We start from the raw sequence: 110,574 nt of genomic DNA on the forward strand, positions 1-110,574 counted from the left end.
GCCTGACCAACATCGGCAAGTACGCGCAGGCAACCGAGGCCAGCATCGTGATGCAGAACTACGGCAACCACGTCGTGGTGGAGGTGAGCGACAACGGCAAGGGCTTCGACGTCCAGGCCGCGCGCGCGTCCTCTCACGGCCTGGCAGGCATGCAGCACCGCGTCGAGACGGCGAAGGGCAAGCTGACCATCTCGTCGGCACCGGGCCAAGGGACGCGCCTGAGCGCCAGTCTGCCCACTGCCGCCGCAGCCAGCCCTTTACCGGCCAGCCAGCTGGCTTGAGCGCAGCCCACGCACTCGCAGGCTGGCGCGATTCGGCCCTCTCCTACGCCCCCAGCCCTCGGCTGCTGACAGGGTCTTGAAGGGCCCTCATTTAACGTTCGTTCCACGCTCTTGCAACGGCGAAGAGCCGTGATCCACATAACGAGACAGCTCGAAAAAAAGGAGTCCAGCATGTTGTACTACGCAGTCGTGTTCCTGGTCATCGCGCTCATCGCTGCAGTCTTCGGCTTCGGCGGCATCGCGGCCAGCGCGGTGGGCATCGCCAAGATCCTCTTCGTCATCTTCATCGTGCTGGCGCTCGCCAGTTTCATCGCGGGCTTGATGCGACGATGACTGCATCGTTACGATGAGCAGGCTCTCGCAATTTTTCTCCCGGAAGGACTTTTCTCATGAGCACGATCAAGACCCCCTCGCAGCTGGCTGAAGAGGCACGTACGACGGCCAGCGACGCCATCGACTCCACCCGCGCCTACGCCCAGAACGCGGTGAACGCCGCAGGCGAGAAGGTTCGCGACCTGCGCCGCGAGGCCGAGCCCACAGTCGAGCAGCTCGCCGCCCGTGTGCAGCAAGCCGTGCAGCGCGGCCTGGATGCCGCCTCGACGACCAGCGCCCGCGCCCAGCGCCGCCTGGAACAGGCGGCCGACGTGACAGGCCGGTACATTGCCGATCAACCGGTGCGCTCGGTGCTCGTCGCCGCCGCAGCCGGCGCCATCATCACCGCCCTCATCGTGCTCGCCAGCCGCCGCAGCCGGGACGACTACTGACCTGAAGCCGCCCCGCCCCTGCTGCCGCCTGCCGCACCATGTTCCATCCCATTTTTTCCACGGTGCTCAGGCATCCCGAGCTGTTCGTCCAACATGCCTCGAACTACGCGGCGCTGCTCAGGCTCGAGGCGGCGGAGGCGAGCAAGGGGCTGATAGGCCGGCTCATCGCCGGCGTTCTTGCAGCGGTCAGCGGCATGCTGGCCTTGGGCCTGACGGGAACGGCCATCATGCTGGGCGTGGTCCAGGGCGGGTTTCATTGGGTGCTGGTCGCGGTTCCAGGCGTATCGGCGGCCATCGCGCTGATCGCCGGCTACATCGCCGCGCGCCCCATCGAGTTCCACGGATTCAACGAATTGCGCGCACAGGTGGATGCGGACATTCAGGCTCTCCATGCCGCGGGAGACGCCGGTGCCCGCTGAACACGAGGGCCTGACGCCGCAGGAGCGGCTCGCCATTTCCCGGCGTGCGCTGGTCGCGCAGTTGCAGGGGCGCGGGCAGCGCGCGTACGACAGGGAGCCGGTCGAGGAAGCGGCTGCGCAACGGACGCGGCGGGAAACGATCATCGACCGCGTCCCCTGGGCCGCGATGGCGCGCAACGTCGTGCAGCGCTGGTGGCACCGCCATCCCGCCAACGCGGCGGGGCAGCTCGCCCGGCCCCTGATCGAGCGATACGCGCGCGAACAGCCGGCCAAGCTCATCGCCGCCGCGGCCGGGACGGGAGCACTGATCGTGCTGATCAGACCCTGGCGCCTGCTGTCCATCACGGCAGTGCTCGCCGCGGTGCTCAAGACATCGGACCTGGCCGATCTCGTGACCACGCTGATGCACAAGAACCCGAACAGTCCCCCACGAAAGGATTCCCCATGACAAACGCAATAGCCGAGAAGCCCCAGCGCCTGGTGCTGGACCAAGCCAAGATCGACGCAGCGTCCCAAAGCCTCGACGAGGGCGCCGTGACACCGGGCTATGGCCCTTGGCGCGACGACATCGTGAAACTGCTCAACGACGCACTGGCGACCGAGCTGGTCTGCGTGCTGCGCTACAAGCGCCACTATTTCACCGCGAGCGGCCAAGCCTCGCCGCCGATCGCCGACGAATTCCTGGTGCACGCCAACGAAGAGTCTGCCCATGCCGACAAGATCGCGGAGCGCATCGTGCAGCTGGGAGGCGATCCGGACTTCAACCCGCAGACCCTGCGCGAGCGCAGCCACGCCCAATACGACGAAGCCAAGGACCTGCAGGCCATGGTGCGCGCCAACCTGGTGGCCGAGCGCATCGCCATCGAGACCTACCGGCAGATGATCTCGCTGGTCGGGGACAAGGACCCCACCACCCGGCGCATACTCGAGCAGATCCTGGCCGACGAAGAAGAGCATGCCGACGAGTTGAAGGACTGGCTCGGCCACTGAGCACCGCGTGCGGAGCGCGCGCCAGCAAAAAAGCCCGGCTTGCCGGGCTTTTTTGCTGGACTGCCCAAGGCGTCGGGCCTACATGGTCTTTACCTCCAGCTGGTTGTCGACGCCGCCGACGCCCTTCACCGCCTTGGCGATCTCCGTCGCGCGAATCTTGGCCGCGGCGCTGGGCGCCGGGCCCTTGAGCACCACGGTTCCGCCCTTGGTGTCGACGTCGATCCTGGCCGCGCTCAGGTCGGGGTCCTTGGCCAAGCCCGCCGACACGGCGGCTGTGATCGCGGCGTCGTCGAGTGTGGCGGCCACCGAGGCGCTTGCTGTCTTGGCCGCGTCGGTGGCGTCTTGGGACTCTCGCTTGATCGTGGACTCGGCCGAAGCACTGGACGACTCGGCCTTCTGCGTGGCTTCCCGGGTCAGGCGTTCGGCCTTGGCCTTCGCCTCGTCTCCTGCTTGTTCGGTCTTGGCGATGGCCGAATCCAGCTTCTCGCCGGCCGTCTGCTTGCCGCCCTTGTCGCAGGCGGCCAGCGCCAGGACACCGCCTGCCAGCATCAATGCGAGCCGGCTGCGCCTGGAAGTGGGTGGGTTCATGACAAGCTCCTTGGATGAGCGGCCGTCTCGGGCCATCGAGCCAGCCTACCGAGCGGATCTGAAAGTCGAGTCCCGGCACCATCCAGAGGTGCTGTAGGACTTCAGGCGGTGAGGATCCAGCCTTCGAGCGGGTCCATGGCCTCAGGCAGCCCGTAGCCCGGGCCGGCGCTCGTGCGGCGGGCAGCGCCCCAGGCGGCCTGCACAAGGCACAGCGCGGCGTCGAGGCAGTCGCCACGGGCGTCGGCCAGTAACTGGTCGCGCTCGGCACCGCCCAGCGCCAGCCGGAGGCCCAGGCGCGTGGCGCCGCCTTCGAGCGCGGCAAGCAGCTCGGCCCGCGCTTCGCTGTGCCGGGCAGTCTGTAAGGCGGCGGCGTCGCTCTTGTAGCTGCGCCGCCCGATCAGCTCCCGCGCCAGCAGTCCCGGGTAGCCCTCCAGTGCGATGCGCCCCGCGGTGCCGGCCGGGGCATGCAGGCCCGGCAAGGCCGCACCGGCCTCGAGCAGCCGCGGCACGCCGGCATGCAGCATGAAGGCTACGGGCGGGTTGACCCATTTCATGGAAGGGCTGGAGCCGGCCGGCGCGTCGGTGGCGCGGTGTGCGAACTTGCCGCCCACGGGCCGGGCTGCGCAGAAGGCGGCGAAGGTCTCCCGGATCAGGGCACGATCCAGGCCGGCATAGTGCGCGACCAGCGCCCGCCATTGCATCGGCCAACCGAGATGCGCGACCAACTCGCGCGGCAAACCGAAGGGAAAGTCGAAAGCGCCGACCCAGGCAGGCTGGTCGGCCAGCCACCCGCGCCAAGCTTCCAGTGAGGCGAAGCGCTCGAGCCGCCGCAACGCCACGCCATCCGGCGTGGCGCAGCCCAGGGCCAGCACGATGGGTTTGCGCGCGCTCGGCGCGCTGGAGAAATCGCAGCCCAGCAGCAGGGAGGGCACCGCGCGATGCCGCCCTCAGTGACGGCCGACGATGGCGGCAGTCGCCATCAGCTCTTCCAGCAGCGCGAGCGAAACCTTGCCCGAGACCGAATACGGGTCGAGCTCCGGCTTTTCCGAGTACTTGAGCAGGGTCGAGACGTTGAGCTTGGACAGGTTGACCTGCCCCATGGTCCAGCCGCCGAAGCGGCGTTCCGTGATTTCCTCGTAGTGCAGCAGCACCACGTCCTTGTGGCGCGGATCCCTCTGGATATGACCATAGAGCTCGCTGATCGCGGTCCGACCGCCCTCGATGGCCTGCAGGAACACACCGCCGCCGTAGCAGAGGATGCCTGTGACGCCGCAGGCGATGTTGTGGGAGCGCGATTGCGCGAGGATCGCCTCCACCGCGCCGGGGCTGGTGTCGACGGCACGGCTGACATAGAGCAGGCGTACGAGCATGGCGTTCAACTCCGACGCGGGATCAGCGCGAGGAATTCGCGCCGCAGGTTGGAATCCTTGAGGAAGACGCCGCGCATCACGGAGTTGATCATCTTGCTGTCCATCTCCTTGACGCCGCGCCATTGCATGCAGAAATGCTCGGCCTCCATCACCAGCGCCAGCCCGTCGGGCTGGGTGCGCTCCTGGATCAGGTCGGCCAGTTGGACCACGGCCTCTTCCTGGATCTGGGGACGGCTCATGACCCACTCGGCCAGCCGCGCGTACTTGGACAGGCCGATGACGTTGGTCTTCTCGTTGGGCATCACGCCGACCCAGAGCTTGCCGATGATCGGGCAGAAGTGGTGCGAGCAGGCGCTGCGCACCGTGATCGGACCGACGATCATGAGCTCGTTCAGATGCTCGGCGTTAGGGAACTCGGTGAGCGAGGGCTGGGCCACGTAGCGGCCCTTGAACACCTCGTTCAGGTACATCTTGGCGACGCGGCGCGCGGTGTTCTCGGTGTTGTGGTCGTTCTCGAGGTCGATCACCAGCGCCTCGAGCACGGCCTTCATCTTGTGTTCGACCTCGTCGAGCAAGCTCTCCAGCTCGCCGGGCTCGACGAACTCGGCGATGTTGTCGTTGGCATTGAAACGCTTGCGCGCTGCCAGCAGGCGCTCCCGGATTTTCACGGAGACGGGCGTGCCCTCATCCCCGGCGTCCGGCTCGGAGCGCTCCGCGGTGTCGATTTTCCTTAGCATCAGCGCATCCTAACAGCGAATGAACCACAGCGAATGTCCCTGCAGCGCGCTCCCTGCCTGACCATCAAGCTATTGTTTTGATAGCACGAAGTCAGCCACCAGCGGCAGATGGTCGGACATTCGCGCCCAGATCGGCCCCCGCGGCACGGTGGTCGCCACCGCCTCGACCTGCCGGCCGTAGATGAAATCGAGCTGCGTCACCGGCAGGCGCGAAGGATAGGTCAGCGTGCGCGGGCCGCGCAGGTCGCCGGTGTCGCGCAGGCCCATGGCGTTCATCGCGTAGCGCATGCGGGCACCCCAGTCGTTGAAGTCGCCGGCCACCACCAGCGCCTCGCCCGGCGGAATCTCGCGATCGATAAACTCGCGCAGCAAGGCGATCTGGCGCACCCGGCTGCCTCGGATCAGGCCAAGGTGCACCACGATCGCATGCACCGGCTGGCCTTCGACCTCGATCGCCACGTGCAGCAGGCCGCGCTGCTCGAAGCGGTGGTCGGAAATGTCCTGGTGGGTCTTGCGCAGCACCGGCCAGCGCGTGAGCAGTGCGTTGCCATGTTCGCCATGCCGCGTGATGGCATTGGTCTCGTAGATGGCGGTGTAGCCCTCGGGAGCCAGAAAATCGGCTTGCGGCACCTCGGGCCAGTGCCTGAAGCGCGCGGCGGCCTGGCGGTTCATCTTGCGCACTTCTTGGAGGCAGACGATATCGGCGTCCAGTTGCTCGATGGCATGGCCCAGGTTGTGGATCTCGAGCCGCCGCGTCGGTCCGATGCCTTGCACCCCCTTGTGGATGTTGTAGGTGGCGACCCTTAGGTTGCTGCCGCTTGGGGTGCTGCTCGGCAAATTCATTGCGCAAATTTTGGCAGCAGCAGGATCGCTTCTGCATTCGAAGGGGAAAAGCAGGCATCGGCCGCCTCGCGGTAGGGCAGCCAGCGCCAGGCCGTGTGCTCGCGCGGGTCCAGCCGAGGTGTCAGGCGCTCGGGCACGCACAGGCCGAACAGGTGCTCGGTGTTGTGGGTGACGCCTGGAGCATAGCGGGAACGCCAGCGGGGATAGATCTCATAGACGTTCTGCAGCTGCCAGTCGCGCAGCTGGCAGGCCAGCGCGCTGCCCTCGCGGCAGTCGATGCCGGTCTCCTCGGCGACCTCGCGCGCCGCCGTGAGCGCCAGTGGCTCGTCGACGTCATCCTTGCTGCCGGTCACCGACTGCCAGAAATCCTCGGCGTCGGCACGTTGGATCAGCAGAACCTCGAGCGCCGGGGTGTGGATCACCACCAGCACCGATTCAGGAATCTTCCAGGGCCGCTCGCTCATGCTTGCGCCCCTTCCCTCTCAGGCGGCCGGCTGGGGATTGCGCAAGCGGATATGCAGCTCGCGCAACTGCTTCTCGTCGACCGGGCTCGGCGCCTGCGTCAGGAGGTCCTGGGCGCGCTGGGTCTTGGGGAAGGCGATCACGTCGCGGATGGACTCGGCGCCGGTCATCAGCATCACCAGCCGATCGAGGCCGATCGCGATGCCACCATGCGGCGGCGCTCCGTACTGCAGCGCGTCCAGCAGGAAGCCGAACTTGTTCTGCGCGTCTTCCGGACCGATCTTGAGGGCGCGGAACACCTTGCTCTGCACCTCCTCGCGGTGGATACGCACCGAGCCGCCGCCCATCTCGATGCCGTTGAGCACCATGTCGTAGGCCTTGGCGATGCACTTTTCGGGGGCGGTGTCCATGAGGTCCTCATGGCCGTCCTTGGGCGAGGTGAACGGGTGGTGCACGGCCGACCAGCGCTGGCCTTCCTCGTCGAACTCGAACATCGGGAAGTCGACCACCCACAACGGCGCCCAGCGTTCCTCGAACAGGCCGTTCTTGCGGCCGAAGGCGCTGTGGCCGATCTTCACGCGCAGTGCGCCGATGGCGTCGTTGACGATCTTCTCCTTGTCGGCGCCGAAGAACAGGATGTCGCCGTTGCGTGCGCCGGTGCGCGCGATGATCTCGGCCAGCGAGGCGTCGTTGAGGTTCTTCACGATCGGGCTCTGCAGGCCCTCGCGGCCCTGGGCCGCGTCGTTGACCTTGATGTAGGCCAGGCCCTTGGCGCCGTAGATCTTGACGAACTCGGTGTAGGCATCGATGTCGCCGCGCGAGAGGCCGCCCTCGGCGCCGCCGCCGGGCACGCGCAGCGCGACGACGCGGCCGCCCGTCATGCCGGCCGCCTGCGCGAAGACCTTGAACTCGACATTGCGCATCACGTCGGTGAGCTCGGTGAACTCCAGCTTCACGCGCAGGTCGGGCTTGTCGGAGCCGTACTTGAACATCGCATCGGCATAGCTCATGACCGGGAAGGGTGGCAGCTCGACCTGGGCCGCGCTGCGGAACACCTTGCGGATCATGCCTTCGAACATCTCGCGGATCTCCTCCTCGGCCATGAAGGAGGTCTCGATGTCGATCTGCGTGAACTCGGGCTGGCGGTCGGCGCGCAGGTCCTCGTCGCGGAAGCATTTGACGATCTGGTAGTAGCGGTCGAAGCCGGACACCATCAGGAGCTGCTTGAAGAGCTGGGGCGACTGCGGCAGCGCGAAGAAGCTGCCGTCGTGCACCCGGCTGGGCACCAGGTAGTCGCGCGCGCCCTCGGGCGTGGACTTGCCGAGCATCGGCGTCTCGATGTCGATGAATCCATTGGCGTCGAGGAACTTGCGCACCTCCATCGTGACCTTGTAGCGCAACATCATGTTGCGCTGCATCACCGGACGGCGCAGGTCGAGCACGCGGTGCGTGAGGCGGGTGGTCTCGGAGAGGTTGTCGTCGTCGAGCTGGAAAGGGGGCGTCACCGATGGGTTGATGACCTTCATCTCGTGGCACAGCACCTCGATCTTGCCGCTCTTGAGGTTCTCGTTGATCGTGCCCTCGGGTCGCGCGCGCACCAGGCCCGTGACCTGCACGCAGAACTCGTTGCGCAGGCCTTCGGCGGTGGCGAAGGTGGCGGCGCGATCGGGGTCGCACACCACCTGGACATAGCCCTCGCGGTCGCGCAGGTCGATGAAGATCACGCCACCGTGATCGCGGCGGCGGTTGACCCAGCCGGACAGGGTGACGGTTTGGCCCAGCAGGGCTTCGGTCACGAGACCGCAATAGTGTGTACGCATGGCCATAGTGGATTCCGGCGCCGTCGGTGGCGCTTGTTTTATCTGTTCGCGATGGTCGCGGGGCCGCCGGGAACGACCACGCCCATCGACACGATGTACTTGAGCGCGTCGTCCACGCTCATCCTGAGTTCAATGCAATCGCTTCGCTTGAGCATCACGAAATAGCCGCCCGTCGGGTTAGGCGTGGTGGGCACGTAGACGCTCAGGTAGTCGCCGCCGCCCAGTTCCGAGAGCACCTCGCCACCCGGCGCGCCGGTCACGAAGGCGATGGTCCAGAAGCCGTCGCGCGGCCACTGGACCAGCACCGCGGTGCGGAAGGCATTGCCGTTCTCGGAGAACAGCGTGTCCGACACCTGCTTGACGCTGGAATAGATCGAGCGCACCACCGGGATGCGGCGCACCACTGCGTCGCCCCAGCCCAGCAGGCGCTTGCCGATGAAGTTGCTGGCGGTGGCGCCGACGACCAGCAGGATCGCCAGAGTCAGCAGTACGCCCAGCCCGCGCACCTTGTGCGCGGTGAGCCATTGCTGCCAGTGCTCGGGCAGCAGCCACAGCGTCTGATCCAGCGTGCCGATGATCCAGTTCAGAACGCCCAGCGTGATGACCAGCGGCACGATGACCAGAAGGCCGGACAGCAACCATTTGCGCAGGGCGTGCATGACGTGGGCGCGGCTCTCAGTCGCCCTTGGAGGCGGCTGGAGCAGTTGCGGGCGCCGGGGTGGGAGTGGGCGATGCGGCGGCCGCGGGCGCGTCGGCGGCACCAGTCGAGGCGGGAGTGCCCTCGGCGGGCGCGCTCGTCCCCTTGTCGCCATTGCCCTTCTCGGCTGCCTTCTTGCCCCCGCCATCGCGGAAATCGGTCACGTACCAGCCCGAGCCCTTCAGCTGGAAGCCGGCGGCGGTGACCTGCTTGCTGAACGCGCTGGCGCCGCAGTGCGGGCAATCCGTCAGCGGCGCATCGGACAGTTTCTGCAGCACGTCCTTGGCAAAGCCGCAGGCGCTGCACTTGTAGGCGTAGATAGGCATGGGTAGGAGGGGAGAAGAGCGGCCGGCGGCTGCTCGCAAAGCTTTAAATTATAGGTTGGCACGAGGGTGCCCCAAGGCTTGCCCTTCCTGCATCCACCACCGGCTCGAGAGGCGTACTTCACACCTTTTCAAACGGGATCGACCGCCAGCGGGCGGTGCGGCGTGCGCCGATTGGCGAGCCATTGCGGCGCCAGCGAACCCGCGAACATGCCCGCGAATGAGGCCAGCACGCCGGCAAGCTGGGCCGGGAATTCCTCGCCCCACGGCATGGCGAGGAACAGGAGCCACACCCCGATACCGAGCACCACGGAGGCCACCGCGCCCTGGGTGGTCGCCCGCTGCCAGTACAGGCCGCAGACCAACGGCACGAAGGCGCCTACCAGCGGCACCTGGTAGGCGCCCGAGACCAGCTCGTAGATCGGGGTGCCCTGCATGCGGATCGCATAGGCGAGTACCGCGGCGCTGAACAGCAGCACCGTGATGCGCATGGTCAGCAGGTTCTCCCGGTCGGTGCCGGCCGGGCGGAACTGGCGCCAGATGTTTTCCGTGAAGGTGACGCTGGGCGCCAGCAGGGTGGCGGACGCGGTGGACTTGATGGCTGACAGCAGCGCCCCGAAGAAGAACACCTGCATCACGAAAGGCATCTTCTCCAGCACCAGGGTGGGCAGCACCTTCTGCGGATCGTCCTTGAGCAGCGTGGCGGTCTGCTCCGGCATGATGAGCAGGGCGCTCGCCACCAGGAACATGGGCACGAAGGCGAACAGGATGTAGGCGATGCCGCCGATCACCGGCCCGCGGGTCGAGGCCTTGACGCTGTTGGCCGACATGACGCGCTGGAACACGTCCTGCTGCGGGATCGAGCCCAGCATCATGGTGATGGCCGCGGCGAAGAAGAAGACGATCTCCTTCCAGCTCGGCTCGGGCCAGAAGCGGAACAGGTCCTTGCTGGCGGCGAAGGCCACTACCTTGTCGGCGCCGCCGGCCATGTTGCCGGCGAACATCGCGATCACCGCCAAGCCGAGCACCAGGATGATCATCTGGATGAAATCGGTCACCGCCACCGACCACATGCCGCCGAACAGCGTGTAGGCCAGGATCGAGATCACGCCGATGACCATGCCGGCCGGGATGCTGACGACACCACCCGACAGCAGGTTGAACACCAGCCCCAGCGCCGTGACCTGCGCCGAGACCCAACCCAGGTAGCTCAGCATGATGATCAGCGAACAGGCGACCTCGACGGTGCGGCCGAAGCGCTCGCGGTAGTAGTCGCTGATGGTGAGCAGCGTCATGCGGTAGAGCTTGCCGGCAAAGAACAGCCCAACCAGGATCAGGCAGGTGCCGGCGCCGAACGGGTCTTCGACCACGCCGTGCAGCCCGCCCTCGATGAACTTGGCGGGAATGCCGAGCACGGTCTCGGAGCCGAACCAGGTGGCGAAGGTCGTGGTCACGATCATGAAGAGCGGCAGGTGCCGCCCGGCGATCGCGAAGTCGGTGGTGTTCTTCACGCGCTTGGCGGCGTACAGGCCGATCGCGATCGTGACGAGCAGGTAGACGATGACCAGGGTCAGCAGCACGGCGGGATCCTCCTATTCAGAACAGACGCACGCGCACCAGCACCTGCATCGCGATCAACCCCAATACAAAACCTATGCCACCGTAGATGATGGCTTGCAGGAGCCGGTTGGTCCGCTTTTGAGCGGCCAGCAGCTCCAGCAGTTCGCGGCGGTGGTCGGCGGGCCGATTCTCGAGGAAATCGTGCATCAGCCGAGGAAGCTGCGGCAGCAGCTTGGCGTAACGCGGCGCTTCGTCGCGCAGCTGCTCCAGCAGCTTGCGCGGGCCGATCTGGTCGCTCATCCATTTCTCCAGGAACGGCCTGGCGGTATGCCACAGGTCCAGCTCCGGGTCGAGCTGGCGCCCCAGGCCCTCGATGTTGAGCAGGGTTTTCTGCAGCAGCACCAGCTGCGGCTGGATCTCGACGTGGAAGCGGCGCGAAGTCTGGAACAGGCGCATCAGCACCATGCCCAGCGAGATTTCCTTCAAGGGGCGATCGAAATAGGGCTCGCAGACGGTGCGGATCGCCGCCTCCAGCTCGTCGATGCGCGTGCCCTCGGGCACCCAGCCGCTCTCCAGGTGCAGCTCCGCCACCCGCTTGTAGTCGCGCCGGAAAAAGGCGGCGAAGTTCTGCGCCAGGTACTCCTTGTCGGACTCCGTCAACGTGCCGACGATGCCGAAGTCCAGCGAGATGTAGCGCCCGAAGGTGGCAGGCTCCAGGCTGATCTGGATGTTGCCGGGGTGCATGTCGGCATGGAAGAAGCCGTCGCGGAACACCTGCGTGAAGAAGATGGTGACGCCGTCGCGCGCGAGCTTCGGGATGTCGACGCCGGCGGCGCGAAGGCGGTCCAGTTGCGCGATCGGCACCCCCTTCATGCGCTCCATCACGATCACCTCGGGATGGCAGAAGTCCCAGAACATCTCGGGGATCATCACCAGCTCGAGCTTGGTCATGTTGCGCCGCAACTGGGCTGCGTTGGCGGCCTCGCGCACCAGGTCGAGCTCGTCATGCAGGTACTTGTCGAACTCGGCCACCACCTCGCGCGGCTTGAGGCGCTTGGCGTCGCTCGACAAGTTCCCGACCCATGCGGCCATCATGGCCATCAACTCGAGGTCCTTCTCGATCACGTCCCGCATCCCGGGCCGCAGCACCTTGACCGCGACTTCGCGGATCGCCCCACCGGACTCCCGAAGGGTCGCAAAGTGCACCTGGGCGATCGAGGCGCTGGCGACTGGCGTCTCGTCGAAGTCGACGAAGACCTCGCCTACCGGGCGACGGAAAGCGCGCTCGATGGTCGCGATCGCGATCCTGGAGTCGAAGGGCGGCACGCGGTCCTGCAGCCAGGCCAGCTCATCGGCGATGTCCGCCGGCAGCAGGTCGCGCCGCGTCGACAGCACCTGCCCGAACTTGACGAAGATCGGCCCCAGGCTTTCCAGTGCCTCGCGCAGGCGCTGGCCCCGGGGCGCGTCGAGCTTGCGGCCGAAGGAAACGATGCGCGCCACCACCCGCAGCCAGGGCTTCTGGAAGCTGGTGAGCACGAGCTCGTCGAGCCCGTAGCGCAGCGCGACCAGGACGATGAAGACGCCGCGGTAGAAGCGCCTCATTCGGTGCCTGCGGAGCCGGCGGGCTTGCCTCCGCGCTCACCGACGAACCGCCGCAGGCCCTCGGCCACACGCCGCGCACCGTTCGCTACCGCGTGAGCCGGCACATCGCCGATCAGGCGTGCCAAGTCGTCCTCCACGTCCCAGCGCACGTGGTCGACCAGCCAGTTGACCTCGGCGGCCAGCTGCACGTCGCCCTCGATCCGCACCGCGGGTTTCTCGCCGCGGACGGCGGCCCGCGCCAAGCCAAAGGGCGAGGTCTCGGCGAGCACCAGCATGAGCTCGGGCACCGCGTCCTCCGGTGCCAGGTCGAGCAGACCGGCCGGCGTGGCGACAACCTTCATGGTCACGAATCGCCATTCGAATTCGACCACCCTGCCCTGCTGGCGCGCCAGGCGCTGCTGGGCTTCGGGTTCCTGCTGCAGCACGTGGTTGAGAAAGAGCACGGCGCGATGCTGGACCTCGTGAATCACCCAGCCCGGCGGCTGCAGGCGGCTGCCGACGCGGTTGATGAAATCGTCGAGAAATGAAAAAGGGGACGATGGTGTGACCATGTCCCCATTATCCCGGTCTTGCGACCGGCTTCGAAGCGCGAGGCGCCTACTGCAGGGCCTGCACGCCGGCAACCAGCCAGCCACTCGAACCGCTGGTCGGCTTGGTCATGTTCCAGACTTCGCGGAACGGGCTCGGGCCGGAGGACAGGTCCTCGCGGATCATGCCGGAGAACTCGACACTCGCCAGGTAGGCATCGGGCAGCTCCTCGATGCCCAGCAGCTTGGCGTCCAGCATGACCACCTCGGTCTTGTTGGGTTGGCCGCCCGTGTGGTTCTCGCGCTCGCCCAGTTGCTGGCGGATCTCGCCAACCATGCCGTCGGTCATCATCGAACGCAGGGTGCCGATGTCGGCACGGTCCCAGGCGTCCTGCAGCGTCACGAAGTTGCGCTTGGCCGCGGCCAGGAAGCCTTCCGTGTCGAAGCCGGCCGGGATGCCCCAGGACTGCGCGCCGCTCAGGGCCGAGCCGATCAGGCTGCCGCCGCTGGCTGCCGCCGCGCCGGCCATCGACGAGCCGCCGCGGTCGACTGTGTGCTCGGGCTGTGCCGGGCTGGCGTCGAAGGCCGCGGTGTTGCGCTCCCAGGGACGGGCCGAGGCGTCGTTGCCGACGTTGTTCGGGCTGTACTGCACGGGCGAAGCAGCATTGGCTGGACCGCCTGCGCCCTGGAAGGCGAAGCCGCCGCTGCGCTGCGCGCCGTTGGCACGCGAACGGGCCGCGAAGATGCGCCACACCACCACCGCTGCAAGCACCAGAAGCGCGATCAGCAGGATGTTGCCGAAGGCCGCGCCCAGGCCGAGCGAGTTGGCGAGCCAGGCCAGGCCCAGGCCCGCGGCCAGGCCGCCGAGCATCGCGCCCCATGGACGCTTGGGCGCTGCAGCAGGCGCCGCAGCGGCAGGCTTGGCAGCCGCGCTGTTCACATTGCTCTGTGCGGGGGCACCGGGCGTGGCGGGCGGGGTGGGCGCCGCCTCACGCTGCGTCACGTTATTCGACTGCTTGCCTACGGACTTCCCTCCGCCGAGGCGGCGTGCGTCGGCATCCATGCTTCCGACAGCCAGGGCACACACCAACAAAACGGACAACAAACTTTTCATGACGTCTCCTCTAACGGCAAAGAAATCTCTCTGATCATCAACACTTGATTCCAACATGCAGGGCGACGACGCCCCCCGTCATGTTGTGATAGTCCACATGCCCGAAACCGCCCTCTTTCATGAGGGTCTTGAGCCCCTCCTGTGAGGGGTGCATCCGGATCGATTCGGCCAGGTAGCGGTAGCTCGCGTCATCGCCCGCGACCACCTTGCCCAGGCGCGGCAGCACGCTGAAGGAGTACCAGTCGTAGATCTTCGACAAGGGCTTGGCGACCTTGGAGAACTCCAGCACCAGCAGCTTGCCGCGCGGCTTGAGCACCCGGTTCATCTCCTTGAGCGCCAGGTCCTTGTGCGTCATGTTGCGCAGGCCGAAGGCGACGCTCACGAGGTCGAAGTGGTTGTCGGGAAAAGGCAACTTCTCGGCATCGCAGACCACCGTGGGCACCGCGACGCCGGCATCGAGCAGCCGGTCGCGACCGGTGCGCAGCATGGCCTCGTTGATGTCGGTGTGGATCAGCTCGCCGCTCGGACCCACCTTCTTCGCGAAGGCCAGGGCGAGGTCGCCGGTGCCGCCCGCGATGTCCAGCACCTTCGAGCCCTCGCCGACGTTGGCGACCATCACGGTGTAGGCCTTCCAGGCGCGATGCAGGCCACCCGACATCAGGTCGTTCATCAGGTCGTAGCGGTTGGCGACCGAATCGAACACGCCGCGTACGCGTCGTGCCTTGTCGCCTTCCTCGACCGTCTCGAAGCCGAAATGGGTGCTGCTCATCCATCCGATGTTAGGTCGGAAGCGTTCATGTCAAGCCGACGCCCCTGCAAGGACGGCGGGCATTCGTTGCTTTTTGCGGCGAGAGAGCTCGGATTCTTCAGTGGCTGCCGCAGGCGTGGCCGCCCTTCTCGGCCATCGGCGCGTCGCGGTCGACGCCCGCGGCGGCAAGGCGCTGCTCGTACTCCGCCCACAGTTCTTCCTGCTTCGCGCCGAGCTCGTACAGCAGGTCCCACGAGTAAATGCCAGTGTCGTGGCCATCGGAGAAGCTGGGCTGCACGGCGTAGTTGCCGACCGGCTGCAGGTCCAGCAGGTCGACATCGCGCTTGCCGGTCTGCAGCACTTCCTGTCCTGGCCCATGGCCCTGGACTTCGGCCGAGGGCGAGTAGATGCGCATCAGCTCGAAAGGGATGCGGAAACTCGCGCCATCGGAAAAGCTCACCTCCAGCACGCGCGATTGGCTGTGAACTGTGATCGACTGGGGCGTCGGCGCGCCCGTTTGCAAACCTGCCATCAAGAACTCCTTGTCGCCAGACGCCGGGCCATGTCCCGTTCCAGCGCCTCCAGTTTGACCTCGATCGCGGCCTCGCGTTGCAGGTCGCGGTCGCGCTGCGCGGCGGCCCAGACCGGCCCGGGGAAGCGCGTGTCCCAATCAAAGCGCGCGATCACGTGCCAATGCAGGTGCGGCACCATGTTGCCGAGCGCCGCGAGGTTGATCTTGGCCGGCGCCAGCGCGTCGCGCAGGCATTGCTCCACCGCGACCACCGCGTTCATGCACAGCACCCGATCTTCCGGCGCGAGATCGGACCATTCGGCCACATGGTCTTTCCAGACAACGCGATAGAAGGCAGGAAAGCCCTCTTCGGCCGCGTGGATGACGCGAAGCGCAGGTGCCTCGAACACCGTGCGGCCGCCGGGCTCCTGGCACAGCGGGCAGCCCGCCACGCGCAGCCCCGTCATACCAGCACCCGCTCGATGCCGCCCTGATTGGCAGCCGCCACGTAGGCGGGCATCCAGTCCTTTCCGAGAATCCTGTTGGCCATCTCGACGACGATGTAGTCGGCCTCGAGCAGGCCGTTCTCGAGGTCCTTGCCATAGCGGCTCAGGCCCTGCAGGCAGCTCGGGCAGCTGGTGAGGATCTTGACGTTGTCCTTGGGCGCGACCATGCCGCCGTCGCGAAGCGCGGCTTCGCCCTTGCGCAGCTCCTCCTCCTTGCGGAAGCGGACCTGCGTCGAGATGTCCGGCCGCGTCACGCCGAAGGTGCCGGATTCGCCGCAGCAGCGGTCGTTCTTGAGCACCTGCTCGCCGACCAGCGCCTTCACCGTCTTCATCGGATCCTGCAGCTTCATCGGGCTGTGGCAGGGGTCGTGGTAGAGGTAGGCGGAGCCGTTGGCCCGATCGGTCGCGCTCTCGAGGGTGATGCCCTTCTCGAGCAAATATTCGTGGATGTCGATGATCCGGCAGCCCGGGAAGATCTTCTCGAACTGGTAGCCCTGCAGCTGGTCGTAGCAGGTGCCGCAGCTCACCACCACGGTCTTGATGTCCAGGTAGTTCAGCGTGTTGGCGACACGGTGGAAGAGCACCCGGTTGTCGGTGATCATCTTCTCGGCCCGGTCGTACTGGCCGCTGCCGCGCTGCGGGTAGCCGCAGCACAGATACCCCGGCGGCAGCACGGTCTGTACGCCCGCGTGCCACAGCATCGCCTGCGTGGCCAGCCCCACCTGCGAGAACAGCCGCTCCGAGCCGCAGCCCGGGAAATAGAACACCGCCTCGGTCTCTGGCGTGGTGGCCTTCGGGTTGCGGATGATCGGCACGTAGTCGGCATCCTCGATGTCCAGAAGCGCCCTCGCGGTCTTCTTGGGCAGGCCGCCCGGCATCTTCTTGTTGATGAAGTGGATCACCTGCTCCTTGATCGGAGCCGGCCCCAGCGTGGCCGGCGGAGCGGCGGTCTGCTTCCTGGCCAGGCCGCGCAGCAGGTCGTTGACCAGCCGCTGGGCCTTGAAGCCGATGTCCACCATGCCGGTGCGCATGGCCTTGATGGTCTGCGGGTTGGTGGCATTGAGGAACAGCATCGCGGCCGCGTTGCCGGGGCGGAAGGACTTCTGGCCCATCTTGCGCAGCAGGTTGCGCATGTTCATCGAGACGTCGCCGAAGTCGATGTTCACCGGGCAGGGCGTGAGGCACTTGTGGCAGACCGTGCAGTGATCGGCCACGTCCTCGAACTCCTCCCAGTGCTTGATGCTGACGCCGCGCCGGGTCTGCTCCTCGTAAAGGAAGGCCTCGACCAGCAGCGAGGTCGCGAGAATCTTGTTGCGCGGCGAGTAGAGCAGGTTGGCGCGCGGCACGTGGGTGGCGCACACCGGCTTGCACTTGCCGCAGCGCAGGCAGTCCTTCACGCTGTCGGCGATGGCGCCGATGTCGCTCTGCTGCATGATCAGCGACTCGTGGCCCATCAGCCCGAAGCTGGGCGTGTAGGCATTGGTCAGGTCGGCATAGAGGCCCGGGCCGGCGTGCATCGAAGGCCGAAGCAGCTTGCCCTTGTTGAAGCGGCCTTCGGGGTCGATGCGCTGCTTGTAGTCCGCGAAGGGCCGCAGCTCGTCGTCGGACAGGAACTCGAGCTTGGTGATGCCGATGCCGTGCTCGCCGGAGATCACGCCGTCGAGGCTGCGCGCCAGCACCATGATGCGCGCCACCGCGGCGTGCGCGGTCTGCAGCATCTCGTAGTTGTCGCTGTTGACCGGGATGTTGGTGTGCACGTTGCCGTCGCCGGCATGCATGTGCAGCGCCACCCAGACCCGGCCCTTGAGCACCCGCTGGTGGATGGCGTTGCACTCGGCCAGGATGGGCGCGAACTCGGCGCCGGAAAAGATGGCGGCGAGGGGCGCGCGGATCTGCGTCTTCCAGCTGGCGCGCAGCGAATGGTCCTGCAGCTGCGGGAACAGCGTGTCGATCCGATCCAGCCAACCCTGCCACAGCGCACGCACCTCGCGCACCAGCCCCAAGGCCTGCGCGACGCGGTCCTCCAGCAGCTCGGCCGACGAGATCTCGTTGGCGTCGTCGCTCTTGCCCAGAGGCAGGTTTCCGCGCAAGAAGAAGGCCTCCAGCTCGTCGGCGAGCGCCAGCTTGTTCTTGAGCGAGAGCTCGACGTTGATGCGCTCGATGCCGTCGGTGTATTCGGCCATTCGCGGCAGCGGGATCACCACGTCCTCGTTGATCTTGAAGGCGTTGGTGTGGCGGCTGATCGCAGCGGTGCGCTTGCGGTCCAGCCAGAACTTCTTGCGCGCCTCGGGGCTGATGGCGATGAAGCCCTCGCCACTGCGCGAGTTGGCGATGCGTACCACCTCCGAGGTAACCCGCGCTACTGCATCGGCATCGTCGCCGGCAATGTCACCGAACAGCACCATCTTCGGCAGGCCGCCGTGCTTCTTGGACTTGGTGGCGTAGCCGACGGCCTTGAGATAGCGATCGTCCAGATGTTCGAGACCCGCCAGCAGGACCGGGGAGGGACCCGGTCCTTCACCATCCTTGCCCGAGCGCTTCTGCAGGGAGAACATGAAGTCCTTGATTTCGACGATGCTGGGCACCGCGTCCTTGGCATTGCCGAAGAACTCCAGGCACACCGTGCGGGTGTGCGCCGGCATGCGGTGCACGACCCAGCGGCAGCTGGTGATCAGGCCGTCGCAGCCCTCCTTCTGGATACCCGGCAGGCCCGAGAGGAACTTGTCGGTCACGTCCTTGCCGAGGCCCTCCTTGCGGAAGGTCTTGCCGGGGATCTCGAGCCGCTCGCTGCGCAGCCTCGTCCGGCCATCGGCCGCGAAGTACTGCAGCTCGAAGACGGCGCTCTCGGCGTCGTGGATCTTGCCCAGGTTGTGGCCGATGCGCGTAACCTCCAGCCACTCGGCATCGGGGGTCACCATGCGCCACGAGGCCAGGTTGTCGAGCGCGGTACCCCACAGCACCGCCTTCTTTCCGCCCGCGTTCATCGCGACGTTGCCGCCGACGCAGGAGGCCTCGGCCGAGGTGGGGTCGACCGCGAACACGAAGCCCGCGCGCTCGGCCGCATCGGCCACGCGCTGGGTCACCACGCCTGCCTCGGTCCAGACGGTCGGCACGGGCTGGTCGAGGCCCGGCAGGGTGACGAACTCGACCTCGGTCATCGCCTCCAGCTTTTCGGTGTTGATGACGGCGCTGTTCCAGGCCAGCGGGATCGCACCGCCGGTATAGCCGGTGCCGCCGCCCCGCGGGATGATGGTGAGGCCGAGTTCGATGCAGCCCTTGACGAGCGCGGCCATCTCGACCTCGCTGTCGGGCGTCAGAACGACGAAGGGATATTCGACGCGCCAGTCGGTCGCGTCGGTGACGTGCGACACGCGCGACAGGCCGTCGAACTTGATGTTGTCGCGCGCGGTGAGCCGGCCGAGCGTGCGCGTGGCCTTGCGGCGAAGCGCCGCGACGTCGCGGAACAGGGTGTCGAAAGCCTGCACCGCTTGCGCCACCAGGGCGGTGAGCTCGCCCACCAGCGCATCGCGCTGGGCGGCGGCATCGGGGGTGCGCCGCTTCTGCACCTCGGACAGGCGGTGGCTGAGCGCATCCACCAATTGGCCGCGCCGACGCGGGTTGTCCAGCAGGTCGTCTACCAGGTAGGGATTGCGCTGCACCACCCAGATGTCGCCCAGCACCTCGTACAGCATGCGCGCGGAGCGGCCGGTTCGGCGCTCGGCGCGCAAGGTCTGCAGCAGGTCCCAGCCGCGCTCGCCCAGAAGGCGGATCACGATCTCGCGATCGGAGAAGCTGGTGTAGTTGTAGGGGATCTCACGCAATCGCGCGGGCTCTGCGGCCTGCGACAACAACGCCGTCAACGCGGTCGGTGCATTCATCGGGGTGGGCCTCGGTCGGGCGCTGCGCGCCCCTGAACCAGGGCCGCCGATTTTAAGTCAGGGCCGCACGCACAGTCCCGCGCTCAGCGCTCAGAACAGCACCCGGCTGCGGATCGTGCCCGGCACCTTCGCCAATTTCTCCAGCGCGAGGTCGGAGTAGGCGGCGTCGATGTCCGTCACCACGTAGCCCACCTTCTCGTTGGTCTGCAGGTACTGCGAGGCGATGTTGATGTTGTTGTCCGCAAAGACGCGGTTGATGTCCGAGAGCACGCCGGGCACGTTGCGGTGGATGTGCAGCAGCCGGTGCTTGCCCGGGTGGGCAGGCAGCGCCACCTCGGGGAAGTTGACCGAGGAGGTCGAGGTGCCGTTGTCGCTGTACTTGACCAGCTTCTCGGCCACCTCGAGGCCGATGTTGGCCTGCGCCTCCATGGTGGAGCCGCCGATATGGGGCGTGAGGATCACGTTGTCCAGCCCGCGCAGTGGCGACTGGAACTCCTCCTTGTTGCTGCGTGGTTCGACCGGGAACACGTCGATCGCGGCGCCCAGCAGCTTCTTCTGCCTGAGCGCCTGGGCCAGCACCTCGATGTCCACCACCGTGCCGCGCGAGGCATTGATCAGGATCGACCCGGGCCGCATGGCGGCGATCTCCTTGGCGCCGATCATCCACTGGGTGGCCGGCGTCTCGGGCACGTGCAGGCTCACGATGTCGCTCTGCAGCAGCAGCTCGTTCAGCGTGCGCACCTGGCGTGCGTTGCCCAGCGGCAGCTTGGTGACCACGTCGAAGAAGGCGACCTGCATGCCCAACGCCTCGGCCAGCACCGAAAGCTGCGCCCCGATCGAGCCGTAGCCCACGATGCCCAGCGTCTTGCCGCGGATCTCGAATGCGTTCTCGGCCGACTTGAGCCAGCCGCCGCGGTGCGCCACCGCGCTCTTTTCCGGAATGCCGCGCAGCAGCAGGATGGCTTCGGCCAACACCAGTTCGGCGACCGAGCGCGTATTGGAATAAGGGGCGTTGAAGACCGCCACGCCGTGCTCGCGTGCGGCATCGAGATCGATCTGGTTGGTTCCGATGCAGAAGGCGCCGACCGCAACGAGCTTCTGCGCGGCGGCAAAGACGTCCGGCGTCAGCTGCGTGCGCGAGCGGATACCGAGGAAATGCACATCGCCCAGGCGCTGCTTCAGATCCTGTTCCGGCAGGGCCCCGGGCAAGGTCTCGATGCTGGTATAGCCCGCTCCCCGCAACACTTCGACAGCCGAGGGGTGAATGCCTTCGAGCAGAAGAAACTTGATCTTGCTTTTGTCGAGGGAGGTCTTGCTCATACGCGTGGCGGAGGCCCCGACCGACCGAAGTTCAGGCGGAGGCAGCAGTACCTGAAAAATGGGAGGGCGATGCTAGCATGGTGCGACGCAGCAAGCAGCCTCCTGCAGCCCTGCGGCCCACACGCAAAAAGGGTTTCCCCGTCTACTGGCCCGATGCTGAGCTGCGACAGAATGTGACGCGGCCGTGTCATACGTGCGGCCTAGCATTCGCGCTTTTGTTTCCTCCTCAGGAGTCTCTCTCATGCGATTCAAGACGTTCGCCGTGGCATCGGCGCTTTCGGCAACGCTTTCGGCGCCTGCCATGGCCCAAACTGAAATCCACTGGTGGCATTCCATGAGCGGCCCGCTCGGCGAATGGGTCAACGATCTGGCCAAGCAATACAACGAGAGCCAGAAGGACTACAAGGTCGTGCCGACTTACAAGGGTCAGTACGACGAGTCGATGACGGCAGCCATCGCCGCCTTTCGCTCCGGCAATGCGCCTGACATCCTGCAGGTCTTCGAGGTGGGTACCGCGACCATGATGGCCTCCAAGGGTGCCATCAAGCCGGTGGGCGAAGTGATGAGTTCGGGCGGAGCCAAGTTCGACCCCAGCGTCTACGTGCCCGCGGTGGCGGGCTACTACACGGCGCCGAACGGCCAGATGCTGAGCTTCCCCTTCAACAGCTCGACGACGATCTTCTACTACAACAAGGATGCCTTCAAGGCGGCAGGCCTGGACCCTGAAAAGGCTCCGACCACCTGGCCCGAAGTCATTGCGGCGGCCGACAAGCTGAAGGCCAGCGGCCACAGGTGCCCATTCACGACGAGCTGGATGAGCTGGACCCAGCTGGAGAGCTTCTCGGCCTGGCACAACACCCTGTACGCGACGCAGAACAACGGCTTCGGCGGCACCAGCGCGCGCCTAGCCTTCAACTCGCCGCTGCAAGTGCGCCATTTCGAGAACCTGGCCAAGATGTCCAAGGACGGCACCTTCGTCTACAAGGGCCGCAACAACACGGCCGACGCCGCCTTTCCTTCCGGCGAATGCGCCATGATGACCGGCTCGTCGGGGCTGTACGCCCGCGTGGCCAAGGACGCCAAGTTCAAGTACGGCATCTCGACCCTGCCCTACTACCCCGAAGTGAAGGGCGCACCGCAGAACACGGTGATCGGCGGCGCCAGCCTGTGGGTGATGTCCGGCAAGCCGGCCGACCACTACAAGGGCGTGGCCAGCTTCTTCAACTACCTGTCCGATACCAAGGTGCAGTCCGAGAGCCACAAGCGCACCGGCTACCTGCCCATCACCACGGCCGCCTACAAGCTGACCGAGGCCTCGGGCTTCTACAAGGAAAAGCCGGGAACCGACGTGGCCGTGACGCAGATGATCCGCAAGACCACCGACAAGTCGCGCGGCGTCCGCCTGGGCAATTTCGTGCAGATCCGCACCATCATCGACGAAGAAACCGAGCAGATCTGGAACGGCAAGAAGAGCGCCAAGGAGGCACTCGACGCGGCCGTCAAGCGCGGCGACGAGCAGCTCGAGCGCTTCCAGAAGGCGAACAAGAGCTGACGCCGGCTCGCGCCTGCGCAGCCCTTTGGGCGTCCACGGCACCCGACCCTGCCCTCCCCGCCAAGCGGGGAGGGTGCCTGCCGAGGAGGTGGGCGCCGCAGTAGACTCGCACGCCCGCCCTTATCGGAAGACCGAGGGCGGGCGTTTCGTTTTTGAGGGTTTGGAGGGATATGGAGAAACGCGTTCTTTTCCGGTCGGCCTGGCTGCCCTGGCTGCTGGTCGCGCCGCAGATGGCGGTGATCCTGGTGTTCTTCTTCTGGCCGGCAAGCCAGGCCATCTGGCAATCGCTGCAGTCGGAGGACGCCTTCGGCACGTCCACCGTCTTCGTCGGCCTGGAGAACTTTCACAACTTGTTCGACGACCCGGCCTACGTCGAATCCTTCAAGGTCACCGCACTCTTTTCGGTTCTGGTGGCCGGCAGCGGCATCGCGCTGTCGCTGATGCTGGCAATCTTCGCCGACCGCATCCTGCGAGGCGGCCTGGTCTACAAGACCTTCCTGATCATTCCCTACGCGGTGGCGCCGGCCATTGCTGGCGTGCTGTGGGTGTTCATGTTCTCGCCGAGCATCGGGGTGGTGTCGTACTTCCTGCGCTACATCGGAGTGGACTGGAACCATCTGCTCAACTCCAACCAGGCGCTCACGCTGATCGTGGTGGCCGCCGTGTGGAAGCAGATCTCCTACAACTTCCTGTTCTTCCTGGCCGGCCTGCAGTCCATTCCCAAGGCACTGATCGAGGCCGCCTCCATCGACGGCGCCGGGCCGCTGCGACGCTTCGCCACCATCCAGTTCCCGCTGCTGTCGCCCACCACCTTCTTCCTGCTGGTGATCAACATCGTCTACGCCTTCTTCGATACCTTCGCGATCGTGCATGCAACGACCGAAGGCGGACCGGGGCGCGACACCGCGATCCTGGTCTACAAGGTATGGCACGACGGCTTCAAGGCACTGGACCTGGGCGGCTCGGCCGCGCAGTCCGTGGTGCTGATGGTGATCGTCGTCGGGCTGACGGTGATCCAGTTCCGCTACGTCGAAAAGAAGGTCCAGTACTGATGGCTGCCCATCCCGTCGCCCCTTCCCTCCCCTTCCCCCGGAGGCAACGCCATGGTTGAACGCCGCCCGGGCCTCACCGTCCTGTCGCATGTGGTGCTGATCCTGGGCATCGCCATCGTGGCCTTCCCCATCTACCTGGCCTTCGTCGCCTCCACCCATACGCGAGACGCGATCCTGCAGGTGCCCATGCCGCTCCTGCCGGGCGGACACATGTTCGAGAACTACAGCGGCGCCTTGCTCGGCGCCGATACCCAGGGCGCACGCGTGGTGGTGGGCCGCATGATGTGGATCAGCCTGGTCACTGCGCTGGTCATCAGCATCGGCAAGATCGCGATCTCGCTGCTGTCGGCCTTCGCCATCGTGTACTTCCGCTTCCCGTTCAAGAAGATCGTCTTCTGGATGATCTTCGTGACGCTGATGCTGCCGGTGGAGGTGCGCATCCTGCCGACCTACAAGGTGTTGGCAGACCTGAACATGCTCAACACCTACGCGGGCCTGACGGTGCCGCTGATCGCATCGGCCACCGCCACATTCCTGTTCCGGCAGTTCTTCCTGAGCGTGCCCGACGAGCTGGTGGAGGCGGCACGCATGGACGGCGCCGGGCCGATGCGCTTCTTCAAGGACATCCTGGTGCCGCTGTCGCAGACCTCGATCGCGGCGCTGTTCGTGATCCAGTTCATCTACGGCTGGAACCAGTACCTGTGGCCGCTCCTGGCCACCACCAGCGAAGACATGTACCCGGTGGTGATCGGCATCAAGCGAATGATCGCCTCCGGCGACGCCGCGGTGGACTGGAACCTGGTGATGGCCACCGCCATCCTGGCGCTGGTGCCGCCAGTGATCGTGGTGGTGCTGATGCAGCGCTGGTTCGTCAAGGGCCTCGTGGATACCGAGAAATAACCGACAAAGAAGCAAACGACGCAATGGCTGCCATTTCTCTTCGCAACGTCATCAAGCGCTACGGCCACGGGGCCAAGGCCAACCAGGTCATTCACGGCGTCTCTGCCGATGTCAAGGATGGCGAGTTCGTCGTCATCGTCGGGCCCTCGGGCTGCGGCAAATCCACGCTCCTGCGCATGGTGGCGGGCCTGGAGGAAATCAGCGCGGGCGAGATCGCCATCGGCGAGCGCGTGGTGAACAACATCGAACCGGCCCGCCGCGACATCGCGATGGTGTTCCAGAACTACGCGCTCTACCCGCACATGTCGAACTTCGACAACATGGCCTATGGGCTCAAGATCGCGAAGGTGCCCAAGGAGGAGATCAGGGCGCGCGTCGACAAGGCCGCGAAGATCCTCGAGCTTGGCCATCTGCTCGAGCGCAAGCCGCGCGAGCTGTCGGGCGGCCAACGCCAGCGCGTGGCCATGGGCCGGGCGATCGTGCGCCAGCCGCAAGTCTTTCTGTTCGACGAGCCGCTGTCCAACCTCGACGCCAAGCTGCGCGCGCAGACCCGGCTGGAGATCCAGAAGCTGCACCGCGAGCTGGGCATCACCTCGCTCTTCGTCACCCACGACCAGGTCGAGGCGATGACGCTGGCGCAGCGCATCATCGTGATGAACGCCGGCGTGATGGACCAGTTCGGTACGCCCGAGGAGGTGTATGCGCGCCCCGCCACCACCTTCGTGGCCGGCTTCATCGGCTCGCCGCCGATGAACCTGCTCAAGCACGCGCCGGGCGTGCGCCCCGGAATGATCCTCGGCGTTCGCCCGGAGCATCTCACGCTCGACACGGACGGCTGGTCCGTGCAGGTCGAGTACGTCGAGCTGCTGGGTGCCGAGCGGCTGGTCTACGGCCGCGTCGGCGACGAGCAGCTGGTGATGCGCGCCGACGAAGGCCAGCCGGCGCCGGTGGCGGGTGACACGGTGAAGATCGCGGCACGGCAGGACAAGCTGCATTGGTTCGACGCCGGCTCGGGCAAACGCGCGGCATGAAGGCCTGGCCCTATCCTTTCTGGATCGCTCATCGCGGTGCCGGCAGGCTGGCCCCAGAAAATACCCTCGCCGCCTTTCGCCTGGGCGCCGAGTACGGCTACCGCATGTTCGAGTGCGATGCCAAGCTCAGCGCCGACGGCATCCCCTTTCTGCTTCATGACAGCACGCTCGAGCGCACTACCAACGGCCGCGGTATCGCGGGCGAACAACCGTGGAGCGCGCTGGCCCAGCTCGATGCGGGCAGCTGGCACTCGCGCCGCTACGTAGGCGAGCCGCTGCCCACGCTCGAAGCGCTGATCCGCTTCTGCCTGGCCAACCGCCACCTGCTCGACATCGAGATCAAGCCCACCCCGGGAGTCGAGCGCCGCACCGGCGAAGCCATCGCGCAGCTGGCGGCCCGCTGGTGGGCGGGCACCGACCTCCCGCCGCCCTTGCTGACTTCCTTCTCTCCCGAGTCGCTCGAAGGTGCGCGCGCGACGCAGCCGCGCCTGCCGCGCGGGCTGCTGCTCGACACCCTGCAGGAGGGCTGGCTCGAAACCGCGCGCCGCCTGGAGTGCTCGGCCATCGTCTGCGACTACGCGCTGTGGGACGCCGCCACGGTCGCGCAGGTGCATGCGGCCGGCATGCGCGCCTTGAGCTACACCGTCAACGACGAGTCGATGGCACGCTGGCTGGCAGGCCTGGGCACCGACGGCATCGTCACCGACCGCGTGGACCGCTTCAGCCCGGCGTCCTGACCGCCTCGGGGCTGGGGCCTCGGCACTGCCCTTCTATGATCGGACCATGAGCTGGATGCCCCGCCTCGCGGCCCTGTTGCTGGCCGCTGTCCTCGGAAGCGCCGTCCTGGCGCAGGATGGTGCCGCCCCGCCGGAACCCACCGTGGCCGCCCTGCGGACCCAGCTCGACAGCATCCCCTCGTCCGTCGAAAGCAACGCCGAAGTCCGCGATCTGCTGGGGCGGATCAACGCCATCGGCAGCCAGGCAGACAAGTTCGTCGCGTCCCGCACGGGCCAGCTCAACGACCTCAACGCACGCCTCGGCGAACTCGGCAACCCGCCGGCTGAGGGCGCGCCGCCCGAGGACCCCGACATCACCCGCCAGCGCGCTGCCCTGCTGAAGGAACGCAACACGCTCGATGCCGACATCCGGCTGGCGCGCCTGATCACGGTCGACGCGCAGCAGCGCGGCAGCGAACTGCTCTCCAAACGCCGCAAGCTGTTCGAAGCCCAGCTCACCGAGCGCGCGCCTTCGCCGCTGGGCCGCCAATTCTGGTTCGACATCAGCGATGCGTGGCCGGCCGACCTGGAGCGCCTGGCGAGCCTGCGCAGCGAGCTGCGCGCCGCTGTCGACACCGCGATGGACCCGGCCCATCGCGTATCGGTGCTGGCCAGCCTGGCAGCGGCGCTGCTGCTCGCACTGCTGGGCAACTGGGCGGCCGAACATGGGCTGGTCCGGCTGGCAGCGCGCGTGCTGCCGGGAGGGCGCCTGCGCCGCTCGCTGCTGGTGATCGCGGTGGTGGGCGTCAACGTGCTGCTGATCGCGCTGGCAGCGCAGGGCGTGTTCGCCACGCTGGACCGCCACGGCATCCTGGGGCCGCAAATCCGGAAGCTGGGCCAGGCGGTGGTGCAGTCCATCATCTTCATCGCCTTCGTGGTCGGGCTGGGCCGCGCGCTGCTGTCCAACAAGCGGCCCTCGTGGCGGCTGCCACCGATCCCCAACACGATGGCGCGGCGGCTCGCGCCTTTCCCCTGGCTCACGGCCGTCATCGCGGTGCTGGTCTGGGTGCCGAGCCAGATCAACGCGATCGTCGAGGCCAGCTTCGCGGCCGTGGTCGCCACCCACGTGGTCACCGCGCTGGCCTTGACGGCGCTGATCGGCATGATGCTGCTGCGCCTGCGCGAGCCCGCGGCAGCCGCGCCCACCGAAGCTGCGACGGCGGCGGAGGGAGAGCCGCCACCCGGCGAGCCCGAACGCCCGCTCTGGATCAGCTTCCTGCTGAGCGCCGTGGCGCTCGCGGTCATCGTGATCTGGGCGCTGGTGGGCATCGGGTATGTCGCGCTGGCCAGCTTCCTGGCCAACCAGCTGACCTGGACCGGCATCGTCGCCTCGGCCTTCTACCTGCTCTTCAAGTTCGCCGACGACCTGTTCATGGCCACCGTCGCCTCGAAGAGCGAGCTTGGCCAGAAGCTGCAGAAGAGCTTCGGCTTTGCGCCGCGGACGCTGGACCAGGCCGCCGTGGTGCTCTCGGGGCTGGCCCGGGTTGCGCTCTTCTTCTACATGCTGATCGCGCTCGCCACGCCGCTCGGCACCGGGCCGGGCGAGGTGTTCCAGCGCAGCGGGCAGTTCGGCACCGGGCTCAAGATCGGCGAGTTCCAGCTGGTGCCGGGCGCGATCTTCACCGCCGTCGCGGTGCTGGCCGTCGGCTTCATCGCCCTGCGCGTCTTCAAGAAGTGGCTGGAGGCGCGCTACCTGCCGGAAACCGCGCTCGAGCCCGGCATGCAGAGCTCGATCACCACGCTGCTCGGCTATGTGGGCGGTGCCGTGGTGATCGCGGTGGGGCTTTCGGCGCTGGGGATCGGCATCGAGCGCATCGCGTGGGTGGCGAGTGCGCTGTCGGTGGGCATCGGCTTCGGCCTGCAGGCGATCGTGCAGAACTTCATCTCGGGGCTGATCCTGCTGGCCGAGCGGCCGGTCAAGGTCGGCGACTGGGTGGTGCTGGGTACGGCCGAGGGCGACGTGCGGCGCATCAACGTGCGCGCCACCGAGATCCAGCTGGCCGACCGCTCCACGCTGATCGTGCCGAACTCGGAGTTCATCACCAAGACCGTTCGCAACATGACCCTCACCAACGCCGAGGGGCGCGTGTTGATCCGGCTGCCCATGCCTCTGTCCACCGATGCCAAGCTGGCGCGCGAGCTGATGCTGTCGGCCTGCGCAGACCACGGCGGGGTGCTGGTGGCGCCTGCGCCCTCCGTCACGCTCGAAGGCATCGAAGGCGGCATGCTGATCTTCCAGGCCATCGCTTTCGTGCAGAGCCCGAGGTTGGCCGGAGGCGTGCGCAGCGACCTCCTGTTCACCCTGCTCGATCGCTTCAAGGAAGCGGGTCTGCCGCTGGTGGCGCCGGCCGTGGCTGTGCCCCAGGACCTGACGCCCGCGCCCGCGCCGGCCCCGCCGGTTCCGCCGCTCGCGCAGTGAGCGCGTCCGCTCGCCCTCAGCCCCGCCAGCCGCGCAGCAGCCACCACTGCGTGGTGCCGCACGCCACCACCAAGGCGGCATAGGTCGCGATGCGCCCATCGTGGCCGAAGTAGAGCAGGCCGGCGACCAGGACTGCGAGTCCGGCCGCGAAAGTGACGGCGATCTGCACCCAAAGGCTGACGGCCACGCTGCGCCCGTGCATGGCGAGTCGGAACAGGAGGGCCAGCAGCAGCGCCACGCAGAAGGCCGGCGCCGCGAAGTTGAGCAAGTGGATCAGCAGGTCGAACGCGGACATGAGGGGCAAGGGAGCGGCAGTCCGGGGTCATCCGTAGAGTGGACGGCCGCTGCCGGCGGCGGATTTTATAATCCTGGGTTATGTCAGTCTGGGCCCTCGGCTTGAACCACACGACCGCGCCGCTCGATCTGCGCGGTCGCTTCGCGTTCGCCATCGACCAGATCGCGCCCACGCTGCAGAGCCTGCGCAGCTCCTTCGGCACGCACCGGCACCCCGATGTGGAAGCGGCCATCATCTCGACCTGCAACCGCACCGAGATCTACTGCGCCGCGGACCACCTGGCGCTCGATCACACGGTCGACTGGCTGGCCCAGAGCGGCGGCGTGGCGCCCGCGCTGCTGCGCTCCCATGCCTACACACTGCACGACGACAAGGCCGCGCGCCACGCTTTCCGGGTCGCCAGCGGGCTCGACTCGATGGTGCTGGGCGAGGCCCAGATCCTCGGCCAGATGAAGGACGCGGTACGCGCCGCAGAGACTGCCGGCGCGCTCGGCAGCACGCTGAACCAGCTGTTCCAGCGCTCCTTCGCCGTCGCCAAGGAAGTGCGCACCGCCACCGAGATCGGCGCCCACTCCATCAGCATGGCCGCCGCGGCCGTGCGACTGGCGGCCCAGCTGTTCGAGGACTTGAAGCAGACTCGCGTGCTCTTCGTCGGCGCGGGCGAAATGATCGACCTGGCCGCGACGCACTTCGCGGCCAAGGAGCCCAGGTCCATCGTCATTGCCAACCGCACGCTGGAGCGCGGCGAGAAGCTGGCCTCGCGCTTCGGCGGCGAGGCCATGCGGCTGGCCGAGCTGCCGGCGCGCCTGGCCGAATTCGACATCGTCGTGAGCTGCACCGCCAGCACGCTGCCGCTGATCGGCCTGGGCGCAGTCGAGCGCGCGCTCAAGCTGCGCAAGCACCGCCCGATGTTCATGGTGGACCTTGCCGTGCCGCGCGACATCGAGCTCGAGGTCAAGGCGCTCGAGGACATCTATCTCTATACCGTCGATGACCTGGCCCAGGTCGTGCAGCAGGGCCACGCCAGCCGCCAGGCCGCCGTGGCCGAGGCCGAGGTGATCATCGACGCCGGCGTGCGCAGCTTCATGCACTGGCTGGACCAGCGCGGCAGCGTGCCGCTGATCCAGCAGCTCAACGCCCAGGCCGACGAATGGCGCGCCGCCGAACTGGGCCGCGCTCGCAAGCTGTTGGCCAAGGGTGAGCCGGTGGAGGCCGTGCTGGAGGCCCTGTCCCGCGGGCTCACGCAGAAGATGCTGCACGGCGCCATGGCCGAGCTGCATGCCGGCGACGCCACGGCCCGCGAGCACACGGCGCAGGCCATCTCGCGGCTGTTCCTGCGCAAAGAGCGTTAGCGACGCTGTCCTGAAGCCGGCGATCCGACGCCGGACAGCCGACCGCCTCTGCGTTCGGTACCCGCTTCCGCATTCGAAGACTCTCCGTGAAACCCTTCCTCCGCCATCAACTCGAGCGCTACGCGCAACGCCTCGGCGAACTCGACTTCCTGCTTTCGCGCGAGGACATCATGTCCGACATGTCGCAGTACCGGAACATCTCGCGCGAGCATGCCGAGGTGACGCAGGTGGCGGGCCGCTACCAGCGCTACCTCCAGCGCGAATCGGACCTGGCGGCCGCGCGCGAGATGCTGGACGACCCGGACATGGCCGACATGGCTCGAGAAGAGATCGCCGGGGCCGAGGCCGAGCTGATTTCGCTGGAGGACGAGCTCCAGCGCCTGCTGCTGCCCAAGGATCCGGAAGACGCGCGCAACGCCTTCATCGAGATCCGGGCCGGCACCGGCGGCGACGAATCGGCGCTCTTCGCCGGTGACCTGCTGCGCATGTACACGCGCTATGCCGAGCGCGCCGGCTGGCGCTGCGAGATCGTGAGCGCGAACGAAAGCGAGTTGGGCGGCTTCAAGGAAGTGGTGGTGCGGGTGGTCGGCGACGAGGTCTTCGGGCGGCTGCGCTTCGAGTCCGGAGGCCACCGGGTGCAGCGCGTGCCCGCGACCGAGACGCAGGGCCGCATCCACACCAGCGCCTGCACGGTGGCCGTGCTGGCCGAGCCGGACGAGGCGCAGGCGGTGCAGATCAACCCGGCCGACCTGCGCATCGACACCTACCGCGCCAGCGGCGCCGGCGGCCAGCACATCAACAAGACCGATTCGGCGGTGCGCATCACGCACATCCCGACCGGCATCGTGGCCGAGTGCCAGGACGACCGCAGCCAGCACCGCAACAAGGCCAAGGCGCTGCAGGTGCTGTCGGCGCGTATCCAGGAAAAGGAGCGCAGCGAGCGCGCGGCCAAGGACGCGGCTTTGCGCAAAGGCCTGATCGGCAGCGGCGACCGCAGCGACCGCATCCGCACCTACAACTTCCCGCAAGGGCGGCTCACCGACCACCGCATCAATCTCACGCTCTACAAGCTGCAGACGATCATGGAAGGCGACCTGGGCGAGGTGCTTGACGCCCTGCGTGCGGCGCGCGAAGCCGAGAAGCTGGCCGAGCTGGAAGCCAGCCTGCCGGCATGACGCCCCAGGACGCATCGTCGCCATCGACCGCGGCGCAGATGCTGGCCGCGGCCGCCGCGCTCGGGATGGAGCGGCTCGACGCCCAGTTGCTCCTGCTGCATGCGCTGGGCCGGCCGTCGGGCGACCGCGCCTGGCTGCTCGCGCACGACACCGACGTCCTGGCCGATGCCGTCTGGCCGGTCTTCGCCGGGCTCTGCGCCCGCCGCGTGGCCGGCGAGCCGGTGGCCTACCTGGTGGGCGAAAAAGAGTTCCACGGGCTCGGCCTGCGGGTCGATGCGCGCGTGCTGGTGCCCCGGCCCGATACCGAGACGCTGGTCGAGTGGGCGCTGCAGTCCCTCCAGGGCCGCACGGCGCCGATGGTGCTCGATCTGGGCACTGGCAGCGGCGCGATCGCACTGGCAATCCAGCACGCCCGGCCCGATGCCAAGGTCACCGCAGTCGACCGCAGCGCCGATGCCCTGGCGGTGGCCCGTGCCAACGCGCAGCGCCTGGGGCTGGCGGTCCGCTTCGCCGAGGCCGACTGGCTGGAAGGTGCACAGACGGATCTGGACCTGATCGTCTCCAACCCGCCCTACGTCGCCGCCGGCGACCCGCACCTCGCGGCCCTGCGCCACGAACCCTTGGGCGCACTGGTATCGGGCACGGACGGGCTGGAGGACATCCGCCGCATCGTCGAGGCCGCGCCTGCGCACCTGCGCGACGGTGGCTGGCTGCTGCTCGAGCATGGCTACGACCAGGCCTCGTCCGTGCGCGCCCTGCTCGCGAGCCGCGGCTTCGCCGAGGTGCAAAGCCGCGACGACCTGGCAGGCATCGCGCGCTGCTCGGGCGGGATCTGGCGCACGGTGAAATAATCCGCCCAACTCATTTTTTGGAGAGGCCCATGTCCGACGTCCAGCAGCGCATCGACGATCTCGTCAAGACCAACGATCTCGTGCTCTTCATGAAGGGCAACGCCAGTTTCCCGATGTGTGGCTTCTCGGGCCGCGCGATCCAGATCCTCAAGGCCGTGGGTGTCGACACCCGCACGCTCAAGACCGTCAATGTGCTGGAGGATGAAGGCATTCGCCAGGGCATTAAGGAATACAGCAACTGGCCGACCATTCCGCAGCTCTACGTCAAGGGCGAGTTCGTCGGCGGCTCGGACATCCTGATGGAGATGTACGAATCGGGCGAGCTGCAGCAGATGCTCAACAACAGCCCCGCGTGAATGTTGCTCGCCCCCAGGTTGCCCGCACTTCGTGTCGGGCGCCCACCCCCTACCGGGGGCAACACCAGCGGCCCGGCAAAGCCGGTTCCGCGGTGTTTCACCAACGGGCCTGGCTTCGCCGGCCATGAGGGCGCATCGTGAGACACGAACATTCTGATCATGATCACAACGGCGCCGCATGGAAGCATGATGGCGTGCGGGTGATTCCCGGCAACCAGCTCGACACCAATACGGCGCAAACGCCCGGCATGAACCGCGCCGCGGCGATCAACTTCGCACGCGTCGGCGCTCAGAAGCTCTGGGCCGGCACGGTGACCATCCACCCCGATGCGAAGACCGGCGCCCATCACCACGGCCACCTCGAATCCGTCATCTACGTGGTGCGCGGTCGCGCCCGGATGCGCTGGGGCGAGCATCTGGAGTTCACAGCCGAGGCCGGCCCGGGCGACTTCATTTACGTGCCCCCCTACGTACCGCACCAGGAAATCAACGCGAGCCCGACCGAGCCGCTCGAGTGCGTGCTGTGCCGCAGCGACGGCGAGGCTGTGGCCATCAACCTCGACATCGAGCCGGTCGAGAAGCCTGAATCGGTGCTCTGGGTCGACCCGACGCATCCCCAGGGCGGCGTCTGACCCGCTCAAAAGCCCTCGAAGCGAGAAAACCTGGACAACCGCCGACACCGGGCACGGCTTATGCTGCGTCAAAGTGTGATCGAACGGAGGTCTGAAAATGGATTCCCGCCCATCCCGCGAGCTGGCTCCCGCGTCTGCCTCGTCTTTTCAGTTGCCGGTGGCGCATCTGCGCAGTGTGTTCCGCACGCACGACGTCGAGCGCAAGCTCGCCAAGCTGCCCGACCGCGACCACGAGCACCTGCGCACCACCTACGAACGCATGCTCGAACGCGGCCCCGAGCGCTTCCAGGTCAAGCCCAGCGGCGTGCCCGAGATGAGCGCGCTCTACGCCGAGCTGCCTAATTTCACCGAGGTGCTCGACGACGTGCGGCGCCATGTCGCGCTGGCGCAGGACAGCCGCGACGGGCTGGAGGTGACGCCCATGCTGCTGCTGGGTCCGCCCGGCATCGGCAAGACCCATTTCGCCAAGCGCCTGGCCGAGCTGCTGGGCACCGGCATGTCCCTGGTGCCGATGAGCTCGATGACCGCCGGCTGGCTGCTCTCGGGCGCCTCCTCGCAATGGAAGGGCGCCAAGCCAGGCAAGGTGTTCGAGGCCCTGGTCGACGGCCAGTACGCCAACCCGGTGATGGTGATCGACGAGATCGACAAGGCCGGCGCCGATGTGCAGTACGACCCGCTAGGCGCGCTCTATGGCCTGCTGGAGCACGACACCGCCCATGCTTTCGTCGACGAGTTCGCCGAAGTGCCGATCGACGCCAGCCAGGTGATCTGGGTCACGACCGCAAACGACGTCCGCGGCATTCCCGAGCCGATCCTCAATCGGATGAACGTGTTCGAGATCGATGCACCCTCCCCCGAGGCGGCGCGGCAGATTGCGCGCCAGCTGTACGCGTCGATCCGCAACGCGCACGACTGGGGCCGCCTGCTCGCCGAGGAGCCGCGGGACGACGTGCTCGACCACCTCGCCACCGTGGCGCCGCGTGAGATGCGGCGTGCGCTGATGACGGGCTTCGGCAATGCCCGACTGGCCGGGCGCGACGAGGTACGCGTCGAGGACCTGCCGCGCGCCGGCCCAGGGCGCAGCCGCATCGGCTTCGTGCAGTAGGCACTGCGCCCGTGCGCCGCCGGTCCAGGTTGCCGCTCACTGGACGACCCGCCCCTTCGGTTGCGGCGCGATTCGCCTTCGGGGCGGCCGTCCGGCTCATGGCACCATGTCGGTCTTCCTCGACCGACCCATGACGCTGACCCAGAGCCTTCTCATCATCGCCATCCTGATCGCGACCAGCGCCTTCTTCTCCCTGGCGGAGATCTCGCTGGCCGCCTCGCGCCGCCTGCGGCTGCGGCAGATGGCCGACGAGGGCGACGCGCGTGCCGAGCGCGTGCTTCGAATCCAGGAGCAGCCGGGCCACTACTTCACCGTGGTCCAGATCGGGCTCAATGCGGTCGCCATTCTCGGGGGCGTGGTTGGCGAGGGTTCGCTCAGTCCTTACTTCGCGCGCTTGTTCGGGCTCTGGTTCACGGTCGAGACTTCGCAGACTGCGGCCTTCCTGGCTTCTTTCGTCACGATCATCGCGGTGTTCCTGGTCTTCGCCGATCTCTTCCCCAAGCGCTTGGGCATGAACGATCCGGAGCGCCTCGCAATGCGCATGGTCGGGCCGATGCAGCTGCTGATCACCGTGCTGAAGCCGCTGGTCTGGCTGTTCACCCAGTGCACCGACCTGCTCTTCAAGCTCCTGCGCATGCCCATGCAGCGCGACGACAAGATCACCTCCGCCGACATCCTGGCAATGACCGAGGCCGGGGCCCGCGCCGGCATCCTGGCCGTGCGCGAGCAGCAGGTGATCGCCAACGTGTTCGAGCTCGACACGCGCCTGGTCAGCAGCGTGATGACCTCACGCGACCGCATCGCATGGTTCCACAAGGACGATCCCGAGGCGGTGCTGCGCGCGCGCATCGTGGCCGAACCCTACTCGGCCTACCCGGTGTGCGAAGGCGACATCGACCATGTGCTGGGCTACGTCGACGCCAAGGACATGTTCCAGCGCGTGCTCAGCGGCCAGCCGCTGTCCTTCGGCCAGGGCTTGCCGCTGCACAAGGCGCTGATCATCCCCGACCGGCTCTCGCTTACCGAGGTGCTGGAGCAGTTCCAGCAGGCGCACGAGGACTTCGCGATCATCGTCAACGAGTACGCGCTGGTGGTGGGCGTGATCACGCTCAACGACGTGATGAGCACCGTGATGGGCGACCTGGTCGGCATGCAGGACGAGGAGCAGCAGATCGTGCGACGCGACGAGAACTCGTGGCTGATCGACGGCGTGACACCCATCCAGGACGTTCAGCGCGCGCTCGACATCGACGAGCTGCCGCACCCCGACGAGTACGAGACCCTCGCCGGCTTCCTGATGGTGATGTTGCGCCGCGTGCCCAAGCGCACCGACAGCGTGAGCTGGGGCGGCTTCACCTTCGAGGTGATGGACGTGGACAGCCACCGCATCGACCAGGTGATGGTCACGCGCGGGGGTGCGGTGGCCGCCACGCCGGCCTAGCCGCTCCCGCTAGCCGCGGTCGTCGCGACGGTCGTTGAAGACCCAGAGCCGCTGGTTGGAGAACACCGCGTTCGGATAGGGTGCCTTGCCGCGGCTGCCGTTGTAGCGCCCCAATGTCATGAACAGGTCGCCGGCTTCGCGGTCGAGATAGTGGCGCAGGATCACGCAGCCGAAGCGCAGGTTGGTCTGCATGTGGAACAGCTTGGAGGAGTCGCCGTCGCCGATCACGCGGGTCCAGAAGGGCATCACTTGCATGAGTCCGCGGGCGCCCGCGCTCGATACGGCAAACTTCCGGAAGTTGCTTTCGACCTGGATGAGCCCGAGCACCAGGCTGACCTCCAGGCCTGCTCGCTTGCTCTCGTACCACACGGTCTGGAGGAACTCGATGCGCTCCTGGTGCCCGGGAATCTTCTTCTTGAGGCGCTCGCTCATCTCGCCCAACCAACGCAAAAAGGCCAGGCGCGAGGCGGTGTCCTTGAACTCCGGCTTCGGCGGCGCGCTGCTGCGAATAGCGGCGCTCAGGGCATTGCGCACGGAATCGATCAGCGGCTCTTCGATCTGCGCCCCTGCATGAGCCGCACCGGGGCAAAGCGGCAGGGCCCCGGCGGCGGCGCCCGCTAACAGGCACGAACGCCGGGAAAGGCTCATGCCGCCAGCTTGCTTTTCACGAACTCCGCCGCGCTCGACGAAGGCACCTTGGTGGCGGCGGTGTCGCGGCGGTGCTGGTATTCGTACTGGCCTTCCTTGATGCCGCGATCGGAGATCACGACACGGTGCGGCACGCCGATCAGCTCCCAGTCGGCGAACATGGCGCCAGGACGCTCGCCGCGGTCGTCGAGCAGCACGTCGACGCCGGCTGCGAGCAGTTCCTCGTAGAGCGCCTCGGCCGCCTGCTTGACCTCGGCACTTCGGTCCATGCCGATCGGGCACAGCACCACGGTGAAGGGCGCGATGGCGTCGGGCCAGATGATCCCGCGCTCGTCGTTGTTCTGCTCGATCGCAGCAGCCGGCAGGCGTGTGATGCCGATGCCAAAACAGCCCATCTCAAGGAACTGCGGCTTGCCGGCCTCGTCCAGGAAGGTGGCGTTCATCGGCTTGCTGTACTTGGTGCCGAGCACGAACACGTGGCCGATCTCGATGCCTCTCTCGATCGCCAGCACGCCCTTGCCGTCGGGCGAAAGGTCGCCCGCGACCACGTTCCGGATGTCGGCGACGAGTTCGGGCTCGGGCAGGTCGCGGCCCCAGTTGACCCCGGTCATGTGGAAGTCGACCTCGTTGGCGCCGGTGATCCAGTCGGCCATGACCGCCACCTCGCGGTCGGCGACCAGCTTGACCGGCTGCTTCAGGCCGAGCGGGCCGAGGTAGCCGGGCTTGCAGCCGAAGTGCTCGTCGATCTCGGCGTTGGTTGCGAAGCGGAAGCCCTGGTCCAGGCCCGGCACCTTGCTCACCTTGATCTCGTTCATGTCATGGTCGCCGCGCACCAGCAGCAGCCAGAGCTGGGAGCTCTGGACCTGGCCGTCGGCGCCGAGCTTGTCGGTGGCCAGCACCAGGGACTTGACGGTGGTGGAGAGCGGCACGCCCAGCAGCTCGGCCACCTCTTCGCAGGTGGCCTTGCCCGGGGTCGGGGTCTTCGCCAGCGGTCGGGCCGCCGCCGGCCGCGGGCCGGCGGGTGCCAGCGCCTCGGCCTTTTCCATGTTGGCCGCGTAGTCGCTGCCGGGGCAGTAGACGATCGCATCCTCGCCGGTGGCAGCGATCACCTGGAATTCCTGGCTGACGTCGCCGCCGATGGCGCCGCTGTCCGCCGCCACTGCTCGGTAGCGCAGGCCGAAGCGATCGAAGATCCGGCGGTAGGCATCCGCCATGACCTGGTAGCTCGCCTTGGCGCTCTCGAGGTCCCGGTCGAAGCTATAGGCGTCCTTCATGATGAATTCGCGCCCGCGCATCAGGCCGAAGCGCGGACGGCGCTCGTCGCGGAATTTGGTCTGGATCTGGTAGAAATTCTTCGGCAGCTGCTTGTAGCTGCGGATCTCCTGGCGGGCGACGTCGGTGACGACCTCTTCGCTGGTCGGCTGCACGACGAACCCGCGCTCATGTCGGTCCTTGATTCGCAGGAGCTCGGGGCCGTAGGCCTGGAAGCGGCCGCTCTCCTCCCACAGCTCGGCCGGCTGCACCACCGGCATGGTGAGCTCGACGGCGCCCGCGCGGTTCATCTCCTCGCGCACAATCGCCTCGACCTTGCGGATCACGCGCAGCCCCATGGGCATGTACGTGTAGATGCCGGTGCCCAGCTTCTTGATCATGCCGGCGCGCATCATCAGCCGGTGGCTCGCGACCTCGGCATCCGCCGGCGCTTCCTTGAGGGTGGAGATAAAGAATCGGGAAGCTTTCATCGTCGCGCAGGAGGAATCCAGGTAAGGGCACAGGGGATGAGGCGCCCGGCGGCGCCTACGGAACCGGTCGCTTTGCCGAGTGCGACCCGGCATGCATAATCGACTCAGTTCAAAAAAATTTGGGGTTTGATTATGCTCGACCGCGACGGCTTCAGGCCCAACGTCGGCATCATCCTGCTCAACCAGAAGAATCAGGTTTTCTGGGGCAAGCGCATCCGGACCCATTCCTGGCAGTTCCCGCAAGGCGGCATCGATCGCGGCGAGAGTCCCGAGCAAGCCATGTTCCGGGAACTGCACGAAGAAGTCGGACTCCAGCCGGAGCACGTGCGCATCGTGGCCCGTACCCGCGACTGGTTGCGCTACGAGGTGCCGGACCGGTTCATCCGCCGTGATGCACGCGGGCACTACAAGGGCCAGAAGCAGATCTGGTATCTGCTGCAGCTGATCGGCCACGACTGGGACCTGAACCTTCGCGCCACCGACCACCCGGAATTCGACGCCTGGCGCTGGCACGACTACTGGGTCCCGCTGGACGTAGTGGTCGAATTCAAGCGCGGCGTCTACGAGATGGCGCTGACCGAACTGGCCCGCTACCTGCCCCGACAAGACTTTCGCAACCGCTTCCTGCGCAGCAACGTGCGCGCTCGCGAATTCGAGCGCCATCCGCCCGGCCCAGCCCATGAACCCAATTTCGAGCTGCCCCCGGGGGCGAGCTTCGATCCGAATCCCAATGCTCCTCATCCCGCTCCCGACTCGTCCTCGACCAACGACCCTCTTCATGCGCCGCGCTAGACCCGTTCTCGTGCTTGCCCTTGTGAGCGCGCTGGTGGCGTGCGGGTCGACCGCCAGGGACACGGACAACCCCGACTGGGCCCAGGCCGGCATGCCGCCCCCGCCCAAGATCACTGCTCAGGCCGACGAGTGGAAGGAGGCCGAGGTGCCTCCGCCACCCGCCTTCAACGAGAGTCGGCTGATCCAGATCGAGATGCCGCCCTACTCGTCCCTCAAGTTCGGCGTCGACCCGGCCACCCTCAGCGTGACGGGTGACGGCGTGGTCCGCTATGTGGTGGTGGCCACCAGCAAGACGGGCGGCGGCGGCACCAACGCTTTCTACGAAGGCATCCGCTGCGCGTCGGAAGAGGTCAAGCAATACGCCCGCTACAGCCAGGGCGCCTGGCAACTCGTGAAGGCGCCGGAATGGAAGCGCATCGACGACCGCAACTCGCGCTATGCCAAGGAACTGGCATTACAGGGCGTTTGCCGCGGCCACGCGCCGCGCACCTCGGTACGGGAGATGGTCCAGCAGATGAAGGACCCGCTACGCGAGCTCCGTTGAGGCTTCAGCCGGGCATCAGGACCATGTTGTCCCGGTGCACCATTTCCGGCTCCGCCGCGTAACCCAGCAGGCGTTCGAATTCTGCCGAGGGCTTGCGGCACAAGAGCCGCGCTTCGGCGCTCGAGTAATTGGCAAGCCCGCGAGCCAGCTCGATGCCGGCGGCGTCCCTCACCGCGATTACGTCGCCGCGCGAGAACTCGCCCTCGACGCTGGTCATGCCGATCGGCAGCAGGCTCTTGCCCTCGCCTCGCACCTTGGCCGCCGCTCCCGCATCCACGGTGACCGAGCCGCGCAGCTGAAGGTGATCTGCCATCCAGCGCTTGCGGGCCTGGTGCTTGGCGGTCTGCGCCACCAGCAGGGTGCCGATGGGCTCACCGCGCGACAGGCGCAGCAGGGCATCGGGCTCGCGGCCCCATGCAATGACGGTGGAAGCGCCAGAACCTGCGGCGCGCTTGGCGGCCAGGATCTTGGTGATCATGCCGCCGCGGCCAATGCTGCTGCCCGCCCCCCCGGCCATGGCCTCCAGCGCGAGATCGCCCGCGGCGGCTTCGTGCACGAAGCGCGCATCGGGGTTCTTGCGCGGGTCGGCGGTGTAGAGGCCCTTCTGGTCGGTGAGGATCACCAGCGCATCCGCCTCCACGAGGTTGGCGACCAGCGCACCCAGCGTGTCGTTGTCGCCGAACTTGATCTCGTCGTTGACCACCGTGTCGTTCTCGTTGATGACCGGCACCACGCCGAGCGCGAGCAGGGTCACCAGCGTGGAGCGCGCGTTCAGATAGCGCTCGCGGTCGGCGAGGTCGGCGTGGGTGAGGAGCACCTGGGCGCTGCCCAGGCCGTTCTCGCGCAGCTTGGTCTCGTAGACCTGGGCCAGGCCCATCTGGCCGACGGCCGCCGCGGCCTGCAGCTCGTGGACCTCGTGCGGGCGCGTGCGCCAGCCCAGGCGCTTCATGCCTTCCGCGATGGCCCCGCTGGACACCATCACGACCTCGCGTCCATCGTGCACCAGGGCCGCAAGCTGGCGGCACCACTCGCCGATGGCCTGGTCATCGAGGCCCCGGCCCTCGTTCGTGACCAGGCTCGAGCCCACCTTGATGACGAGGCGGCGGGCATCGCGCAGAACGGTAGAGGCGGTCATGGGCATGGCAGTCATTTCAGGCAAAGCGCGGGTCGATCTCGGTCGGCGGCTGCTCGGCCACCTGCTGCGCCTTGACGTGCTGATAGACCGCCTTCACCAGCGACTCGCAGCCCTCGCGCGTCAGTGCGGAGATCTCGAAAACGGGGCCCTTGAAGCGCAGGCGCTTGACGAAGTCCTTCACCTTCGCGGCGCGGTCCTCGGCGGGGATCATGTCCAGCTTGTTGAGCACCAGCCAGCGTGGCTTCTCGTACAGCGCCGCGTCGTATTTCTTGAGCTCGCCGACGATGGCCTTGGCCTGCGCGACAGGATCGGTCTCGTCGAAGGGAGCCAGGTCCACCACGTGCAGCAGCAGGCGCGTGCGCTGCAGATGGCGCAGGAACTGGTGGCCCAGGCCGGCGCCTTCCGAGGCGCCTTCGATCAGCCCCGGCAGGTCGGCAACCACGAAGCTCTGCTCGGGCCCCACGCGCACCACGCCAAGATTGGGATGCAGCGTGGTGAAGGGGTAGTCGGCGATGCGCGGACGCGCATTGGAAATCGCGCTGATCAGGGTGGACTTCCCCGCATTGGGCATGCCCAGCAGGCCGACGTCGGCGAGCACCTTCAGCTCGAGCTTGAGGCTCTTGCGCTCGCCGGGCCAGCCCGGCGTCTTCTGGCGCGGCGCGCGGTTGATGGCGCTCTTGTAGCGCAGGTTGCCGAAGCCACCGTCGCCACCTTTGGCGATGATGATCTTCTCGCCAGGCGTGAGCAGCTCGAACAGCACCTCGCCAGTTTCGGCATCGCTGATGATGGTGCCCACCGGCATCTTGAGCGTGATGTCGTCGCCGGCGGCGCCGAACATGTCCGAGCCCATGCCGTGCTGGCCGCGCCTGGCCTCGTGGCGGCGCGAAAAGCGGAAATCGACCAGCGTGTTGAGGTTGGGGTCGGCCACCGCGAAGACATGGCCACCGCGGCCGCCGTCGCCGCCGTCCGGGCCGCCGAATTCCTTGTACTTCTCATGGCGGAACGACACGCAGCCGTTGCCGCCATCGCCGGCGGCGATGTCGATGAAGGCTTCGTCCACGAACTTCATGAGATGTCCAGTTTACAAATGAAGAAGCCCCGACAAAGCGGGGCCTCGAGCGGATCGAAGTGACGGGCTCAGGCCGGCGTCACGCTGACCGTGTGCTTGTTGAGTGCACCCTTGATGCCGAAGGACACATGGCCGTCCACCAGGGCGAACAGCGTGTGGTCCTTGCCCACGCCGACGTTGGTGCCCGGGTGGAACTGCGTGCCGCGCTGGCGCACGATGATGGAGCCTGCGCTGATCAGCTCGCCGCCGAAAGCCTTCACGCCGAGCATCTTGGGCTTGGAATCGCGCCCGTTTCGCGTAGAGCCGCCGCCTTTTTTCTGTGCCATGGTGTCAGCTCCTTAGCCGGCGATCGCGCCGATTTGCAGCTCCGTGAACTGCTGGCGATGGCCTTGACGTTTTTGATAGTGCTTGCGACGGCGCATCTTGAAGATGCGGACCTTGTCGTGCTTGCCATGCGACAGCACGGTGACCGTAACCGTTGCGCCGGACACCAGGGGCGTACCGATCTTGAGAGCGCTGCCGTCGCCGACTGCGAGCACCTGATCGATCACGATTTCCTGGCCTACGTCCGCAGCAATCTGTTCTACTTTAATTTTTTCGCCGGAAGCAACGCGATACTGCTTGCCACCGGTTTTTATGACCGCGTACATGTAAACCTCTTGAAGAAGATGGCTCTACGGCGAATTCCGCAGAGCCCAAGATTCTAGCACGCTAGGCGGCCTTCGGAACATGCGCCCAGCCACAGGGGCGCCTGGCCGACCCGGCTCCCTATAATCTGCGCGTTCCGGCCCCGGCCGGCCGTTCTCCCAAAGCAGCGCACGAGCGCCTTCGCCTTGCCAGTTCCCCCCGCCGACAACTCACCCGCCGCCGCCGTGCTCAGCCTGATTGCCGAGGACATGGCCGGGGTCGATCTCGTGATCGCCCGCCGCCTCGACACCGGCGTCCCGCTGGTGCGCCAGGTGTCGCAATACATCATCTCGGCCGGGGGCAAGCGGCTGCGCCCTGCTCTGCTGCTGCTGATGGCCGGCGCGTTGGGCTACCAGGGCGAACAGCGGTTCAACCTGGCCGCAGTCGTGGAATTCATTCACACTGCGACCTTGCTGCACGACGACGTCGTCGACGAATCCACGCTGCGGCGCGGCCGTCCCACCGCAAACGAATCCTTCGGCAATCCGGCCAGCGTGCTGGTCGGTGATTTCCTCTATTCCAGGGCCTTCCAGATGATGTTGGACGCCCACGACATCCGAGTCATGGAGATCCTGGCCGAGGCCACCAACGTGATCGCCGAGGGCGAGGTGCTGCAGCTGATGAACATGCACGACGCCTCGCTCGATGAAGAGGCTTATCTCCGCGTGATCCGCTCGAAGACCGCCAAGCTGTTCGAGGCCAGCACCCGCCTGGCCGCAGTGCTGGCCGGCGTTGCGCCCGAAACGGAAGAGGCCTGCGCGGCCTACGGCCGGGCGCTGGGCACCGCCTTCCAGGTGATAGACGACGTGCTCGACTACGCCGGCGATGCCAACGAGACCGGCAAGAATGTCGGCGACGACCTGCGCGAAGGCAAGACCACCCTGCCGCTGATCCTCGCCATGCAGCGCGGCACCCCGGCGCAGCGCGATCTCATCCGCAGCGCCATCGAAGCCGGCGACACCACGCAGCTGCCTCAGATCGTCGCCATCGTGCGCCAAACGGGCGCCCTGGACGCCACGCGCGCCGCCGCCGCTGCCGAAGCCCAACGCGCCATCGATGCGCTTGCCGGCTTTCCGGCGAATTCACACTCCGCGGGTTTGCTACAATTAGCGGCTCAGTTGCTTGAGCGGCGCGCCTGACACCTCACGACAGTGGGCCGTAAAGGTCGATTCTTTTTCTCGCAACAATCGGGGTGTAGCTTAGCCTGGTAGAGCGCTACGTTCGGGACGTAGAGGCCGGAGGTTCGAATCCTCTCACCCCGACCAGATTGACTGTTGATCCGCCATTTCCGCGCGGAATTCGGCAGAGGCACAAGCGGAGTCGCAGCTACGATTCGTCGACTCATGACTCCCGCCCAGCACGCCATGCGCATCGCCCATGTCACCATCGTCATCGCTGGCCTTGCGGCCATGCTCGGCGGCTGTGCACCGATGCACCGGACGGCCTGCGGAACGGGAGAGGAAGCGCTGATCCACGATACCCTGTACTTCGGCACCGGCAAGCCGCGCGGCGGCACAGTGACGCCGGCCGAATGGAGCGAATTCCTGAAGAGCACCGTCACGCCGCGATTCCCCAACGGCCTGACCGTGTCGCCCGCGGCAGGGCAATGGCGCGGTGCCGACGGCGCGATCGTGCAGGAGGCCTCGCAGGTGCTTCAGCTCGTGCACCCCGACGACGCAGGCAGCGAGAACGCGGTGCAATCACTCGTGGCCACGTACAAGGCGCAGTTCGAGCAGGAGGCCGTCCTGCGCGTCAAGGCCCGAACCTGCGTATCCTTCTAGCCGTCGTCGCAGACATCCCGTTGATCCATCCATTCCATGGAGCGACCATGTGCCGGAACATCAAGACCCTGTTCAACTTCGAACCGCCCGCGACGGATGAGGAAATACGCGCCGCGTCGCTGCAGTTCGTGCGCAAGCTCAGCGGGTTCAACAGCCCGTCGAAGCTCAACCAGGAGGCGTTCCAGCGCGCCGTGGAAGACGTCGCGAGCGCAGCCCGGAGGCTGATCGATTCACTGGTCACCACGGCCGATCCGCGCGACCGGGAGATCGAGGCCGAGCGGGCGCGAGCCAGGTCGGCAAACCGATTCGCAGCGCAGCCGTACAAGGCCGTTTCCCCCGAGTAGGACGAGGAAAGCCGCGCCATGGCCCAGCCTCTGCCTGCGCTCGAAGCCGTTCAGAAAATCCTCGACCCGCTGTTTCCCGGCCTCATGGGCGTTCGCCTCCTCGCGGTCGAGCCGGAGCGCGTGGTCGCCGAACTGGTCGTCCGCCCCGATCTCTGCACCGCCGGCGGCATCCTGCACGGCGGCGCCTATATGGCCTTCGCCGATACGCTCGGCGCGGTTGGCACCGTGATCAACATGCCGCAGGGCAAGCAGACCACAACAACCGACTCCAGCACCAAGTTCATCGGCGGCGCGCGCGTGAACACCACAGTCACCGGCGAGAGCGTCGCCCTGCATCGCGGCCGGACCACCATGGTGTGGCAGACCACCATCCGCACCGCGGAAGGGAAGCTGTGCGCCGTCGTCACGCAGACGCAGCTAGTCCTGGACACCTAGATCGCCGGCACGAGGGCTCCTCATGCGCACGCTGATATTCATCATCGCAGGCTTCGTTCTCCTGGCCGCCTGCCTTGGCGCCGCCAAGCTGGTCTCGGGCGGCGCGGCCCATGCGACGCGCACGGCGATCCTTGCGTTCACTGCACTGTGGTTCGTCGTCGCAGGGGCCAACATGTGGGTGGGTGTGGCGAAGGCGGGCTACTCCGTGGGCGAGGAGCTGCCGATCTTTCTGCTGATCTTCGGCCTTCCGGCGGTCGCTGGTGTGCTCCTCAAGTGGAAGGTCCTCTGAGCATGGATGAAGATCTCGCCCGTATGTCGCGCGACAAACTCGTCGCCGAAGTGATGAGGTTGCGGCAAGGCATCCGCGCGCACCGCGACAGCACTGGCCACGAACTGTGCTGGCACCATCCCGCCTTGTGGGCGCTGCTGCCGGAGCGCACGGACCCGCAGCCCGTGGTGCCCAGCTGGCCGCAGTTCCTCAAGGGCTGCATCCACTACCGCCAGTCGCTCGACGAGCAGTTGCCGCACGCGCCTCGCAGCGACGAGCCGTACCGCAAATAAGACGGCAGCAGAAGCGCCGGCCCGCCTCAGCAACGCGGGCCATAGCGCCGCCTCAATACCGGTTCGGATTGTTCGGCCGACTGTCGTAGCGGTTCGGCACGCCGTCGTTGTCCCGATCGCGGTCGTAGCGGTTGGGCACGCCGTCGCGGTCCCGGTCGCGGTCCGCGTAGCCCGCGCGCGGCGGCGACCGGCCACTGTCGTACGGCACGGCCACGCAGCCGGCCAGGGCGGCGGTTGCAGCAATCAGCAGGGCGACAAGTGTTTTCATCTGATCTCCTTGAACAGTCGATAGGTTTTCAAGATGCTTGGCGCAACGCGCGCCGGCAACCCGCGCGCCTGCCCGTTCGCAAGTAGTCCCCGACCGCATTCGGGTGCCCGGCCCGCATCCTGTGGCAAGCTAGCGGCCCCATGCCGCGCACCCGATCCGCCCTGCTGGCGCTGAGCCTGCTCGCCGCCCTGGCCGGCCCGGCGCAGGCGCTACCGGGCTTCGAGGACGTGAAGCGCAACTTCCGCCCTTCCGACATCCAGGTGCTCGACCGCAATGGAGACCTGCTGCAACGCGTGCGCACTGACGCCGCCGTGCGCCGCGGCCGATGGACTGCATTGGCCGAGATCTCGCCGGCCCTGCGCACCGCCATGCTGCTGAGCGAGGACAAGCGTTTCTACGAGCACAGCGGCGTCGACTGGCGCGCAGTCTCGGCCGCCGCCTGGGGCAACCTGTGGAACACCCGCACGCGCGGCGCCTCCACCATCACCATGCAGCTCGCGGGCTTGCTCGACGACGACCTGCGTCGCGGCAGCGGCGGACGCGACCTGGCGCAGAAGCTCGGGCAGACGGTGGCGGCGCAGCAGCTTGAGCGCCAATGGCGCAAGGACCAGATCCTCGAGGGCTATCTCAACACCGTGCCCTTCCGGGGCGAGATCGTCGGCATCGATGCGCTCTCTCGCACCCTCTTCGGCAAGGCGCCGCACGGGCTCGATGTACGCGAGGCGGCCGTTGCGGCGGCGCTGGTACGTGCGCCCAATGCCAAGCCGGCCTTGGTGGCGCAACGCGCCTGCGAGGTGATGCGTGCCATGGACGCAGGCGCCAGGGCTGATTGCGAAGCGCTCGACATGTTCGTGAGCGCGGCCTTGCAACGCCGAGCCTTCGAGGCGAGTGAAGGCATTGCGCCGCATCTGGCGCGGCGAGCTCTGAAGGAAGCCGAAGGCCTGTCGAGCGCGCGCGCCCTCACCCCACCCCTCTCCCGGAGGGAGAGGGAGCCAGGCGTGGACATTCGCACCACGCTGCGGGCGCCGCTGCAACGCTTTGCGCTCACGACCCTGCAACGCCACCTGAAGGAGCTGCGCGGCCGCAATGTCGAGGACGGCGCGCTGGTGGTGCTCGACAACGCCAGCGGCGAGGTGCTGGCCTGGGTCGGCTCCTCCGGCACGCTGAGCCGCGCGGCCGAGGTCGACGGCGTGCTGGCGCAGCGCCAGCCGGGCTCCACGCTCAAGCCGCTGCTCTATGCGCAGGCGATCGCCGAGCGAAGGCTCACCGCGGCCTCGCTGCTCGACGACTCCTCGGCGCAGATCAGCACTGCGAGCGGCCTCTACATCCCGCAGAACTACGACCGCCAGTTCAAGGGCCACGTCTCGGTGCGCACCGCGCTGGCGGCTTCGCTCAATGTGCCGGCGGTGCGCACGTTGGTGATGGTGTCGCCGGAGGCCTTCGCGCGCCAGCTGCGCGCAGCGGGGCTGGGCCTGGCGCAGAACGGGGACTACTACGGCTACAGCCTGGCGCTGGGGAGCGCGGAGGTGTCGCCGCTGGGGCTGACGAACGGGTATCGGACGCTGGCGAATGGAGGGAGGTTTGGGGAGACGCGCATCTTGCTGGCGCCCACGCCCTCACCCCGGCCCTCTTCCGCAAGCGGGAGGGGGAATGAGCCGCGCGCAATCGATCCGCGTGCCGCTTTCATCGTGGGCGACATCCTGAGCGACGCCAATGCCCGCGCCCCCACCTTCGGCCTCGACAGCGTGCTGGGCACGCGCTTCTGGAGCGCGGTGAAGACCGGCACCAGCAAGGACATGCGCGACAACTGGGCGGTCGGCTGGTCCGAGCGCTACACCGTCGGCGTGTGGGTGGGCAACGCCAGCGGCGCGCCGATGTGGGACGTGAGCGGCACCAGCGGGGCCGCGCCGATCTGGGCCGAGCTGATGGGCTTCCTCCACCGCCGCGAGGCCAGCCGTGCGCCCGCGCCGCCGCCGGCCCTGGTGCGCACGCGCGTGCGTTTCGGCGACGAGCTGGAAGCGGCGCGCGAGGAATGGTTCATCGCCGGCACTGAGCAGGCGCTGTTCGCATTGCCTGCGGCCGATGCCGAGCCCGCCGCGCGCATCACCGCTCCCACGGACGGCACGATCATTGCGCTCGACCCTGACATCCCCCCGCGCCATCAGCGCGTCCGCTTCGAGGCCGAGGGCAGCAGCGGCCTGCAATGGCGCATTGATGGCAAGCCCTTGGCGCGCGGCGCCAGCGCCCAATGGCTGCCCTGGCCCGGCCGGCACGTGGTGGAGCTCCTCGACGCGCGCGGCCGGGTGGTGGACCAGCTCCGGCTCGAGGTGCGCGGCGCCGGCGTGAAGCGCGTGGCGGGCAAGTAAGCTCGGCGCCCATGAAGCCGCAGCCTGCCCGAAAGTCCGCCAGGTCTACCAAGCCCACGGAACCGCCCGGCGGTCAGATCTCGGCCGTGCTCGCGCGCATTGAAACCCTCTGGGCCTCGCTGGGCCCGGTCGGGCAGCGCATCGCAGAATTCATCGCCACGCACCCGCAGGAAGTGGTCCACATGTCGGTCAGCGAGGTGGCCGAGCGCACCGGGTCGAGCGAAGGCAGCATCGTGGGCTTCTGCAAGAACCTCGGCGCCACCGGTTTCCAGCAGATCAAGATCGCGCTGGCCCAGGAGATCGTGCAGCCGGTGCAGTTCATCCACGAGGACCTGGAGCCCGGCGACAAGGTCGACGCCACCATCCGCAAGATCTTCCAGAGCAACGTGCAGACCCTGCACGACACGCAGGCCGCGCTCGACGTCAAGGCAATGGAGAAGGCCGTCCGGCTGATCAAGAAGGCCAAGCGCATCGAGATCTACGGCATCGGCAGCGCGGCCACCATTGCCGAGGATGCGCACTACCGCATGCTGCGCATCGGGCTGAACGTCAAGGTGGTGGTCGACTCGCACGTGCAGGCGATCAGCGCCTCGCTCACCGGCCCCGACGTCGCGGTGCTGACGATCTCGCATTCCGGCAGCACCCACGAGACGGTGACGGCCACGCGCCTGGCCAGGGAGGCCGGCGCAGCGACCATCTGCATCACGAACTTCGGCAAGTCGCCGATCCAGGCTTTCTGCGACGTGCTGCTCTTCACCATGGCGCGCGAGACCAGCTTCCGTACGGAAGCCATGACCAGCCGGCTCGCGCAGTTGGCCATCATCGATGCGCTGATCGCCTGTCTCGCGCTCTCGGACTACGAGCGATCGGTCGAGACCTTGCGGCGAACCTTCGACGTGCTGTCGCTCAAGCGCTACTGAGCGCTGGCGCGCATCGCCATCCAGCGGATGGCAAGGTCTGAACTTAATTGAATTTCGCTCAGCATTCTTCAATGGTGTCTTGAGCGGCATTCATTTTCCTGTCACGGCGGCTTCCTAAGCTCCTCGAGGCCAACCCACCTCTGAAACCATGACCACGAACATTCCCCCACGACGCGACTTCCTTCGCAAGACCGCAGGCGCCCTGGGCGCCGCGTCCGCGCTCACCGTGCTGCCGCCCTCGATCCGCCGCGCGCTGGCGGTCGAGGCGAACGTCAAGTCCCGCTCCATCGAGGACGTGCAGCACATCGTCATCCTGATGCAGGAGAACCGCAGCTTCGATCACTACTTCGGCACCATGCGCGGCGTGCGCGGCTTCGGCGACCGCTTCCCGATTCCGCTGGCGAACGGCAAGCCGGTGTATTTCCAACCCAACCCCAGCGGCGGCGCGGAGATCCAGCCCTTCCGCCGCGATTCCAGGATCGGCAGGGCGCTGATCGGATCCGGCACGCCGCACAATTTCCCCGATCAGCAGGCAGCGTGGAACCAGGGAAAGATGGACCGCTGGATCCAGTTCAAGAACCAGGCGACGATGGGCTACTACCTGCGCGACGACATTCCCTTCCAGTTCGCGCTGGCCGATGCCTTCACGATCTGCGACGGCTATCACTGCTCCGTCCTCACCGGCACCGACCCGAACCGCATCGTCTTCTGGTCGGGCTCCAACTTCAACCCGGAACTGCGCAAGCGGGGAATCAACAGCACGCACGCCGATGGCGAGCCCGTCAACTCGCGCTGCTGGCCCAACCCGTCCAGATGGGTCGCGGGCAGGGCGCAGCAGGCAGACGGGTCGGGTCAGGTCGACCCGGCAACGGGTGCCTACAACTACAAGTACGTCAACACCGCCTTCAAATGGGACACGCTGCCGGATGTCCTGCAAAAGGCCGGCATCAGCTGGCACATCTACCAGAACATGAACAACAACTGGACGGGCGCCATGCACGGCTGCCTGGCCTTCGAAAGTTTCCGCACTGCGCAGCCGGGTTCGCCGATCTACGAGCACGGCTTGACCGGCGGGCCCGCGACGGCTGACGGTGCCGTCAATTTCCTTGCCCAGCTCAAGCAGGACGTGATCAACGACACCCTGCCGCAGGTCTCGTGGGTGCTGCCCACGCAGGCATTGGCTGAGCATCCCGGCAGCAGCGAAGGCACTGCCGGCGCCGCCGACTTCATCGCGGACGTGCTGGACGCGCTGACGGCCAATCCGAAAGTCTGGAGCAAGACCGTCCTTTTCGTGACCTTCGACGAGAACGACGGCTTCTTCGACCACCTGCCGATGCCAGCGGTGCCATCGTACGACGCCAACGGCAACCTGATGGGCAAGTCCACCGTGCCGCTGGACGGCGAGTATTTCGACGCCTCCGTGGGCAACTACCTGAGCGCCAGTGACACCACCAGCGGCAAGATCCGCCCGTGGGGCCTGAGTTCGCGCGTGCCGATGTACGTGGTGTCGCCATGGAGCAAGGGCGGCTGGGTCGATTCGCAGGTGTTCGACCACACCTCCGTGGGCATGTTCCTGGAAAAGCGCTTCGGCATCACGGTGGACGCCATCAGCCCCTGGCACCGCGCGGTGTGCGGCGACCTCACCTCCTGCTTCGACTTCGTCAGCCCGAACGACCCGGTCTTCCCCCAGCTGCCCGACACGAGCAACTTCCCCGCGATCAACGCGGCGCAGAGGCTGCTGCCCACGGCCCCCGTGACGACGGCGCCCGCCACGCCGCAGCCGCTGTTCCAGGAGACCGGCGTGCGCCCGTCGCGTGCACTCCCGTACGAGCTGCACACCAGCGCGCGGGTGGAGTCGCGCGGCATCGTGTCGCTGCAGTTCGCCAACACCGGCAAGCAGGGCGCGGTCTTCCACGTGTACGACAAGCTGCACCTGGACCGCATTCCGCGCCGCTACACCGTGGAGGCCGGCAAGACGCTGAGCGACACCTGGAACACCGGCGCCTCCGACAGCGGCAAGTACGAGCTCTGGGTCTACGGGCCCAACGGCTTCGTGCGCACCTTCGAGGGCGACGCGCTGTTCCACGACACCGCGGCATTCCAGCCCGAAATCCAGGTCGGCTACCAGGCCCACAGCGGCCATCTCTACCTGAGGGTGCGCAACAGCGGCAAGCAGCGCGGTCGCGTCACGATCGCCGCCAACGCCTACAGCAAGCACGGCCCGTGGACGATGGACATCAAGCCCGGCGACATCGAGACGCAGCACTGGAACCTCCAGACGAGCGGCGACTGGTACGACTTCACCGTCAGCGCCGAGAACTTCGAGCGCCGCTTCGCCGGCCGTGTCGAGAGCGGCAGGCCGGGCGTCAGCGACCCCGCAATGGCGCTGCATCTGCAGGGCTGAAACCAAGCGGCCTGGGCCGCTGTCGCTTGCCGCACAATCCGGCGCTTGAGACAACTCGAGCATCCGGAGACCACGACATGACGACAAGCACCCTCGGCCTCATCGTGCCGCCCGCCGCCGGCCTCGTCCCGACCGACGGGCAGGCGCTCTACGGCGGGCGCGACGTGCGCTTCATCGCCCGCGGGCTCGGCATCCCGGGCATCTCGCCCGAAGGCTTCGACACGGTGGTCGACCGGATCCTCGCGCTCGCGGTCGAGCTGCGCGATGCCGGCGCCCAGGCCGTTTCGCTGATGGGCACCTCGCTCAGCTTTTACCGCGGCCTCGAATTCACCAATGCGCTGCGCGAGCGCATGCAGGATGCCACCGGCCTGCCCTGCACCACCATGAGCCACGCCATCGTCGACAGCCTGCGCGCGCTCGGCGTGCGGCGGGTCGCGGTCGCCACCGCCTACATCGACACGCTGAACCAGCGGCTGGCCGCCTATCTGGCGAGCTGCGGCATCACGGTCACGCACATCGAGGGCCTTTCCATCACCGGCGTCGAAGCCGTCGGCCAGGTGACGGGCGAAACGCTGATGGCGCTGGCCGAGCGCACCGTGGCGGCCGACCGCTCGGCGCAGGGCCTGCTGATCTCCTGCGGGGGCCTGCTGACGCTGGACATCCACGTGCCGCTCGAGGACAAGCTCGGTCTGCCCGTCACCTCGAGCTCGCCCGCCGGCTTCTGGGACCTGATGCGCACCGCCGGCCTCGACCCCGCCTCGCCGGGCCACGGCCGCCTGTTCGCGCCCGAGACCGCGCTTGAACGAGCCGCTTGATCTCGCGACGCTGCGCGTGATCGTCGCCGCGGCGGAGCTCGGCTCCATCAGCGCCGCCGGCGACCGGCTGCAGCTCGCGGTGGCCGCCGCAAGCGCGCGCATCACAGCGCTCGAAGAAGCACTGGGCCTGCGCGTCTTCGAGCGCTCCTCTAGGGGCGTGCGGCTCACGCCCGCGGGCCAGATGCTGGTGCGGCGCGGCCGCGAGATCCTGGTCGACATGGACCGGCTGTCGGTCGACCTGCACGACTACGCCAAGGGCCTGCAAGGCCACGTGCGGCTGGCGGCCAACACCTCGGCCATGCTGGAAGTGCTGCCCGCCAAGCTCGACCGCATGGCGCGCGAGCATCCGCTGATCCGCATCGACGTCGTGGAGCACGGCAGCCTCGACATCCCGCTGATGCTGCTCGAGGGCCGCGCCGACCTGGGCATCGTGGACATGGCGCACGCGCCGCACGGCATCACGCTGACCGACTGCTTCTCCGACACGCTGGTGCTGGTGGTGCCGGCCAGCCACGCACTGGCCGGCGCCGCGCCGCTGGCGCTGGAGCAGGCGCTCGACGAGCAGTTCATCGCACTGCACGACGGCACCGCGCTTTCCAGCCGGCTGATGCGCTCTGCTTCACTCTCCGGCAAGGCGCTGAAGATCCGCATGCAGATGCGCAGCTTCGACGCCGTCTGCCGCATGGTTGCGGGCGGCCTCGGCGTGGCCGTGCTTCCCCTGCAGGCGGTGGGCCCGCAGCTCGCCAGCCTGCCGCTGGCCGCGGTGCCGCTCACCGATGCCTGGGCCGCGCGCACCCACCGCATCGCGCTGCGCAGCGGGGTGGAACCCTCGCCGGCCACGCTGACGCTGATCGACTTCCTGCTGCGCTGACTGCCCCCAGGGGCAAACCCTCGATTTCGTGCTTGACGAAAGCAGGCTTCGCGCCGGATGCTTGTGAAGGCCGGGACCGCCTTCCTACACTGCGCGCAACCCTGGAGACACGCCCCATGAAGATCACCCGCGTCGCGGCCACGCCCCTGCACTTGCCGGTTTCGGTGGAGGTTGCGGGCCGCAGCAAGACCACCTCGCTCTCCCTCTGCCTGGTCGACATCGAGACCGACGAAGGCCTGGTCGGCACCGGCATGACCGCCATCACCGAGGAAGAGGTGATTGCCTCCGTGGTCAACGACATCGCCGCCCATGCGCTGGTCGGCATGGACCCGCTGCGCCACGAGCAGATCTGGGAGCGCCTGTACTGGCTGCTCACGCCCCGCGGCCAATCGGGCTATGCCAGCCATGCCATCGCCGCGCTGGACCTCGCGCTGTGGGACCTGAAGGGCAAGGCCCTGGGCCAGCCCTGCTGGCGCCTGCTGGGCGGCGCGCGCGCCGAGGTGCCTGTGTACGCCACCTTCGGCTTCGCCTTCTACGAGCGCGACGAGCTGGCGGCTGCGGCGCAGAGCTGGGTCGAGCGCGGCTTCAAGCGCCTGAAGATGACGGTGGGCCACCACGGGCTCGCGCGCCGCGACGAGCCGCGCCCGCTGGACACGCTCATCGCCGAGGACGTGCAGCGCATCCGCGCCGTGCGCGAGGCGGTGGGGCCCGAGGTGCAGATCTACATCGACGCCAACTGCAGCCTCGACTACTTCCACGCGCTCTCGCTGGCGCAGCGCATCGAGGAATACGGCATCAGCTTCTTCGAGGAGCCGGTCTCGCAGAACGACATTCCCAACCTGGTGAAGCTGCGCCACAAGACCTCGATCCCGCTCGCCGCGGGGCAGAACGAAGGCCAGGCCAGCCGCTTCCGCGACATGCTGGTCGCGCAAGCCGTGGACGTGGTGCAGCCCAATGCCTGCATCACCGGTGGCTTCACGCAGTGCCTGCGGATTGCCGGCATGGCCAGTGCCTTCAACGCGCGCTTCGCCAACGGAGGCGCCTGGCCGCACCACAACATGCACCTGCATGCGGGGCTGGCCAACGGCTCGCTGGTCGAATACCACTCGGTGGCGGTGGACTGCTGCAAGATGGTGTTCGACGACCTGCCGGTGCCGAGCCAAGGCGTGCTCGCGCTGCCCGAGAAGTCGGGCCTGGGCTTCGAGCCGAACCGCGAGCGCGTGGCCGAGCTGGCGAAGCGGCCGGGCTCGCGCGGCATCGGCAAGGCCTGAACGCACGCCGAGCGCATCACAGAAGCCCACAAGATTTCCGGAGACAAGACGATGAAGCCATTCACCCCTCACCGCCGTGCCCTGCTCGCACTCGGCACCGCCCTGCTGGCAAGCCACGCCGGCCTCGCCTCCGCGCAAGGCGGCTACCCCGAGCGCCCGATCCGCCTGCTGGTGGGCTATTCCGCCGGCGGCGGCGTCGATGCCATGGCGCGGCTGATCGCGCCGCGCCTGTCGGCCCTGCTGGGCCAGCAGGTGGTGGTGGAGAACCGCGCCGGCGCGGCCGGCGTGATCGCCGCCGACGCGGTCGCCAAGGCCGCGCCCGACGGCTACACGCTGCTGCTGGGCGACAGTTCGACGCTGATCGCGAAGTACATGCAGGCCAAGCTCAGCTTCGATCCGGTCAAGAGCTTCGTGCCGGTCGCGGGGCTGTTCAAGTCGCCGCTGCTGATCGTGGCCAGCAACGACTTCCCCGCCAGGAACCCGCGCGAGCTGGTGGCGGCGCTCAAGGCCAAGCCCGGCTTCTATTCCTTCGCCACCTCGGGCGTGGGCACGGTGCAGCACCTGGGCTTCGAGATGCTGAAGGGCCAGTCGGGCACCTTCGCGCTGCACATCCCCTACCGCGGGGCCGCGCAGATCGTGCCCGACGTGATCAGCGGCCAGGTGCCGCTGGGCGTCGTCAGCGCGACCGCCGGCCTGGCACAGGCCAAGAGCGGCAAGCTGCGCGCGCTGGCAATGATGAGCAACGACAAGCTGCCGGGTGCCGAAGACGTGGCCGCGCTGTCGACCGCGGTGCCCGGCGTCGACGTGGCGCCGCGCCTCTTCCTGCTGGCGCCCGCCGGTACGCCCGCCGCCGTCGTCGACAAGCTGGGCGAGGCGGCACGTGCCGCCATGAGCGCTCCCGACCTGGCCCAGGCGGCCGCGCTGCAGGGCGCGGTGCCGGACTTCATGCCGTCTGCGCAGCTGGCCACGGCCATGGCGCAGGAGTCGGCGCGCTGGGGCAAGCTGATCAGCGAGCAGAAGATCAGCTCGCAGTAGCAAGCCGGATGAGCGTCATCACCTGCATCGAGGACCTGCGCGTCCTCGCGCGCAAGCGCGTGCCGCGCATGTTCTACGACTACGTGGACTCCGGCTCCTGGACCGAAAGCACCTACCGCGCCAATGCCGCCGACTTCGACCGCCTGAAGCTGCGCCAGCGCGTGGCGGTGAACATCGAGCAGCGCAGCACGCGCACGACGATGGCGGGGATCGAAGTTGCGATGCCGGTGGCCATCGCACCCACCGGCATGACGGGCATGCAGCATGCCGACGGCGAGATCCTGGCGGCCAGGGCCGCCGAGAAGTTCGGCATCCCCTTCACGCTCTCGACGATGAGCATCTGCTCCATTGAGGACATCGCGGCGGCGACCAGCCGGCCTTTCTGGTTCCAGCTCTACGTGATGCGTGACCGCGACTTCATGGCGCGCCTGATCGATCGCGCCAAGGCGGCGAACTGCTCGGCCCTGGTGCTGACGCTGGACCTGCAGATCATCGGCCAGCGCCACAAGGATCTGCGCAACGGCCTGTCGGTGCCGCCGAAGCCGACCCTGGCCAACCTCGCCAACATGGCGACCAAGCCGCGCTGGTGCCTGGGCATGCTGGGCACCAAGCGGCGCAACTTCGGCAACGTGTTCGGCCATGTGAAGGGCATCGAGACCATGCGCTCGCTGTCGGAGTGGACCAACAAGCAGTTCGACCCGACGCTCTCGTGGGCGGACGTCGACTGGATCCGCCGACGCTGGGGCGGAAGGCTGATCCTCAAGGGCATCCAGGACGTGGAGGACGCGCGGCTGGCCGTCGACTCGGGCGCCGATGCGCTGATCGTCTCCAACCACGGCGGGCGCCAGCTCGACGGCGCGCCCTCCTCCATCTCGGCGCTGCCCGCGATCGCCGAAGCCGTGGGCCACCGGATCGAGGTGCACATGGACGGCGGCATCCGCAGCGGGCAGGACGTGCTGAAGGCGCGCGCACTCGGCGCCAAGGGCGCCTACATCGGCCGCTCGATGCTCTACGGGCTGGGCGCGTTGGGCGAGGCCGGCGTGACGCGGGCGCTCCAGATCATCCACCGCGAACTCGACCTCACGATGGCGTTCTGCGGCTACACCGACATCGAGAAGGTGGACGCAGGAGTGCTGCTGGCGTAGGCCAGGGAGGACGGGCCGCCGTCAGGTCCATGAAGCCGCGGACGGCGCAGGCGGGTGCAACTGCCGCCGCCCCGCCCGGCTTCAATAAGTCCTGTAGGGCAGGAACTTGCCCGAGAGCACCACCTTCACGCGGTCGCCTTTCGGATCAGCCTGGCGCTGGATGTCCATGCTGAAGTCGATCGCGCTCATGATGCCGTCGCCGAACTCCTCGTGAATCAATTCCTTGATGGTGGTGCCGTAGACGCTCACCACCTCGTACCAGCGATAGATCAGCGGATCGGTGGGCACGGCCGAGGGCAGCGAGCCCTTGTAGGGCACCACCTGGAGCCACTTCTGCTCCTCGGCCGTGAGCCCGAAGATCTCGCCGACGACGGCGGCCTGCTTCTCATCCAGCGTCATCTGGCCCAGGCAGGCGGCCGTGGTCCATTCTTTCGAGAGGCCGACCTTCTCGGCCACCTCGGCCCATTGAATGCTCTTGGCCACCTTGACGGTGACGATCTTCTCTGTGACGTCGTTGCGGTTCATGCGGATGCTCCTGTTGGTGAAGTAGCGAAGCAACAGGCGTGCCGGGTTGGCGCATGGACATGTGGCGCGTGTCGGAGGTGGCGAGTACTTTGGTAATCGTCCAAAGCCAGGCGCTTCGCGATTGCGTCGCCGACACCGCAAATTTAGTCACGCGGGGGTCGCTTCCAACGCCTTGTCCTTGCGTGTCCGAAGAGCTTCGGTCAGTATCCTCGGACCCTTGATGCGCCGTCCACTTCTTCGCCTCCCTCGCCTGGGCCTGCGCGCCCGGTTGTCCCTGGGCATGGTTGCGATGGTTCTGCTGATCACGCTGGGCGTCGTCACCACCGCGCTCTACTTCGTGAAGCGCGACATGCAAGCGGCTATCGCCAACGAAGAGTTCGAGCGGATCTCAGCCATTGCCGAGGCGGTGGATCAGAAGTTCCTGAGCCGGCGCACCTTGCTCAAGAGCTTCGGCGACAGCGTAGAGGCGCATCACCTTGCGAATACCGCGCAGCTGCACGATTTCCTCGTTCGGCACACATCCCTGAAAGACGCTTTCGCCAGCGTCGCAGTCGCCGACACGAACGGCGATCTCGTGGCCCGCCTCAGTGGCACGGTGCTGCCGGGCAGGATCAATATCAAGGACCGCGAGTACTTCCAGCAGACGGTCGCCACCAAGGCTGGCGTCATCTCCCAGCCCTACCGCAATCGCCTCAACGGCATGGCGCAGGTGGCCATGACCGAACCGGTGTTCGACGAGCATGGCGAGGTGCTCTACGTCATCTCGGGTGCCATCAACCTCAGCGAGCACAACTTTCTCGGCGAGCTTGCCAGCGTCAAGTTCGGCAAGAGCGGCTACATGTTCATCACGAACACGGATGGCATCGTCATCGACGATCCGGACAAGTCCCGGATTCTCCAGCGTGCGGACGCCGAGGGAGGCCGCGATCCCGCCGCCGAGCTCGCCATGGCCGGATTCGAGGGAGCGACCGAAGGCAAGGACCGCACCGGCATGAAGGGCCTCTACGCCTTCAAGCGCATCGGCCAGACCAACTGGGTCCTCGGCTGCATCTACCCACGGGACGAAGCCTTTGCCCAGGTCGAGCGGATCGAGCGCTACACATGGGCCGGCGCCCTGCTCCTGGCCGTGCTGGTGGGAGGCCTCGCCTTCGCGGTCATGCGGTTCCAGCTTGCGCCTTTGACACGACTGCATGAGCACATGCGGGTCTCGCACGCCGCCTCACGCTACGTCCCCATGACGGAGCTGCATCCAGAGGACGAGATCGGCGATCTTTCGCGCACCTTCGATTCGCTCATGCTGGACCGCCAGACCGCTCAGGAGCGGCTGAAAGCGAGCGAGAGGCTGCTGCGCGATGTGACGGACAACCTGCCGGCGGTCGTCGGCTACTTCGATCGCGACCAGCGCTGCCTGTTCGGCAACAAGGCGGGCCTCAGCGTGCAAGGCAAGACGCGGGCCGACATCGGCACCATGACCATGAAGGAGTCGCTGCCGGACGCGGTCTACCAGCAGCTCGCGCCACAGGTTACCAAGGTGCTGGGGGGCACGCCCACGCGCTGCGAGGGCACCTACGACCGCAATGGCAAGGAAGGCTTCTTCGAGTGCCATCTGGTCCCCGACATCCGCGGCGGCGGGGAGACCGTCGGCTACTACGTGATGACCTTCGACATCACGCGCCAGAAGGTGGCCGAGCGCGAGCGGGCGGCCGGCGAGGCGCGCATCCGCACCATTACGGACAACCTGCCGGCCCTGGTGTCGCATGTGGACGCATCCTTGCGCTACACCTTCGTCAATGCGCACGTGCGCGCGCTGCACGGCGAAGCCGAACCCGTGGGCCGGCTCATGGCCGATGTGCGCGGCATCGACGACTTCCGGATGGTCGAGCCCTATGTGCAGCGCGTGCTCGCCGGGGAAGCGGTGACCTTCGAGAAGACCGGGTACAGCACGCGCGGGACCAGCCAGAACTGGTACCAGTCCCACTACATCCCGGATCGCGATACCGAAGGCGTCGTGCGTGGCTTCTATGCGATGACCTTCGACGTGACCGAACGCAAGCGCGCCGAGATCCGCAGCGCCGAGAGCGAGCAGCGCCTGCGCGGGCTGACCGACAACGTGCCGGCGCTCCTGACCGAACTCGATCGCGACGAACGCGTGGTCTTCTGCAACGGCCGCTACGAGAGCTGGCTCGGCATACCGCCGGCCTCCATCATCAACCGGCCCATCCGGGAGGCCGTGGGCGAGGCTCACTACGAGATGCGCAAACCGCTGCTGGCGCGCGCATTCGCCGGCGAGGTGGTGTCCTTCGAACAAACCGCCAAGCTGCTGGTCGGCGAGCGAACGCTGCAGACCACCTATCTGCCGCAGCGGAATGCGCACGGCGAGGTCGTCGGGCTGTACATCCTGGCCAACGACGTCAGCGATCTCAAGCAAAAGCAGATGCAGCTCGATACCCTCGCGCGCGAGGATGCGCTCACCGGCCTGCCGAACCGCCGGTCGTTCGAGGAGCGCGTCGGCGAAGCCATGGCCCGGTCGCGCCGATCCGGCAATCCGATCTGCCTGCTGTTCCTGGACATCGACTACTTCAAGTCGATCAACGATTCGCTGGGCCATGCGGCGGGCGATGCGGTGCTCAAGGAGTTCGGCCGCCGACTGAAGGCAAGCGTGCGCGAGACGGACGTGGCGGCACGCTACGCCGGCGACGAGTTCGTGATCCTTCTCGAAGACATCGCCGGCCCCCACGAAGCGCAGCTGGTGGCCGGCAAGGTGCTGGCCGCGATGCGCCCTGCCTTCGTCCTCTCCAACCGCACCCTGCAGGTGACGACCAGCATCGGCATCGCCCTCTCGGAGCAGGAGGACGAGGATTTCGCGTCGTTGATGGCAAGCGCCGACTCGGCGCTGTACGCGGCCAAGAAAGATGGAAGAAACCGCTTCATGATGGCTGCCTCCAGGTTCGCAACCCTGGATGTCTCGGTGTGGCCGCGCAAAGAGTCGGTCGCCCGATGAAACCCGAAAGCGCCAGCGCCGCAGCCGTGCCCGCCATCGTCCCGGAGTTCACGATCGCGTTCCAGCCGATCGTCGACCTCGAGTCGCGGGAAGTCTTCGCGCATGAGGCGCTCGTCCGGGGCGTTCACGGGGAAGGCGCACTCCAAGTGCTCGGCCAGGTGCAGGCGCATCATCGGTTTGCCTTCCACGAGGCATGCCGCGTGAGGTCGATCGAGATGGCATCGATGCTCGGCATGCAGTCCAGGCTCAGCCTCAACGTGGCCCCCAACGACATTGCAGGTCCGGTGGAATGCTTTCATACCGCCATTCGCACGGCCGAACGGGTCCGCTTTCCGGTCGATCGGCTGATGTTCGAACTCACCGAAGGCGAACCCGTCGCCGATCTGCCCGCGCTGGCTGCGACCTTCCATGCTTTCGAGCACCTCGGATTCACCTCGGCCATCGACGACTTCGGCGCCGCATATTCAGGCTTCGAACTGCTGGCCGCTTTTCAGCCTCACATCGTCAAGCTCGACCTGAGCTTCGTTCGGGACATCCATCGCAATGCCGTGCGCTTCACGATCGTGAAGGGCTTCGTCGGCATATGCGACGAGCTTGGTATCCGGGTGATCGCGGAAGGCGTGGAAGCCCCGGAGGAAGTCGACGTGCTTCGCCGGCTCGGCGTGAGGCTGTTCCAGGGCTTCCTGTTTGCGCCCCCGGGCATTGCCAGGCTGCCGACGGTTGCCTGGGATGCGGCCTGACCTTCTTCCGCGTTGCCGGTCGCCCGCCCTGCTTCAACGCACGTGTGCCGTCGCGTCCATCAGCAGCGTGGGCGGCCGACGCGGTCGCACAGGGCGCTCGCAGGGCCCCCGATAATCGGGGCCCCCAGTGCATCCCAACAAGGAGACCCCGAGTGCCCGACCTTTCCCGGATCACCTGCATCGAAGACCTGCGAGTGATCGCCCAGTCGCGCGTGCCGCGCATGTTCTACGACTACGCCGACTCCGGCGCGTGGACCGAGAGCACCTACCGTGCGAACGAGGCCGACTTCCAGAAGATCAAGCTGCGCCAGCGCGTGGCCGTCAACATGGAAGGCCGCTCCACGCGCACCACCATGGTGGGCCAGGAGGCGGCGATGCCGGTGGCCATCGCGCCCACGGGCCTGACGGGCATGCAGCATGCGGACGGCGAGATCCTCGGGGCGCGCGCTGCCAAGGCCTTCGGCATTCCGTTCACGCTGTCGACCATGAGCATCTGCTCGCTGGAGGACATCGCGGAGAACACCGACCGCCATCCCTTCTGGTTCCAGCTCTACGTGATGCGCGACCGCGACTTCATCGAGCGGCTGATCGAGCGCGCCAAGGCTGCCAACGTGTCGGCGCTGCAGCTGACGCTGGACCTCCAGATCCTCGGCCAGCGGCACAAGGACATCAAGAACGGCCTGACAGCGCCGCCCAAGCCCACGCTGAAGAACCTCATGGACCTCGCGACCAAGCCGCGGTGGTGCATGGGCATGCTGGGCACGAAGCGCCGCACCTTCGGCAACATCGCGGGCCATGCCAAAGGGGTGAAGGACCTGTCCTCGCTGTCCTCGTGGACGGCCGAGCAGTTCGATCCGACCTTGAGCTGGGCCGATGTCGAGTGGATCAAGAAGCTCTGGGGCGGACCGCTGATCCTCAAGGGCATCATGGACGTGGAGGATGCGCGGCTGGCGGCTTCCAGCGGCGCCGATGCGCTGATCGTCTCGAACCACGGCGGGCGGCAGCTCGACGGCGCGCCCTCCTCCATCGAGGCGCTGCCGGCCATCGCCGAGGCCGTGGGCACGGAGATCGAGGTCTGGATGGACGGCGGCATCCGCAGCGGGCAGGACGTGCTGAAGGCGCGCGCCCTCGGCGCCCGCGGCACGCTCATCGGGCGCAGCTTCCTCTATGGCCTGGGCGCCTTCGGCGAAGCCGGCGTGACCCGCGCGCTTCAGATCATCCAGCGCGAGCTCGACCTGACGATGGCCTTCTGCGGACGCACGCAGATCGACGAAGTGGATTCGAGCATCCTGCTACCGGGGACCTTCTGATCAACGCGCCGGCACGCGCGATTCCAGTGGCGCGGGGCGGTAGTCGGGCCTGAAGCGGCAGCGGTCCTTGCAGCCGGCTCAGGGCTTTGGCTTCAGCCCGCTTTCGGAAAGAACACGACGCCCGGCAGCCCCTTGAAATGAGCGTCGCAGGTCAGCAACTCCGCGAGTTGATTCTGTGCCGTGGCGTAAACAATGGCATCGGCAGTGGCCAGCTTGTGCTCGCGGTGCAGGTCTGCGGCGAGCAGTGCGATGTTGGTGTCGAGGGGCACGACGGCGCACTTTTGGGTGTAGGCGATCACCTGATCTGCCTGCTCTTCGCCGACTTCGCGCACCAGCCACTTCGAAAGTTCGAGCTGCACGATGGTAGGCACGATGCATTGCGGCTTGCCCGGGAACTGCTTCGCCAGCGTCTTGCCGAGTGCGCTGCCCGTGAGCCATTCAATCCACACCGAAGTGTCGACCACGCGTGACGGTGCAGCCATTAGTAGCGGTCCTTGCGGTCGCGGTAACCGTCCTTTCGCGCGCCTTTGGCGACCCCGACCAACTGGTCCAACTCAGGTACCGGCATCATCAGAACGCCCTTGCCCTTGGGAATGAACACGAACTCCTGCCCGGCCTGCCAGTGCTTCTCTTCACGCACGGCCTTGGGGATTGAGATCTGGAACTTGCTGGAAAGAGTGGCGGTAGCGGTCATGCTCGTACCTCGCTGTTATCGATGATGATTCCGTAAGAATACGCGATCCGAGGCCGGCCTGCCTGGTCGTGAGAAAGCGATGGTGGAGGGAGCGTTTTTTGCGCACTCGCCAGGGGTTCGTGACGGAGCTCGTCCATAACAAGTAGGAATTCACGCTGGGCCGGTTGCGCCTCGCGCCGACATGGTTTCCAACCTGGTGTTCTAGCTTGGCAGGCAGCCCGACCCCTTTTCAAGGACTCATATGCCGCAACATGAAGCCTCCTCGCAAGCCGAAAGCATCGATGTCAGTTCCACCAGCGCGGTAGAAGATCTCGCCAAGCGATTCGACGCGACCCCCCAGCAGATCCGGGAAGCGGTCAAGGCCGTCGGAAACCGAATCGCGGACGTGGAGCTTCACCTGAAGGGAACTCGCAGCTCAAGCAACGAACAACGCGTCGACAGCAAGCCTTGAAGCCCTAGTCGCCCAGCAGTTCCCCGATCGGCTGCAGGTCCTCCACCCGATCGCAGATGGCCTTCACCACCATCATGATCGGGATCCCCAGCAGCAGCCCCCAGATGCCCCAGAGCCAGCCCCAGAAGATCACGCCGACGAACACCGCCACCGGGTTCATGCGGCTGGTCCGGCTGGTGAGCCAAGGCACCAGCAGGTTGCCCACCAGCGTGTGGATCACCAGCGAGACGCCGCCGACCAGCAGCGCCATCTCGATGCTGTTGAACTGCAGGAAGGCCACCAGCCCGGCAGCGGCCATCACGATCACCGAGCCGAGGTAGGGAATGAGGTTGGTCACCGCGGCGACGATGCCCCACACGGCCGCGTTCTCCAGGCCCATGGCCCAGAAGGCCAGGCCGGTGGCAATGCCGACCAGCACGCTGGTGAGGATCTGCACCAGCAGGTAGCGTTCGATGTGCTGCGTGATGTCGTCGAGCACGTGCACCGTGATTTTTTTCTTCTGCAAGCTGGGTCCGGTGATCTTCACCAGCTTGCGCCTGAAGGTGTCGCCCGAGCCGAGCGCGAAATAGGTCAGAAAGACGACCAGCGTGAGCTGCCCGGCGGCAGCGATCAGCCCCACCGTGCCGCTCCAGAGGTAGTCGCGCACGTTGAAGGCCGGCCGCTCGATGACCACGCGTGCCACGCCTTTGCGCGCCGCGACCTTGGCCGAGTTCTCCTCGGCTGCCTGCTCGAGCTGGGCGGCGGCCTTCTGTACGGTGTCGAGTGCGCTGGAATCGGTGCTCCTGCCGCTGCGCATGGCCGTGCGCAGCTTCTGGGCCGCGACGGGCAGCGTATCGAGCAGCTCGGTGGCGCTGCCGGAGAGCGAATAGCCGGTCCAGCCCATCCCGCCGCCGAGCCCGACCAGGATCGCGGCGGCGCTGACCCAGCGGGAGATCCTCCAGCGTTGCAGCAGGTCGACCAGCGGCGCGAGCGCATAAGTCAGCAGCAGGCTCAGCATCAGCGGGACGAACACGGCCTTGGCCCAGTGCAGCGTGAACACCACGGCGAGCACGCTCAGCACCACCAGCGCGGCGCTGCGGACGTCGACCGGCATGTGCAGCAGAACGCGCTCCGGCTCGGGGGAGTCGGCTGCTGCCGCCACGGTCTGCTCCTGCTCCTGCTCGGGCGAGAGCGGTGGAGCTGGCGGCTGTGGCGGCGGCTCGGCGGCCCTGGGTGCAACTTCGTCGTTCATCGCGGGTCCTTCAGCGCTTCGCGCACCGCCGCGAGCTGGCGCCGCGACACCACCACCGGCTCTGGAATGCCGTCGAGGCGCAGCGCCCAGCCCTCGGCGTCCTCGCCGTCGTCGTACTTCTGGAGCGCGCGGATCGCCTGGCGTGCCACCAGCGCGTTGCGGTGCACGCGCACGAAGCGCGCCGGGTAGCGCTCCTCGAACTCGGCCAGCGAGCCGTCGTAGATGTGGCTGCGCGCCGCGGTGCGCACCGTCAGGTACTTGTACTCGGACTTGAGATAGAGCACGTCGGACAGCAGCACGCGCTCGGTCCGGCCGCGGTCCTGGATCAGCAGCACCTCCTGCGGCACGTCGGCCATCGGGCCGCGCCGCTCCCGCAGCGAGCGCGCCGCCTTCTGCAGCGCCTGCTGCAGCCGCTCGGCGCGCACCGGCTTGGTGAGGTAGTCGACCGCCTCGAGCTCGAAGGCCGTGACGGCGTGGGTCGCATGGGCGGTGACGAACACCACCGCGGGCGCGCCGGGGCGCTGGCGCAGGCTGCGCGCCAGCTCGATGCCGTCGATGCCCGGCATGTGGATGTCGAGCAGCACCAGGTCGAGGTCGGCGGTGAGCAGCTGCGCGTGGGCTTCGGCGCCGTTGGCCGCCTCGCCCACCACCTCGGCCGCCGGCGCTCGGCAGTCGGCCAGCAGCGTGCGCAGCCGCGACCGGGCCAGCGTTTCGTCGTCGACGATCAGGGTGCGAAGAACATGCATGGTCTGGTTTTCTACGCTTCTGCAGGAATGGCGATGCGCACGCGATAGGCCTTCTGGTCCATGCCGGCGCTGAACTGCGCCTGCACGTCGTGCAGCAGGTGCAGCCGGTCGCGCACGTTGGCCAGCGCGATGCCGTGGCCGCGCGGCAGGGGCTCGTCGGCCCAGCGCAGCGGCGGCAGGCTGTTGACCACTTCGATCACCGCCATGCTGCCGCGGCGCTCGGTGCGGATGCGGATCTTCGCGCCCTCGGGGCTGGGCTCGACGCCATGCTTGACCGCGTTCTCGACCAGCGGCTGCAGCAGCAAGGGCGGCAGGCGCGCGCCGTTGGCCGCCGGGTCGATGTCCCATCGGATGCGCAGCCGCTCGCCGAAGCGCACCTGCTCGATTGCCAGGTAGCGCTCGGCCAGCGCGATCTCGTCGGCCAGGGTGACGGCCTCGCCCTCGTCGGCCAGGGCATGGCGAAACAGCTCGCTCAAGTCTTCCAGCATGGCCTCGGCCTTGGCCGGCTCCTCGCGCACGAGCGCGATAGCGCTGTTCAGCGTGTTGAAGAGAAAGTGCGGGCGAATGCGCGACTGCAGCTCCTCTAGGCGCGCCGTCATCGCCGCGGGCGTCTGGCCGCGCGCGCGCAGCACCAGCGCGGCCATCACCAGCGCCGCGAACATGGCCCCGGCGAGGGCGCTGGCGATCCAAGGCGCGCTGCCCACCACGCCGGTGAGCCGCAGCAGGCCGCAGCCATAGAGCGCGGCGACCGCCCCGAGCAGCGCGCCGGCTGCGTACTGCCCGGCGCGCGGCAGGCGGCCCAGCAGCTTCTTGAGCCAGCAGGCCGCGAGCAGCCACAGCAGCGTGGCCGGCAGGGCACCGCCGGTCACGGTGGCCAGCAGCATCAGCCACTCGGACGGCGTGGACGCCTGGAACAAGGTGGCCGCCGCCACCACCGCTTCGACGAACATCACGGTGCGCAGCACCACGCCGATCTGGCAGGCATCGAAGATCGCAGCTCCGGCGCGCGCAGGCCCGCGGGTCCGTGCCTGCGACGGCGCCTGAGGGGTGGTCGATAAAATCGATGGGCTGCGCATCAAGCAAAGATCGGGTGCAAACCCATTATTGCCTCCCAACCGGTTCACTCCCCATGACCCACAACCAACTCGACAAGAAATCCGAAGCCTGGTCCGCCCTGTTCTCCGAACCGATGAGCGACCTGGTGAAGCGCTATACGGCGAGCGTCTTCTTCGACAAGCGGCTGTGGCAGGCCGACATCCAGGGCTCGCTGGCGCATGCGGGCATGCTGGCGGCACAGGGCGTGATCGGCGCGGAGGACCTTGCGGCCATCGAGCGCGGCATGGCGCAGATCCGCGGCGAGATCGAGTCGGGCGAATTCGACTGGAAACTCGAGCTCGAGGACGTGCACCTGAACATCGAGGCACGCCTCACGCAGCTGGTCGGCGATGCCGGCAAGCGCCTGCACACCGGCCGCAGCCGCAACGACCAGGTGGCCACCGACGTGCGGCTCTGGCTGCGCGGCGAGATCGACCTGATCGCCGGGTTGCTCGGCGACCTGCAGAAGTCGCTGCTGGCCATCGCGGAAAAGAACGCCGAGGTGATCCTGCCGGGCTTCACCCACCTGCAGGTGGCGCAGCCGGTGAGCTTTGGCCACCACATGCTGGCCTACGTCGAGATGTTCGCGCGCGATGCCGAGCGCATGGCCGACGTGCGCGGCCGCGTCAACCGCCTGCCGCTGGGCGCCGCAGCGCTGGCGGGCACCAGCTATCCGCTGGACCGCGAACTGGTGGCCCGCACGCTGGGCATGGATGGCGTGTGCGAGAACAGCCTGGACGCGGTGAGCGACCGCGACTTCGCAATCGAGTTCGCCGCCGCCGCCTCGCTGGCGATGGTGCACATCAGCCGGCTCAGCGAGGAGCTGGTGCTGTGGACCAGCCAGGCCTTCGGCTTCATCGACATCGCCGACCGCTTCTGCACCGGCAGTTCGATCATGCCGCAGAAGAAGAACCCGGACGTGCCCGAACTCGCGCGCGGCAAGACCGGCCGCGTGGTGGGCCACCTGATGGGCCTGATCACGCTGATGAAGGGCCAGCCGCTGGCCTACAACAAGGACAACCAGGAAGACAAGGAGCCGCTGTTCGACACCGTCGACACGCTCAAGGACACGCTGCGCATCTTTGCCGAGATGGTGGGTGGCATCACGGTGAAGCCGGAGGCCATGGAAAAGGCCGCGCTGCGGGGCTACGCGACCGCCACCGACCTGGCCGACTACCTGGTGAAGAAGGGCCTGCCCTTCCGCGACGCGCACGAAACCGTGGCGCACGCCGTCAAGGCCGCGATCTCGCACAAGGTCGACCTGTCGGAGCTGCCGCTGTCGGTGCTGCAGACCTTCCATCCGAAGATTGAGAAGGACGTGTACGACGTGCTGAGCCTGCGGGGCTCGGTGCATGCACGCAACATCCTCGGCGGGACCGCGCCGGCGCAGGTGCGCAAGCAGATCGCGCGGCACAGGGCGCGGCTTCAATAAGCCGTCCCCAAGCGCTCGCTCAGGGCACGCCAGCCCGGGTTTACCCCGGGTTTTCCGTCAGCTTTGTGGCTATTTGTAAAACTGTAGTGCTAAAGTTTGGCATTGCATTGCAGCAAAGTGCCGGGCAACCTGTGTCGCTGAACCCCGCCAGCTGACCCCATACATGGAACAAGAATCCTGCGTCGTCGTCATCCTGACCTTCAATTCCGCCTCGATCATCCGGGAGACCGTGACGCAGGCGAAGAAGGTGAGCCCGAATGTCTTCGTGGTCGACTCGCATTCGACGGACAACACCGTCGCCCTCCTCGAGGAACTGGGCTGCACCGTGGTGCAGCGGCCCTTCTCCAACTACAGCGACCAGCGCAACTGGGCGATCTCGCAGATCGAGGGCACCTACGGCTGGCAACTGCACCTGGATGCCGACGAGGTGCTGGACGACCAGGCCGTCGCGGAGATCGGGGCCTTGCTGGCCGGCACGCCGCGTTTCGATGCGTACATGTTGCGCCGGCGCGACTACTTCATGGGCAAGATGCTGCGCTTCTCGGGCGTCAACCCCTGGCACTTGCGGCTGTTCCGCTCGGGCGCCGGGCGCTGCGAGTCGCGGCTGTACGACCAGCACTTCATCAGCACCGCCACGCCGGGCCGCCTCCAGGGCTTCATGCACGACAAGAACTCGGCCCGGCTCACCGACTGGATCGCGAGCCACAACCGCTGGAGCGACGCCGAGGCCAGGGAGAAGCTGGGGCCGCGCCTGGCTGCCGACAACGTGCTGCAGCCCCGCCTGATGGGCGACGCGCGCGAGCGCACGCGCTTCATCAAGGAGCTCTACTACAAGCTGCCGACCGGGCTGCGCTCGCTCAGCTACTTCATTTACCGCTACGTCTTCAGGCTGGGCTTCCTGGACGGCACCACCGGCTTCTATTTCGCTTTTTTTCAGGCCTTGTGGTTTCGCATGCTGGTCGACGCGAAGATGTACGAACAGCGCACCGCGCAGCCCCCGCCGGCCGAATTGAAGGCCAAGGCCCCCCAACCGATTCCCCCTATGGAGTGATTTCACAGCATGCGGCAATACAACGCTTCCAAGAAAGTCCTGGTCACCGGCGGCGCCGGCTTCCTGGGCAGCCACCTCTGCGACCGGCTCATCGAGCAGGGCCACGACGTGCTGTGCGTCGACAACTTCTTCACCGGCACCAAGCGCAACATCGAGCACCTGCTCGACCATCCGCGCTTCGAGCTGATGCGGCACGACGTGACCTTCCCGCTCTACGTGGAGGTGGACGAGATCTTCAACCTGGCCTGCCCGGCCTCGCCCGTCCACTACCAGCACGACCCGGTGCAGACCACCAAGACCAGCGTGCACGGCGCGATCAACATGCTGGGGCTGGCCAAGCGGGTGCGCGCCAAGATCCTGCAGGCCTCCACCAGCGAGGTCTACGGCGACCCGGAGATCCATCCGCAGGTCGAAGCCTATTGGGGCCGCGTCAACCCGATCGGCATCCGCAGCTGCTACGACGAGGGCAAGCGCTGCGCCGAGACGCTGTTCTTCGACTACCACCGCCAGCACAAGCTGCGCATCAAGGTCGTGCGCATCTTCAATACCTACGGCCCGCGCATGCACATGAACGACGGGCGCGTGGTGTCCAACTTCATCGTGCAGGCGCTCAAGGGCGAGGACATCACCATCTACGGCGACGGGCAGCAGACGCGCAGCTTCTGCTACGTCGACGACCTGGTGGAGGCGATGCTCCGGATGATGGGCACCGGCGACGAGGTGCCGGGCCCGATCAACATCGGCAACCCGGGCGAGTTCTCGATGCTGGAGCTCGCCAACAAGGTGATCGAGCTCACCGGCTCCAAGAGCCAGCTGGTGCGCATGCCGCTGCCCGCGGACGATCCCAAGCAGCGCCGGCCCGACATCACGCTCGCCCAGCAGGAGCTCGGCGGCTGGGCGCCGAAGACCCAGCTCGAGGAAGGCTTGAAGAAAACCATCGCCTATTTCGACAAGGCACTCTCCGAAATCACCGCAGGCTGAACACATGAACGTCACCATCATCGGTACCGGCTACGTCGGTCTTGTCACCGGCGCCTGTCTCGCCGACATCGGCAACAACGTGCTGTGCGTGGATGTCGACAAGCGCAAGATCGACACCCTCAATGCGGGCGGCATCCCGATCTACGAGCCGGGCCTCGGCGACCTGGTCGAATCGAACGCCGCGGCGCGGCGCCTCAGCTTCTCGACCGACATCGAGGCCTCGGTGGCGCACGGCGACATCCAGTTCATCGCGGTGGGCACGCCGCCCGACGAGGACGGCAGCGCCGACCTGCAGTACGTGCTGGCGGCGGCGCGCAACATCGGCAAGTACATGAACGGCTTCAAGGTCGTGGTCGACAAGTCCACCGTGCCGGTGGGCACGGCCGACAAGGTCGCAGCCGTGATCCAGGAGGAGCTCGACAAGCGCGGCCGCCCGGACCTGCGCTTCTCGGTGGTGAGCAACCCCGAATTCCTGAAGGAAGGCGCGGCGGTCGAGGACTTCATGCGGCCCGACCGCATCGTCATCGGCTACAGCGACGACGAGAACGGCCGCGAGGCCCTGGCGGCAATGCGCAAGCTCTATGCGCCCTTCAACCGCCATCACGAGCGCACCCGCGTGATGGACGTGCGCTCCGCCGAGTTCACCAAGTACGCGGCCAACGCGATGCTGGCCACCCGCATCAGCTTCATGAACGAGCTGGCCAACCTGGCCGACCGCGTGGGCGCCGACATCGAGTCGGTGCGCCAGGGCATCGGCTCCGATCCGCGCATCGGCTACAGCTTTCTCTACGCGGGCACCGGGTACGGCGGCAGCTGCTTCCCGAAGGACATCCAGGCGCTCACGCGCATTGCGCGCGAGAACGGGCAGACGCTGCGGGTGCTGGAGTCGGTCGAGGCGGTCAACGACGAGCAGAAGCGCGTGCTGACGCAGAAGGTGCTCGACCGCTTCGGCGCCGACCTGAGCGGCCGCAGCTTCGCGCTGTGGGGCCTGGCCTTCAAGCCCAACACCGACGACATGCGCGAGGCCCCGAGCCGCGTGGTGCTCGGCACGCTGCTGCGCGCCGGCGCGCGCGTGGTGGCGCACGACCCGATTGCCGTCGAGGAGACAAGGCGCGTGCTGCAGCTGGACTTCGCGGATGCGCCGGCGCTGCTGGAGCGCATCAGCTTCTCCTCGGCCAAGGACCCGCTCGAGGTGCTGGCCGATGCCGACGCGCTGATCATCGTGACCGAGTGGAAGGCCTACCGCAGCCCCAACCTGGAGCGGCTCAAGGCACTGATGAAGTCGCCGGTGATCTTCGACGGCCGCAATCTCTACGAGCCAGGCGTCATGAAGGAAGCCGGCGTCATCTACCAGGGCATCGGGCGCAACAGCCGCTGAAAGCGGCCCCGCAGCGCGAGGCCGCTTGTTCTACGCGATTCCCCTAGAGAGCCGGCCGAGCTGGCGCAACCCGCCGTGGGTGACGGTGCTGCTCATCCTCGTGAACATGCTGGTCTTCTGGGGACCGCAGCGCGCGGAAGACAAGGCGCAGCAGCGAGCCGCGCCGACCCACGTGCAGAGCAGTGCGCCGAAGCAACGCGAACAGGCGCAGGTGCCACCGCCCTTCACTGCGCGCTGGGCGCAGGACCACAATCCAGACGCGCAATCCAAGCCCTGGACCTGGGTCACGTCGGCCTTCCTGCACGGCAGTACCGGGCACCTGCTGGGCAACATGCTCTTCCTGTTCCTGTTCGGCTTCTCGGTGGAGCTCGCGCTGGGCCGCGGCCTCTACCTGGGCTTCTACCTGCTGGGCGCCGTCGGCGCCTCGGCGCTGGCGGCCTGGGCCTATGCGGGCCAGGGCGGGTATGGCATCGGCGCCTCGGGCGCGGTGTCGGCACTGATGGGCATGTACGCGGTGATGTACCGGCTGCGCCGCATCCGCTTCTTCTACCAGCTCTTCTTCTACTTCAACTACGTCACGGCGCCGGCGCTGATCCTGCTGCCCGCCTGGATCGCCAACGAGCTGCTGCAGCACATCCTCGGCGGCAAGGGCATCGCCTACATGGCGCACCTGGGCGGGCTGCTGACCGGCGCGCTGCTGATGGCAGTAGCGATGCGGTGGCGCCGGGTGCACCTGCCCGAAGCGCCGGCCGAGAAGGAGCCGGACCCTTTCGAGCAGCACGTAGCCGCGGCGCGGCGCCTGGCCGTGGAGATGAAGTTCGAGCAGGCCTGCGCCCGATGGTGCGCAGCCGCGCAGCTGCGCCCCGAGGACGCCGACACCCTTCGCGCGTGGTTCAACACCGCCCGGCTGTGGCCCGCGGGCGAGGACTTCCATCATGCGGCTCGCGGCATCTTCAGGCTCAAGCCGCAGGACCCTGCGACGCTGGAATTGCAGCACGCGAGCTACAAGACCTACCTCGACCAAGCCAAGCCGGGTGCACGCCTGCGGCCCGAGGACATGGCACGGCTGGCGCGCCGCTTCACGCGCGCCAAGCAGTTTGCCGATGCCGAGCGCCTGTGCCAGGCCCTCATGAAGACCGCGCCCGGGCATCCGGAGCTGGCCGAGACGGTGTCGCTGTGCGCCAACGGCCTGCTGCAGGCGGGGCGACGGGACCAGGCGCTGGACTGGCTGCCGCATCTGCTGCGGCTGGCGCCGGACGACATGGTCACGCGGACGCTCCAGAAGGCCTGAGCCAGGGCTAGCCTGTTAACGCGCGACCCCTTGCATGGCGTCAACAGGCCTAGTCCGGAACGAACCTCGCCTTGAACCTCGCAACGTCATCCGCCTGTTCCAGGGTCACGAGCTGGCCCATCTTGCCGTCGGAGAGTCGGCAGGCGGCGAACAGGCTGTAGCGGCCCTTCAGGTCATAACTCGGCAGGTCGATGAGCGCATACGGCTGCGGCACGAACACCTGGTGTTCGAACACGACCCGGTGCACGTTGCGTGGCGAGGGGAAGAGCTTGTAATCGGTGGTCTCGAAGGACCTTGCAATAGCCATTTCGCAATTCTCGCCAAAACGAGGGCGGACCGCCCGGCCGAACTCCCTTCGTCAATCTGCTGTGCACTCCAGCGAGAACAGTGGCAGTTCGGCTTGCCGGCTCAGCCACACGCCGCCGCCCACCTCCTGAAAGTGGCGCGAAAGCCCCTGCCGGTACACCTCGGCGCCGTGGCGAAAGATGCGCGGGTCCGTCAGGTCTTCATCGACGATGTCGCGCGCGAAGTCCTCGCGCGTCACGGCCTCCACGTACAGCGCGCCCTGGCTCAGCAGGCCGAGGTTGCGCAAGGCGCGCTTCACATCCGCCGGGCTGAGATAGGGCAGCACGCCCTGGCAGATGACGAAGTCGAAGGGCTTCCCGGCCTGGTAGTCCACCACCGATCCGCGCTCCCATCCGTAGCGCTCGCACAGGTACTCGCTGAACTCCACGCCGTGGTAGCTGGCCAAGGGGAATTGCCGCGCCACGATGTCGCGCCAGAGCCCGATGCCGCATCCGACGTCCAGCACTCGCCTCACAGGCACGCGCAGGTATCGCAGGTAGGCGCAGACGAACGCGCCCAGGCGCTCGACATGCTGGGGGTCCACCACCTTGGTCTTCTTGTCGAAGTAGTAGCGCCGGTAATAGGCTTCGTCGAAGGTGGCGGCGCCGGCTGATTGCATATTCACACTCCTCGTTGTGCCGAATCCTATCGGCATCCTGACGACCGCTCCTGCAGCGCCACCACCTGCCCGCCACGCTTGAGGACTCCAGGGCGGCATGGCACGATCTTGCAAATGACCAGCAGCCCCGCCCCGACGCAGCACCTGCGCGACCTCGCCCGGCTGCGCCGCGTTCGCGACCGGATCGACCGGGAGTACGCGCTGCCGCTGGATGTCGAAGCCCTCGCCCGCGACGCGAACATGTCGGCCGGGCACCTCAGCCGCCAGTTCCGGCTCGCCTACGGCGAATCGCCCTACAGCTACCTGATGACGCGGCGCATCGAGCGTGCAATGGCACTGCTGCGTCGCGGCGACCTCAGCGTCACCGAGGTCTGCTTCGAGGTCGGCTGCGCGTCGCTGGGCACCTTCAGCACCCGCTTCGCCGAGCTGGTCGGGATGCCGCCCAGCACCTATCGGCGGCAGCAGGCGCTTGCGACCGCGGGGATGCCTTCGTGCGTGGCGAAACAGGTCACCCGTCCGATCAGGAATCGAGAAGCGCGGGACGCGGAGCCGCAACTAGACTGACCGGCATGGACATCACCATTCACTCCACCTTCCTCCCGCACAACGATCCGGCCGCTTCCCTGGCCTTCTACCGCGACACGCTCGGCTTCGAGGTCCGCAACGATGTCGAGTACGGCGGAATGCACTGGATCACGGTCGGGCCCGCCGGCCAGCCCGGAACGTCCATCGTCCTGTATCCGCCGGCCGCATCACCCGGCATCACCGACGACGAGCGCCGCACCATCGCCGAGATGATGGCCAAGGGCACCTACGGCACCATTCTCCTGGCGACCAGGGACCTCGACGGCGCCTTCGAGCAACTGCAGGCCAGCGGCGCGGAGGTCGTCCAGGAGCCGGCCGAGCAACCGTACGGCGTTCGCGACTGCGCCGTTCGCGATCCCGCGGGCAATCTGATCCGCCTCCAGGAGCTGCGCTGAGCGAGACGATGAGCAAAGCCACGAGGACGAACCCGAAGTCGCCCGCAGCGCTGCCGGCCGCCGACAGCCATGACCTGATCCGCGTGCACGGCGCGCGCGTGAACAACCTCAAGGACATCAGCATCGAGATCCCGAAACGCCGGCTGACGGTGTTCACCGGCATCTCCGGCTCGGGCAAGAGCTCGCTGGTGTTCGGCACGATTGCCGCGGAGTCCCAGCGGCTGATCAACGAAACCTACAGCGTCTTCGTGCAGGGCTTCATGCCGGCGCTGGCACGGCCCGACGTCGACGTGCTCGAAGGGCTGACGACCGCGATCATCGTCGACCAGGAGCGCATGGGCGCCAATGCACGTTCGACGGTCGGCACCGCCACCGACGCCAACGCGCTGCTGCGCATCCTCTTCAGCCGGTGCGGGAAGCCGCACATCGGCTCGCCCAACGCATTCGCCTTCAACGTCCCCTCGGTCCGGGCAACCGGCGCGATCACGATCGAACGCGGTGCCGGCAAGACCGTGAAGCAGAGCTTCAGCCGCACCGGCGGCATGTGTCCGCGCTGCGAAGGCATGGGCTCGGTCACCGACTTCGACATGGCGGCGCTCTACGACGACAGCAAGTCGCTCAACGAGGGCGCGCTCATCATCCCCGGCTACAGCATGGAGGGCTGGTACGGCCGCATCTTCCGCGGCTGCGGCTTCTTCGACCCGGACAAGCCGATCCGCAAGTTCACCAAGAGAGAGCTGCACGACCTGCTCCACAAGGAGCCGACCAAGATCAAGGTCGACGGCATCAACCTGACCTACCAGGGCGTCATCCCGCAGATCCAGAAGTCCTTCCTGTCCAAGGATGTCGATGCGTTGCAGCCGCATGTCCGCGCCTTCGTGGAGCGGGTGGTGACATTCAGCACCTGCCCCGAGTGCGGCGGCACCCGGCTCAGCGAGGCCGCCCGGTCCTCGAGAATCAAGAAGATCAACATCGCCGACGCCTGCGCGATGCAGATCAGCGACCTGGCCGAATGGGTGCGCGGCCTCGACGAGCCCTCGGTGGCGCCGCTGCTCGCCGCGCTGGCGCAGACGCTCGACTCGTTCGTGGAGATCGGGCTGGGCTATCTATCGCTCGACCGACCGTCGGGCACGCTGTCGGGCGGCGAGGCGCAACGGGTCAAGATGATCCGCCACCTCGGCTCCGCGCTCACCGATGTCACCTACGTCTTCGACGAGCCCACCACCGGCCTGCACCCGCACGACATCCAGCGGATGAACGAGCTGCTGCTGCGGCTGCGCGACAAGGGCAACACCGTGCTCGTGGTGGAGCACAAGCCGGAGACGATCGTGATCGCCGACCACGTCGTCGACCTCGGCCCCGGCGCGGGGACGGCGGGCGGCAGCGTCTGCTTCGAGGGCAGCGTCGAGGGGCTGCGGGCGAGCGGCACGCTCACCGGCCGGCACTTTGACGACCGGGCCTCCCTCAAGCAGAAGGTGCGCAAGCCAACGGGCGTGCTTCCGATCCGAGGCGCGAAGACGCACAACCTGCGCGACGTGGACGTGGACATCCCGCTCGGCGTGCTGGTGGTCGTCACCGGCGTTGCGGGCTCCGGCAAGAGCTCGCTCGTGCACGGGTCGATTCCCGCCGGCGCGGGCGTCGTGGCCATCGACCAGGCCGCCATCCGCGGTTCACGGCGCAGCAACCCCGCGACTTACACCGGATTGCTCGACCCCATCCGCACGGCCTTCGCGAAGGCCAATGGCGTCAAGCCGGCACTGTTCAGCGCCAACTCCGAAGGCGCCTGCCCCAACTGCAATGGCGCCGGCGTCATCTACACCGACCTGGGCGCGATGGCCGGCATTGCCACCCCCTGCGAGGAGTGCGAGGGGAAGCGGTTCCAGGCATCGGTGCTGAAGTACCACCTCGGCGGCCGCGACATCAGCGAAGTGCTTGCGATGCCTGTGGCCGAGGCGACGGAATTCTTCGGTGCCGGGAAGGCGCGCACGCCGGCGGCGCACGCCATTCTCGAACGGCTGGCGGATGTGGGCCTGGGCTACCTCAGCCTCGGCCAGCCGCTGACCACGCTGTCGGGCGGCGAGCGACAGCGGCTCAAGCTGGCGACCCACATGGCCGAGAAGGGCGGCATCTACGTGCTCGACGAGCCGACCGCCGGCCTGCACCTCGCAGACGTCGAGCAGCTGCTGGGCCTGCTCGACCGGCTGGTCGATTCGGGCAAGTCGGTCATCGTCGTCGAGCACCACCAGGCGGTCATGGCGCACGCGGACTGGATCATCGACCTCGGGCCGGGCGCGGGGCACGATGGCGGCAGGGTCGTCTTCGAGGGCACGCCGGCCGACCTCGTCGCCGGGCGCAAGACGCTCACCGGCCAGCACCTGGCGGCCTACGTCGCTCGCTGACCCGAGCCGCAGCGCAACACTCAGCCTTGCGGCGCCTCGCGCAGCAGCCAGCGCACTTCATGCGTCTGCGCGCTTTCGGGGTAACGCGCTTCGAGCGTGGCCAGGATGGGCTGCGCCATGTCGCGCCGGTTCAGGTTCTGCACCAGCAGGCGCGCGGCGAGCTCATAGGCCTGTGGGATCGCGGCATGGCCGCGAAAGCGCTTGTCGAACCCGGACAGCAGTGCGAGCGCCGCCTTCGCCTCCCCGGTCCGCCATTCGGCGCGGGCGAGCGCCAGCGTCGTGACAGGATCGTCGAGCACGAAGCCGGCATCCTTCTCGCGACAGGCCCTGTAGACCTTCAGCGCTTCGGACGCGAGATCGCGCGCGGCGAGCATGCCGATCAGCCGGCGCCCCTGCTCCAACAGGGTGGGCATCTTCTCGGGCGCCAGCAGCAGCACGCGGTGGTAGCGGCGCTGCGCGGCCAGGTCGTCCGGCGCCACGCGCTGCTCCTCGTAGGCCAGCGCCAGTGCGCCGGCCACGTCGCCGTCGGTCACCATCTGTGCCACCAGCGCGTCGGCCTGCTGCTGCGCGATCTGGGCCGGGGTGCGGGTGTCGACCGCGCGCTCGTCGGCACCGGCGCCGGGCAGCAGGTCGATCCCGAGTGCCGCATGGTTCTGGTACATCACGTAGCCCAGCAGGCTGGCCATCACCCAGCCGAAATAGATCACCACGAAATTGAAGACCGGCAGCGCGACCCAGCCCTTGAACACGGGCAGCAGCATGACCGCCGCCACCTGCGAGCCCGAGTTGAGCAGGAACAGGAAGAAGCACAGCAGCACATAGGGCCACCCGATCGCGCGGATGGTCTCCCACACGAGGCCCGGGTTGAGGGCCTGCCAGAAGCTGCCCGACTGGACCAGCACCATGGTCGTGGCCGGGAGCGTGAACGAGAGCACGAAGAGCGCGACGTAGCCGAGCACCGGATTCCACGCGCCGACCAGGCCGGCCACGATGCCCTGCAGCACCAGCAGTGCGAAGAGCTTCCAGGGCAGGTTCGTCCATTCCTCGTCCAGCATCCGCGGGAAATCGGCGGCACGCACGATGCCGCGCGCGCCCAGCGCCATGACCTTGAACCCATAGCGGCTGGCCGCGAGCACGATGCCCAGCTCGACGATCAGCACGATCAGTCCCTGGGGCAGGAAGAAGAAGAGATGGATGAGCAGGCTGCTGGCGGCCAGCAGCAAGGCATAGCCCAATGGCCGGCGCTGGAAGGGAAAGGCAAAGAAGGTGTTCAGCCGCTGCCAGAAAGGGCGTGGGGACGGACTCGCGAACGCTTGCATGGACGCTCCTGCAGAAGCGCCGAAGTATAGGTATCAATTTGTTGCGCGGCCGCCCGGGGCGCCCTGAAGGCATCGGAGGAGGTTGCCTTGCGAATACGATCGACGCTCTTCTCTTGTATTCCATGGTCGTGATGAACGCTGCTCCCGCTGTCAGAACGGCTCGCCGGTTCCTGCTGCCGATCGCGCTCCTGCTCGCGATGTGCGCCTCGCAAGCCCAATCCACCGGCGCCGATGCCGCTCCCTCCCCCGCCTACCTCGCGGCGCAGGCACGTTGGCGCGCCGAGCTCTCGGCCTTCGACGCCGCCGACCGGCAGCAGTGGCCCAGCGAGGGCGGCGTGGTCTTCGTCGGCAGCTCCACCATCCGCTTCTGGACCCGGCTCGCGCAGGACTTCCCGCAGCTGCCGGTGGTCATCAACCGCGGCTTCGGCGGCTCGACCATGGCCGACTGCAGCTTCTTCGCGCCGGAGCTCGTGCTTCGCTACAAGCCGCGCCACGTGCTGGTCTACGCAGGCGACAACGACCTGGCCGAGGGCCGCACGCCGATCCAGGTGCTGGAGAGCTTCGCGCAGTTCGCCAACACAGTGCGCGAGGCCTTGCCGGAGACCCGCATCAGCTATATCTCGATCAAGCCGAGTCCATCGCGCGAGAAGCTTCTGCCCAAGGCGCGCGAGGCCAACGACATCGTTGCAGCCTATCTGCGGCGCTTGCCCAACAGCGACTACATCGATGTCTTCACGCCCATGATGGGCGCGGACGGACGCCCGCGCGGCGACCTGTTCCTTCGCGACCAGCTGCATCTGAACGACGAGGGCTACCGGCTCTGGCAGGCGGTCATCGCCGGCCATCTGCCGGGCGTCGTTCAGGCGGACATCCGGCAGGCGAGGCCCCTCAACTGAGCGGACGGGCGACCTGCGCCGGGTCCTACAGCGGCAACTGAGTTGTCGAGAGCACCTGCTTGAGCACCACGAAGCTGCGAACCTGCCGGACCCCGGGCAGGTACAGGAGCTGCTCGGCGTGAAGCCGGTTGTAGCTCTCGTTGTCCTTGGTTCGCACGAGCATGAAGTAGTCGAACTCGCCCGTCACCACGTGGCATTCAAGACAGCCTGAGACTTTCTGAGCTGCCTTTTCGAAGGCCAGGAACGAGTCCGGCGTCGACCTGTCCAGCACCAGCCCGATCAGGACGAGCATGCCTGCGTCGAGGGCCCGCGGATCGAGCAGTGCCACGATGCCCTTGATCAAGCCCATCTTCTTCAGCCGATCCACCCGGCGCAGGCAGGCGGGTGGACTGAGGTTGACCTTGGCCGCCAAGGCCACATTGGATATGGATGCATCGCGCTGCAGGGCTTTCAGGATCGCGCGGTCCGTGCGGTCCAGATCGTCCTTGGCCGATGGGGCGGGTGCACTCGTGCGGGTCGGTCTTGTGGTCTTCATGCGTCCTCCGAAGAGCAAACATATATTGCGTCAGCTCTCATTTTGACGAAATTCAAGATCGATCGATTGCGCTCGGTCGATCTTCAAAGACAAAACAGCCGATGACTTTGCAATCCTGTTTCGACCGAGGATTTCTAGAATCGACCCTGTGCAAATCGCACGGAGCCCATCAACCATGAATCTGCAGAAATTCGCTCGATATCCGCTCACCTTCGGCCCCACGCCGATCCAGCCGCTCAAGCGGCTCAGCGCCCATCTCGGAGGCAAGGTGGAACTCTTCGCAAAGCGCGAGGACTGCAACAGCGGGCTTGCCTTCGGCGGCAACAAGACGCGCAAGCTCGAGTACATCGTCCCCGAGGCAATCGAAGGCGGGTACGACACCATGGTTTCCATCGGCGGCATCCAGTCGAACCAGACCCGGCAGGTCGCAGCCGTCGCGGCCCATCTCGGCCTGAAGTGCGTGCTGGTCCAGGAGAACTGGGTCAACTACTCCGATGCCGTGTACGACCGGGTCGGCAACATCGAGATGTCGCGCATCATGGGCGCGGATGTTCGCCTGGACACGGCCGGCTTCGACATCGGAATCCGCAAGAGCTGGGAGGATGCGATGGCTCAGGTGCGCGAATCCGGCGGCAAGCCGTTCCCCATTCCCGCCGGGTGCTCGGAGCATCCGAAGGGCGGCCTGGGCTTCGTCTCCTTCGCGGAGGAAGTGCGCCAGCAGGAAGCTGAGCTCGGCTTCAAGTTCGACTACATCGTGACCTGCTCGGTCACGGGCAGCACCCAGGCCGGCATGGTCGTCGGATTCGCCGCGGATGGCCGCTCCCAGCGCGTCGTCGGGATCGATGCATCGGCCAAGCCCCAGCAGACCTTCGAACAGATCCTGCGCATCGCCAGGTCGACGGCTGAACTCGTCGAACTCGGCCGACCCATCACGGCGGACGACGTGGTGCTGGACACCCGCTTCGGAGGACCCGAATATGGTCTGCCGAACGACGGCACGCTCGAAGCCATCCGTCTGTGCGCGCGGCTGGAGGGGGTGCTGACCGATCCGGTGTACGAGGGCAAGTCGATGCACGGGATGATCGAGAAAGTGCGCCTGGGTGAGTTTCCGGCCGGCTCGAAGGTGCTCTACGCTCACCTCGGGGGTGTGCCGGCCCTCAACGCATACAGCTTCATCTTCCGCAACGGTTGAGCCTGCAACCAGAGTCGGCGACAGCCGCCGCGCATCAAGTCGACTCGACCACCCCAACTCCGCGCTCGCGCGCCACACGGCCCCACCAGAGCGCCACCCGGGCCACCCCGTAGAGCCACGCGAACACCACGGCGAGCAGCAGCACGTCGCCCCACCAGGGCCGCGCGGTCTGGCTGTCGCCGTAGAAGGCCAGCACCAGCAGCACCGCCACCAGGTGCGCGCAGAACACCGGCAGCGAGGCCGAGCCCATGGCCTCCAGCGCGTGCGGGCGGGGCAGGCGCCGCATCAGCGCAGGCCCGAAGCGCACCGCGACGATGCCCAGCACCACCAGGTTGACGATGCGCAGCGGACCGAGCTGCCACTTGTCGAACAGCAGATTCATGGCCTCGTCGCCACCGAAGGGCGCCTGGCCGTTGATGCCATGGTGCCGCCACCAGAGCCCGTAAAGCGCGGCACCCACCGCGAGCGCCACCAGCCATCTCGGAAAGCGGAACGGCTCGGCATCGGGCGCGTGCCGGCTGGCGCCCATCCACAGCCCCGCGAACCAGAGAAACTGCCAGGCGAACGCATTGAACGCACCCATCTCGCGGAACGGCACCGGCAGATGCAGGTAGTGCACCGCCAGGCCATACAGCCATTCGCTGAAGCCGAACTGGGCCAGCCCCCACAAGACGGCGCTCGCGACCATCACGCCCGTCCAGCCGTGGCGCAGCGCGAAGGCGAGCACCCACGGGCTCATCAACATGAAGAAGATGTACATCGGCAGGATGTCGAGCAGCGCGGGCTCGTACACCAGCAGCAGCGAATAGCCGAAGCCCTCCAGGGGATGCGCGAGGTAGAAGGCCAGCAGGTTCTTCACGGCCGGCTGGTCGATGCGCAAGCCGACACGCGTGATGATCGTGAAGAGGAAGAGCAGCGTCGCGGCCTGCGCCAGGTAGACCTTGAGCGCGCGCCGCCAGAAGGCACTCCGCATCGCGTCCACGCCCTGGCGATCGCTGATGCGCGTATAGACCAGGCCGGCGACGAAGGCCGAAAGCAGCACGAAGCCCTCCGCCGCCGAGACGAAGCCGAAGGGCTGCCCCAGCGGATCGGTGAAGCGCGTGGGCAGGTGCGTGAAGGTCATCAGCACGAGCATGAGCCCGCGCAGTGCGTCGATTTCCCAGTAGCGCTTCATCGGGGCTCGGCACCCGGCATGGACGGCGGAGCCGTCGCAGGACAGGCGATCACGGCGGGTGCTTTCGGTGCTACGCCAGCTTGCGGATGGCGTCGATCACGACCTCGCTGTATTTCCTCCAGGTGTAGCTGGCCGCATGCTGCACGGCGGCCTCGCTCATGGCCGGGAGTTCCTGCCGGTTCTGGTTGAACCAGGCGAGCTTCTCGGCGATCTTCTCCGGCGAGCGGATCGGCACGAGGAAGCCGGTCTTGCCCTCGATCACCAGATCGTCGCCGCCGGTGTTGGGCGTGATCACGATCGGCAGGCCCTGGCTCATCGCCTCCTGCATCACCAGCGCGCGCCCTTCGTAGAGCGAGGGCAGGCAGAAGACGTCGCAGCTGCGCATCAGGGCCAGCACCTCGGCGTGGGGGCGCCCCTTCTCGTGCGTGAAGTCGGCGTACTGGCCGCGGTAGAAGGCGGGCTCGTTGAGCAGCGAGCCCATCACGACCAGCTCGATGTTCTCGCCCTTGAGCAGTTGCATGGCCTGGAACAGGTCGCCCAGCCCCTTGCGCTGCCCCATCGAGCCCACGAAGAGCACGCGCAGCGGCTTCGATGGATCGACCGTCTTGCGCGAAGCCGTGGCCGCCGGCAGCGGCGAGCCGAAGGGCGACAGCACGCGCGTCTTCTGTCCGGCCCAGGCCGGCAGCGAGTCGGCCACGAAGCGGCTGGGCACCACCACCAGGTCGGCCAGTTCCAGCTCGCGCGCCTTGCGTTCCAGCTTGGCCGGCGAATCGGCCATGCCGCCGCCCATCGCATCGACCCAGGCGGGCAGGCGCTCGACCTCCTCTTCCATCAGCTTGCGGCCCACCTCCCAATAGGAGATCGGCAGGTCGTACACGCATTTCATGCCCAGGGACTTGGCAGCCTGGAAGGTGTCGAGGGCGGAGTCCTCGTAGGTGTAGACCGCGCCGAGGCCGAAGCGCTCGTGCAGCCGGGGCAGCGCGCGGGCGCTGAAGCGGTCGAAGTCCTGCAGCACGCCGTCGATGGAGGCGAAGCCCTTTTCGTGCCGCAGCCAGTAGTTCCAGCCGGCACGGGAGCAGACGGCCCGCGCCAGCTCGCGCCAGGGGTGTTGCAGGATCTTCTCGCGGGGGATGTTGAAGCGGCGCCGCAGCAGGTCGCGGCTCAGGCCCTGGGGCACGAGCTTCAGGGCGACGTTGTCCGGCTCGACCGCCACCGTGGTCGCGAAACGCGCGAGCATGCCGGCGGCCTCCAGCCCGTCGAGCATCGCGCGCACGTTCTGGTTGCCTGCGGGATGGCTGAACAGCAGTTTCATATCGATCGATCATAGTGGACGCCTATGGCGTGCCGGAGTTGCGCTACGCTGCGCTCCCAAAGGAGAAGCCGTTGAAAACGAGAACAATGACGCAGACCTTCGCTGCCGTCGCGCTGAGCCTGGGCGCCCTCGGCGCGCATGCGCTGCAGATCGCCAGCCTCACGCCGCAGGGCGAAGTGGCTCGGATCCGCCAGGTGGTCGCCAAGTTCGACCAGGCGGCCGTCAATTTCGGCGATCCCAAGGCGCCCGCGCCGCTGGCCGTGAGCTGCAGCGACGCGCAGGCCGGCAAGGGCACCGGCCGCTGGACCGGCGAGAAGCAGTGGGTCTGGGACTTCGAGAACGACCTGCCGCCGGGCGTGCGCTGCACGGTCACGCGAGTCGCGGGCTTCAAGTCGCCCTCGGGCGCCGACCTCGCCGGGCCCGAGCGCTACCAGTTCTCCAGCGGCGGCCCTTTCGTGCGGGGCTGGCAGCCCAGCTACGGCAAGATCGACGAAGAGCAGCAGTTCATGCTCGAGCTCAACGGCCCGGCCACGCTGGAGAGCGTGCGCGCCAACATCTGGTGCCAGGCCGACGGCGTGGGCGAGCGCATCCCGGTCCGGCTGGTCGAAGGCGAGCAGCGCCAGGCCTTGCTCAAGGCCTTCGGCCGCGACAGGGAGGCCGAGAAGACGCCGCTGCGCTTCGTCACGCTGCAGTGCAACCGGCGGCTGAGCCCCGGCGGGCGCCTGCAGCTGGTCTACGGCAAGGGCGTGGCCACGCCCTCCGGCGTGGCCAATGCGGTCGAGCGGCGCCTGAGCTTCGAGGTGCGCGAGCCCTTCGCCGTCTCCTTCAGCTGCGAACGCGAGAACGCGCAGGCGGCCTGCCTGCCGCTCAAGCCGCTGGTGCTGCAGTTCAATTCGCCGGTGGCGCGCAAGCTGGCGGCGCAGATCACGCTGCAGGGCGGCGGCAAGACGATCAAGCCGAAGTTCGACGACGAGAACACTTCCAAGGACGACGACGCGGTGGTCGATTCGGCGAGCTTTCCGCCGCCCTTCGCCGAGCAGACGCCCTTCACGATCGCGCTGCCGGCCGGGTTCCAGGACGCGTCGGGCCGGGCGCTGGCATCCCCGGACAGCTTTCCGCTGAAGGTCGCGACCGGTGCCATGCCGCCGCTGGCCAAGTTCGCGGCCTCGCCATTCGGGGTGATCGAGCGCCTGGCCGAGCCGGGCGGCACGGCGCTGATGCCGGTCACGGTGCGGCGCGTCGAGCCGGCACTGCAGGTGCAGGCGCTGACGCCCGGCAAGGTCAGCGACATGAATCCGAAGACCGACGCGGACATCATTGCCTGGTTCCGCAAGGTGCGGCGCTACGACAGCAACTACACGATCCAGCGCAAGCAGGCGGCGCGCGACGTCAAGGAAGCGCTGCCCAAGGTGATCGACAAGGACGATCGCGAGAACGTCCAGACCCGCATGGTCTCGCTGCTCGGCGGCCAGCCTGGCGTGAAGACGCTCGACATGCCCAAGGCCGAAGCAGGCGACCCGAGGCCCTTCGAGGTGATCGGCATCCCGCTCACGCCCGGCTTCCATGTGCTGGAGATCGCATCGCAAAAGCTGGGCGACACGCTGCTCGACGAGCGCTACGGCGCCGGCCGCACGATGTACGTGCGCACCACGGCGCTGGCCACCAATCTGGCGGTCCATTTCAAGCTGGGGCGCGAGAACGCGCTGGCATGGGTCACCACGCTCGACAAGGGCAAGGTGGTTGCCAATGCGGCGGTGCGCGTCTCGGACTGCAACGGCAGGGAGATCGCTGCCGGCACCACCGACGCGCGCGGGCTGGTGCGGCTGGCCGGCATCCCGCCCACCCCGCCGAGCTGTTCCAGCGAGGAGGACTACAGCGGCGACGCCTACTTCGTGAGCGCGCGCGCCAAGGACGAGACCGGCGTGGAAGACCTCGCCTTCACCTGGAGCGACTGGCAGCGCGGCATCGAGCCGTGGCGCTTCAACGTGCCCACCAGCCTGGAGGACGAGCCCGACCGCGTGGCCCACACGGTGTTCGACCGCACACTGCTGCGCGCCGGCGAGACGGTCTCGATGAAGCACCTGATCCGCACCCAGACGAGCGAAGGCTTCGGCCTGCCGAAGACCCTGCCCGACACGCTGGTCGTGACGCATGTGGGCAGCGGCCAGCAGTACACCCAGCCGCTCGCATGGCGCAAGACCGCCACCGGCGGCCAGAGCGGCGAAAACGCCTTCGCGATCCCGCCGGCGGCCAAGCTGGGCCTCTACCAGGTCGAGCTGCGCAACGGCAAGGGCAGCAGCGCCGGCGACAGCGAGGACGGCGGCGAGCGCAGCTACGGCAGCGGGCAGTTCCGGGTCGAGGAGTTCCGCCTGCCGGTGCTCGAGGGCCGCATCGCGCGGGCGGAGAAGAAGCCGCTGGTGGCCGCGACCTCGCTGCCGACCGACGTGCAGGTCAACTACGTCGCCGGCGGCGGCGCCGTCAACCTGCCGGTGCGCGTGTCGGCGGCCGTGCGCGCCAAGAGCCTGTCTTTCGCCGACTTCGACAGCTTCAGCTTCGCCCCGCCGCGCAAGGAAGGCCTGGCGGCGAGCGATGCCGAGGAATCCGATTCGGCGTCGCAGGAGCTGCGCCTGGTGGCCGACAAGGTGCCGCTGACGCTCGACAAGGCAGGCGCCGGCAAGCTGACCATCGAGAAGATCCCGCTGGCCAAGGCGACGCCGCGCGAGCTGCTGCTCGAAGCCACCTACGCCGATCCCAACGGCGAGGTGCAGACGCTGCGCAGCGTGCAGACGCTGTGGCCGGCGGCCGTGATCGCCGGCATCAAGACCGAGGGCTGGGTCTCCACCGGCCAGAAATTGAAGTTCCAGGCGCTGGCGCTGGACCTCGCGGGCAAGCCGCAGGAGGGAGTGACGCTCAACGTGCGCGCCATCGCGCGCATCACCACCACCAGCCGCAAGCGCATGGTGGGCGGCTTCTACACCTACGACAACAAGACCGAGGTGAAGGAGATCGGCACCGTGTGCAGCGGCAAGAGCGATGCGCGCGGCCTGCTGCTGTGCGAGGCCGAGCTCAAGGAGTCCGGCCAGGTCGAGCTGATCGCGAGCGCCACCGACGCCGAAGGGCGCGACAGCCGCGCTGCGAGCTCGGTCTACGTTACCCGGCAGGGCGAGCTGTGGTTCGGCGGCGAGGACCACGACCGCATCGACGTGCTGCCCGAGAAGAAGAACTACCAGCCCGGCGAGACCGCCCGCTTCCAGGTGCGCAGCCCCTTCCGCTTCGCGACGGCGCTGGTGTCGGTGGAGCGCGAGGGCGTGATAGAGACGCAGGTTGTCAGGCTGGACGGCAAGGACCCCACGGTCACGCTGCAGGTCAAGCCTGAATGGGGGCCCAACGCCTACGTGAGCGTGCTCGCGCTGCGCGGGCGCCTGCGCGAGGTGCCGTGGTACAGCTTCTTCACCTGGGGCTTCAAGGCGCCGCGCGAATGGTGGACCGCCTTCTGGTACGAGGGCAAGGAATACGTGGCGCCCACCGCGCTGGTCGATCTGAGCAAGCCGGCCTTCCGGCTCGGGCTGGCGGAGATCCGCGTCGGTGCGCAGGCCCACCAGCTCGACGTGAAGGTGGCGAGCGACAAGCCCAGCTACCCGGTGCGCGGCAAGGCGCTGGTCACGATCTCGGCCCGGCTGCCCGACGGCAAGCCCGCCGCGGGCGCCGAGGTGGCACTGGCCGCGGTCGACCAGGCCCTGCTGGAGCTGATGCCCAACGACAGCTGGAAGCTGCTCGAGGCGATGCTGCAGCGGCGCAGCTGGGGCGTCTCCACCTCCACCGCGCAGATGGAGATCGTGGGCCGGCGGCACTATGGCCGCAAGGCGGTGCCGGCCGGCGGCGGCGGCGGCAAGGGCCAGACGCGCGAGCTGCTCGACACCCTGCTCCTGTGGAACCCGGCCGTGGTGCTCGACGCCAACGGCCAAGCCCAGGTGACGGTGCCGCTCAACGACGCGCTGACCACCTTCAGGATCGTCGCGGTGGCGGATGCGGGCACCGGCCTGTTCGGGACCGGCCAGGCCACGATCCAGGCCACGCAGGACCTGCAGATCATCAGCGGCCTGCCGCCGCTGGTGCGCGAGGACGACCAGTTCCGCGCCCAGATCACCCTGCGCAACACCACGCAGAAGGCGATGAAGGTGGAGGCGGCGCCGCGCGCCACCCTGCTGAAGCTCGAGCCGCAGACCGTCGACATCCCGGCCGGCGAGGCCCGCGAGCTGGCCTGGAGCGTGACCGCGCCCGCCCAGCTGGCGCAGACGCGCGCCGAGGCGCTCCTGTGGGAGATCGAGGCCAAGGACCAGATCGGCGGCGCGCGCGACGCGCTCAAGGTGCGCCAGCGCATCGTGCCCGCGGTGCCGCTCACGGTGCAGCAAGCGACGCTGGTGCAGCTCGACGGTCCTTTCACCCTCGACGTCGCGCCGCCGGCCGACGCGCTGCCTGGCCGCGGAGGGCTCAAGCTGTCGCTGCAGCCGCGGCTGGCCGAGGGGCTGACGGGCGTGCGCGACTGGTTCGCCGCCTATCCGTACGCCTGCCTGGAGCAGAAGACCAGCAGGTCCATCGGCCTGCGCGACGGCAAGGCGTGGCAGGCCGTGGTCGCGCAGCTGCCCGGCTACCTGGACGGCGACGGACTGGCCCACTACTTTCCGCCGCGCGACGGCGAGGCCAACCGCGGCAGCGACATCCTGACGGCCTACCTGCTCGCCGCGGCCCACGAGGCGTCCGCGCTCGACCCGGCCTTCGCGCTGCCCGATGCGGCGCGCGCGCCCATGGAACAGGGCCTGATCGCGTTCGTGGAAGGCCGCATCCAGCGCGAGTTCTGGAGCCCGCGCAAGGACCTGGACGTGCGCAAGCTCGCGGCCCTGGAAGCGCTCTCGCGCTACGGCAAGGTGCAGGGGCGCATGACGGGCAGCATCGCGATCGCGCCCAACCAGTGGCCGACCAGCGCGGTGGTCGACTGGCTCAACGTCCTCAAGCGCGTGCCCGACGTGCCGCAGCGCCAGCAGCGCCTGGAGGAGGCGAACAACGTGCTGAAGGCCCGCCTCAGCTACCAGGGGACCAAGCTGATCTTCAGCACCGAGCGCGACGATTACTGGTGGTGGCTGATGGCCAACGGCGACGTCAACACCGCGCGCCTGCTGCTGACGGTGCTGGACGATCCGGCCTGGAAGGACGACATCGGGCGGCTGGCCAGCGGCTTCATCGGGCGCCAGCAGAAAGGCGCCTGGCACACGACCACGGCCAATCTGTGGGGTGGCCTGGCGCTCGAGAAGTTCTCCAGGCAGTTCGAGAACACGCCTGTGAACGGCATTACCGCCGCCCACCTCGGCAATGCCAAGGCGCAGGTGGACTGGAGCAAGGTCGAGCGCGTCAAGACCAGCGACCCGGCCGGCGCGCCGAACCAGACGACCGCCTTCGGCGCTCCCGCCGCACCGGGCAACCTGCGCAACAACGGCATGTTCCTCCCCTGGCCGGCCGGCAGCCCGGCCGCGCGCGACACCCTGCTGGTCACCCAGAGCGGCAGCGGCAAGCCGTGGCTCACGCTGCAGTCCGTGGCGGCGGTCCAGCTCAAGGCGCCTTTCGCCGCCGGCTATGCGATCAGGAAGACCGTGACGCCGGTGGAGCAGGCGGTCAAGGGCATCTACACGCGCGGCGACGTGCTGCGGGTGAGCCTGGAAGTCAACGCCAGCGCGGACATGACCTGGGTCGCGATCACCGACCCGGTCCCCGGCGGCGCCACCATCCTCGGCAGCGGCCTGGGCCGCGATTCCCAGATCGCGACCCAGGGCGAGAAGCGGTCCGGCCCCGGCTCGCCGGCCTTCGAGGAGCGCAGCTTCGAGGCCTTCCGCAGCTACTACGAATACCTGCCCAAGGGCGTGGTGAAGATGGAGTACACGGTGCGGCTGAACAACGTCGGCGATTTCGCGCTGCCGCCCAGCCGTGTCGAGGCTCTCTATGCGCCGGAAATGTTCGGCGAATTGCCCAACGAGCGCCTGAAGGTCGAGGCTGCCAGATAGTTCATGCGGGGCGGCCGGAGGGCAGGACTACCCAGGGAGAACGGGCGCTGTTTAGGCCTAAACTGGCGCCTCGTTCAAACGCTGGTTCGCCTCGCCTTTCCGGCGGCAAACGCAAAATGGTGCGCGCTTCGGTCCGAATGGAGCGGTTTACAGCCCCGGGGCGATCAGCGATGATCGTGAGGCTTTTTCACGTCTTGTTACATTCCCTGAATGGCCGCTGCTGACCCTCTCGCCAAAGAAAGCGCATCGATCGCCCTGCCCGGGCTCGCGCGCGCCTTGATCTCCGCCGGCAAGCTGCCTGCGAAGACCGCGGAGGACATCTATCAGAAGTCGCTCAGCGGGCGCAGCAGCTTCATCGCCGAGCTGACCGGCACCGGCGCCGTCTCCGCGGCGGATCTCGCCCACACCCTGTCGAGCGCCTTCGGCGCCCCGCTGCTCGACCTGGACGCCATCGATCCCCAGCGCCTGCCCAAGGATCTCCTGGACTCCAAGCTGTGCCAGGCTTACCGGGTGGTCGTGCTGAGCAAGCGCAACAATCGTCTCATCGTCGCAACAGCCGACCCCTCGGATCAGCAGGCAGCGGAAAAAATAAAGTTCGCGTCGCAGATGGGCGTGGACTGGGTCGTCGCCGAATACGACAAGCTCTCTCGCATGATCGAGGCAGCGGCGGTGAGCGCCGCCGAAACCATCGACAGCATCGTCGGCGCCGAGTTCGAGTTCGACGACTCCTCGATCGCCGAGAGCGCCGAGGCGAACGAAGCGGCGATCGCCGAAGTCGAGGACGCGCCGGTCGTCCGCTTCCTGCACAAGATGCTGCTCGACGCGTTCAGCATGCGGGCGTCGGACATCCACTTCGAGCCCTACGAGCACCAGTACCGCGTGCGCTTCCGGATCGACGGCGAGCTGCGCGAGATCGCCACGCCGCCCACCGTCATCAAGGACAAGCTGGCCTCGCGCATCAAGGTGATCTCGCGGCTGGACATCTCCGAGAAGCGCGTGCCGCAGGACGGCCGCATGAAGCTCAAGATCGGCCCGGACCGGGTGATCGACTTCCGCGTCAGCACCCTGCCCACGTTGTTCGGCGAGAAGATCGTGGTGCGTATCCTCGACCCGAGCAGCGCGCGCCTGGGCATCGACGCCCTGGGCTACGACGCCGACGAGAAAGAACGGCTGATGCAGGCCATCGGCCGCCCCTACGGCATGGTGCTGGTCACCGGGCCGACGGGCTCGGGCAAGACGGTGTCGCTGTACACCTGCCTGAACCTTCTGAACAAGCCGGGCGTCAACATCGCCACGGCGGAAGACCCGTCCGAAATCAACCTGCCGGGCGTCAACCAGGTCAACGTCAACGACAAGGCGGGCCTGACCTTCGCAACCGCGCTGCGCGCCTTCCTGCGCCAGGACCCGGACATCATCATGGTCGGCGAAATCCGCGACCTCGAAACCGCCGACATCGCGATCAAGGCCGCGCAGACCGGCCACCTGGTGCTGTCGACCCTCCACACCAACGATGCCCCGACCACGCTGACGCGGATGCGCAACATGGGCATCGCGCCCTTCAACATCGCCTCCAGCGTGATCCTGATCACCGCGCAGCGGCTCGCACGCCGGCTGTGCACCGTGTGCAAGGCGCCGGCCGAGGTGCCCAGGGAGGCTCTGCTCGACGCCGGCTTTCGGGACCACGAGATCGACGGCACCTGGAAGTCCTACAAGCCGGTCGGCTGCTCCGTCTGCAACGGCGGCTACAAGGGCCGCGTGGGCATCTACCAGGTGATGCCGATCTCCGAGGAGATCCAGAAGATCATCCTGCGCGACGGAAGCGCGCTCGAGATTGCCCGCCAGTCCGAGGCCGAGGGCGTGCGCTCGCTGCGCCGTTCCGGCCTGCGGAAGGTCATGCAGGGCCTGACTTCGCTCGAAGAAGTGCTCGCCGTCACCAACGAATAGAGAAGCGGACATCGAATGGCAACAGCAGCAGCATCCCGGACGGCGCTCAAGGAATACGTCTTCGAGTGGGAAGGCAAGGACCGCAACGGCAAGGTGGTGCGCGGCGAGATCCGCGCCGCGGGCGAGAACCAGGTCCAGGCCGCGCTGCGCCGCCAGGGCGTGCTGGCCTCGAAGATCAAGAAGCGGCGCATGCGCTCCGGCAAGGCCATCAAGCCCAAGGACATCGCCATCTTCACGCGCCAGCTGGCGACCATGATGAAGGCCGGCGTCCCGCTGCTGCAGGCCTTCGACATCGTGGGCCGCGGCAATGCCAACCCGAGCGTGGCCAAGCTGCTCAACGACGTCCGCAGCGATGTCGAGACCGGCACCTCGCTGTCCGCCGCCTTCCGCAAGTTCCCGAAGTACTTCGACAACCTCTACTGCAACCTGGTCGAGGCCGGCGAGGCGGCCGGTATCCTGGAAGAACTGCTCGACCGCCTGGCCACCTACATGGAGAAGACGGAGGCCATCAAGTCGAAGATCAAGTCGGCGCTGATGTATCCCACCTCGGTGGTCGTGGTGGCCTTCGTGGTGGTGGCGATCATCATGATCTTCGTGATCCCGGCCTTCAAGCAGGTGTTCAGCTCCTTCGGTGCCGACCTGCCGGCGCCGACGCTCATCGTGATGGGGATCAGCGAGTTCTTCGTCGCCTACTGGTGGCTGATCTTCGGCGTGATCGGCGGCGGGCTGTACTTCTTCTTCCAGGCCTGGAAGCGCAACGAGCGCGTGCAGCGCTTCATGGACCGCCTGCTGCTGCGCGTGCCGATCTTCGGCGCGCTGATCGAGAAATCCTGCGTGGCCCGCTGGACCCGCACCCTGGCCACCATGTTCGCGGCAGGCGTGCCGCTCGTGGAGGCCCTCGATTCGGTGGGCGGCGCCTCGGGCAACACGGTGTACGGCGACGCCACGGTCAAGATCCAGCAGGAAGTGTCGACCGGCACCAGCCTGACGATGGCCATGACCAACGCCAACCTGTTCCCCTCGATGGTGCTGCAGATGACCGCCATCGGCGAGGAGTCCGGCTCCATCGACCACATGCTGGGCAAGGCTGCCGACTTCTACGAGTCGGAGGTCGACGACATGGTCGCCGGCCTGTCGAGCCTGATGGAGCCGATCATCATCGTGTTCCTCGGGGTGATCATCGGCGGCATCGTGGTGTCGATGTACCTGCCCATCTTCAAGCTCGGCCAGGTCGTCTGATGCTGGTGTCGCAGGGGGCCGACGCCGCGCTGGCCGGCGTGCTGGGGCTGCTCGTCGGCAGCTTCCTCAACGTGGTGATCTACCGCACGCCGATCATGATGTACCGGCAGTGGCTGGCCGAGGCGGTAGGCAACCTGATGAAGGTCGACGGCGTGCCCTCGTTGTGGAGCCTGGTGTTCGGGCCGAAGTCGAACACGCCCCCCCGGCTCGAAGCAGCCGCCGGCGAAGCGGCCGAGGCGCTGGACGCCCTGCCCCCCTTCACCCTGGCCCGCCCGGCCTCGCGTTGCGGGCATTGCGGCCACGCGATCCGCTGGTATGAAAACGTGCCGGTGCTCAGCTACCTCTTGCTGCGCGGCCGCTGCAGCGCCTGCAAGGCGCCGATCAGCATCCGCTACCCGCTGGTGGAACTGGTCACCGCGGGCCTGTTCGCGCTATGCGCCTGGCGCTACGGGCTGTCCCCGGCCGCCGCGCTGTGGGCCGCCTTCGCGGCGCTGTTGGTCTGCCAGTTCCTGATCGACCTGGACACGCAATACCTCCCGGACTCGCTCAACTATGCCCTGCTGTGGCTGGGCCTGATCGGCGCGGCAGCAGGCCTGACCGGCGTGCCGCTCGCCTCCGCGGTCTGGGGTGCCGTGTTCGGCTACCTGAGCCTCTGGCTGGTCTATCACGCCTACCGACTCGCCACCGGCAAGGAAGGCATGGGCTACGGCGACTTCAAGCTGCTGGCGGCGCTGGGCGCCTGGCTGGGCGCCGACTATCTCATCGCGATCGTGCTGGTCTCGTCCCTGGTGGGCGCCATCCTCGGCACCCTCCTGCTGCTGATCGGCAAGCTGGCCCACAAGGATGTCCCGATCTCCTTCGGCCCCTTCCTGGCCGGCGCCGGGCTCGTGTGCCTCGTCGCCGGGCCCGATACTGTGCGGCAATGGATTCCCTTCGCCTTTCCCCTGGGCGCCCTGACGTCCTGAGCCTGCGCATCGGCCTGACCGGCGGCATCGGCAGCGGCAAGAGCACGGTCGCGTCCATCCTGGTCGCCGACGGTGCGACGCTGATCGACACCGACGCCATCGCGCGCGCCATCACCCAGCCGCACGGCGCCGCGATGCCGGCGATCGAGGCCGCTTTCGGGCCCTCGATCGTCGCCGCAGACGGCAGCATGAACCGTGCGCGCATGCGGGAGCTGGTGTTTGCGGACCCGGCGGCCAAACAGCGGCTCGAGGCCATTCTTCACCCGGTGATCGGCGCCGAGTGCGAAGCCCGGGCCGCCGCCGCGGGCCCGGGGCTGATCGTCTTCGACGTGCCCCTGCTGGTCGAGTCGAGGCGCTGGCGCGCCCTGGTCGACCGCGTGCTGGTGGTCGACGCCACCGAAGAAACCCAGTTGCAGCGCGTGGTCGCGCGCTCGGGCTGGACCCCCGAGGCCGTGCGGGCCGTGATCGCGCAGCAGGCCCCGCGCAGTTTGCGGCGGGCCGCCGCAGACGCGGTGATCTTCAACGAGGCGCTGTCGCTCGACGAACTTGCGCTGGAAGTCCGCGCTCTGTCCTGGCACCCCGCTGCCCGGCGATAATCCGGGGTTTGCTGCACCAGCGGCAGCTCCCCCATCGAACAGAAGAAGACGGCGCACGAGGCCAGCGCGTCCGCCCCATCCGAGATGCTTTTCAATTCGCACGCGTTTCTCTTCGTCTATTTCCCGATCGTCCTGCTCGGCTTCTTCCTGATCGGTAAACGCAATGCGCGGGCTGCCGCCGGCTTCCTGGCCCTCGCCTCGCTGTTCTTCTACGGCTGGTGGAGCGTCAAGGCGATGCCGCTGCTGATCGCCTCGATCTGCATCAACTACTGGTTCGGGCTGCGGCTCACGCCCGGACCGGGGCGCGATGACGCGCAGCGCAAGCGCCTGCTGATCATCGCCCTGGTGATCAACCTCGGCGTGCTGGCGGTCTTCAAGTATGCGAACTTCTTCGTCTCGAACGTCAACGAGGGGCTCGCGGCCGCGGGCTTCTCGCCCATCCCGATGCTGCACATCGCGCTGCCGATCGGGATCTCGTTCTACACCTTCACGCAGATCGCCTTCCTGGTCGACTGCTGGCAGGGCAAGGTGCACGAGCGCAGCTTCATCCACTACGCGCTGTTCGTCACCTACTTCCCGCACCTGATCGCGGGCCCGGTGCTGCACCACGCGCAGATGATGCCGCAGTTCGCCAATCCCGAGACCTACAAGGCCGACCCGCACAAGATCGCCGTGGGTCTGGCGATCTTCAGCTTCGGCCTGGCCAAGAAGCTGCTCATCGCCGACCCGATGGGCCAGTACTCCGACCTGATGTTCAACGGGGCGCACAACGGCATGGCCCCCACGCTTTACACGGCGTGGTTCGGCGTGCTTGCCTACACGCTGCAGATCTACTTCGACTTCTCGGGCTACTCGGACATGGCGGTCGGCCTCTCGAGGTGCCTGGGCGTGCAGTTGCCGCTCAACTTCCGCTCGCCCTACAAGTCGACCAACATCATCGAGTTCTGGCGCCGCTGGCACATCTCGCTGTCGACCTTCCTGCGCGACTACCTCTACGTGCCGCTGGGCGGCAATCGCAAGGGGCCGGCCCGGCGCTACCTGAACCTGTTCCTCACCATGCTGCTGGGCGGGCTCTGGCATGGCGCCGCCTGGACCTTCGTGATCTGGGGCGCGCTGCACGGCGCCTACCTGATCGTCAACCATCTCTGGAACGCCAAGGTGCGGCGCAACATTCCGGCGGGGCCCGTCGCCCGCGTGTTCGGCTGGCTGCTCACCTTCCTGTGCGTGATGATCGCGTGGGTGGTCTTCCGCGCCGACGGCATGCACACGGCAATCGCGGTCTACAAGGGCATGCTGGGCCTGCACGGCGCGCCGCCCACCGCCTTCAGCGAGATGGGTCTGGTGCCCTACCGCAAGTCCGAGTTCTTCAGGACCCTGCTGATCGGCCTGCTCATCTGCGTGGCCTTCCCGCCCACCATCTCGCTCGAGCGCTGGGTGCCCCATCCGCAGGTGGTGGCGGGCAACCGCGTGCTGGCCCTGGGCTCGACCGTGATGATCGCCGCCGTCAGCTTCCTGATGTTCGCCTGGGCGGTGTCGAAGCTGGGCGGCTACAGCCCCTTCCTGTACTTCCAATTCTGAAAAAAAGCGACATGACGCTCGCAAAAGTCTGGCTCCGCATCTTCGTCACCGGCTATGTGATCGTGTTCGCGATGTGGCTCGTCTCGCTGACCCTGCTCCCGCCCTATGGCGACCTGACGCGCATCGGTCACCTGCCCGAAGAAGATTTCGGCTGGACCAAGCCGGCGCCGACGGTCGATCCGGCCTACCTGAAGGCGGCGCCGGTGGCCGAGGCCGACATCCTGGTCATCGGCGACAGCTTCTCGATGACCCTCTACTGGCAGGCTTCGCTGGTGAAGGCAGGCTACCGCGTCGCGACCACCTACTGGGGCCAGTACGGCACGGTGATGTGCAAGGATTTCGACCAGTGGATCCAGCGCGCCGGCTTCAAGGGCAAGCTGATCATCTTCGAAAGCGTGGAGCGCCTGCTCGACGAGCGCACGGTGGACGGCCAGACCTGCGACAAGGTCGTCAAGCCCTTCGAGTCGAAGCTCGAGCCCTTCGTCAAGCCGGCCGAGCTTCCTGGCCCCGATGCCCTGCCCAACTGGACCGCGCGCTTCGATACCGGCCCCGAGGCCTACTACAACGCGTGGCGCGCGAAGAGGTCGAACGTCGATCTCCTGTTCAACAAGAACACCTGGGTCCGGTCCTTGCCGGGAGGCTGCCAGTACTTCTCCCATCGCGAATGCAACAAGCTGCCGGTCTTCGTCGATGACGAAGGCAACGGCCCGCTGACCACCGGCACCCTGGAGCGCATCAAGACCTTTGCCGCCCGGCACCCGGCCATCCCGCAGCTGTGGATGGTGATCCCCAACAAGAACACGGTCTACCTCAGGCCCGAGTTCTCGAAAGACTTCGTCAACGGCTTTGTCGAGGCCAAGCTCGGGCCGGACCTCTACGCCTTCTCTCGCGAGAAGAGCGCGCAGATCCAGGACTTCTATTTCTCGAACGACACGCACCTGTCCATGCATGGGCAGATCGCGCTGGGCGAGCACATGCTGGCCGTCGTACGTGAAGTGCTGCCTGTCCCACAGGCGAAGGCACCGTGAGAGGCTTATCATCCCGCGACGGGCACCCCACACAGACGTGATCCTCTACGAATACCCCTTCAACGAGCGCATCCGGACCTACCTGCGGCTCGAGCACCTGTTTCGCCGCCTCGGCGAGCTGGTACCTGCCGACTCGCCGTTGTCCCACCACTACGCGCTGGTCACGATCTTCGAGATCATGGATGTGGCCGCGCGCGCCGACCTCAAGGCCGACGTGATGCGGGATCTGGACAAGCACAAGAACGTCTTCAACGGCTACCGCGGCAATCCCGCGATCTCCGAAGCGGTGCTGGACCAGATCGTCGCCAAGCTCGAGAGCAATTTCGCGACGCTCAACTCCATTCCCGGCAAGGCTGGCCAGGCGCTGACCGAGAACGAGTGGCTGATGAGCATCCGCAGCCGCGCCAGCATTCCCGGCGGCACCTGCGAGTTCGATCTGCCCGCCTATTACGCCTGGCAGCACCGGCAGCCGCATGAGCGCCGCGCCGACCTGGAACGGTGGTCTTCGACGCTCGCCCCGCTGGCCGAATCGATCTACCTGCTGCTGAAGCTGCTGCGCGATGCCGACGTGCCCTACAAGGTGATCGCCACCGGCGGGCAGTTCCAGCAGACGCTGCCACAGGGCCGGAGCTTCCAGCTGCTGCGGCTGCGCATCGACCCGCGGCTGGGCCTCATCCCGGAGATCAGCGGCAATCGACTGATGGTGTCGGTGCGGCTGATGCGGCACGAGGCCGACGACCGCCTGCACCAGAGCACGGAAGACACCCCTTTCGAGCTCACGCTCTGCGCTTGAGGCCGCCATGACGACGAGCAAGAAGACGGCCGCTGGCGAGCGCATCGTGCGCTGTCCGGCCTGCGGCAACGACAGCGTCTACGGGCCCAGCAACCCCTACCGCCCCTTCTGCAGCGCCCGCTGCAAGGGCATCGACCTCGGCGCCTGGGCCACCGAGGAGTTCCGCATGCCGGCGGAGGCCCCGCCCGACGACGAGGCCTTCGGCGACCCCAAGCTTCAGTAGGCCGGGCCGGGCAGTCCCCGTTCCTGCGCCAGCCAGTCCAGCACCGGCAACGCGCCCGGCAGCACCGGCGTCACCGACAGCGGCAGCTGCTGCCAGCGCATGGCCTGGCCTTCGCGCATCTCGAACTTCCCCTGCCACGCGCGCACCTTGCACCAGTGCAGGCGCACCAGCGCGTGCGGGTAGTCGTGCTCGGTGGTCTTCCAGACCTCGGCGGCATCGATGGTGATGCCCAGCTCCTCGTGCAGTTCGCGCCGCAGCGCCTGCTCGATGGACTCGCCGCTCTCGATCTTGCCGCCCGGGAATTCCCAGTAGCCGGCGTAGGGCTTGCCCTCCGGGCGGGTCGACAGCAGCAGCGCGTCGTCTTCCTCGCGGATCAGGATGCCGACGGCCACCTCGGTGTGCTTGCGTTCGTCCGCCATTGCCGCGCTCAGTGCCGCCCGGCGTAGTCGCGCGCGAACTGGTAGGCCACGCGGCCACTGCGGGAGCCGCGCTCCAGCGCCCACACCAGGGCCTCGGCACGAGCGCCTTCGATGGTCTTCGCATCGGCGCCGAAAGAGGACAGCCACTGCGCGACGATCGCGAGGTACTCGTTCTGGCTGAAAGGGTAGAAGCTCACCCACAGCCCGAAGCGCTCCGACAGCGAAATCTTCTCCTCGATCACCTCGCCCGGGTGCACCTCGCCATCCTCGGTGTGGGTGTAGCTGAGGTTGTCCTTCATGTACTCCGGCAGCAGGTGGCGCCGGTTGCTGGTCGCGTAGATCAGCACGTTGGGCGTGGCCGCGGCCACCGAGCCGTCGAGGATGGACTTGAGCGCCTTGTAGCCCGGCTCGCCCTCGTCGAAGCTCAGGTCGTCGCTGAAGACGATGAACTTCTCGGGTCGCTGCGACACCACCTCGACGATGTCGGGCAGGTCGGTCAACTCTGCCTTGTCGACCTCGATCAGGCGCAAGCCCTGGGGCGCATAGGCGTGAAGGCAGGCGCGGATCAGCGAGGACTTGCCGGTGCCGCGGGCGCCGGTCAGCAGCACGTTGTTGGCCGGCTTGCCCTCGACGAACTGGCGCGTGTTGCGTTCGATCTTTTCTTTCTGGACGTCGATTTCCTTCAGCGCTTCGAGCGGCATGGGCGCCAGGTGGCGCACCGGCTCCAGCGTGCCATGGCCCGAGCTGCGGCGGCGGTAGCGCCAGGCGATCGAGGCGTTCCAGTCGGCGGGCGCGGCGAGCGGCTGGGGAAGGATGGATTCGATGCGGCCGATCAACTGCTCGGCGCGTTCGATCAGGCGTTCGAACTTCTCATTCATGACCTGTAGTCGGCGTTGATCGACACGTAGTCGTGGCTGAGGTCGCAGGTCCACACCGTGTCGGCGGCTTCGCCGCGGCCCAGCGCGATGCGCACGGTGATCTCGCTCTGCTTCATCACGCGCTGGCCGTCTTCCTCGCGATAGCCCGGATTGCGCCCGCCCTTGACGGCCACGTGCACGTCGTCGAGGTAGAGATCGATGCCGGTCTGGTCCAGGTCGGCGATGCCCGCGTAGCCGACCGCCGCCAGGATGCGCCCGAGGTTGGGGTCGCTGGCATAGAAAGCGGTCTTGACCAGCGGCGAATGCGCGACCGCGTAAGCCACCTGCCGGCATTCGGCGGCGTCGCGGCCGCCCTCCACGCGCACGGTGATGAACTTGGTCGCACCCTCGCCGTCGCGCACGATGGCCTGGGCCAGCTGGCGGGCGACCGCCTGCATGGCTTCGACCAGCGTGCGCCCGTCGGCCGAATCGAGCGAATCGATGGCGGCATGCGCAGCCTTCTGTGTGGCGATCACCACGAAGGAGTCGTTGGTGGAGGTGTCGCCGTCGATGGTCACGCGGTTGAATGAAGCGTCGGCCAGCACCTTGGCCAGCGGCTGAATCAGCGCCGGTGCGATCTTTGCGTCGGTCGCCATGAATCCCAGCATGGTCGCCATGTTGGGCCGGATCATCCCGGCGCCCTTGCTGATGCCGGTGACGGTGACGGTCGCGCCGCCGATCTGCACCTGCCGGCTGAAGGCCTTGGGCACGGTGTCGGTGGTCATGATGCCTTCGGCGGCCCGCGCCCAGTGGCCGGGCTGCGCATCGGCCAGCGCAGCCGGCAGGCCGGCCTCGATGCGGTCGATAGGCAGCGGCTCCATGATCACCCCCGTCGAGAAGGGCAGGATCTGCTCGGGCGCGACCTCGAGCTTGCGGGCCAGCGCGATGCAGGTGGCGCGGGTGCGCGCCAGCCCGTCTTCGCCGGTGCCGGCATTCGCGTTGCCGGTGTTGATCAGCATCGCGCGGATGCCGAAGTCCTTCTGCAGATGCTCGCGGCAGACCTGGACCGGCGCGGCGCAGAAGCGGTTTTGCGTGAACACGCCGCCGACCGCGGCGCCTTCGTCGATCAGCACGACCGTCAGGTCCTTGCGGTTGGCCTTGCGCACGCCCGCTTCGGCCACGCCGATGCGGATGCCGGGCACCGCGTGCAGCGCGGCCGGATCGGGAGCGGAGAGATTCACGGGCATGGGATGTCCCTCGAGGATGCGGCTCAGCTGAGCTTGCCGTGGCAGTGCTTGAATTTCTTGCCGCTGCCGCAGGGGCACGGATCGTTGCGGCCCACGCGCGCGAAGGCGGCTGCGCCGGCCGGCAGGCTGCCGGTGGCGATCGCTGCCAGGCGGCGCTGGCTTTCCTCGTCGACGCGGACCTCCACCTCGCCGGTCTCCGTCGGCGCGCTGTAGGTGATGTTGGCCAGGTTCTCGCCACGGCTTTCCATCGCCTCGGCGGCCTGCTCCAATTGCTCGCTGGACTGCACGCGAACCGTCATCAGCTGGCGGGTGACTTCGTTCTTGACCGAATCCAGCAGCTGGCCGAAGAGCTCGAAGGCCTCCCGCTTGTATTCCTGCTTGGGCTGCTTCTGCGCGTAGCCGCGCAGGTGGATACCCTGGCGCAGGTAGTCCAGCGACGCCAGGTGCTCGCGCCAGTGGGTGTCGATGCTCTGTAGCAGCACCATGCGCTCGAACTGCGTGAAGTTCTCCTGCCCGATCAGGGCCACCTTGGCGTCGAAGGCCTCGTTGGCCGCGGCGATCACCCGCTCGACGATGTCCTCGTCGCTCATCGCGGTGGCGGCTTCCACTTCCTTCTGCAGCGGGATGTCGATGCCCCAGTCGCTCGCGAGCGTCTTCTCGAGGCCCTCCAGGTCCCACTGCTCCTCGACCGATTCGGCCGGCACGTACTGACGGACCAGGTCGGTGAAGCAGCCTTCGCGCAGGGCCGCGATCTGCGCCGTGAGATCGGCGGCATCGAGGATGTCGTTGCGCTGCTGGTAGATCACCTTGCGCTGGTCGTTCGAGACGTCGTCGTACTCGAGCAGCTGCTTGCGGATGTCGAAGTTGCGCGCCTCCACCTTGCGCTGCGCGCTCTCGATGCTGCGGGTGACGATGCCGGCCTCGATCGCCTCGCCGTCCGGCATCTTGAGGCGATCCATGATGGCCTTGACGCGGTCGCCCGCGAAGATGCGCATCAGCGGGTCGTCCAGGCTCAGGTAGAAGCGCGAGGAGCCGGGGTCGCCCTGGCGGCCCGAGCGGCCACGCAGCTGGTTGTCGATGCGCCGCGATTCATGGCGCTCGGTGGCGATGATGCGCAGGCCGCCGACCGATTTGATGAACTCGTGGTCCCTCTCCCAATCGGCGCGCATGCGCGCGATCTCGGACGCCTTGGTGGCCGGGTCCATCACCTCGTCGATCTCGACCGCCTCGATTGCTTTTTCGACGTTGCCGCCGAGCACGATGTCGGTGCCGCGACCGGCCATGTTGGTCGCGATGGTGATCATCTTGGTCCGGCCCGCCTGCGCCACGATCTCGGCCTCGCGCGCATGCTGCTTGGCGTTGAGGACCTGGTGGGGCAGGCCGGCCTTGTTGAGCAGGTCGTCGATGATCTCGGAGTTCTCGATGGACGAGGTGCCCACCAGCACCGGCTGGCCGCGCTCGTAGCACTCGCGGATGTCCTGGATCGCAGCCTCGTATTTCTCGCGCGTAGTCTTGTAGACGCGGTCGAGCTGGTCCTCGCGCTTGCTCGGGCGGTTGGGCGGGATGATCACGGTCTCCAGGCCGTAGATCTCCTGGAACTCGTAGGCCTCGGTGTCGGCGGTGCCGGTCATGCCCGCCAGCTTGGCGTAGAGGCGGAAGTAGTTCTGGAAGGTGATCGAGGCGAGGGTCTGGTTCTCGGCCTGGATCTCCACGCCTTCCTTGGCTTCCACGGCCTGGTGCAGGCCGTCGCTCCAGCGCCGGCCGGTCATCAGGCGGCCGGTGAACTCGTCGACGATCACCACCTCGCCCTGCTGCACCACGTAGTGCTGGTCGCGGTGGTAGAGATGCCGCGCGCGCAGCGCCGCATTGAGGTGGTGCATCAGCGTGATGTTGGCCGGGTCGTAGAGCGAAGCGCCCTCGGGCAGCAGCTTGAACTCGGAGAGGACCCGCTCGGCCTTCTCATGGCCGTCCTCGGTCAGGAACACCTGGTGCGTCTTCTCGTCGACCGTGAAGTCGCCCGACTTGGTCACGCCCTCGCCGGTGCGCGGATCGGCTTCGCCTTCCTGGCGGGTGAGCAGCGGCACGACCTTGTTGATCGCCAGATAGAGGTCGGTGTGGTCCTCGGCCTGGCCGCTGATGATCAGCGGGGTGCGCGCCTCGTCGATCAGGATCGAGTCCACCTCGTCGACGATGGCGTAGTTCAGCCCGCGCTGCACGCGGTCCCGCGTCTCGTACACCATGTTGTCGCGCAGGTAGTCGAAGCCGTACTCGTTGTTGGTGCCGTACGTGATGTCGCTGCCGTAGGCCTCCTGCTTCTCCTCGCGCGGCATCTGCGGCAGGTTGATGCCGACCGTGAGCCCGAGGAAGTTGTAGAGGCGGCCCATCCAGCGGGCGTCGCGATTGGCGAGGTAGTCGTTCACCGTCACCACGTGCACGCCCTTGCCGGTCAGCGCATTCAGGTACACCGGCAGCGTGGCAGTGAGGGTCTTGCCCTCGCCGGTGCGCATCTCGGCGATCTTGCCGAAATGCAGCGCCATGCCGCCCAGCAGCTGCACGTCGAAGTGGCGCATCTTCATCACGCGCTTGGAGCCCTCGCGCACGACGGCGAAGGCTTCGGGCAGCAGGTCGTCCAGGGTCTCGCCGCCTCCCAGCCGGTCCTTGAACTCCTGGGTCTTGTCACGCAGTGCGTCGTCGCTGAGCTTCTCGAGAGTCGGCTCGAGCGCATTGATGCGATCGACAGTCTTGCGGTACTGCTTGAGGAGCCGGTCGTTGCGACTGCCGAAGATCTGGGTCAGGAAATTGGTGGCCATGCGAGCGGGTCGACAGCGACCCCATGGCATGCGGGTCCGCGACCGAAATTCCTAAGAAAGTGAAAGCAGGTGGGCGCGCCTGGCGCAAAATCAACACGCCAAATGGGACGGACCCCGCCGGCACGAGTGCCGGCAAACCGGGCATTTTAGCCGCGTTGCCATTTCAGCACCTTGTCATGAACCGTCGTCTCCACCCCCTCACCCTGCAGCAAGCCGCCGAGGATTCGCCCACGCTGGCGAGCCTGATGGCGCGCGCGCGCGACGCCTCGGAACGGCTCCAGGCCATTCAGGAACTGATCCCGCCCGAGATGCGCTCCGCCGTCCAGGCCGGGCCCGTCGACGGCAACAGCTGGTGCCTGCTGGTGCGAGGCAGCGCCGCGGCGGCCAAGCTGCGGCAGCTGGTGCCTGCGCTCCAGGCGCGGCTGAAATCAAAGGGCTGGGCCGACGTCACCCTGCGCCTGAAGGTCCACGGCCGCCACTGAGAAGCAAAACCTTGTCATCCAGAGCCTTTCGCATAGCACTCTCGGCTTCGGCTGCTGCCATCGGCAGCATCGCGGCTTACTGGACCCTCCTGGCGATGCGCCAAGGGCACATCCTCTTCAACGCCCGCAAGCACCCCGTCGTCCACCTGTCCGACGACTTTTCCACCTACTCCCATACCGTGCCGGGCGGCATGGTGCGCGGCTACATCTATCACCCCCATGGCGAGGAAGCGCTGCAGGACCTGTTCATCTACTTCGCGGGCCGCGGCGAGGATGTTCGCGCCACGGCGCAGGCGCTGCACTGGCTTCCGGAAGGCTTCGGGTTCGCGGCGATCAACTACCGCGGGGTCGCCGACTCCGAGGGGCATCCGTCCGAGCTGGCCTCCGTGCAGGACGCGAGCCAGTTTGCCAATCACTTGCGACGGGCCATCCCGCACGCACGCCTGCACGTCGTCGGCCGAAGCCTGGGAACTGGAGTAGCGATCCAGCTGGTGGCGCGGCAGGAGTTCTCGAGCCTGCAGCTGGTCACGCCCTACGACTCGATGCTGGAGGTCGCGAAGAAGCGCTTCCCGCTCGTTCCGCTTTCGCTGTTGCTGCGGCACCAGTTCAATTCCCTGACGCACTGCAAGGAAGTCGCCGCGAAGACCCAGGTCCTCCTGGCCGAGCGGGACGATGTCGTGCTGCCGGAGCGCTCGCAGAAGCTCATCGCGGCCTGGCCGACGCCCGTCAGCGTGCAGACGATCACCGGCTCCGACCACCACAACATCATGGGCCTCGAGGCGACCTGGCTCCACCTCGTCGATTTCGCCTTGACGGCCATCCTCCCCGAGCCGAAGGCGGCATGAGATGAGCACGGTGCGGGAGTTCCACCATGGTTCTGCCATCCCTCTCACATCGCGAATGGGCGCTGCTGGTCTTCTTCGCCGCGCTGTTGGTGACCGCCTTCGCGGGGCCTGCACTCCCGCCTCCTGAACTGGGCGGCGCGCCCTTTGCCGACCGCCGCGCCTGGCACGGACTGCCGAACGCGATGGACGTGCTGAGCAACCTGCCCTTCGCCGCGGTCGGCATCTGGGGCCTGCTCCAGCTGCGCCGGCTCGACCGGGCGCGGGAAGCCGCTCCGGACGCCATGGCGGCGCCATCGGCAGGGCCCGACAACGCACTCGACTGCGCCCGGATGTTCTTCGCAGGACTGATCCTCACCGCCGCGGGGTCGGCCTTCTATCACCTGGATCCCGAGCCCCTGAGGCTGGCCGCGGATCGTGCCGGCATGGCCGCCGCGTTCGCCGGCATCGTGGGCGTGGCGGTCTGCGACCGGGTGAGTTCACGCGCTGGCCGGCCGGCGGCCTGGCTCACGCTGGCCGGCGGGTGGCTTGCGGTGGCCGCCTCCCTCGAGACGGGCAACGTGCTGCCGTGGGGGCTGGTCCAGTTCGGCGGGATGGCAGTGCTCCTGACGCTGGCGTTCGCCAAACCGATCGGCAGCGGTATCGGATTCAAGCCAGCTTGGGTGATCTTTCTCTACGGCCTGGCGAAGCTGTTCGAGCTGTGGGACCACGCCATCTTCGAGGCGACGCACGAACTGGTATCGGGTCACACCCTCAAGCATCTGGCTGCAGCGCTCGCGGCCCTTCCCGTGCTGCATGCGGTTCGGGTGATGGGAAGGCAGATCCTGCGACAGGATTCGGGTACAGCCGCGATGACGGCCTGAGGAGCCAGCGGGCGCCGGCGTCGAAGCTGCGGCAGATTCCGGTGGCGATGACGCCGGTGACAGCGAGCATCGCCGCGGTGTGGATGGCGACGGCCGCGAGCGCCAGCATCAGCGAGTCCGAAGTGCTGATTTCCGGGGTCGACGCATCTCCCAGGCAGAGCGGGACCAGCGCCGGCACCAGCATCAATCCGGCGCCGTGCGCGCTGGACATCATGAAGGACCAGAGGGCCAGCCCGGCGTGCCCCGCCGGCGCGCGCGCCCTCTGCGGCATGCGGCCCCACAGGTGAAGCAGCGCCACGACGATCAGCAGGCCGCCGGCCACGGCTTGCAGCAGCACGCGGTCCATCGACAGCCCGAGTGCCACCGCGGCAGCTACCAGCGCGACCGAGGCGGCGTGCCCGAGGGCAATCGGCACCAGGGCCCACGCCGCCCGTGACCGATCGCGCGAACGCACGCCCCACGCGGCGGCCCACATCCAGCCGGTGGCGGGGTTCAGCCCATGAAGGGCGCCGACCCCCGCGATCACCAGCCATGGCCAGAGGCTTCCCATGACATGTGTTCCAGCTCGGGCTGCGCAGGCTTGCTTCAGTCGTGGACGCAGCAGGCGTGGGCCACCGGCTTCGCGCGCGGTGCCGGGTCGTAGCGATCGTGGTGGCGCACCCACTCCATCTTGTTGTCCACATCACGCTCGCCGCGGCCTTTCGGCGTGAGATCGAGCATGGCGTAGGTGCCCATCATCACCTCCACCCCGCGCCCGTAGGTCGAGTAGGTGTGGAAGATGCGGCCGGCCTCGTCCTTGTAGAACACGCTGATGCCGGGCCATTCCTCCGATGCGAAAGGCCACTCGCCGTAGTTGTAGTGGAGCGTGCCCTTGGCCACTTCCTCCGGCGTGAAGGTGACGCCGAAGTCGCGGTTGAAGTCGGTGCCATGCGAGGACACCCATTTGAACTGCCAGCCCATGCGTCGACGAAAGCGCTCGATCTCCGCCAGCGGCGCGCGCGAGATGGCCACGAAGGTGACGTCGCGATGCGCCAGGTGCACTTTCATGCCGTCGGTGTGGTCGGCCATGAACGAGCAGCTCGGGCAGCCTTGCTCCCACCCCGGCGCGAGCATGAAGTGCTGCACAAGCAACTGGTGGCGGCCTTCGAACAGCTCGGCGAGCGTGCGCCGGCCTTCGGGGGCGTCGAAGGCGTAGTCCTTCTCGACGCGTTCCCACGGCAGCGCGCGGCGCTCGCGGGCAATCTGGTCGCGCAGGCGCGTGAGTTCCTTTTCGCGCGCCAGCAGGGCCCTGCGCTCGGCGATCCACCGGCCCTTCGACACGACGGGATGGTCCGGTGTGCTTGTCTCAAGAACGGGTGTGTTCACGACGTGCTCCTTTCGCGGCTCGACGCACCTCTGGGGCGCCGCACGGCGCGGACCTTTCCGCTCCCTCCGCCGCCCGCATAGAAGAGGTCCGCCCCATCGGACTCGAGCCCGCTGACGCCGGTACCCCGCGGCATCTCCAGCCGCTCGATGACCTCGCCGCTTTGCGGATCGATCCGGCGGATGTCGCTGTCGTCCCCTTCCCAGGTCCCATGCCACAGCTCGCCATCGACCCAGGTCACGCCGGTGACGAAGCGGTTGGACTCGATGGTGCGAATGACCGCGCCGGTCGCGGGATCGATCTGGTGGATCTTGCGATCGCGGTACTGGCCCACCCACAGGCTGCCCTCGGCCCACGTGAGCCCCGAGTCGCCCCCGTTGCCCGGCGCCGGGATCGACGCGACCACCTGGCCGGTGGCCGGATCGATCTTGTCGATGCGCGATTCGGCAATCTGGTAGAGGTGCGTCCCGTCGAAGGCGGTACCGGCGTCGCCGACACAGGCCAGGGCGCGCGTGGTCTGGCCGCTCTCCGGATCGAACGCGATCAGACCGGCGCTGGTGGCAGCCCAGACGCGCTGGCCGTCGTGAGTCACGCCGTGCACGCTTTCGGCGCCGGCGAAGGGCCCGTACTCGCGCACGATCTCGGCCGCATGCACCGCGGCCTGGGGTCTCTTCTTGAGGGTCTTGCTGATCACCGCCTGCTCCTTGTGATGCGCCTCGGATTGGCGCCTGGAGTCAACTCTAGTCAAGCGCGAGCGCAGCGGGGAGTAACAAGATCGTCGTGAATCCGGCCATCGGCGGCGACAGCCAGCGCTGCGCCCGGGCCCGACCGATCGAGCGCACCCGACCCTCTGCCTCGAGCTCGGCGAGTGCGCGCTGAACGGTGCGCTGGCTGGCCCCCAAGGCCAATGCCAAAGCCGACGTCGACCACGCCGCGCCGTCGGAAAGCAGCGCCGCCAGCGAAGCCTGCTCGCCATCGATGGGCGGCGCCAGCACGACGACGGTGCGCTCATCGCGCGGCCTCAGGACGAAGCCCCGCGCGGTGGCCTCGATGCGGGCCAGCGCCGTGACGAGCGCGCGCAGACGGCCGATCTCGACCCGCAGGCGCGCTCGATGCGTCTCGTCGGGATCGCGGGTGCGGAATGCGCACGCGATCAAGGCTTCCCGATCGACATCGCCAGGCCACGCCTCGGCCAGCGCGCGCGCCAATGCGAACAGCACCGGCCGCCGCGCCAGCGGCCGCCACTGCGCATCGATACCCAGGCCGCGGCGGCAGGCGTCGACCACCAGGGCACCGGAGTTCAGGAGCGCCGCAACCTCGTCGAGGCGCAGCGGCTGCTCGCCGCCGGCGCCGAGGCGCCGGGCGGCCGGACGATCGAGCAAGGCGCGCGCCTCCCCCACCTCGGCCAGGAGCGCCGGCACGCGTGCGCGATGGGCCGCCTCGTGCGCGCGGGCGAGCGCCGCCCGGGCGGCGTCGATGCGCAGCGATCGCAGCGCGAGCTCGGCCTCGGTCAACGCGGCCACTGCCTCCAGCGAGGGCGGCTGGGCTCGCGCATCGAGCGCTGCCAGCGCGGCCGCAGCCTCTTCCAGGTGGCCGAGCAGCAGCAGCCGGCGCGCCGCGATCAGCCGCGCCTGCAGTGCGTTGGCATGGTCGCCGCGCGCCTCGAGCGTGGCCGACGCCGTCGCCAGCAGGCGCGGCGAGCCGCCGAGGTCGCGCATGGCGAGCGCCACTTCGGCCTCGGCAACGATGCAGCGGGCACGCGCCAGTTCCTCGTGGGCGCCGAAGGCGCGCGCGGCGCCGCGCAGGAGTTCGCGGGCGCGCGCGTGCTCGCCGAGCTGCGCCATGGCGATGCCGCGCAACGCCAGCGCCGGCGGGTCACCGCGCAGGGCGACGCGCTTGAGGGCACCGAGCGCATCGCCGGCGGCAAGAGCGCGCGCGGAGGCGGCGATCAGGGAGTCCATGGCGACAGGCTACCGCAGCGCGGGGGCGTCGCTGCGCGCCCGTGCTTCAGGCGCGGACCGGCGTGACAGGCGCGGCGGGCGCCTGACTGGCCGACGGCCTTTTCCGGACGGGAGGATGTTCGATGGTGCCGCTTGTCGGAATCGAACTGACGACCTACCGCTTACAAGGCGGTTGCTCTACCAACTGAGCTAAAGCGGCATCGGAATGGGCGTTGATTCTAATGGCGCCACCGCGCGCGCCGTCCCCGTTGCTTCTGCGGCTACTTGATGCGCTTCAGTGAAGGACGCGAACCGCCCGCGCCCGGCGGCCGCGGCGGATCTTCCGGGTCTGGCGACGTGGATGCCGTCGTTGTTGCCGCAGCGTCCTCGGTCGCACTTTCACCGCTGATCAGGTGCACCACCTTGCCGGCATCGGCTTCCGCGCCGCGCGACGCATCGCGCAACGGCATGCGCGCCGGGGTCGCTGCCGGACCGGCCTGTGTCCCGCCGGCATCGGCCGGCGCCGCCGTGGGAGCGGGCGCTGGAAAGGCCATGCCCTGGCCGTTCTCGCGCGCATAGATCGCGATCACGCGGCCCACCGGCACGCTGATCTCGCGCGCGGTGCCGGCGAATCGGGCCTTGAACTCGATGAAGTCGTTGCCCAGCTTGAGCGAGCTGGTCGCATCGAAGCTGATGTTCAACACGATCTCGCCGTTCTTCACATACTCGCGCGGCACCTGCACGGTGTCGTCGACTTGCACCGCCACGTAGGGGGTGAAGCCGTTGTCCGTGCACCATTCGTACAGCGCCCGGATCAGGTACGGGCGGGTCGAAGAGGACTCCAGCGCATTGATCATGGAAAAAGCAGCAGCAGCGTTTGGCGTTTACTTGCGCATGACCTTTTCGGACGGCGTCAGCGCTTCGATGTAGGCCGGGCGCGAGAAGATGCGCTCAGCGTACTTCAGGAGCGGTGCCGCGTTCTTGCTCAGGTCGATGCCATAGTAATCCAGGCGCCAAAGCAGCGGCGCAATGGCGACATCGAGCATCGAGAAATTGTCGCCGAGCATGTATTTGTTCTTGAGGAACACCGGCGCGAGCTGGGTCAGGCGGTCGCGGATGTGCGAGCGGGCCTTTTCCAGCGCTTTCTCGTTGCCCTTGGCGCTGCGGTTCTCGAGCGTCGAAACATGGACGAAGAGCTCCTTCTCGAAATTGAGCAGGAACAGGCGCACGCGGGCGCGGTCGACCGGGTCGCCGGGCATCAGCTGAGGATGCGGGAAGCGCTCGTCGATGTACTCGTTGATGATGTTCGACTCGTACAGGATCAGGTCGCGCTCGACCAGGATGGGGACCTGGCCGTACGGGTTCATCACGCTGATGTCCTCGGGCTTGTTGTAGAGATCCACGTCGCGGATCTCGAAGTCCATGCCTTTTTCGAACAGCACGAAGCGGCAACGATGGGAGAAGGGGCAGGTCGTTCCTGAATACAAGACCATCATGGCTTAAGGCTCCTAAAAACTAAAAAGAGTGGATTGCCCTCGGCAACCCACTCCGCAAGGACGCGTGCCCGCAAAAGCCGGGCCGCGTTCCCTCTGTTACTTCACGTCTTTCCAATACGAGGCATTGAGACGCCACACGAAGACCAGCGCCATGACCAGGAACAGCAGGACCCAGACGCCGACACGGATGCGGGTGTTCTGCGCCGGCTCGGCCATCCACTGCATATAGGCCACGAGATCGCCAACTGCCTGGTCGTACTGAAGCGGCGTCATGGTGCCGGGCGCGACCTGCTCCCATCCCTTGAACAC

The 110,574-nt window shown here is 67.4% G+C and carries 110 protein-coding genes and 2 tRNA genes (2 of these 112 cut by a window edge); 62 read left to right on the forward strand and 50 right to left on the reverse strand.

The window, feature by feature from the left end; all coding sequences use genetic code 11:
• From ACMGEZ_RS20530 to ACMGEZ_RS20555, 6 genes are all read left to right on the forward strand, one after another.
• A protein-coding gene (locus ACMGEZ_RS20530) for a CHASE3 domain-containing protein (protein WP_436824123.1) crosses the window boundary here: on the forward strand, positions 1-281 show its final stretch. Its footprint begins 1,090 nt before the window's first position; the window shows 281 of its 1,371 coding nt (coding positions 1,091-1,371); its start codon lies off the left edge, out of view; it ends in the stop codon at positions 279-281.
• Between the two features lie 171 nt (positions 282-452).
• Positions 453-614: a DUF1328 domain-containing protein gene (locus ACMGEZ_RS20535; protein WP_083944504.1), complete on the forward strand. Its 162-nt coding sequence runs from the start codon at positions 453-455 to the stop codon at positions 612-614.
• A 56-nt stretch (positions 615-670) separates the two neighbouring features.
• Positions 671-1,045 (forward strand): hypothetical protein, encoded by a 375-nt coding sequence (locus tag ACMGEZ_RS20540; RefSeq protein ID WP_436824124.1) that lies wholly within the window; start codon positions 671-673, stop codon positions 1,043-1,045.
• Positions 1,046-1,083: 38 nt separating this feature from the next.
• The gene (locus tag ACMGEZ_RS20545) at positions 1,084-1,464 is read left to right on the forward strand and encodes a hypothetical protein (protein ID WP_436824125.1); all 381 of its coding nucleotides are present in this window, start codon (positions 1,084-1,086) and stop codon (positions 1,462-1,464) included.
• Positions 1,454-1,912, forward strand: coding sequence for a hypothetical protein (locus tag ACMGEZ_RS20550; protein WP_436824126.1), 459 nt, complete (start codon positions 1,454-1,456; stop codon positions 1,910-1,912). Before ACMGEZ_RS20545 ends, ACMGEZ_RS20550 begins: the two co-directional genes overlap by 11 nt.
• Positions 1,909-2,454 (forward strand): ferritin-like domain-containing protein, encoded by a 546-nt coding sequence (locus ACMGEZ_RS20555; protein ID WP_436824127.1) that lies wholly within the window; start codon positions 1,909-1,911, stop codon positions 2,452-2,454. Before ACMGEZ_RS20550 ends, ACMGEZ_RS20555 begins: the two co-directional genes overlap by 4 nt.
• 78 nt (positions 2,455-2,532) lie before the next feature.
• Here the strand turns inward: ACMGEZ_RS20555 and ACMGEZ_RS20560 are convergent, their stop codons facing one another.
• From ACMGEZ_RS20560 to serA, 18 genes are all read right to left on the reverse strand, one after another.
• Positions 2,533-3,042 carry a BON domain-containing protein gene (locus tag ACMGEZ_RS20560; RefSeq protein ID WP_436824128.1) on the reverse strand — a complete coding sequence of 170 codons (510 nt, stop codon included), beginning with the start codon at positions 3,040-3,042 and terminating at the stop codon, positions 2,533-2,535.
• Between the two features lie 101 nt (positions 3,043-3,143).
• Positions 3,144-3,965, reverse strand: a complete 822-nt coding sequence (locus ACMGEZ_RS20565; RefSeq protein WP_436824239.1) for a DUF429 domain-containing protein — start codon at positions 3,963-3,965, stop codon at positions 3,144-3,146.
• A gap of 24 nt (positions 3,966-3,989) precedes the next feature.
• On the reverse strand, positions 3,990-4,412 hold the full coding sequence (locus tag ACMGEZ_RS20570; protein WP_436824129.1) for a BLUF domain-containing protein: 423 nt from the start codon (positions 4,410-4,412) through the stop codon (positions 3,990-3,992).
• Between the two features lie 5 nt (positions 4,413-4,417).
• Entirely contained in the window at positions 4,418-5,149 is a 732-nt protein-coding gene (gene folE, locus ACMGEZ_RS20575) for a GTP cyclohydrolase I (RefSeq protein ID WP_436824130.1), read from the reverse strand.
• Between the two features lie 69 nt (positions 5,150-5,218).
• Entirely contained in the window at positions 5,219-5,992 is a 774-nt protein-coding gene (locus ACMGEZ_RS20580) for an endonuclease/exonuclease/phosphatase family protein (protein ID WP_436824131.1), read from the reverse strand.
• Positions 5,989-6,456 (reverse strand): dihydroneopterin triphosphate diphosphatase, encoded by a 468-nt coding sequence (gene nudB / locus ACMGEZ_RS20585; RefSeq protein ID WP_436824132.1) that lies wholly within the window; start codon positions 6,454-6,456, stop codon positions 5,989-5,991. The genes ACMGEZ_RS20580 and nudB overlap by 4 nt, the downstream gene beginning before the upstream one ends.
• An 18-nt stretch (positions 6,457-6,474) precedes the next feature.
• Positions 6,475-8,280 carry an aspartate--tRNA ligase gene (gene aspS, locus ACMGEZ_RS20590; protein ID WP_436824133.1) on the reverse strand — a complete coding sequence of 602 codons (1,806 nt, stop codon included), beginning with the start codon at positions 8,278-8,280 and terminating at the stop codon, positions 6,475-6,477.
• Between the two features lie 32 nt (positions 8,281-8,312).
• Positions 8,313-8,933 carry a DUF502 domain-containing protein gene (locus tag ACMGEZ_RS20595; protein WP_436824134.1) on the reverse strand — a complete coding sequence of 207 codons (621 nt, stop codon included), beginning with the start codon at positions 8,931-8,933 and terminating at the stop codon, positions 8,313-8,315.
• 16 nt (positions 8,934-8,949) lie between these two features.
• Positions 8,950-9,297, reverse strand: a complete 348-nt coding sequence (locus tag ACMGEZ_RS20600; protein WP_436824135.1) for an FmdB family zinc ribbon protein — start codon at positions 9,295-9,297, stop codon at positions 8,950-8,952.
• Between the two features lie 128 nt (positions 9,298-9,425).
• Entirely contained in the window at positions 9,426-10,874 is a 1,449-nt protein-coding gene (locus tag ACMGEZ_RS20605; protein ID WP_436824136.1) for a high affinity choline transporter 1, read from the reverse strand.
• 16 nt (positions 10,875-10,890) lie between these two features.
• Complete coding sequence (gene ubiB, locus ACMGEZ_RS20610) at positions 10,891-12,456, reverse strand: ubiquinone biosynthesis regulatory protein kinase UbiB (RefSeq protein WP_436824137.1); 1,566 nt, start codon at positions 12,454-12,456, stop codon at positions 10,891-10,893.
• The gene (locus ACMGEZ_RS20615) at positions 12,453-13,007 is read right to left on the reverse strand and encodes a ubiquinone biosynthesis accessory factor UbiJ (protein WP_436824138.1); all 555 of its coding nucleotides are present in this window, start codon (positions 13,005-13,007) and stop codon (positions 12,453-12,455) included. The genes ubiB and ACMGEZ_RS20615 overlap by 4 nt, the downstream gene beginning before the upstream one ends.
• Positions 13,008-13,053: 46 nt before the next feature.
• Entirely contained in the window at positions 13,054-14,097 is a 1,044-nt protein-coding gene (locus ACMGEZ_RS20620) for a Tim44 domain-containing protein (RefSeq protein WP_436824139.1), read from the reverse strand.
• 37 nt (positions 14,098-14,134) lie between these two features.
• Positions 14,135-14,866 carry a bifunctional demethylmenaquinone methyltransferase/2-methoxy-6-polyprenyl-1,4-benzoquinol methylase UbiE gene (gene ubiE, locus ACMGEZ_RS20625; protein WP_436824140.1) on the reverse strand — a complete coding sequence of 244 codons (732 nt, stop codon included), beginning with the start codon at positions 14,864-14,866 and terminating at the stop codon, positions 14,135-14,137.
• A 97-nt stretch (positions 14,867-14,963) separates the two neighbouring features.
• Complete coding sequence (locus ACMGEZ_RS20630; protein ID WP_436824141.1) at positions 14,964-15,377, reverse strand: gamma-butyrobetaine hydroxylase family protein; 414 nt, start codon at positions 15,375-15,377, stop codon at positions 14,964-14,966.
• Entirely contained in the window at positions 15,377-15,823 is a 447-nt protein-coding gene (locus tag ACMGEZ_RS20635) for an HIT family protein (protein WP_436824142.1), read from the reverse strand. Before ACMGEZ_RS20635 ends, ACMGEZ_RS20630 begins: the two co-directional genes overlap by 1 nt.
• Complete coding sequence (locus ACMGEZ_RS20640) at positions 15,820-19,740, reverse strand: DUF3683 domain-containing protein (protein ID WP_436824143.1); 3,921 nt, start codon at positions 19,738-19,740, stop codon at positions 15,820-15,822. The genes ACMGEZ_RS20635 and ACMGEZ_RS20640 overlap by 4 nt, the downstream gene beginning before the upstream one ends.
• 90 nt (positions 19,741-19,830) lie before the next feature.
• On the reverse strand, positions 19,831-21,060 hold the full coding sequence (gene serA / locus ACMGEZ_RS20645; protein ID WP_436824144.1) for a phosphoglycerate dehydrogenase: 1,230 nt from the start codon (positions 21,058-21,060) through the stop codon (positions 19,831-19,833).
• 241 nt (positions 21,061-21,301) lie between these two features.
• On the opposite strand from serA, the gene ugpB reads away from it, so the two are divergent.
• The 6 genes from ugpB to ACMGEZ_RS20675 all read left to right on the forward strand — a co-directional run bounded on the left by ugpB (position 21,302) and on the right by ACMGEZ_RS20675 (position 28,790).
• Positions 21,302-22,612 carry a sn-glycerol-3-phosphate ABC transporter substrate-binding protein UgpB gene (gene ugpB / locus ACMGEZ_RS20650; protein ID WP_436824145.1) on the forward strand — a complete coding sequence of 437 codons (1,311 nt, stop codon included), beginning with the start codon at positions 21,302-21,304 and terminating at the stop codon, positions 22,610-22,612.
• Between the two features lie 170 nt (positions 22,613-22,782).
• Positions 22,783-23,664 carry a sn-glycerol-3-phosphate ABC transporter permease UgpA gene (ugpA, locus tag ACMGEZ_RS20655; RefSeq protein WP_436824146.1) on the forward strand — a complete coding sequence of 294 codons (882 nt, stop codon included), beginning with the start codon at positions 22,783-22,785 and terminating at the stop codon, positions 23,662-23,664.
• Between the two features lie 51 nt (positions 23,665-23,715).
• A complete protein-coding gene (gene ugpE, locus ACMGEZ_RS20660; RefSeq protein ID WP_436824147.1) occupies positions 23,716-24,564 on the forward strand; it encodes a sn-glycerol-3-phosphate ABC transporter permease UgpE in 849 nt (282 codons plus the stop codon).
• A 23-nt stretch (positions 24,565-24,587) separates the two neighbouring features.
• Entirely contained in the window at positions 24,588-25,595 is a 1,008-nt protein-coding gene (gene ugpC / locus ACMGEZ_RS20665) for a sn-glycerol-3-phosphate ABC transporter ATP-binding protein UgpC (protein ID WP_436824148.1), read from the forward strand.
• A complete protein-coding gene (gene ugpQ, locus ACMGEZ_RS20670) occupies positions 25,592-26,332 on the forward strand; it encodes a glycerophosphodiester phosphodiesterase (protein ID WP_436824149.1) in 741 nt (246 codons plus the stop codon). The genes ugpC and ugpQ overlap by 4 nt, the downstream gene beginning before the upstream one ends.
• A 46-nt stretch (positions 26,333-26,378) precedes the next feature.
• Positions 26,379-28,790: a DUF3772 domain-containing protein gene (locus ACMGEZ_RS20675; RefSeq protein ID WP_436824150.1), complete on the forward strand. Its 2,412-nt coding sequence runs from the start codon at positions 26,379-26,381 to the stop codon at positions 28,788-28,790.
• Between the two features lie 16 nt (positions 28,791-28,806).
• Here the strand turns inward: ACMGEZ_RS20675 and ACMGEZ_RS20680 are convergent, their stop codons facing one another.
• The gene (locus ACMGEZ_RS20680; RefSeq protein WP_436824151.1) at positions 28,807-29,085 is read right to left on the reverse strand and encodes a hypothetical protein; all 279 of its coding nucleotides are present in this window, start codon (positions 29,083-29,085) and stop codon (positions 28,807-28,809) included.
• 80 nt (positions 29,086-29,165) lie between these two features.
• Here ACMGEZ_RS20680 and hemA point away from each other — a divergent pair, with 80 nt between their 5' ends.
• From hemA to paeA, 7 genes are all read left to right on the forward strand, one after another.
• On the forward strand, positions 29,166-30,437 hold the full coding sequence (gene hemA, locus ACMGEZ_RS20685) for a glutamyl-tRNA reductase (protein WP_436824152.1): 1,272 nt from the start codon (positions 29,166-29,168) through the stop codon (positions 30,435-30,437).
• Between the two features lie 86 nt (positions 30,438-30,523).
• Complete coding sequence (gene prfA / locus ACMGEZ_RS20690) at positions 30,524-31,612, forward strand: peptide chain release factor 1 (RefSeq protein ID WP_436824153.1); 1,089 nt, start codon at positions 30,524-30,526, stop codon at positions 31,610-31,612.
• A complete protein-coding gene (gene prmC, locus ACMGEZ_RS20695) occupies positions 31,609-32,463 on the forward strand; it encodes a peptide chain release factor N(5)-glutamine methyltransferase (RefSeq protein WP_436824154.1) in 855 nt (284 codons plus the stop codon). The genes prfA and prmC overlap by 4 nt, the downstream gene beginning before the upstream one ends.
• A gap of 29 nt (positions 32,464-32,492) precedes the next feature.
• A complete protein-coding gene (grxD, locus tag ACMGEZ_RS20700; protein ID WP_436824155.1) occupies positions 32,493-32,819 on the forward strand; it encodes a Grx4 family monothiol glutaredoxin in 327 nt (108 codons plus the stop codon).
• A gap of 137 nt (positions 32,820-32,956) precedes the next feature.
• Positions 32,957-33,451: a cupin domain-containing protein gene (locus ACMGEZ_RS20705; protein WP_436824156.1), complete on the forward strand. Its 495-nt coding sequence runs from the start codon at positions 32,957-32,959 to the stop codon at positions 33,449-33,451.
• Between the two features lie 97 nt (positions 33,452-33,548).
• Positions 33,549-34,556, forward strand: a complete 1,008-nt coding sequence (locus tag ACMGEZ_RS20710) for an AAA family ATPase (RefSeq protein WP_436824157.1) — start codon at positions 33,549-33,551, stop codon at positions 34,554-34,556.
• 130 nt (positions 34,557-34,686) lie between these two features.
• A complete protein-coding gene (gene paeA, locus ACMGEZ_RS20715) occupies positions 34,687-35,997 on the forward strand; it encodes a polyamine export protein PaeA (protein ID WP_436824158.1) in 1,311 nt (436 codons plus the stop codon).
• Positions 35,998-36,006: 9 nt separating this feature from the next.
• On the opposite strand, the gene ACMGEZ_RS20720 is transcribed toward paeA, so the two are convergent.
• Together ACMGEZ_RS20720 and ACMGEZ_RS20725 are read right to left on the reverse strand one after the other, a co-directional pair.
• Positions 36,007-36,645, reverse strand: coding sequence for a lytic transglycosylase domain-containing protein (locus ACMGEZ_RS20720; RefSeq protein ID WP_436824159.1), 639 nt, complete (start codon positions 36,643-36,645; stop codon positions 36,007-36,009).
• Positions 36,642-38,387 (reverse strand): proline--tRNA ligase, encoded by a 1,746-nt coding sequence (locus tag ACMGEZ_RS20725; RefSeq protein WP_436824160.1) that lies wholly within the window; start codon positions 38,385-38,387, stop codon positions 36,642-36,644. The genes ACMGEZ_RS20720 and ACMGEZ_RS20725 overlap by 4 nt, the downstream gene beginning before the upstream one ends.
• 132 nt (positions 38,388-38,519) lie before the next feature.
• Here ACMGEZ_RS20725 and ACMGEZ_RS20730 point away from each other — a divergent pair, with 132 nt between their 5' ends.
• Complete coding sequence (locus ACMGEZ_RS20730) at positions 38,520-39,179, forward strand: RNA pyrophosphohydrolase (protein ID WP_436824240.1); 660 nt, start codon at positions 38,520-38,522, stop codon at positions 39,177-39,179.
• 10 nt (positions 39,180-39,189) lie between these two features.
• Positions 39,190-39,723 carry a CNP1-like family protein gene (locus ACMGEZ_RS20735; protein WP_436824161.1) on the forward strand — a complete coding sequence of 178 codons (534 nt, stop codon included), beginning with the start codon at positions 39,190-39,192 and terminating at the stop codon, positions 39,721-39,723.
• A 4-nt stretch (positions 39,724-39,727) separates the two neighbouring features.
• Here ACMGEZ_RS20735 and proB read toward each other — a convergent pair whose 3' ends face one another.
• The 4 genes from proB to rplU form a co-directional block, all read right to left on the reverse strand.
• Positions 39,728-40,858, reverse strand: coding sequence for a glutamate 5-kinase (proB, locus tag ACMGEZ_RS20740; RefSeq protein WP_436824241.1), 1,131 nt, complete (start codon positions 40,856-40,858; stop codon positions 39,728-39,730).
• Between the two features lie 16 nt (positions 40,859-40,874).
• Entirely contained in the window at positions 40,875-41,927 is a 1,053-nt protein-coding gene (cgtA, locus tag ACMGEZ_RS20745; protein ID WP_436824162.1) for an Obg family GTPase CgtA, read from the reverse strand.
• 68 nt (positions 41,928-41,995) lie between these two features.
• Positions 41,996-42,253: a 50S ribosomal protein L27 gene (rpmA, locus tag ACMGEZ_RS20750; protein ID WP_436824163.1), complete on the reverse strand. Its 258-nt coding sequence runs from the start codon at positions 42,251-42,253 to the stop codon at positions 41,996-41,998.
• 12 nt (positions 42,254-42,265) lie between these two features.
• Entirely contained in the window at positions 42,266-42,577 is a 312-nt protein-coding gene (gene rplU, locus ACMGEZ_RS20755) for a 50S ribosomal protein L21 (protein WP_068680024.1), read from the reverse strand.
• Between the two features lie 183 nt (positions 42,578-42,760).
• Here rplU and ACMGEZ_RS20760 point away from each other — a divergent pair, with 183 nt between their 5' ends.
• The 7 genes from ACMGEZ_RS20760 to ACMGEZ_RS20790 all read left to right on the forward strand — a co-directional run bounded on the left by ACMGEZ_RS20760 (position 42,761) and on the right by ACMGEZ_RS20790 (position 45,735).
• Positions 42,761-43,753, forward strand: coding sequence for a polyprenyl synthetase family protein (locus ACMGEZ_RS20760; protein WP_436824164.1), 993 nt, complete (start codon positions 42,761-42,763; stop codon positions 43,751-43,753).
• A gap of 49 nt (positions 43,754-43,802) precedes the next feature.
• Positions 43,803-43,879: transfer RNA gene (locus ACMGEZ_RS20765), tRNA-Pro, on the forward strand.
• A gap of 78 nt (positions 43,880-43,957) precedes the next feature.
• Positions 43,958-44,395: a DUF3574 domain-containing protein gene (locus ACMGEZ_RS20770; RefSeq protein ID WP_436824165.1), complete on the forward strand. Its 438-nt coding sequence runs from the start codon at positions 43,958-43,960 to the stop codon at positions 44,393-44,395.
• A gap of 47 nt (positions 44,396-44,442) precedes the next feature.
• Positions 44,443-44,739 carry a DUF2277 domain-containing protein gene (locus ACMGEZ_RS20775; protein ID WP_436824166.1) on the forward strand — a complete coding sequence of 99 codons (297 nt, stop codon included), beginning with the start codon at positions 44,443-44,445 and terminating at the stop codon, positions 44,737-44,739.
• An 18-nt stretch (positions 44,740-44,757) separates the two neighbouring features.
• Complete coding sequence (locus tag ACMGEZ_RS20780) at positions 44,758-45,174, forward strand: PaaI family thioesterase (protein WP_436824167.1); 417 nt, start codon at positions 44,758-44,760, stop codon at positions 45,172-45,174.
• Between the two features lie 22 nt (positions 45,175-45,196).
• Positions 45,197-45,463 carry a hypothetical protein gene (locus ACMGEZ_RS20785; RefSeq protein ID WP_436824168.1) on the forward strand — a complete coding sequence of 89 codons (267 nt, stop codon included), beginning with the start codon at positions 45,197-45,199 and terminating at the stop codon, positions 45,461-45,463.
• Between the two features lie 2 nt (positions 45,464-45,465).
• Complete coding sequence (locus ACMGEZ_RS20790; RefSeq protein WP_436824169.1) at positions 45,466-45,735, forward strand: hypothetical protein; 270 nt, start codon at positions 45,466-45,468, stop codon at positions 45,733-45,735.
• Positions 45,736-45,787: 52 nt separating this feature from the next.
• Here the strand turns inward: ACMGEZ_RS20790 and ACMGEZ_RS20795 are convergent, their stop codons facing one another.
• Complete coding sequence (locus ACMGEZ_RS20795) at positions 45,788-46,003, reverse strand: thrombospondin type 3 repeat-containing protein (RefSeq protein ID WP_436824170.1); 216 nt, start codon at positions 46,001-46,003, stop codon at positions 45,788-45,790.
• Between the two features lie 140 nt (positions 46,004-46,143).
• Between ACMGEZ_RS20795 and pbpC the strand changes: the two genes are divergently transcribed.
• From pbpC to ACMGEZ_RS20835, 8 genes are all read left to right on the forward strand, one after another.
• Positions 46,144-48,369 (forward strand): penicillin-binding protein 1C, encoded by a 2,226-nt coding sequence (gene pbpC, locus ACMGEZ_RS20800; RefSeq protein ID WP_436824171.1) that lies wholly within the window; start codon positions 46,144-46,146, stop codon positions 48,367-48,369.
• An 86-nt stretch (positions 48,370-48,455) separates the two neighbouring features.
• Positions 48,456-49,289, forward strand: a complete 834-nt coding sequence (locus tag ACMGEZ_RS20805; protein ID WP_436824242.1) for a MurR/RpiR family transcriptional regulator — start codon at positions 48,456-48,458, stop codon at positions 49,287-49,289.
• A 148-nt stretch (positions 49,290-49,437) separates the two neighbouring features.
• Positions 49,438-51,693: a phosphocholine-specific phospholipase C gene (locus ACMGEZ_RS20810; protein ID WP_436824172.1), complete on the forward strand. Its 2,256-nt coding sequence runs from the start codon at positions 49,438-49,440 to the stop codon at positions 51,691-51,693.
• A gap of 77 nt (positions 51,694-51,770) precedes the next feature.
• Entirely contained in the window at positions 51,771-52,508 is a 738-nt protein-coding gene (locus tag ACMGEZ_RS20815; RefSeq protein WP_436824173.1) for an arylmalonate decarboxylase, read from the forward strand.
• Entirely contained in the window at positions 52,492-53,379 is an 888-nt protein-coding gene (locus tag ACMGEZ_RS20820) for a LysR substrate-binding domain-containing protein (RefSeq protein ID WP_436824174.1), read from the forward strand. Before ACMGEZ_RS20815 ends, ACMGEZ_RS20820 begins: the two co-directional genes overlap by 17 nt.
• A 116-nt stretch (positions 53,380-53,495) precedes the next feature.
• Entirely contained in the window at positions 53,496-54,650 is a 1,155-nt protein-coding gene (locus tag ACMGEZ_RS20825; RefSeq protein WP_436824175.1) for a mandelate racemase/muconate lactonizing enzyme family protein, read from the forward strand.
• Positions 54,651-54,701: 51 nt separating this feature from the next.
• Complete coding sequence (locus ACMGEZ_RS20830) at positions 54,702-55,685, forward strand: Bug family tripartite tricarboxylate transporter substrate binding protein (protein ID WP_436824176.1); 984 nt, start codon at positions 54,702-54,704, stop codon at positions 55,683-55,685.
• 8 nt (positions 55,686-55,693) lie between these two features.
• Positions 55,694-56,830 carry an alpha-hydroxy acid oxidase gene (locus tag ACMGEZ_RS20835; RefSeq protein WP_436824177.1) on the forward strand — a complete coding sequence of 379 codons (1,137 nt, stop codon included), beginning with the start codon at positions 55,694-55,696 and terminating at the stop codon, positions 56,828-56,830.
• 81 nt (positions 56,831-56,911) lie between these two features.
• Here ACMGEZ_RS20835 and cynS read toward each other — a convergent pair whose 3' ends face one another.
• The gene (cynS, locus tag ACMGEZ_RS20840) at positions 56,912-57,355 is read right to left on the reverse strand and encodes a cyanase (RefSeq protein ID WP_436824178.1); all 444 of its coding nucleotides are present in this window, start codon (positions 57,353-57,355) and stop codon (positions 56,912-56,914) included.
• 220 nt (positions 57,356-57,575) lie between these two features.
• Between cynS and ACMGEZ_RS20845 the strand changes: the two genes are divergently transcribed.
• The 3 genes from ACMGEZ_RS20845 to ACMGEZ_RS20855 all read left to right on the forward strand — a co-directional run bounded on the left by ACMGEZ_RS20845 (position 57,576) and on the right by ACMGEZ_RS20855 (position 62,406).
• Positions 57,576-60,356, forward strand: a complete 2,781-nt coding sequence (locus ACMGEZ_RS20845) for a sensor domain-containing diguanylate cyclase (protein WP_436824179.1) — start codon at positions 57,576-57,578, stop codon at positions 60,354-60,356.
• Positions 60,353-61,096 (forward strand): EAL domain-containing protein, encoded by a 744-nt coding sequence (locus tag ACMGEZ_RS20850; RefSeq protein WP_436824180.1) that lies wholly within the window; start codon positions 60,353-60,355, stop codon positions 61,094-61,096. Before ACMGEZ_RS20845 ends, ACMGEZ_RS20850 begins: the two co-directional genes overlap by 4 nt.
• Positions 61,097-61,248: 152 nt before the next feature.
• Complete coding sequence (locus ACMGEZ_RS20855; protein ID WP_436824181.1) at positions 61,249-62,406, forward strand: alpha-hydroxy acid oxidase; 1,158 nt, start codon at positions 61,249-61,251, stop codon at positions 62,404-62,406.
• 92 nt (positions 62,407-62,498) lie between these two features.
• Here ACMGEZ_RS20855 and ACMGEZ_RS20860 read toward each other — a convergent pair whose 3' ends face one another.
• Complete coding sequence (locus ACMGEZ_RS20860) at positions 62,499-62,870, reverse strand: type II toxin-antitoxin system VapC family toxin (protein WP_436824182.1); 372 nt, start codon at positions 62,868-62,870, stop codon at positions 62,499-62,501.
• A gap of 17 nt (positions 62,871-62,887) precedes the next feature.
• Positions 62,888-63,100: an AbrB/MazE/SpoVT family DNA-binding domain-containing protein gene (locus ACMGEZ_RS20865; protein ID WP_436824183.1), complete on the reverse strand. Its 213-nt coding sequence runs from the start codon at positions 63,098-63,100 to the stop codon at positions 62,888-62,890.
• A gap of 241 nt (positions 63,101-63,341) precedes the next feature.
• Here ACMGEZ_RS20865 and ACMGEZ_RS20870 point away from each other — a divergent pair, with 241 nt between their 5' ends.
• Positions 63,342-63,551 (forward strand): DUF3606 domain-containing protein, encoded by a 210-nt coding sequence (locus tag ACMGEZ_RS20870; protein WP_436824184.1) that lies wholly within the window; start codon positions 63,342-63,344, stop codon positions 63,549-63,551.
• A gap of 4 nt (positions 63,552-63,555) precedes the next feature.
• Here the strand turns inward: ACMGEZ_RS20870 and ACMGEZ_RS20875 are convergent, their stop codons facing one another.
• Genes ACMGEZ_RS20875 through ACMGEZ_RS20885 form a run of 3 tightly spaced genes read right to left on the reverse strand, consistent with a single transcriptional unit; the run spans position 63,556 to position 66,604 of the window.
• Complete coding sequence (locus ACMGEZ_RS20875) at positions 63,556-64,782, reverse strand: AI-2E family transporter (RefSeq protein ID WP_436824185.1); 1,227 nt, start codon at positions 64,780-64,782, stop codon at positions 63,556-63,558.
• Complete coding sequence (locus tag ACMGEZ_RS20880; protein ID WP_436824186.1) at positions 64,779-65,528, reverse strand: LytR/AlgR family response regulator transcription factor; 750 nt, start codon at positions 65,526-65,528, stop codon at positions 64,779-64,781. The genes ACMGEZ_RS20875 and ACMGEZ_RS20880 overlap by 4 nt, the downstream gene beginning before the upstream one ends.
• A gap of 11 nt (positions 65,529-65,539) precedes the next feature.
• Positions 65,540-66,604 carry a sensor histidine kinase gene (locus ACMGEZ_RS20885; protein WP_436824187.1) on the reverse strand — a complete coding sequence of 355 codons (1,065 nt, stop codon included), beginning with the start codon at positions 66,602-66,604 and terminating at the stop codon, positions 65,540-65,542.
• Positions 66,605-66,657: 53 nt separating this feature from the next.
• Here ACMGEZ_RS20885 and argH point away from each other — a divergent pair, with 53 nt between their 5' ends.
• The 5 genes from argH to ACMGEZ_RS20910 all read left to right on the forward strand — a co-directional run bounded on the left by argH (position 66,658) and on the right by ACMGEZ_RS20910 (position 72,756).
• Positions 66,658-68,055: an argininosuccinate lyase gene (gene argH, locus ACMGEZ_RS20890; protein WP_436824188.1), complete on the forward strand. Its 1,398-nt coding sequence runs from the start codon at positions 66,658-66,660 to the stop codon at positions 68,053-68,055.
• A gap of 163 nt (positions 68,056-68,218) precedes the next feature.
• Positions 68,219-69,106: a glycosyltransferase family 2 protein gene (locus ACMGEZ_RS20895; RefSeq protein WP_436824189.1), complete on the forward strand. Its 888-nt coding sequence runs from the start codon at positions 68,219-68,221 to the stop codon at positions 69,104-69,106.
• 9 nt (positions 69,107-69,115) lie between these two features.
• On the forward strand, positions 69,116-70,087 hold the full coding sequence (locus tag ACMGEZ_RS20900) for a UDP-glucuronic acid decarboxylase family protein (RefSeq protein ID WP_436824190.1): 972 nt from the start codon (positions 69,116-69,118) through the stop codon (positions 70,085-70,087).
• A 4-nt stretch (positions 70,088-70,091) separates the two neighbouring features.
• Complete coding sequence (locus ACMGEZ_RS20905; RefSeq protein ID WP_436824191.1) at positions 70,092-71,465, forward strand: UDP-glucose dehydrogenase family protein; 1,374 nt, start codon at positions 70,092-70,094, stop codon at positions 71,463-71,465.
• 25 nt (positions 71,466-71,490) lie between these two features.
• On the forward strand, positions 71,491-72,756 hold the full coding sequence (locus tag ACMGEZ_RS20910) for a rhomboid family intramembrane serine protease (protein ID WP_436824192.1): 1,266 nt from the start codon (positions 71,491-71,493) through the stop codon (positions 72,754-72,756).
• A 49-nt stretch (positions 72,757-72,805) separates the two neighbouring features.
• Here the strand turns inward: ACMGEZ_RS20910 and ACMGEZ_RS20915 are convergent, their stop codons facing one another.
• Both ACMGEZ_RS20915 and ACMGEZ_RS20920 read right to left on the reverse strand, forming a co-directional pair.
• Positions 72,806-73,063 (reverse strand): hypothetical protein, encoded by a 258-nt coding sequence (locus ACMGEZ_RS20915; protein ID WP_436824193.1) that lies wholly within the window; start codon positions 73,061-73,063, stop codon positions 72,806-72,808.
• 51 nt (positions 73,064-73,114) lie between these two features.
• Positions 73,115-73,720: a class I SAM-dependent methyltransferase gene (locus ACMGEZ_RS20920; RefSeq protein ID WP_436824194.1), complete on the reverse strand. Its 606-nt coding sequence runs from the start codon at positions 73,718-73,720 to the stop codon at positions 73,115-73,117.
• A 114-nt stretch (positions 73,721-73,834) separates the two neighbouring features.
• Here ACMGEZ_RS20920 and ACMGEZ_RS20925 point away from each other — a divergent pair, with 114 nt between their 5' ends.
• Genes ACMGEZ_RS20925 through ACMGEZ_RS20935 form a run of 3 tightly spaced genes read left to right on the forward strand, consistent with a single transcriptional unit; the run spans position 73,835 to position 77,099 of the window.
• The gene (locus ACMGEZ_RS20925; RefSeq protein ID WP_436824195.1) at positions 73,835-74,284 is read left to right on the forward strand and encodes a helix-turn-helix transcriptional regulator; all 450 of its coding nucleotides are present in this window, start codon (positions 73,835-73,837) and stop codon (positions 74,282-74,284) included.
• 5 nt (positions 74,285-74,289) lie between these two features.
• On the forward strand, positions 74,290-74,700 hold the full coding sequence (locus tag ACMGEZ_RS20930) for a VOC family protein (protein ID WP_436824196.1): 411 nt from the start codon (positions 74,290-74,292) through the stop codon (positions 74,698-74,700).
• A gap of 8 nt (positions 74,701-74,708) precedes the next feature.
• Positions 74,709-77,099: an ATP-binding cassette domain-containing protein gene (locus tag ACMGEZ_RS20935; protein ID WP_436824197.1), complete on the forward strand. Its 2,391-nt coding sequence runs from the start codon at positions 74,709-74,711 to the stop codon at positions 77,097-77,099.
• 20 nt (positions 77,100-77,119) lie between these two features.
• Here ACMGEZ_RS20935 and ACMGEZ_RS20940 read toward each other — a convergent pair whose 3' ends face one another.
• Positions 77,120-78,418 carry a hypothetical protein gene (locus tag ACMGEZ_RS20940; RefSeq protein ID WP_436824198.1) on the reverse strand — a complete coding sequence of 433 codons (1,299 nt, stop codon included), beginning with the start codon at positions 78,416-78,418 and terminating at the stop codon, positions 77,120-77,122.
• A 122-nt stretch (positions 78,419-78,540) separates the two neighbouring features.
• On the opposite strand from ACMGEZ_RS20940, the gene ACMGEZ_RS20945 reads away from it, so the two are divergent.
• Positions 78,541-79,314 (forward strand): SGNH/GDSL hydrolase family protein, encoded by a 774-nt coding sequence (locus tag ACMGEZ_RS20945; RefSeq protein WP_436824243.1) that lies wholly within the window; start codon positions 78,541-78,543, stop codon positions 79,312-79,314.
• 25 nt (positions 79,315-79,339) lie between these two features.
• Here the strand turns inward: ACMGEZ_RS20945 and ACMGEZ_RS20950 are convergent, their stop codons facing one another.
• The gene (locus tag ACMGEZ_RS20950) at positions 79,340-79,849 is read right to left on the reverse strand and encodes an Lrp/AsnC family transcriptional regulator (protein ID WP_436824199.1); all 510 of its coding nucleotides are present in this window, start codon (positions 79,847-79,849) and stop codon (positions 79,340-79,342) included.
• Positions 79,850-80,024: 175 nt separating this feature from the next.
• On the opposite strand from ACMGEZ_RS20950, the gene ACMGEZ_RS20955 reads away from it, so the two are divergent.
• Entirely contained in the window at positions 80,025-81,041 is a 1,017-nt protein-coding gene (locus ACMGEZ_RS20955; protein WP_436824200.1) for a 1-aminocyclopropane-1-carboxylate deaminase, read from the forward strand.
• Between the two features lie 34 nt (positions 81,042-81,075).
• Here ACMGEZ_RS20955 and opgC read toward each other — a convergent pair whose 3' ends face one another.
• Complete coding sequence (gene opgC / locus ACMGEZ_RS20960; RefSeq protein WP_436824201.1) at positions 81,076-82,215, reverse strand: OpgC domain-containing protein; 1,140 nt, start codon at positions 82,213-82,215, stop codon at positions 81,076-81,078.
• A gap of 70 nt (positions 82,216-82,285) precedes the next feature.
• Positions 82,286-83,527, reverse strand: a complete 1,242-nt coding sequence (locus ACMGEZ_RS20965) for a glycosyltransferase family 4 protein (RefSeq protein ID WP_436824202.1) — start codon at positions 83,525-83,527, stop codon at positions 82,286-82,288.
• Positions 83,528-83,613: 86 nt separating this feature from the next.
• Here ACMGEZ_RS20965 and ACMGEZ_RS20970 point away from each other — a divergent pair, with 86 nt between their 5' ends.
• The 9 genes from ACMGEZ_RS20970 (at position 83,614) to ACMGEZ_RS21010 (ending at position 97,946) form a co-directional block, all read left to right on the forward strand.
• Positions 83,614-89,580: an alpha-2-macroglobulin family protein gene (locus tag ACMGEZ_RS20970; RefSeq protein WP_436824244.1), complete on the forward strand. Its 5,967-nt coding sequence runs from the start codon at positions 83,614-83,616 to the stop codon at positions 89,578-89,580.
• Between the two features lie 210 nt (positions 89,581-89,790).
• Positions 89,791-91,524: a type IV-A pilus assembly ATPase PilB gene (gene pilB, locus ACMGEZ_RS20975; RefSeq protein ID WP_436824203.1), complete on the forward strand. Its 1,734-nt coding sequence runs from the start codon at positions 89,791-89,793 to the stop codon at positions 91,522-91,524.
• A gap of 15 nt (positions 91,525-91,539) precedes the next feature.
• Positions 91,540-92,763 (forward strand): type II secretion system F family protein, encoded by a 1,224-nt coding sequence (locus ACMGEZ_RS20980; RefSeq protein WP_436824204.1) that lies wholly within the window; start codon positions 91,540-91,542, stop codon positions 92,761-92,763.
• Positions 92,763-93,728: a prepilin peptidase gene (locus ACMGEZ_RS20985; protein ID WP_436824205.1), complete on the forward strand. Its 966-nt coding sequence runs from the start codon at positions 92,763-92,765 to the stop codon at positions 93,726-93,728. The genes ACMGEZ_RS20980 and ACMGEZ_RS20985 overlap by 1 nt, the downstream gene beginning before the upstream one ends.
• Complete coding sequence (gene coaE, locus ACMGEZ_RS20990; RefSeq protein WP_436824206.1) at positions 93,686-94,324, forward strand: dephospho-CoA kinase; 639 nt, start codon at positions 93,686-93,688, stop codon at positions 94,322-94,324. The genes ACMGEZ_RS20985 and coaE overlap by 43 nt, the downstream gene beginning before the upstream one ends.
• Positions 94,325-94,408: 84 nt before the next feature.
• The gene (locus tag ACMGEZ_RS20995) at positions 94,409-95,902 is read left to right on the forward strand and encodes an MBOAT family O-acyltransferase (RefSeq protein ID WP_436824207.1); all 1,494 of its coding nucleotides are present in this window, start codon (positions 94,409-94,411) and stop codon (positions 95,900-95,902) included.
• 11 nt (positions 95,903-95,913) lie between these two features.
• Positions 95,914-96,930, forward strand: a complete 1,017-nt coding sequence (locus tag ACMGEZ_RS21000) for a hypothetical protein (RefSeq protein ID WP_436824208.1) — start codon at positions 95,914-95,916, stop codon at positions 96,928-96,930.
• Positions 96,931-96,967: 37 nt separating this feature from the next.
• Complete coding sequence (gene zapD, locus ACMGEZ_RS21005) at positions 96,968-97,723, forward strand: cell division protein ZapD (RefSeq protein WP_436824209.1); 756 nt, start codon at positions 96,968-96,970, stop codon at positions 97,721-97,723.
• 7 nt (positions 97,724-97,730) lie between these two features.
• Positions 97,731-97,946: a DNA gyrase inhibitor YacG gene (locus tag ACMGEZ_RS21010; RefSeq protein WP_436824210.1), complete on the forward strand. Its 216-nt coding sequence runs from the start codon at positions 97,731-97,733 to the stop codon at positions 97,944-97,946.
• On the opposite strand, the gene ACMGEZ_RS21015 is transcribed toward ACMGEZ_RS21010, so the two are convergent.
• From ACMGEZ_RS21015 to secA, 4 genes are read right to left on the reverse strand one after another with little or no spacing between them, the layout of a single operon-like run.
• Complete coding sequence (locus ACMGEZ_RS21015; RefSeq protein WP_436824211.1) at positions 97,940-98,365, reverse strand: NUDIX domain-containing protein; 426 nt, start codon at positions 98,363-98,365, stop codon at positions 97,940-97,942. The genes ACMGEZ_RS21010 and ACMGEZ_RS21015 overlap by 7 nt on opposite strands.
• Positions 98,366-98,373: 8 nt before the next feature.
• Positions 98,374-99,243: an ATP-binding protein gene (locus tag ACMGEZ_RS21020; protein WP_436824212.1), complete on the reverse strand. Its 870-nt coding sequence runs from the start codon at positions 99,241-99,243 to the stop codon at positions 98,374-98,376.
• Positions 99,240-100,469 carry a bifunctional glutamate N-acetyltransferase/amino-acid acetyltransferase ArgJ gene (gene argJ, locus ACMGEZ_RS21025; RefSeq protein ID WP_436824213.1) on the reverse strand — a complete coding sequence of 410 codons (1,230 nt, stop codon included), beginning with the start codon at positions 100,467-100,469 and terminating at the stop codon, positions 99,240-99,242. The genes ACMGEZ_RS21020 and argJ overlap by 4 nt, the downstream gene beginning before the upstream one ends.
• Before the next feature lie 23 nt (positions 100,470-100,492).
• Positions 100,493-103,279: a preprotein translocase subunit SecA gene (secA, locus tag ACMGEZ_RS21030; protein WP_436824214.1), complete on the reverse strand. Its 2,787-nt coding sequence runs from the start codon at positions 103,277-103,279 to the stop codon at positions 100,493-100,495.
• Positions 103,280-103,455: 176 nt separating this feature from the next.
• On the opposite strand from secA, the gene ACMGEZ_RS21035 reads away from it, so the two are divergent.
• From ACMGEZ_RS21035 to ACMGEZ_RS21045, 3 genes are read left to right on the forward strand one after another with little or no spacing between them, the layout of a single operon-like run.
• Complete coding sequence (locus tag ACMGEZ_RS21035) at positions 103,456-103,761, forward strand: hypothetical protein (protein ID WP_436824215.1); 306 nt, start codon at positions 103,456-103,458, stop codon at positions 103,759-103,761.
• 11 nt (positions 103,762-103,772) lie between these two features.
• A complete protein-coding gene (locus tag ACMGEZ_RS21040) occupies positions 103,773-104,606 on the forward strand; it encodes an alpha/beta hydrolase (RefSeq protein WP_436824216.1) in 834 nt (277 codons plus the stop codon).
• Between the two features lie 26 nt (positions 104,607-104,632).
• The gene (locus tag ACMGEZ_RS21045; protein WP_436824217.1) at positions 104,633-105,466 is read left to right on the forward strand and encodes a hypothetical protein; all 834 of its coding nucleotides are present in this window, start codon (positions 104,633-104,635) and stop codon (positions 105,464-105,466) included.
• Here the strand turns inward: ACMGEZ_RS21045 and ACMGEZ_RS21050 are convergent.
• From ACMGEZ_RS21050 to ACMGEZ_RS21085, 8 genes are all read right to left on the reverse strand, one after another.
• Entirely contained in the window at positions 105,357-106,016 is a 660-nt protein-coding gene (locus ACMGEZ_RS21050; RefSeq protein ID WP_436824218.1) for a hypothetical protein, read from the reverse strand. The two genes, ACMGEZ_RS21045 and ACMGEZ_RS21050, sit on opposite strands and share 110 nt — an antisense overlap.
• A 35-nt stretch (positions 106,017-106,051) precedes the next feature.
• The gene (locus tag ACMGEZ_RS21055; protein WP_436824219.1) at positions 106,052-106,831 is read right to left on the reverse strand and encodes a DUF899 domain-containing protein; all 780 of its coding nucleotides are present in this window, start codon (positions 106,829-106,831) and stop codon (positions 106,052-106,054) included.
• Positions 106,828-107,523, reverse strand: a complete 696-nt coding sequence (locus tag ACMGEZ_RS21060; protein ID WP_436824220.1) for a Vgb family protein — start codon at positions 107,521-107,523, stop codon at positions 106,828-106,830. The genes ACMGEZ_RS21055 and ACMGEZ_RS21060 overlap by 4 nt, the downstream gene beginning before the upstream one ends.
• A 46-nt stretch (positions 107,524-107,569) precedes the next feature.
• Positions 107,570-108,790: a helix-turn-helix domain-containing protein gene (locus ACMGEZ_RS21065; protein WP_436824221.1), complete on the reverse strand. Its 1,221-nt coding sequence runs from the start codon at positions 108,788-108,790 to the stop codon at positions 107,570-107,572.
• A gap of 123 nt (positions 108,791-108,913) precedes the next feature.
• Positions 108,914-108,989: transfer RNA gene (locus tag ACMGEZ_RS21070), tRNA-Thr, on the reverse strand.
• 61 nt (positions 108,990-109,050) lie between these two features.
• Positions 109,051-109,626 (reverse strand): ClpXP protease specificity-enhancing factor, encoded by a 576-nt coding sequence (locus ACMGEZ_RS21075; RefSeq protein WP_436824222.1) that lies wholly within the window; start codon positions 109,624-109,626, stop codon positions 109,051-109,053.
• 27 nt (positions 109,627-109,653) lie between these two features.
• Positions 109,654-110,265 (reverse strand): glutathione S-transferase N-terminal domain-containing protein, encoded by a 612-nt coding sequence (locus ACMGEZ_RS21080; protein ID WP_068684852.1) that lies wholly within the window; start codon positions 110,263-110,265, stop codon positions 109,654-109,656.
• 96 nt (positions 110,266-110,361) lie between these two features.
• Positions 110,362-110,574: the final stretch of a cytochrome c1 gene (locus tag ACMGEZ_RS21085; protein WP_436824223.1), read on the reverse strand. 543 nt of this gene lie beyond the right edge of the window; only the last 213 of its 756 coding nucleotides appear in the window; its start codon lies beyond the right edge, outside the window; its stop codon occupies positions 110,362-110,364.

Source organism: Variovorax stachyos (genome assembly GCF_051400855.1).
In the GTDB taxonomy this organism is placed as follows: Bacteria; Pseudomonadota; Gammaproteobacteria; order Burkholderiales; family Burkholderiaceae_C; genus Variovorax.

Bases quoted from the DNA above. Each gene is read 5' to 3' on its own strand.
- ACMGEZ_RS20535 (WP_083944504.1), top strand. From the start codon at position 453: ATGTTGTACTACGCAGTCGTGTTCCTGGTCATCGCGCTCATCGCTGCA.
- ACMGEZ_RS20540 (WP_436824124.1), top strand. From the start codon at position 671: ATGAGCACGATCAAGACCCCCTCGCAGCTGGCTGAAGAGGCACGTACG.
- ACMGEZ_RS20545 (WP_436824125.1), top strand. From the start codon at position 1,084: ATGTTCCATCCCATTTTTTCCACGGTGCTCAGGCATCCCGAGCTGTTC.
- ACMGEZ_RS20555 (WP_436824127.1), top strand. From the start codon at position 1,909: ATGACAAACGCAATAGCCGAGAAGCCCCAGCGCCTGGTGCTGGACCAA.
- ACMGEZ_RS20560 (WP_436824128.1), bottom strand. From the start codon at position 3,042: ATGAACCCACCCACTTCCAGGCGCAGCCGGCTCGCATTGATGCTGGCA.
- ACMGEZ_RS20570 (WP_436824129.1), bottom strand. From the start codon at position 4,412: ATGCTCGTACGCCTGCTCTATGTCAGCCGTGCCGTCGACACCAGCCCC.
- folE (WP_436824130.1), bottom strand. From the start codon at position 5,149: ATGCTAAGGAAAATCGACACCGCGGAGCGCTCCGAGCCGGACGCCGGG.
- ACMGEZ_RS20580 (WP_436824131.1), bottom strand. From the start codon at position 5,992: ATGAATTTGCCGAGCAGCACCCCAAGCGGCAGCAACCTAAGGGTCGCC.
- nudB (WP_436824132.1), bottom strand. From the start codon at position 6,456: ATGAGCGAGCGGCCCTGGAAGATTCCTGAATCGGTGCTGGTGGTGATC.
- aspS (WP_436824133.1), bottom strand. From the start codon at position 8,280: ATGGCCATGCGTACACACTATTGCGGTCTCGTGACCGAAGCCCTGCTG.
- ACMGEZ_RS20595 (WP_436824134.1), bottom strand. From the start codon at position 8,933: ATGCACGCCCTGCGCAAATGGTTGCTGTCCGGCCTTCTGGTCATCGTG.
- ACMGEZ_RS20600 (WP_436824135.1), bottom strand. From the start codon at position 9,297: ATGCCTATCTACGCCTACAAGTGCAGCGCCTGCGGCTTTGCCAAGGAC.
- ubiB (WP_436824137.1), bottom strand. From the start codon at position 12,456: ATGAGGCGCTTCTACCGCGGCGTCTTCATCGTCCTGGTCGCGCTGCGC.
- ACMGEZ_RS20615 (WP_436824138.1), bottom strand. From the start codon at position 13,007: ATGGTCACACCATCGTCCCCTTTTTCATTTCTCGACGATTTCATCAAC.
- ACMGEZ_RS20620 (WP_436824139.1), bottom strand. From the start codon at position 14,097: ATGAAAAGTTTGTTGTCCGTTTTGTTGGTGTGTGCCCTGGCTGTCGGA.
- ubiE (WP_436824140.1), bottom strand. From the start codon at position 14,866: ATGAGCAGCACCCATTTCGGCTTCGAGACGGTCGAGGAAGGCGACAAG.
- ACMGEZ_RS20630 (WP_436824141.1), bottom strand. From the start codon at position 15,377: ATGGCAGGTTTGCAAACGGGCGCGCCGACGCCCCAGTCGATCACAGTT.
- ACMGEZ_RS20635 (WP_436824142.1), bottom strand. From the start codon at position 15,823: ATGACGGGGCTGCGCGTGGCGGGCTGCCCGCTGTGCCAGGAGCCCGGC.
- ACMGEZ_RS20640 (WP_436824143.1), bottom strand. From the start codon at position 19,740: ATGAATGCACCGACCGCGTTGACGGCGTTGTTGTCGCAGGCCGCAGAG.
- serA (WP_436824144.1), bottom strand. From the start codon at position 21,060: ATGAGCAAGACCTCCCTCGACAAAAGCAAGATCAAGTTTCTTCTGCTC.
- ugpB (WP_436824145.1), top strand. From the start codon at position 21,302: ATGCGATTCAAGACGTTCGCCGTGGCATCGGCGCTTTCGGCAACGCTT.
- ugpA (WP_436824146.1), top strand. From the start codon at position 22,783: ATGGAGAAACGCGTTCTTTTCCGGTCGGCCTGGCTGCCCTGGCTGCTG.
- ugpE (WP_436824147.1), top strand. From the start codon at position 23,716: ATGGTTGAACGCCGCCCGGGCCTCACCGTCCTGTCGCATGTGGTGCTG.
- ugpC (WP_436824148.1), top strand. From the start codon at position 24,588: ATGGCTGCCATTTCTCTTCGCAACGTCATCAAGCGCTACGGCCACGGG.
- ugpQ (WP_436824149.1), top strand. From the start codon at position 25,592: ATGAAGGCCTGGCCCTATCCTTTCTGGATCGCTCATCGCGGTGCCGGC.
- ACMGEZ_RS20675 (WP_436824150.1), top strand. From the start codon at position 26,379: ATGAGCTGGATGCCCCGCCTCGCGGCCCTGTTGCTGGCCGCTGTCCTC.
- ACMGEZ_RS20680 (WP_436824151.1), bottom strand. From the start codon at position 29,085: ATGTCCGCGTTCGACCTGCTGATCCACTTGCTCAACTTCGCGGCGCCG.
- hemA (WP_436824152.1), top strand. From the start codon at position 29,166: ATGTCAGTCTGGGCCCTCGGCTTGAACCACACGACCGCGCCGCTCGAT.
- prmC (WP_436824154.1), top strand. From the start codon at position 31,609: ATGACGCCCCAGGACGCATCGTCGCCATCGACCGCGGCGCAGATGCTG.
- grxD (WP_436824155.1), top strand. From the start codon at position 32,493: ATGTCCGACGTCCAGCAGCGCATCGACGATCTCGTCAAGACCAACGAT.
- ACMGEZ_RS20710 (WP_436824157.1), top strand. From the start codon at position 33,549: ATGGATTCCCGCCCATCCCGCGAGCTGGCTCCCGCGTCTGCCTCGTCT.
- paeA (WP_436824158.1), top strand. From the start codon at position 34,687: ATGACGCTGACCCAGAGCCTTCTCATCATCGCCATCCTGATCGCGACC.
- ACMGEZ_RS20720 (WP_436824159.1), bottom strand. From the start codon at position 36,645: ATGAGCCTTTCCCGGCGTTCGTGCCTGTTAGCGGGCGCCGCCGCCGGG.
- ACMGEZ_RS20725 (WP_436824160.1), bottom strand. From the start codon at position 38,387: ATGAAAGCTTCCCGATTCTTTATCTCCACCCTCAAGGAAGCGCCGGCG.
- ACMGEZ_RS20730 (WP_436824240.1), top strand. From the start codon at position 38,520: ATGCTCGACCGCGACGGCTTCAGGCCCAACGTCGGCATCATCCTGCTC.
- proB (WP_436824241.1), bottom strand. From the start codon at position 40,858: ATGACCGCCTCTACCGTTCTGCGCGATGCCCGCCGCCTCGTCATCAAG.
- cgtA (WP_436824162.1), bottom strand. From the start codon at position 41,927: ATGAAGTTCGTGGACGAAGCCTTCATCGACATCGCCGCCGGCGATGGC.
- rpmA (WP_436824163.1), bottom strand. From the start codon at position 42,253: ATGGCACAGAAAAAAGGCGGCGGCTCTACGCGAAACGGGCGCGATTCC.
- rplU (WP_068680024.1), bottom strand. From the start codon at position 42,577: ATGTACGCGGTCATAAAAACCGGTGGCAAGCAGTATCGCGTTGCTTCC.
- ACMGEZ_RS20770 (WP_436824165.1), top strand. From the start codon at position 43,958: ATGACTCCCGCCCAGCACGCCATGCGCATCGCCCATGTCACCATCGTC.
- ACMGEZ_RS20775 (WP_436824166.1), top strand. From the start codon at position 44,443: ATGTGCCGGAACATCAAGACCCTGTTCAACTTCGAACCGCCCGCGACG.
- ACMGEZ_RS20780 (WP_436824167.1), top strand. From the start codon at position 44,758: ATGGCCCAGCCTCTGCCTGCGCTCGAAGCCGTTCAGAAAATCCTCGAC.
- ACMGEZ_RS20785 (WP_436824168.1), top strand. From the start codon at position 45,197: ATGCGCACGCTGATATTCATCATCGCAGGCTTCGTTCTCCTGGCCGCC.
- ACMGEZ_RS20790 (WP_436824169.1), top strand. From the start codon at position 45,466: ATGGATGAAGATCTCGCCCGTATGTCGCGCGACAAACTCGTCGCCGAA.
- ACMGEZ_RS20795 (WP_436824170.1), bottom strand. From the start codon at position 46,003: ATGAAAACACTTGTCGCCCTGCTGATTGCTGCAACCGCCGCCCTGGCC.
- pbpC (WP_436824171.1), top strand. From the start codon at position 46,144: ATGCCGCGCACCCGATCCGCCCTGCTGGCGCTGAGCCTGCTCGCCGCC.
- ACMGEZ_RS20810 (WP_436824172.1), top strand. From the start codon at position 49,438: ATGACCACGAACATTCCCCCACGACGCGACTTCCTTCGCAAGACCGCA.
- ACMGEZ_RS20815 (WP_436824173.1), top strand. From the start codon at position 51,771: ATGACGACAAGCACCCTCGGCCTCATCGTGCCGCCCGCCGCCGGCCTC.
- ACMGEZ_RS20825 (WP_436824175.1), top strand. From the start codon at position 53,496: ATGAAGATCACCCGCGTCGCGGCCACGCCCCTGCACTTGCCGGTTTCG.
- ACMGEZ_RS20830 (WP_436824176.1), top strand. From the start codon at position 54,702: ATGAAGCCATTCACCCCTCACCGCCGTGCCCTGCTCGCACTCGGCACC.
- ACMGEZ_RS20835 (WP_436824177.1), top strand. From the start codon at position 55,694: ATGAGCGTCATCACCTGCATCGAGGACCTGCGCGTCCTCGCGCGCAAG.
- cynS (WP_436824178.1), bottom strand. From the start codon at position 57,355: ATGAACCGCAACGACGTCACAGAGAAGATCGTCACCGTCAAGGTGGCC.
- ACMGEZ_RS20845 (WP_436824179.1), top strand. From the start codon at position 57,576: ATGCGCCGTCCACTTCTTCGCCTCCCTCGCCTGGGCCTGCGCGCCCGG.
- ACMGEZ_RS20850 (WP_436824180.1), top strand. From the start codon at position 60,353: ATGAAACCCGAAAGCGCCAGCGCCGCAGCCGTGCCCGCCATCGTCCCG.
- ACMGEZ_RS20865 (WP_436824183.1), bottom strand. From the start codon at position 63,100: ATGACCGCTACCGCCACTCTTTCCAGCAAGTTCCAGATCTCAATCCCC.
- ACMGEZ_RS20870 (WP_436824184.1), top strand. From the start codon at position 63,342: ATGCCGCAACATGAAGCCTCCTCGCAAGCCGAAAGCATCGATGTCAGT.
- ACMGEZ_RS20875 (WP_436824185.1), bottom strand. From the start codon at position 64,782: ATGAACGACGAAGTTGCACCCAGGGCCGCCGAGCCGCCGCCACAGCCG.
- ACMGEZ_RS20880 (WP_436824186.1), bottom strand. From the start codon at position 65,528: ATGCATGTTCTTCGCACCCTGATCGTCGACGACGAAACGCTGGCCCGG.
- ACMGEZ_RS20885 (WP_436824187.1), bottom strand. From the start codon at position 66,604: ATGCGCAGCCCATCGATTTTATCGACCACCCCTCAGGCGCCGTCGCAG.
- argH (WP_436824188.1), top strand. From the start codon at position 66,658: ATGACCCACAACCAACTCGACAAGAAATCCGAAGCCTGGTCCGCCCTG.
- ACMGEZ_RS20895 (WP_436824189.1), top strand. From the start codon at position 68,219: ATGGAACAAGAATCCTGCGTCGTCGTCATCCTGACCTTCAATTCCGCC.
- ACMGEZ_RS20900 (WP_436824190.1), top strand. From the start codon at position 69,116: ATGCGGCAATACAACGCTTCCAAGAAAGTCCTGGTCACCGGCGGCGCC.
- ACMGEZ_RS20905 (WP_436824191.1), top strand. From the start codon at position 70,092: ATGAACGTCACCATCATCGGTACCGGCTACGTCGGTCTTGTCACCGGC.
- ACMGEZ_RS20915 (WP_436824193.1), bottom strand. From the start codon at position 73,063: ATGGCTATTGCAAGGTCCTTCGAGACCACCGATTACAAGCTCTTCCCC.
- ACMGEZ_RS20920 (WP_436824194.1), bottom strand. From the start codon at position 73,720: ATGCAATCAGCCGGCGCCGCCACCTTCGACGAAGCCTATTACCGGCGC.
- ACMGEZ_RS20925 (WP_436824195.1), top strand. From the start codon at position 73,835: ATGACCAGCAGCCCCGCCCCGACGCAGCACCTGCGCGACCTCGCCCGG.
- ACMGEZ_RS20930 (WP_436824196.1), top strand. From the start codon at position 74,290: ATGGACATCACCATTCACTCCACCTTCCTCCCGCACAACGATCCGGCC.
- ACMGEZ_RS20935 (WP_436824197.1), top strand. From the start codon at position 74,709: ATGAGCAAAGCCACGAGGACGAACCCGAAGTCGCCCGCAGCGCTGCCG.
- ACMGEZ_RS20940 (WP_436824198.1), bottom strand. From the start codon at position 78,418: ATGCAAGCGTTCGCGAGTCCGTCCCCACGCCCTTTCTGGCAGCGGCTG.
- ACMGEZ_RS20945 (WP_436824243.1), top strand. From the start codon at position 78,541: ATGGTCGTGATGAACGCTGCTCCCGCTGTCAGAACGGCTCGCCGGTTC.
- ACMGEZ_RS20950 (WP_436824199.1), bottom strand. From the start codon at position 79,849: ATGAAGACCACAAGACCGACCCGCACGAGTGCACCCGCCCCATCGGCC.
- ACMGEZ_RS20955 (WP_436824200.1), top strand. From the start codon at position 80,025: ATGAATCTGCAGAAATTCGCTCGATATCCGCTCACCTTCGGCCCCACG.
- opgC (WP_436824201.1), bottom strand. From the start codon at position 82,215: ATGAAGCGCTACTGGGAAATCGACGCACTGCGCGGGCTCATGCTCGTG.
- ACMGEZ_RS20965 (WP_436824202.1), bottom strand. From the start codon at position 83,527: ATGAAACTGCTGTTCAGCCATCCCGCAGGCAACCAGAACGTGCGCGCG.
- ACMGEZ_RS20970 (WP_436824244.1), top strand. From the start codon at position 83,614: ATGACGCAGACCTTCGCTGCCGTCGCGCTGAGCCTGGGCGCCCTCGGC.
- pilB (WP_436824203.1), top strand. From the start codon at position 89,791: ATGGCCGCTGCTGACCCTCTCGCCAAAGAAAGCGCATCGATCGCCCTG.
- ACMGEZ_RS20980 (WP_436824204.1), top strand. From the start codon at position 91,540: ATGGCAACAGCAGCAGCATCCCGGACGGCGCTCAAGGAATACGTCTTC.
- ACMGEZ_RS20985 (WP_436824205.1), top strand. From the start codon at position 92,763: ATGCTGGTGTCGCAGGGGGCCGACGCCGCGCTGGCCGGCGTGCTGGGG.
- coaE (WP_436824206.1), top strand. From the start codon at position 93,686: ATGGATTCCCTTCGCCTTTCCCCTGGGCGCCCTGACGTCCTGAGCCTG.
- ACMGEZ_RS20995 (WP_436824207.1), top strand. From the start codon at position 94,409: ATGCTTTTCAATTCGCACGCGTTTCTCTTCGTCTATTTCCCGATCGTC.
- ACMGEZ_RS21000 (WP_436824208.1), top strand. From the start codon at position 95,914: ATGACGCTCGCAAAAGTCTGGCTCCGCATCTTCGTCACCGGCTATGTG.
- ACMGEZ_RS21010 (WP_436824210.1), top strand. From the start codon at position 97,731: ATGACGACGAGCAAGAAGACGGCCGCTGGCGAGCGCATCGTGCGCTGT.
- ACMGEZ_RS21015 (WP_436824211.1), bottom strand. From the start codon at position 98,365: ATGGCGGACGAACGCAAGCACACCGAGGTGGCCGTCGGCATCCTGATC.
- ACMGEZ_RS21020 (WP_436824212.1), bottom strand. From the start codon at position 99,243: ATGAATGAGAAGTTCGAACGCCTGATCGAACGCGCCGAGCAGTTGATC.
- argJ (WP_436824213.1), bottom strand. From the start codon at position 100,469: ATGCCCGTGAATCTCTCCGCTCCCGATCCGGCCGCGCTGCACGCGGTG.
- secA (WP_436824214.1), bottom strand. From the start codon at position 103,279: ATGGCCACCAATTTCCTGACCCAGATCTTCGGCAGTCGCAACGACCGG.
- ACMGEZ_RS21035 (WP_436824215.1), top strand. From the start codon at position 103,456: ATGAACCGTCGTCTCCACCCCCTCACCCTGCAGCAAGCCGCCGAGGAT.
- ACMGEZ_RS21045 (WP_436824217.1), top strand. From the start codon at position 104,633: ATGGTTCTGCCATCCCTCTCACATCGCGAATGGGCGCTGCTGGTCTTC.
- ACMGEZ_RS21050 (WP_436824218.1), bottom strand. From the start codon at position 106,016: ATGGGAAGCCTCTGGCCATGGCTGGTGATCGCGGGGGTCGGCGCCCTT.
- ACMGEZ_RS21065 (WP_436824221.1), bottom strand. From the start codon at position 108,790: ATGGACTCCCTGATCGCCGCCTCCGCGCGCGCTCTTGCCGCCGGCGAT.
- ACMGEZ_RS21075 (WP_436824222.1), bottom strand. From the start codon at position 109,626: ATGATCAATGCGCTGGAGTCCTCTTCGACCCGCCCGTACCTGATCCGG.
- ACMGEZ_RS21080 (WP_068684852.1), bottom strand. From the start codon at position 110,265: ATGATGGTCTTGTATTCAGGAACGACCTGCCCCTTCTCCCATCGTTGC.